This window comes from Actinophytocola sp. (genome assembly GCF_035634895.1).
Classification (GTDB): Bacteria; Actinomycetota; Actinomycetes; order Mycobacteriales; family Pseudonocardiaceae; genus Actinophytocola.
The window spans coordinates 1-112576 of the sequence record NZ_DASQCC010000138.1 but is presented as its reverse complement, the minus strand read 5'-3'; the positions used below and the strand labels follow the sequence as shown (position 1 = coordinate 112576).

Sequence of the window (112576 nt, the reverse complement as noted above, 5' to 3'; positions counted from 1 at the left end):
CCGGGCACCGGCGTGGCGATCAACCTGCCGGACGGCAGCACGGTCATGGCCCCGAACGAGACCGCCGCGAAGGCGGTCCGTGCCGCGCTCACCCAGCTGGGCGTTCCCTACGTGTGGGGCGGCACCGCGCCCGGTGTCGGCCTGGACTGCAGCGGCCTGACCCAGTACGCGTACGGCGAGGCGGGCCTGGACATCCCACGCACGTCGGGCGAGCAGGACATCGGCGCCGAGGTCCCCTCCGCGGACCAGCTGATGCCGGGCGACCTGGTGTGCTGGCAGGGCCACGTGGCCATGTACATCGGCGACGGCCAGATGATCGAGGCCGGCGACCCGGTCGAGATCAGCCCCCTGCGCACGACCAACATGGGCATGCCGTTCGTCGGCTTCTACCGCCCGACGGGCTGACCGGCCGGACTGCCCGGATCTCCGCGTGAAGTCCGCTCGGCCACAATCCACCTCGACAGCCGCGTCCTGCGCCGGGAAGCGACTCACACTCAGGAATTGCCGGGGAGGCGGACCAGTGATCGACATCGACCGCGAGCTGGCGGCGTTGGACCGCACGGTGGCGCAGGCCGACGAGCAGGCGCGGGCGCAGGTCGCGCGGGTCGGCCGGATCAGCGGGCACGCCGCGTCGCCGGACGGTGGGATCGAGGTCGAGGTGGCCCCCGGTGGCCTGCTCACGGGCCTGAAGCTGTCGCCGGCGGCGGTGTCGGGAGACATGGAGACGCTCGCCCGCAACATCGTCTCGCTCGCCGACCGGGCCACGCGCCGGGCCGGCAGCAACATGTACAAGGCGCTCTCGCCCGTGCTCGGTGAACAGGGCGACAAACATCTGGAGTCGCTGGGTTACGTCCCGGTGGACGACGACGAGGCGACCGAGGTCGACTTCTCCGACCCGCTCAAGCAGCGCGGGAGCCGCGGATGATCGAGCGCGAGCCGATCGAGCGCGACACCAGGCAGCTGATCGAGGACGGCCGCGCCCGCCAGGAGGCATTGTCCAAAGTGGACGCCATACTGGCGGGCGTCCGGGGCACCGCGCACGACCGCAACGGCACCGTCGAGGTCACCGTCGACGGCCGCGGCAAGCTGCTGAACCTCTGGCTGGCGCCCGAAGCCGCACGTTACGGGCCTGACGGGCTCGCGCGGCTGATCGTCAAGGTCGCCGCCGTGGCCATGGACGACGCCACCCAGGCGGGCTACAACAAGGTCGCGCGCCTGCTCGGCGACGACCTCACCTACGCGCTCGAACAGCTGTCCGGCCGGGCCACCCCGGCCCGCCGGCAGGACGACGGCGGCATCACCGCGGAGGAGTTCCAGGCCCGGCGCGACGAGCGGCTCGCGCGCGAAGCTGAGAGCTCTTCGGCGGATTTCGATCTCGACACGTTCGACCCGGCCTCGTTACGGTCCGACCGGTGATCGAACGCCCACCTGCCACCCCGTAGGCTTCCCACCGGTTCTTGCAGTGCCCACGGATTTGCCTCACTGGAGGTCCAGCAATGTCCCAGGACATAGTCTCGATCGAGCTCGGCCTGCCCCAGGGCGATCTCGTCACGCTGTGGGCGCCGCGCTGGCGAGAAGACGGCGAGGAGTGGGAGGCCTTCCTCGGTCACGAGGACGACCTGTACGCGTTCCCGGACGCCGCCCACCTCGCCGCGTTCGTGCGCACGGTGGACGAGCACGACCTGGCCGACCACCCCGCGTGGGACCTCGTGCCGCAGCTGTCGGTGCCCGAGCTGCTGCCGGACGAGGATCACACCTACGACCTCGTCGGCGTGCCTGAACTGGTCGCCGAGGAGCCCGACACGTGGACGATCGGCGAGCTGGCGGACATCATCTCGATCGTCCGGTCGCTCGCGGACGTCTGCGAGCTGGACGAGGTGCACGAGGTGCTGAACTCGGCGGCCGGCTTCGCGGTGCTGGAGCAGGGGACGTTCCCCTTCACCGGCCGCGAGGGCGAGAAGCTGTGGACCGACCTCGCGGAGACCATCGCCGAGCGCTGGGACGAGGTCCTCGACGCGATCGACGACGTCGTCTACACCCCGGACGTCGACAAGGCGACCCTGGACGAGACCAGTGACGAGCTGGCCGAGTTCCAGAAGGAGTCCGCCGAGGCGGAGAGCGCGCTGGAGGCCGAGGACGCCGACGACGTCGACACCGACGACGACGCCGAGGACGAGGAGTCCACAAAGGACGCCGACGACGTCGAGTCCGACGCCGACGAGGAGGACCTCGACGCGGAGGACGAGGACGAAGAGGAAGAAGAGGACGTCGAGCCGGAGCCGGTCGGCTTCTGGGGCGAGGTGGGCATCGACCCCATCAAGATCATCATGCCCGAGGCCGAGTACTACACGCTCCGCTGCTACCTCGACGACGAGCCGATCTTCCTGGGCACCAAGGGGAAGATCACGGTCACCCGGTCGACGCGCGCGCTGGCCAAGCACATCGCCCAGCACGGCAGCACGGACAACGACCTCGCCGAGGTGTCGACCTGGGACGACGTGGCCGCCAAGGCGACCGACGGCAGCCTGGAGATCGAGGTCGAGACCGACAACACCTACCTGCTGCAGGGCCTGGCCGACGACATCGCCGACGGCCCGGACACGGTCGACCCGGTACAGCTGGACCTGGCCGTGGAGCTGCTCAACGACGCCGCCGACTGGGCGGGCGACAAGAGCGTCTCCGAGGCCCTGGCGCAGTCGGAGAGCCTCGGCTGGCTGGTCTCCTTCGTCCTACGGCCCGACCCGACCCGCCTGGCCCCGAGCCCGCCGTTCGACGCGGAGGTCGAGTCCTGGCAGAAGCTCGTAGAAGACTTCGAAGAACGCCTGGACCTCCAGTAACCCGCGAGTCCCGCGTTCACCCATAGCGAGTCCCGCGTTCGCGCATACCGAGTTGCGTTTTCGTGCAGGTCCTGGCCTGGACCGGGTGCACGAAACCGCAACTCGATGTGTCTGAACGCGGGACTCGGTGTGTTTGAACGCGGGACTCGCGGTTAGGCGTTGAGGGCTGCGTAGCCCGGTTTGATGATGTCGTTGATGATGGCCAGGCGTTCGTCGAAGCCGATGAACGCGGACTTCATGGCGTTGATCGTGAACCAGCGCAGGTCGGCCCAGTCGTAGCCGAAGGCGTCGACGAGGGCGGCCATCTCCGTGGACATCCGGCAGTTCGACATCAGCCGGTTGTCGGTGTTGACCGTCACGCGGAAGCGCAGCCTGGTCAGGAGCCCGATCGGGTGCTGGGCGATCGACGGCGCGGCGCCGGTCTGCACGTTGGACGACGGGCACATCTCCAGCGGGATGCGGCGGTCCCGCACGTAGCTCGCGAGCCGGCCGAGCTGGACCGACCCGTCGTCGGCGACCTTGATGTCGTCGACGATCCGGACACCGTGGCCGAGCCGCTCGGCGCCGCAGTGCTGGAGGGCCTCCCAGATCGACGGCAGGCCGAACGCCTCGCCGGCGTGGATGGTGAAGTGCGCGTTCTGCTGGCGCAGGTACTCGAACGCGTCCAGGTTGCGGGTGGGCGGGAACCCGGCCTCCGGGCCCGCGATGTCGAAGCCGACCACCCCCGAGTCGCGGTGCCGGACGGCCAGTTCGGCGATCTCCAGCGAGCGCGCGTTCTGGCGCATGGCGCACAGCAGCGTGCCGATCCGGATGCGGTGGCCGGCCTCCTTCGCTTTCGCTGTACCGATCCGGAAGCCCTCCTGCACGGCCTCGACAATCGTGTCGAGACTGAGACCGTTATCGCAGAACAACTCCGGGGCGTAACGAACCTCGGCGTACACGACCCCGTCCGTGGCCAGGTCCTCCGCGCACTCCGCCGCCACCCGGACGAGCGCCTCGGTGGAGTGCATCACCCCACAGGTGTGCGCGAACGTCTCCAGGTAGCGCACGAGGGACCCAGAGTCGGCCGACTCGGTGAACCATCGACCCAGCTCGTCTACGTCGCTGGTGGGGAGGTCGCGGTAGCCGGCGGCGTCGGCCAGCTCGATGACCGTGGCGGGTCGGAGACCACCGTCCAGGTGATCATGGAGGAGTACTTTGGGGGCGCTGCGGATGGCCTCCGGGGTCACCGGAACAGGGTTCGTGCTCGACATGGTGCAACGGTACTCGGGGCGTGATGTCGATCGATCGAGTAACCAATCGCCACGGAAGGTCATACCCGACCGTGGCATTCGCGCTAGAACCTTCGTCCATATGGTCCAAACTGCCGTGTCAAGCCCCGCAAGGAACTAACGGGTGGTGTATGGGCGCGTTCTGGCAGTGGCTAGGCTCCCCACGTCGGCCCTGCCCCCTCCCACGACGAAGGTCACCCCGTGAACGAGAACAACAACTCGACGGTGTCGTTCGACCGGATGCGCAACATGCTCGTGCGCGCCGCCGAGATCCGTGAGAGCGAACAGCAGCAGATCTTCGACACACTGGACGAGATCCACGCCAGGCTGTCGCCGCTGGAGTCCATCGGCGCGGTGCGCAAGCGCCTGTCCGAGATCCCGGACCGCACGGATGTCACGGCGCTGGCGTCACGGGTCGAGGACGCGATCTCCAGGCTGGAGGCGCAGGACACCGCGATCGCGGCGCTGGCCCGGGCCGTCGAGGGCATCGTGGACAAGCTGGCGACGCCGTTCGCGCAGCTGGACGGTCGGCTCGACGGGGTGGCGGGCCGGTTCGAGGGCGTCGCGGGCCGGATGGACGGCCTGGAGGACAAGCTGGCCAACATCCACCGCCGCATCGACGCGCTGGACGTGAGCCTCGACAAGCACCTGGACAAGCAGGACGCGAAGCTCGACGCACTGCCCATGAACGTGACCGTCCCGTTGAAGGAGCGCGTCGACGCGGCCGAGCAGGTCCTGCGCGACCGCGCCGAGACGACGGAGACCAACCTCCGCGGCCGCCTGGACGAGGTGGACAAGGGCGTGCGTGGCCAGCTCGACACCGTGCGCGGCAAGGTCGAGGGCGTCGGCGCCCAGGTGGACGCGGCACGCGACACCGTGCGCCAGACGCTGGCCGAGTCCACGGACCGCGTGACCGCCCAGGTGACGTCGTCCTCGGACGCCGCCCAGCAGTCGGTGGCCGCTGCGTCCGACGCGGTCCAGAACAAGCTGACGGAGGCGGCCGAGGGCCTGCACGCCAACATCGACCAGAAGTCGACGTCCCTGTCGATGAAGGTCGAGGCGTCCCGCAAGGCACTGCAGGACTCGATCGACGACACCAAGACGACGGTCGACGGCACCGAGCGGCTCGAGGAGCTGGCCGTGCGGCTGGAGCAGGTGACCGGGCGGCTGGACGGCATGACGACCCGCCTCGACGCGGTGGAGGACGGCTTCCAGCAGAAGATCGCCGACATGGGGACGACACTGGCCGCGAGCCTCGCCAAGGTCGAGGGCACGTTGACCAAGCAGCCGGACACGGACTCCGTCACCACGCTCGTGAACAAGAGCAACGAGGAGTCGGAGCGGCGGATCGGCGGGCACCTCGACGAGGCCATGGCCACGTTCGCCGAGCTCATGATGGGTGGGGGGACGCCGCCGCCGCGGCCACCGGCGACGCTGCCCCGGCAGACGGCTCGCCGCCGCAACGGGAAGCCGCAGAAGAACGGCACGCGCGAGGACCACGACGAGGCCGAGGCCTCGAGCTGAGGTCTCCTCCCGGGGTGCCAGGGTTTCCGGGCGCCCGGGGGAGGGTGCGGCCGGCAAGAGCCGGTTCTCCCACCAGCCATGGACATGCCGAAGGGGCCCTTCGAGACGTTCGACGTCCCGGAGGGCCCCTTTCGGTCAGCCTGCCGGTTCCGGTTCGCTCAGGGCTGGGCGCGCCTCGGGGGCCGCGCCCCGGCTGGCGTCCGCGGCCTCGTCGTCCGGTTGGGTCTGGGAGTCACGCTCTGCTTCCACCCTTGCCTTGTACAGCTTGACCTCCTCCGCCACCGTCTCCTCGGTCCAGCCCAGGACCTCGCCCATCAGGGCCGCCGCCTGGTCCACGCAGTCCACGCCCCGGTGCGGGTACTCGATCGAGATGCGGGTTCGCCTCGCCAGGGTGTCCTCCACGTGCAGTGCGCCCTCGTGGGAGGCCGCGTACACGATCTCCACCTGCAGGTAGTCCGGGGCGGCCGTCAGCGGACGCAACAGTTCCGGCCGGTCGTCGGCCAACGCCAGCACCTCGTGCACCAGTGAGCCGTACCTGTCCAGCAGGTGCCGCACCCGGTACGGGTGCAGCCCGTGCTTCGCACCCAGCTGGTCGACCTGGTTCACCAGAGCGTGATACCCGTCCGCGCCCAACAGCGGCACCTTGTCGGTGATGGACGGCTGCAGGCGGCCTGGCAGGTCCGGCGACGCCGCGTCGACCGCGTCCGCCGCCATCACCCGGTAGGTCGTGTACTTGCCGCCCGCGATCGCGACCAGGCCCGGGGACACCCGCGCCACCGCGTGTTCGCGGGACAGCTTGGACGTCTCCTCGCTCTCGCCCGCGAGCAGCGGCCGAAGACCCGCGTACACGCCCTCGATGTCGTCGTGGGTCAGTGGGGTGGCCAGTACCGAGTTGACGTGTTCCAGGATGTAGTCGATGTCGGCCTTCGTCGCGGCCGGGTGGGCCAGGTCCAGGTGCCAGTCCGTGTCCGTTGTTCCCACGATCCAGTGATTCCGCCACGGAATGACGAAAAGCACGGATTTTTCCGTTCGCAGGATCAGGCCCGACTCGGAGACGATCCGGTCTCTCGGCACGACGATGTGCACGCCCTTCGACGCACGTACCCGGAACCGGCCCCGGGAGCCGGACAGGCTCTGCAGCTCGTCGGTCCACACACCGGTGCAGTTGATCACCGCGTTGGCCTGGATCTCCTGGACGCGCCCGTCCTCCACGTCGCGGACCCGCACGCCCGAGACCCGGTCCGCCTCCCGGACGAAGCCCACGACCTGCGTCGACGTGCGAATCACGGCACCGTAGTGCGCGGCGGTGCGTGCCACGGTCATGGTGTGCCGCGCGTCGTCGGACTGGGCGTCGAAGTACCGGATGCCGCCGATCAGCGCGGTCCGCTTCAGTGCCGGCACCAGCCGCAGCGCGCCGGCCCGCGTCAGGTGTTTCTGGCCGGGCACCGACCGCGCGCCGCCCATCCTGTCGTACAGGAACAGGCCGGCGGCGGTGTACGGGCGCTCCCAGATGCGTCGTGTCAGCGGGTAGAGGAAGCTCACCGGCTTCACCAGGTGGGGTGCCAGACGGGTGAGCATCAGCTCCCGCTCCCGCAGCGCCTCCCGCACCAGCCCGAACTCCAGCTGCTCCAGGTACCGCAGCCCACCGTGGAAGAGCTTCGACGACCGGCTCGACGTGCCGGACGCCAGGTCACGGGCCTCGACCAGCGCCACGCGCAGGCCCCGGGTCGCGGCGTCCAGCGCGGTGCCGACGCCGACCACGCCGCCGCCGATGACCACGAGGTCGAAACTCTCCGCGCCCAGCCGCCGCCAGGCCTCCTCTCGCTCGGCGATGCCCAGCCGACCGCCATTGGTGTCCGCTGTCACGGGCTCCTCCTCGCGCTAGTCCCGGTGAACGTCAACCACGCTACCGGCCCGGTCGCTCTCCCGATATCTGGACAAGTTGACCTTGCCGGCCGTAGCGTCCAAAGCTGGGTAGGCACTGGCGCCGGACCCTATTGCCGGCGAACCGCCTTCCCCTTCAGCGGCGAAGGAGTGGTCGTGGATCTGAACTTCGGCGAGATATTTCTTTGGGAGTTCCTCGGCACGGCGGGGCTGATCCTGCTCGGTGCCGGTGTCGTCGCCAACGTCGTACTGAAGAACACCCTCGGTAACAACGGCGGCTGGCTGCTCGTCAACTTCGGCTGGGGTCTCGCGGTGTTCGTCGGGGCGAGCATCGCCAACCCCTCCGGCGCGCACCTCAACCCGGCGGTCACGCTCGGCCTGATCGCGACCGGGCAGTCCAACTTCGGCTGGGGATACGTGCCCGCCTACCTGCTCGGGCAGCTGCTCGGCGCGTTCCTCGGCGCCACGCTCGCGTGGCTGGCCTACAAGCTGCAGTTCGACGAGCACGACGAGCCGGCCAACACCCGGGGCATCTTCTGCACCGGGCCGCTCATCCCGAACTACGCCTGGAACCTCGTCACCGAGATCATCGGCACGTTCGTGCTGGTCTTCTGGATCCTGCTCAGCCCGGGCGTCAAGGCCGGCGACGGCGGTGTGCCGGTCTTCGGCAACGGCGCGCTCGGCTACGCGGCGGTGGCGTTCGTGGTGATCTCGATCGGCGCCTCCCTCGGTGGGCCGACGGGCTACGCCATCAACCCGGCGCGTGACCTCGGACCGCGCATCGCCTATGCCGTGCTGCCGATCAGGGGCAAGGGCAGTCCTGAGTGGAACTACTCGTGGGTGCCGGTCGCCGGCCCCGCCATCGGCGGCGTGCTGGCCGGCCTCCTGTACCAGGTTCTGCCGACTTCCTAGGAGAGGCAACGAGAATGACCTACGTAGCCGCGATCGACCAGGGCACGACCTCCACCCGCTGCATGATCTTCAGCCATGCGGGTGAGGTCGTGTCGGTCGAGCAGAAGGAACACGAGCAGATCTTTCCGAAGGCGGGCTGGGTCGAGCACGACCCGGAGGAGATCTGGCGCAACACGCGTGAGGTGGCGGCCGGTGCGCTCGCGAAGGCGGACCTGAACGCCACGGACATCGCGGCGGTCGGCATCACCAACCAGCGCGAGACCGCGGTGGTGTGGGAGAAGTCGACCGGCAAGCCGGTGTACAACGCGATCGTCTGGCAGGACACGCGAACCGACCGGATCTGCACGGAGCTGGAGGCGCTCGGCGGCGGGCAGGACCGGTACAAGGCGAAGACCGGCCTGCCGCTCGCGACGTACTTCTCGGGTCCGAAGGTCCGCTGGATCCTGGACAACGTGGAGGGCGCGCGGGCCCGTGCCGAGGCCGGTGAGCTGCTGTTCGGCAACATGGACACCTGGCTGCTGTGGAACATGACCGGTGGGCCCGATGGCGGCGTGCACGTGACCGACCCGACCAACGCGTCCCGCACGCTCCTCATGGACCTGTCGACACTGTCGTGGGACTCGTCGATCGCGGAGGACATGGGCATCCCGCTGTCCATGCTGCCCGAGATCAGGTCGTCGTCGGAGGAGTACGGGAAGGTCCGGGAGCGCGGCACGCTGGCGGGCGTGCCGATCGCCGGCATCCTGGGCGACCAGCAGGCGGCGACGTTCGGCCAGGCGTGCCTGTCGGTCGGGGAGGCCAAGAACACTTACGGGACAGGCAACTTCGTGCTGCTGAACACCGGCACGGAGCAGGTGGCGTCGGAGAACGGGCTGCTGACGACGGTCTGCTACAAGATCGGCACCAATGACCCGGTGTACGCACTGGAAGGCTCGATAGCGGTAACCGGTTCACTCGTCCAGTGGCTCCGCGACAACCTCGACATGATCGCGTCGGCGCCCGAGATCGAGGCGATGGCGGCGGCCGTGGAGGACAACGGCGGGTGCTACTTCGTGCCGGCGTTCTCGGGTTTGTTCGCCCCGTACTGGCGGTCCGACGCCCGCGGCGCGATCGTCGGTCTGACGCGTTTCGTGAACAAGGGCCACCTGGCCAGGGCGGTCCTGGAGGCGACGGCGTTCCAGACCCGCGAGGTGATCGACGCGATGAACGCGGACTCGGGCGTGCCGCTGAAGTCGCTGAAGGTGGACGGCGGCATGGTCGGCAACGAGCTGCTGATGCAGTTCCAGGCGGACATCCTTGGCGTACCGGTGATCCGCCCTGTGGTCGCGGAGACGACAGCGCTGGGCGCGGCGTACGCGGCGGGCCTGGCGGTGGGTTTCTGGGCGGGTGAGGACGACATCCGCAACAACTGGGCCAAGGACAAGGAATGGACCCCGTCCATGGACGACGTGGCCCGCGACAGGACCTACGGCCAATGGAAGAAGGCGGTGACGCGGACCTTCGACTGGGTGGAAGCGGATTGATGCGTGGCCTCCGGCCCCCGGTTCCATTGTTCCATGGGGCACCGACAGAACTGGTGCCTGTGGATGAGCGCCTGTGGGTAAGGCCGAACTGTCGGTGCCGTGCCGTAGCGTGGAACCGGGGGCCGGAGGCCAAGCCATTGGGGGCATTTCCTGTTGGGGGCATTTCCTTGAGCGTGGGGCCGGCCGGTCTTTGGCCGGCCCCACGCGACGGTTTGGCACTGGCCGATGGTGCGCTCCGGCCGGTGATTTGACTTTTGCCGATGGTCGGCTTTGGCGATGGCTTATTCTTGCCAACAGGTTGGCCTTTGGTGAGGATTTGGCTTTGGTGAGGATTTGTTTCTTGGTGATGGCGTGGCTTTGGTGAGGGTTTGGTTCTTGGTGATGGCGTGGCTTTGGTGAGGGTTTGGTTCCTCGTGATGGCGTGGGTTTGGTGACCGTCCGTCTTGCCGACGGCTTGGCTTTGGCAATGGCTCGGCTTTGTGGCCGTGTTCGCGCCCGCATTCGTGTTGACCTTGAAAGTGCTTGCCGGGCGAGCGAGCGGGTGTCCTGGCGAAAGCCCTAGTTGCCGGGGCCTTTGCGGACCACTGGGCCGCCGCCCTGTCCTCCTCTGCCGACTTCCGGGCCGCCTTCTGGGCCGCCGCGTAGGAAACCGCCCTCGGATGAGGAGTCGGCTGTCGGGAGGGGGGTGTCCAGGTCCGCCAGAACCACCTGCTGGCCCCGCGACAACCCCTCCTTGATCTCCGTTCGTGTCGGGCCCACCGCGCCCACCGTCACGGGGGTCAGGGTCGTCTGGTCGCCGGTCAGGACCGTCACCGTGTTGCGGGTTACCGCCGATGTCGGGACCGTCAGGACGTTCTTCGCCGTCGCCACCACTACTGACGCCGTTGTCGAGCTGCCCGCCGCCATCGTCATCGGTGGCCGGTCGACTGTGATCGTCACCGGGTATGCCACGGATTCCGCGTTCGGGTCGGGCGTTGTGCTTACTCGGGTGACCGTTCCTGTCACTTTCTGTGACGTTCCTACTGGGGTTACCGTCGCCGGCTGGCCCACCTTCAGCTTTGTCAGCTGTTCCACCGGGACCGTCGCGGTGACGTCCGCCGCGCCTTCGCCCACCACCACTACGACAGCCGTCCCGGTCGACACCTGGTCACCGACCGTCGCCGAGACCGCGGCCACCGTGCCGCTGATCGGGGACTTCAGCGTCGCTCCGGCCAGTGCCTGCTGCGCCTCCACCAGCTTGACCTTCGCCTGGTCGACCGCCGCCTGTGCCTCGGCGACGGACGTGGCGGACGCCGACGAGTCCGACGGCCCGGACCGCGAGTCCGACGACCCGGACCGCGTCGACGACTCCGAGGAAGACTCCGATGACGACTTCGATGACGACTCCGAGGACGACTGCGCGGCCGACAACGCCGACGACAGCGCGTCCAGCTTGCCCTGCAACGTGTCCTGCGCCGACTTCACCGCCTGCTGCGCCTTCAGCGTCGCCGCCCCCGCCGCCGCGCACGCCTGCGCCGTCGGGTCCGCACATGCCGCCTCCTGCGCGGCCATCGCGTCCGTCGCCGTTCTCAGGGCCGCCGACGCCACCGACTGGGCGTCCTTCACCGCCTGCACCAGCCTGCCCGTCGCGGAGTCCGCGCTCGGCTGAGGAGCCGAGGACGAAGACGACGACGAAGACGACGGCGAAGACGACGGCGAAGACGAAGAGGAAGACGGCGAAGTCGCCTCCTCCACCGCTTCCGACGCCGACGCCAGGGTCGACTCCGACTGGTCCACGTCCAACTCCGCCTTGTCCACCGCCGCCTGTAGTGACGCCGTGTCCAGCGAAGCCAGCTCCTGTCCGGCCGACACCGGGTCACCGACCCCCACCGACAAGGTCGCCAACGATCCAGAGGTGCCAAAGGAGACATCCGCGCGATTCACTCGATCGACGGTCCCGCTGACGGGCACCGTCTGTGCCACGTCCCCGACCGTCACGGAAGCCACCCGGTACCGGCCGCCGGCCTCCGCGCCCGCCGTCGACACCACCGCGAACCCCGCGCCGGCCACCACGACCCCGGCCACCACCCACGCCAGCTTTCTCATCACTCACTCCGCAACGCGTCGATGGGCGTGAGCCGCGCGGCCCTCGTGGCCGGGTACACGCCGAAACCGATCCCGATCGCCAGGGAGACCCCGATCGCCGCCGCGATCGCGACCACCGACACGCTCACCGGCTGGGCTATCAGCCGCGGCAGTACGAACGCCCCGGCGATCCCGAGCGCGGCCCCCAGCAACCCGCCGCACGCGCCGAGCACCCCGGCCTCCACCAGGAACTGCCGCCGGATCCCACCGGGCGTCGCCCCGAGCGCCTTGCGCAGCCCGATCTCCCGGACCCGCTCGGTGACCGCCACCAGCATGATGTTCATGACCCCGATTCCGCCGACCAGCAAGGAGATCGCGGCCACCCCGCCGAGCAGGATGGTCAGCGTCTCGTTGGTCGCGTTCGCCGTTTCGAGCAGTGACTCCTGCGAGGCGATGCTGAAGTCCGTGTCGCCGTGCAGGTTCCGCAGCAACGCGTCGATCTCCTGGTACGCCGCGCTCAGCGTGTCCTCCGCGGACGCCTGCACGTAGATCGTCGAGACCGCCGCGGATGCCGTGCCCGTCAACGAACGAGCCACCGAGAGCGGCATCAGCGCCATGTCGTCGTCGCTCGCCGACGAGGACGACGCGCCGGTCGACGCCAGCACCCCGATCACCGTCATCGGCCGGCCCGCGACCGACACCGGCCGGCCGACCGCGGGCCGCCGGCCGAACAGCTCGCTCGCCGTGTCCGGCCCCAGCACGACGACGTTCGTCTCACCCTCGCCGAAGAACCGGCCGGACGACAGCGTGCGGTTGCGCACCGGCAGCCACGACGTGGTGGTCCCCACCAGGCTGGACGTCCAGTTCGTCGTCCCGGCCACCAGCGACGCCTGCGCGGTCACCACGGGTGCCACGGCCTTCACGTCCGGGGCCACGGAGGTGTCCGCCACCGCGGTCGAGTCGCTGAGCGTCAACGTCGACGCCGAGCCGAACCCGCCCCGCTGACCGGACGACGACGTGCTGCTGCCCGGCGAGACGATCAGCAGGTTGCTGCCCAGCGCGTCGATCTGCGCGGCCACCGTGGCCTGCGCGCCCAACCCCAGCCCGACGGTCAGGATCACCGACGAGATGCCGATGACGATGCCCAGCATGGTCAGCACGGACCGCAGCCGGTGCGCACGGATGGCCTCGAGGCCGCTCGCGAAGGTGTCCCGCCAGTTCATGACGCCAGCCGCCCGTCCCGGATCAGCACCGAACGCGACGCGCGCCGGGCCACCTCCGCCTCGTGCGTGATCAGCACGATCGTGCGGCCCATCGCGTGCAGCTCGTCGAACAGGCCCAGCACGTCCGCCGACGCCGTCGAGTCCAGGTTGCCGGTCGGCTCGTCGGCCAGGATCAGTGCCGGGTCGGTCACCAGCGCCCGCGCCACGGCGACCCGCTGCTGCTGCCCGCCGGACAGCTCACCCGGCCGGTGCCTCAGCCGGTCGGACAGCCCGACCCTGGTCAGCGCCTCCTCGGCCCTGGCCCGCCGTTCCCCGGGCGGCACGCCCGCATAGGCCAGCGGCAGCTCCACGTTCCGGCACGCCGTCATGCTCGGCAGCAGGTTGAACTGCTGGAACACGAACCCGATCCGCCGGTTGCGGATGTCGGCCAGGTGCGTCTCGGACAGCTCGGTCACGCGCCCGCCCGCCAGCATGTAGTCACCGGACGTCGGCAGGTCCAGGCACCCGATGATGTGCATGAGCGTCGACTTGCCCGACCCGGACGGCCCGGCGATCGCGACGTACTCGCCCTGCCCGATCCGCAGCGACACCCCACGCAGCGCCTCGACCGCGAGCGTGCCCATCGCGTACGTCTTGCGGACGTCGGTCATCTCGATGATGGCGTTCATTCAGTTCCCCCCGCCCTGGAACCCGCCGGGCCCGAACTTGCCGCCCCCGCCCGGGAAGACGCCGGTCCGGCCGTTGTTGCCACCGTTGCCACCGTTGCCGCCACTCGGCGCGACGACGGCCACCTCGACCTGCTCGCCCTCCGTCAGCCCGGACCTGATCTCGGTCTGCGCGCCGAACGTGTCGCCGACCTCGACGTCCGTCCGCACGGCCTTGCCGTCGACCATCTTGTTGACGTAGGTGGCCGAACCCGAGGTGTGCAGGGCCATGGCCGGCACGGTGAGCACGTTCTGCCGCTCGGCGACCGTGATCGCCACGGTCGCCGACGAGCCCGCGTAGATGGTCTTCTGCTCGCCGGTGACGTCGACGGTGACCGGGAACGTCGCCGCGCCGGAATCGTCGGCGCTCGCCACCAGCCCGACCGTCCGGACCGTGCCGTCGACCGGCTCCTCGGTCCCGGTCGCGGTGATCTGGGCGGCCATGCCCTGCTTGACCTTGTCGACGTCCGCGCTACCGACCTTCGCGTCGACCACGAACCGGTTCGTGGACACGACCGTGACCTCGGCGGTGCTGTTGGAGCTCCCGTCGGCAGAGCCGTTGGACGAACCGTTGGAAGAGCCGTCGGACGACCCGTCGGAGCCGTTGCCCACCCGGTCGCCGACCTTGAGCCCGACCGTGACGACCGTGCCGTCGATGGTCGACTTCAGCGCCGCGTCGTCGACCGCCTCCTGGGCGGCGGTCACGTCGGCCTCGGCGGACACCACGGAGGGGTCGCTGGAGGATGCCTTCTCCTCGGCCGCGTCCAGTGCCGCCCGCGCGGCGGTGAGCTGGGCCTGGAGGAGCGTGTCGTCCACGGTGGCGAGCGTCTGCCCCGTGGTGACCGTGTCACCCTCCTTGACCAGCACCTGGGTGACCTCGCCGCTGACCGCGAAGTTCAGGTCGGCCCGCGCGGCCGGTTCGATCGTCCCACTCGCCGAGACCGTCTGCCGCTGCGTCCCTACCGTCGCCGTCGCGATGATCGGCTGCGTGCTCGCCTCCGCCGGACGGAGCACCAACCATGTCGCCACCCCACCCGCGGCGACCACGACCACGCCGGCCACCACGAGCAGCCGGCGTCGTGTTCTGCCCACCCTGTGACTCCCTCGTCTCTTCGGCTGTCGCCGGAGAGCCTGAGGGGCGTCGCTGTGGGAGTACTGCGGTGGACCTGTGAGTCAGCTATGGACCAATACCCTGACACGGTCTGGTCCGCAGGTCGGCCACGTAGTCGGCCGGCGCGCCCGCCGACTCGGCCGCGTCGGACACGACGCCGAGGTAGCGCGCGGACGGCAGCCCGCCCTCGTAGGCGTCCAGCACGTACAGCCAAGCGAGCACCGAACCCTCCAGGGTCTGCACCCGGAGCCGGATCTTCGAGTGAAGGCCGAGTTCGGAGCCCTCCCACCGGTCCAGGCGGGTCTCGTCCTCCGACGTGACGTCGTAGAGCACCACGAACACCTGCGAGTCGGAGTCCTCGACGATCGTGGCGAGCGCGCCCTCCCAGCCGAGGTCCTCCCCGCCGAAGGTCAGGCGCCAGCCGACGAGCCAGCCGGTACCCGCCATCGGGGAATGCGGCGCTCGCTCCATCATCTGGGCGGGATCCATGTTGGACCCGTAGGCGGCGTAGAGCGGCACGCTCGACAGCGTAGCGATACCAGGGATCATGCGCTGTGAGATGGGCACGCCGCGCCGCGTACCGTTTGTCCCGAACCGCTGGAGAAGAGGAGAGGGGAGCTCCCTGGTGACCCGGATCGTGATCATGGGTGGCGGCCCGGCCGGCTACGAGGCGGCGCTGGTGGCCGCACAGCACGGGGCCGACGTCACGATCGTCGAACGCGACGGGCTCGGCGGCGCCTGCGTGCTGTACGACTGCGTGCCGTCGAAGACGTTCATCGCCTCGGCGGGGGCGCGCGCGAACTTCCACAACGCCGATGAGCTGGGCATTCGTGTCGAGGACGAGCAGCTGCAGGTCGACCTGCCGGCCGTGCACAGCCGGGTGCGGGGGCTCGCGCTGGCCCAGTCCGCGGACGTGCGCAACCGCGTGCAGCGTGAGGGCGTGCGGATCATCCACGGTGTCGCGCGCTTCTGCGACACCCGGCCCGGGCTCGCCGCGCACAGCATCCGCGCGCTCGCGCACGACGGCACCGAGGAGGTGCTGGAGGCCGACGTGGTTCTGATCTCGACGGGTGCCACCCCGCGCGTGTTGCCCGGCGCCGAGCCGGACGGCGAGCGGATCCTGGACTGGCGGCAGATCTACGACCTGCCGGACCTGCCCGAGCACCTGGTGGTCGTCGGGTCGGGTGTCACGGGGGCGGAGTTCGTGTCCGCGTACACCGAGATGGGCGTGCGGGTCACGCTGATCTCCAGCCGCGACCGGGTGCTCCCGCACGAGGACGCCGACGCCGCCGCGGTGCTGGAGGACGTGTTCGCGGCGCGGGGGACCGAGGTCGTCAAGCACGCGCGGGCGACCGGCGTCGAGCGGACCCGGAGCGGCGTGGTCGTGCACCTCGAGTCCGGCGACAAGGTCGAGGCCTCGCACGCCCTGATGACCGTCGGGTCGGTGCCCAACACGGTTGACCTGGGACTGGACAAGGTGGGCCTGAAGACGGCCGCGGGCGGGTTCGTGTCCGTGGACCGGGTCTCCCGGACGTCGGTGCCCGGTGTGTACGCGGCCGGCGACTGCACCGGTCTGCTGATGCTGGCGTCGGTGGCCGCCATGCAGGGCCGGATCGCGATGTGGCACGCCCTCGGCGAGGGCGTGGCCCCGATCAAGCTGAAGACCGTCGCGGCGAACGTCTTCACCCACCCGGAGATCGCGACGGTCGGCATCTCGCAGCAGTCGATCGACTCCGGCGAGGTCCCGGCGCGGACCATCATGCTCCCGCTGGCCACGAACGCCCGCGCCAAGATGGAGGGCCTGCACCGCGGCTTCGTGAAGCTGTTCTGCCGCCCCGCGACGGGCGTGGTCGTCGGCGGCGTGGTCGTCGCACCGACGGCGAGCGAGCTGATCCTCCCGATCGCCCTGGCCGTCCAGAACCAGCTGACCGTCGAACACCTGACCCACACGTTCTCGGTCTACCCGTCCCTCTCCGGCTCCATCATCGAGGCAGGCCGCCGCCTGATGCGCCACGACGACCTCGACTAGTCCGCCTCCCCGGTTTTTTTGAGTGTTGGTTGCGTTCTGGGGGATGGTGCGGGTGTGGGGGTGGATGGTGGCTGGGTGGCGTCACGTTCCCCTGAGGTAGCTGCTGGTTGGGGCGGGGCTTTGCGCAAAGATCGTTGGGGCTGGTTCGTGCGCTTTCCCGGTTGTGTTTGGTTGCGTTCCGGGGTTGGTGTGGGGGTGGGTGGCGCGTTTTCTGAGTGGGTGCTGGTTGGGGGTGGGCCTTGCACGAAGATCGTCGGGGCTGGTGTTCGTGCGCCTTCCCGGGGCTGTGTTGTTGCGTTCCGGGGGTTGGGTTGGGTGGTGTCGCGGTTCCCTGAGGGGGCTGGTCAGGGGTCTTTGTGCGGGGAGTTCTAGGTGGGTTGTTGTTCCTCGTGTAGTTCGGTCAGGTGTTGGAGCATGCGGCGGTGGTCGGCCGGGGAGATGGTGGTCCAGGGGTCGGTGCCTGGTTCGGCGCGGCGGACCTGGAGGTAGCGGCCGTCGGCGGTGTCGAAGAAGCTGATCACGCGGGTGGCGCGGACGCGGCGGCCCCACTTGTCGCGGATCGCGCTGCCGTACTGGCCACGGTTGACGATGTCGCCGATCATCTCGGCCAGGGCCTTCGCGTCGGTGTCGCGGACGCCCCGGCTACGCAGGGACACCGCCAGCTCCTCCTGCTTGGTCGCCTCGGCGGCGGCCGCGGTGAAGTCCGCCGTCGGGAGGGTGATCGACTGGCCCGGGCCGGCCGGCATGGGCGGCAGCACCGACAGGGCGAACCTCGGCAGGCCGGTCGCGTCCGCACCGCGCAGCTTCAGCGTGCCCCTGGCGACACCGCCCGCCGCGCCGGCCGCGAGGGTCGCCAGCACCGCGTCGTCGCCCGTCGCCGCCACCAGGACGCGTAGTTCGCCGCCGACCCACAGGCGGCCGTCGATCTCACGGTCCGGGCGGCGCAGGAGGTTCAGCAGCCGGACGAGTACCGGGTGCGGGTCAACGGGCGTGCCGAGGCCGCGCCGGGCCAGCCCGTCCCACACCGAACGCACGATCCGCTTGCGTTCCTCGTCCGTCTTGCCGGGGGACGGGACCTTCAGCACGAGCGGCATCTGGTCGACGCCGTAGAAGTGCTCCCACAGCACGTCGAACTCGAGTGCACTGATCTCCAGTGGATCCGTCTCGACAGCGCCAAGGGTCATGCGGTGATTATCGGCCGCCCTCGCCGATCACGTTGGGCGGAAGCTGGTGTTCCTCGTCCATGATCGACACGGACTCGGTGACGCCCTCGTCGCCGGCGTCCTCCCGCAGGTCGAAGCGGCGCTTCGGGGCCTGGCCGGGCACCGGATCCTCGTTGTCGGCGAACCACTGGCTCGACCCGATGGCATCCATGCCGAACCGGCGCATCGCCAGCTTCTCCTGCGCGCCCATCGGCCCACCGGTCGCCGGCGCGATCGGCGCGCCCGCCCCGGGATGCGTGCCGGCCGCCGCCTGCGACGCCGCGGCCGCCTGCTGGGCCTGCTGCAGCTCGTGTGCCGGGGTGCCGCCGAGGCCCGCCCTGGAGCCGGGCACGTGGGACCCGCTGTTGCCGGGATTGGCGCTGACGACGTTGCCCCGCCGCGGCTCGTTCTCCTCGGTGCGCCCGCCCCCACCGCCGCCGCCGAACACGAACGGGTCGTTGGAGACGCCGGTGATCCTGCCGGGACCGGGCATGGACGAGCGCTGACCACGGCCCTGCTCGCCGTACTCCGCGGACTGGCCGTACGTGTTGTGCTGGTTGCCCCGGCCGCCGCGGCCGTCGTGGCGATGGTCGTCGTCGTGGCGCCGGCCGCCGACGAGCCCGGACGCGATGGTCAGGCCGAGGCCGAGCAGGCCGCCGCCCTGGCCCTGGTGCATCCCGGTGTTCGGCAGCAGCGACTCGGGCCGGTGGAACCTCGGCAGCGCGTCGGTCGTCGCGTTCGTGCTGGTCTCGTAGGCCGTCATGACCTCGACGGCCTTCTCCTCCGCCGACGACGCGGCCGCCTCGGCCGGCTCGGCGTCGGTCTGCGACTGGAGGACCTGGACGGCTGGCGCGACGGTCGGGTCCGGCGCCGCGGCCGGCGCACCGGCGGGCTGCGGCATCTCGGCGCGGGCCTTCGCGATGTGGCCTGCCTGGTCCTCGATCGACGTCCGCATGGTCGACGCCGAGGTGCCGGCCGTGCCGGCCCATGCCACGGTCGTCGACAGCCGGCCGTACGCGGCGCCCGCGGCAGGGCCGGTCCAGCCGCCGCCGGTCAGGTCGAGTGCCTTCTGCAGGTCCTGGCTGATCTCGGTGAGGGTCGAGGCGATCTCGGCCCAGCGGCGCGACGGCTCGGCGGACGCGGGGGCGCCCGGCCCGTCGTGCAGCATCTTGTACAGGTCCTCGTGGGAGTAACCGCGCCAGCGAGTGCCGTCCGTGGGAGCGGGGTTCGTCATCGGTGCCCCTCTCAGCCCTGGCCGGCGCCGCCGGCACCGGACACGTCCTCGTCGGTCTTCTTGTACTGGTCGGCGGTCGCGTCGAGGTTCTGCACCGCGGCGTCGAGCTGCTCGCGGTAGACACGCAGCAGATCGACCGCGGCGTCCTCGTGCGAGTCGAGCGCGCGGTCGTTGAAGACCTCGGACGCGCCGAGGCTCACCGGGTCCTGGGCCCAGGAGGCCACCCGGAGGTCCTGTCCCGCGAGCTCGAGCTGGCGGTCCACCTGGGCGAGCGCGTTCGCGAACGCGCCACGCAGGCCGGGCACCGCGTCCGGATCGACCCGCAGGATGTCGTTCTGGCCACCCCCGTCGCCCTGTTTCCCCGCCACTGAGCAACCCTCCCAACCGGTTTCCTGTGGTCGATCAACCATAGCCAATCCGAATGATCGGATTCGATGGTTCACGGGGATTTCGTGAGATCTTTTGCAGGAATGTTCCGGATGGCTTACGCCGTTCGTCGGGTTGCCGCGCTCCTAGTACCGCCCGTACCGCGTGCCGCGGGGGCGGCCCCGGCCGCCACCCTGCCACCGGTTGCCGCCGCCGCGGCTGGCGATCAGGAAGATGAACAGGAACGGCAGGAAGAAATAGATGTGGAAGGCGATGAACGCCCCCGCCACCAGTGCGATCACGGCGATCGGCGCCGCGACCGGGATGAACTTCTCCGCGAACGTCCGCTCGCGTCGCACGGGTGGGAGCCCGGCGGTGGGATGGGGCTGACCGAACGCCGGCTTGGGCTCCGGAAGGTCGCCGAACAGGCTGAGCAGCTCGCCCCGCGTCTTGGCGGTGACGATCTTGGCGGACCGCTCCCCGTACTCGTCGATGTCCAGCCGGCCGGCTGTCATGTGCTCGTTGAGCTTGCCGAGGGCGTCCTCGCGCTCGGAGTCACTGATCCGGATTTCCGACGGCTGGTACTCGCTCACCACACGATCGTACGTCCGTAATCGAGTAATCAGCCGTGACGTTCGTCGTGAACTGAGGACCCTCTCAGTCCTTCAGCTCACACAGCACGGAGCCCTGTGTCACGGTTTCGCCCACCGCGACCGCCAGACCCGTCACCGTGCCGGCCTTGTGGGCGGTCACCGGGTTCTCCATCTTCATGGCCTCCAGCACCACGACCAGGTCACCCGCCGCGACCGTCTGGCCGTCCTCGACCGCGATCTTCACGATCGTGCCCTGCATGGGCGCGGCCACCGAGTCGCCCGAGGTCGCGGCGGTCCTGCCGCCGGCCCGCTTGCGTGGCTTGGCCGCCGCCTTCGGCGCGCCACCGCCACCGCCGCCTACGGACAGGCCTCCCGGCAGCGACACCTCCAGCCGCCGCCCGCCGACCTCGACCACCACGCTCTGCCGCTCCGCCGGCTCCGGCAGCTCCTCCGTGGCCACGAACGGCTCGATCGTGTTGTCGAACTCCGTCTCGATCCACCGCGTGTGCACCGAGAACGACTTGCCGTCACCGACGTAGGCGGGGTCACGCACGATCACCCGGTGGAACGGCAGCACGGTCGCCATGCCCTCGACGACCATCTCGTCCAGCGCCCGCCGGGACCGCTCCAGCGCCTCCTCGCGGGTGGCGCCGCTGACGATCACCTTGGCCAGCAGCGAGTCGAACTGGCCGCCGACCACCGAGCCGGACTCGACACCCGAGTCCACCCGCACGCCGGGCCCGTCCGGCGCCACGAACCTCGTCACCACGCCCGGCGCCGGCAGGAAGTTGCGCCCCGCGTCCTCGCCGTTGATCCGGAACTCGATCGAGTGGCCGCGGGGTGTGGGGTCCTCGTCGAACCGCAGCCGCTCGCCGGCGGCGATGCGGAACTGCTCCCGCACCAGGTCCACCCCGGCCGTCTCCTCCGACACCGGGTGCTCGACCTGGAGCCGCGTGTTGACCTCGAGGAACGAGACCGTGCCGTCCCCGCCGACCAGGTACTCGACGGTGCCGGCGCCGGAGTAGCCGGCCTCCTTGCAGATCGCCTTGGCCGAGGAGTGGATCGACGCGCGCTGCTCGTCGGTGAGGAACGGCGCGGGGGCCTCCTCGACCAGCTTCTGGTGCCGGCGCTGCAGTGAGCAGTCGCGGGTGCCGACCACGATCACGTTGCCGTGCTGGTCGGCCAGCACCTGCGCCTCGACGTGCCGCGGCTGGTCGAGGTACCGCTCGACGAAGCACTCGCCGCGCCCGAACGCCGAGACCGCCTCCCGGACCGCCGAGTCGAACAGCTCGGGGATCTCCTCGATGGTGCGCGCGACCTTGAGCCCGCGCCCGCCGCCGCCGAACGCCGCCTTGATCGCCACCGGCAGCCCGTGCTCCTCGGCGAACGCGATGATCTCCTCCGGCCCGTCGACCGGCTCCTTGGTGCCGGGCACGAGCGGGGCGCCGGCGCGGGTGGCGATGTGGCGGGCGGTGACCTTGTCACCGAGATCGCGGATGGCCTGCGGGCTCGGCCCGACCCACGTCAGGCCGGCGTCGATCACCGCCTGGGCGAAGTCCGCATTCTCGGAGAGGAAGCCGTAACCCGGATGGACGGCATCCGCGCCCGCGCGGGCCGCCGCGTCGAGCAGCTTGTCGATGTTGAGGTAGCTCTCCGCCCCGGTCGAGCCCCCCAGTGCGAACGCCTCGTCCGCCAGCCGCACGAACGGCGCGTCCCTGTCCGGGTCCGCGTAGACGGCCACGCTGGTCAGCCCGGCATCCTTGCACGCGCGGATCACCCGAACCGCGATCTCACCCCGGTTGGCGACCAAGATCTTGTTGAGACGGGGCACGCCCACACGCTCCCTTGACGAGGCGGCAAACTGGTCAGTAACCAAGGAGTCTAATGACACCCCGGTGGCACTGGGGACAAGAGAGCAACCAAGCTCACGGGAGTGAGGGGTGCGCATGGCGCGGCAGGGGAGGCCGTGGGCGGTCGTGATCACGATCGCCGTCTCCGCGCTGGTCGCGGCCGGTGCGCTCGCCACGGCGGCGACGCTTCGGCACCGCGACACGGCCGGCACGACGACGACCGAGACGACACCTCCCGTCACCTCCGGCGTCGGCGTCGACGGCTGCCTCGTCCGGCCGTGCACGGTGCTCGCGACGGCACAGGTCGGCGGCACCGCGGTCGACCTGGTCGCCGACCGGGACGGCCGGTCCGGCCGCCTGCGCATCGGCGGCGCCGGCGCGAGCAAGGTCGTCGAGGCGACGATCACCAGCATGGGCGCCGCGCTGAGCCAGGACTCGCTGCAGTGCGTGGCCGACACCCTGTCCGCCTGCCTGCTGCGCGGCAAATCCGGCAACGGTGTGGTCGGCCAGGTGGTCGTCGGCCGGTCCGCCGCGTGGAGCGAGCTGAGCAAGCCGTTCGTCTCCGACGCCGGCTACCTGGCCCTCGCCGAGGTCACGCCCGACGTCGGCCCGGAGATCCTCGTCGCCCAGCGCCGCTGCAAGCAGGGCCAGGACTGCACGGCCACGCCCGTGTACCTGCGGGTCTACAACCTGCGCAGCCAGGACCTCGGCTGCACCCGCGACTACTCCCGGCTCGAGTCGCTGCCGGCGGCCCTGCACCAGCCCGACATCAACCCGGCGAACTGTGCCTAGCGCCAGAGATCGACGACGGCCACGTCCACTTCCCGCAGCAGGCGGCGGGTCAGGGGCAGGCTGATGCCGATCACGCTGGACGGGTCGCCGTCCATGCCGTCGACGAACCAGCCGCCGTAACCGTCGAGCGTGAAGCCGCCCGCCACCGAGAGCGGCTCGCCGGTGGAGACGTACGCCGCCAGCTCCTCGGCGCTCGGCTTGCCGAACCGGATCGTGGTGCTCACCGTGCCCGTGGCGACCGCCGTGACGGCGCCGTCGCGCACCCGCAGCACCGCGTGCCCGGTCAGCAGCTCCCCGGTCCCGCCGGCCATCCGCTCCCAGCGCTCCCTGGCCCGCTCGGGCGTCCCGGGCTTGCCGACCAGCTGGCCACCCTGGAACAGCATCGAGTCGCAGCCGACGACGACGGCGTCGGTGTGGTCGGCGGCGACGACTCGTGCCTTGGCGTCGGCGAGGGTCGCGACCGTCCGCGCGGGCCCGGCGTCGGCCGGCAGGCCCGCGATGATCGCGTCCTCGTCGACACCGGACACCTGGACCAGCGGGTCGATACCGGCGTTGCGGAGCACCGTCAGGCGCGCGGGGGACTGTGAGGCGAGCACGAACTGCACGTCACGGGACTCTAAGGCACCCGATCACGCACCTGCGTGCGGATCCCCGTCGCCGCGACGATGCCCAGCAGCAGCACCGCGATCGGCAGCATCAGGCTGGCCTTCGCGGCGACCGTGAAACCGTTGTGGAACACCTCGGTCACGATCCGGCGGACGATCTCCGCCGTGTCCGGGTCGAGGTCGGACGGCACGGGCGGGCGGCTCGTGTCGAACTGGCTCGGCGTGTTCGCGGCCTCGGTGATCCGCTGGACGAACTCCTCGCGGTAGCGCACGGGCAGGCGTTCCGCGTACTGGCGCGCGGCGTCCGGCACCGCGAACGCGACGCCCAGCTGGAGCACGAGCCCGGTCGCCGCGCTGCCGAGCACCCCGCCGACCTGCCGGGCCGTGTTGTAGACACCGGACGCGGCGCCGGCCAGCGAAGGCGGCATGCCCGAGGTCGCGACCGTGGTCAGCGGCGAGAACACGAACCCGATGCCCAGACCGGCGACGGCGAGGCCGGGGATGAGCGTGGCCGGGTCGGTGTCCGGCGCGGCCTGGTAGACGAGCATGCCGACGGCAGCCGCGAGCGTGGCGAAGCCGGCGATGATCAGGTTGCGCGCGCCGATCCGGTGCCACACGGCGCCCGAGATCCCCGAGGCGAGCGCGGCGGTGACGGCCATGGGCAGCGCGAGGACCGACGAGGCCAGCGCCGTCAGCCCGAGGACCGTCTGCAGGTAGAGGACCAGCGGCAGGAACATGCCGGTCATCGCGAAGCCCAAGGCCGCGTGGGCGAGGTTGGCGTAGGTGAAGGTCGGGTTCCGGAACAGCTCGTTCGGCACGAGCGGTTCCCTGGCCCGGACCGTGACCTGCCGGTACACGAACGCCGCGAGCAGCACGACTCCCACGACCAGGATGTGCACGATCGTGACCGGGCCGGCGACCGCGCCCCAGTGGTAGTGCTGGCCGTTCTGCACGCCGAAGACGAGGAAGAGCAGGCCGGCCGCGCAGAGCAGCGTGCCGGCGGGGTCGAACCGCAGTGTCCGGCGCGGCTGCCAGTTCGGCAGGGCGACGGCCGCGATCACGAGGCTGACGACCCCGATCGGAATGTTGATGAGGAAGATCCACTGCCACCCCACGTTCTCGACCAGCAGCCCGCCGAACACCGGACCGGCGAGCGTGGCCACGCCGGCGACCGCACCCCAGACGGAGATCGGCACGCCCCGCTTCTCGGGCGGGAACAGCCGGGTGATGAACGAGAGGGTCTGCGGTGTCATGAGCGCCGCGCCGAGCCCCTGGAGGGTTCGCGCGGCGATCAGCTCGCCGGCCGTCGTCGAGAACCCGCTCCAGGTGGAGGCGGCGGTGAAGGCGACGAGCCCGGCGATGAGGACCCTCTTGGGGCCGAACCGGTCCCCGAGCCGCCCGGTGATCAGCAGCGGGACCGTGTTGGCCAGCAGGTAGACGCTGTTCACCCACACGACCTCGTTGAGGTTCGCGTGCAGGTCCGTGAGCATCGTGGGGATGGCGACCGTGACGATGGTCGAGTCGAGCATGATCATGAAGAAGCACGCGCAGAGCGCCCACATGGCTGTCCAGGGGCTCCGCATGGGTGCAGTGTGTCAGCCGGTCCCGGCCGACTTGTCGTGGGCGGCGGTGGGTGGTGAAGATGTGGGTATGCGGCACTCCGATCGCGCTGTGGTGCAGTTGCCCACCAGCGCCAGTGGCAACCGGTTGTGCCGGCACGGCGTGGCGGGCGGCTGCAGCCGGTGGTGCTCGTACAAGCTCTTCACCAAGGTGGTCGTCGCCACGGTGCTGATCGTGGCCCTGATCTGCGGCGCCGTGTGGCTCACCGGCGACGACGGCCACGACCGGATCCGCACCGTCCTGTACGCACTGGGCGCCTACCTGGCGGTCGTGCTGCCCGGCATCGTGATCCTGAACAGCCGCGAACGGGACTGAGCCAACTTTTCGGGACACTACGGCGTCCTACGGGTGTGAAAACGATCAAGAGATTGCTTTCGGTGGTGTTCATTGGTGTGTGCGCGGCTCTGGGGTCTGGGGTGACGGCTGCCGCGACGCCCGGTGGACTGCCCCCCTTCACGGCGACTGTCCACACCGTCACCGCCGAGCAGCTGGGCCTGAGCTGGCGTGAGGGCTGCCCCGTCGGCCCGGACGAGCTGCGGCTGGTGCGGATGAGCGTCCTGGGCTTCGACGGCCACGTCTACCGCGGCGAGCTGGTCGTGGCCGCCGCCGTGGCGAGGGACGTCGTGGCCACGTTCGCCGAGCTGTACTACCACCATTACCCGATCGAGCGCATGGTCACCGTCGACAAGTACGACGCGGACGACGACGCGTCCATGGCCGCCAACAACACGTCGGCGTTCAACTGCCGCGCGATCACCGGCGGCACGGCGTGGTCCAACCACTCGTACGGCCGGGCCATCGACATCAACCCGGTCCAGAACCCGTACATCTCCGGAAGCGGCAACGTCTACCCGCCGAACGGGGCCCCGTACACCGACCGCACCAGGACCGACCCGGGCCTGATCCATGCCGGCGACTCGACCGTCGCGGCGTTCGAGCGCCGCGGCTGGAGCTGGGGCGGCTACTGGGACACCCCGATCGACTACCAGCACTTCGAGAAGCCCTGAAGTCGTGTGCTCGCGCGCCGATTCCCTCACCGGCGCGCGAGCACGCCCGTCTCAGCGCGGGAAGGCCGAAGTGCGCCAGGCGCCCGGCCCGTGGGCCAGCGGCTCCCGCACCATGACGCGCCGGTCCGACCAGGCCGACCGCGGCCGCGCCCGCTCCTCCTCGCCACCGGCGCCCAACACCGAGACGACCGCCACCAGCGCGGCGACCTCCTCGTCCGTCGGGTTTCCCTTGACGATCCGCAGATGTGGGCTCATAGCGGGATGTTCCCGTGCTTCTTGGGGGGCAGGGTCTCCCGCTTGTCGCGCAGCAGCCGCAGCGCCCTGGCGACGTGCCCGCGCGTGTGCGACGGCGGGATCACCGCGTCCACGTACCCGCGCTCGGCCGCCACGTACGGGTTGTACAGCGTGTCCTCGTACTCCTGCTGCAGCCGCGCCCGCAGCGCGTCCACGTCCTCGCCGGAGTCGGCCGCGTTCGCCAGTGCCTTGCGGTGCACGATGTTGGCCGCGCCCTGCGCGCCCATCACCGCGATCTGGGCCGTCGGCCACGCCAGGTTCATGTCCGCGCCGAGGTGCTTGGACCCCATGACGTCGTACGCGCCGCCGTACGCCTTGCGCGTGATCACCGTGACCTTCGGGACCGTCGCCTCGGCGTAGGCGTAGATCAGCTTCGCGCCGCGGCGGATGATGCCGTTCCACTCCTGGTCCGTCCCCGGCAGGAAGCCGGGCACGTCGACGAAGGTCAGCACCGGCACGTTGAAAGCGTCGCACGTCCGCACGAACCGTGCCGCCTTCTCCGATGCGTTGATGTCGAGGCACCCCGCGAACTGCGTCGGCTGGTTCGCCACGATCCCGACCGCGTGCCCCTCCATCCGCCCGAACCCGCACAGGATGTTCGGCGCGAACATGGCGTGCACCTCGAGGAACTCCCCGTCGTCGACGACGCGGGTGATCACCTCGTGCATGTCGTACGGCTGGTTCGGCGAGTCCGGCATCAGCGTGTCCAGCTCGAGGTCGACCTCGGAGACGCCGTCGGCGACCGAGCCGGGCTCGGCCAGCCCGGGGAACACCGGCGGCTCCGACATGTTGTTGGACGGCAGGTACGACAGCAGCTCCTTGACGTAGGCGATGGCGTCGTCCTCGTCCGCGCCCATGTAGTGCGCGTTGCCGGACTTCGTGTTGTGCGCCCGCGCCCCGCCCAGCTCCTCGAACCCGACGTCCTCACCGGTCACCGTCTTGATCACGTCCGGTCCGGTGATGAACATGTGCGAGGTCTGGTCGACCATCACCACGAAGTCCGTGATCGCGGGGGAGTACACGTGCCCGCCCGCGTTCGCGCCCATGATCAGCGAGATCTGCGGGATCACCCCGGACGCCCGCGTGTTGCGCATGAAGATCTCGCCGTAGAGGCCCAGCGAGACGACGCCCTCCTGGATCCGCGCGCCGCCGCCCTCGTTGATGCCGATGATCGGCCGGCCGGTCTTGACCGCCAGGTCCATCACCTTGACGATCTTCTCGCCGTACACCTCGCCGAGCGCGCCGCCGAAAACGGTCACGTCCTGGCTGAACACGCACACCGGGCGCCCGTCGACGGTGCCGTGCCCGGTCACCACGCCGTCGCCGTACGGCCGGTTCTTCTCCAGGCCGAAGTTCGTGGACCGGTGCCGGGCCAGCTCGTCCAGCTCGACGAACGAGCCGGGGTCCAGCAGCGCGTCGATCCGCTCGCGGGCGGTCTTCTTGCCCTTGGCGTGCTGCTTGGCCACGGCACGCTCGGACCCGGCGTGTATCGCCTCGTCGCTGCGCCGGTACAGGTCGGCGAGCTTGCCCGCGGTCGTGTGGATGTCCGTCTCGCCGGTCGGCACCCGACCTAGTGGCTCGGTCGCACTGCTCATGGTTCGGGAGCCTAGTCACGGGTGACTCCCGGTAAGTTCCCGTATGTGACCGAGAACAAGCTGGATGTGCTGGCACTGCGCGAGCAGCTCGTCGCGCCGAACGGTCCCTACGCCGCGCTGGACGTGGTGGACACCACCGGCTCGACGAACGCCGACCTGATGTCCGCGGCCGGGCAGGGCGCGGCCGACCACACCGTGCTGCTCGCCGAGCGGCAGAGCGCCGGCCGGGGTAGAAGGTCACGCACCTGGGTGTCACCTGAGGGGACGGGGATCTACCTCTCCGTGCTGATCCGCCCCACCACCGTGCCGGCCGAGCGGCTCGGCACGCTCGGCATGGTCGCCGGCCTCGCGCTCATGCACGCGGCCCGCGAGACGGCCGGGATCGAGGCGTCCCTGAAGTGGCCGAACGACCTGCTCGTCGGCACCGACCGCAAGAAGGCCGCCGGCGTGCTGTCCGAGGTCGCGCCCGGTCAGGCGGCGGTGGTGGGGGTCGGCCTGAACGTCACCGCGCTGCCGGACGGCGCCGAGCCCGGCCCCGGCGGGCTGCCGCCCGGCTCGTTCGCCGACGCGGGCGCGAGCAACACCGACCGCACGGAGATCGCGGCCGGCTTCCTGCGCGCGTTCGCCGAGTTCGAGGCCCTCTGGCGCCAGTCGGGCGGCGACGTCGCCCGTTCAGGTGTGCTGGCCGGTTACCGGGAGACATGCGGCACGATCGGCCAGCGGGTCCGCGTCGAACTGCCGGAACGCGAGCCGCTGACCGGCGTGGCGGTGGACGTCGACGATGAGGGTCGCCTGCTGCTCAAGCTCGACGACGGCACCCCGACGGCCATCTCCGCCGCCGACGTCGTGCACCTGCGAGCCGACTGATCACAACGGTAGGACATCTTTGCGGGTCAGCACCCGAGGACGTGCGCCTCGCCGGTACGGTTACCGCGACACCGTCGGCGAGGCGTTTTACCCGGGAGGACGCCGTGGCTTACCCAGATGAGCTGCTCAGTGAGGGCGAACACGTCATCATCCACAAGCATTCGCACTGGAAGATGCTGCTCGTCCCCTATCTGGTTCTGATCGTCACGGTCGGTGTGGGCATCTGGCTCGCGATCCTCGTGAAGGACCAGTCGTGGAACCTGATCGGCTGGATCGCGATCGGCGCCGTCGCGCTGGTCCTCCTTGTCTGGCTGTTCTTCATCCCGTTCATCCGCTGGCGCACCACGCACTTCATCGTCACGACCGACCGGGTCATGGCGCGTGAGGGTGTGCTGAACCGCACCGGCATCGACATCCCGCTCGCCCGCATCAGCACGGTGCGCTTCGAGCACGGTCTCATCGACCGGGTCTTCGGCTGCGGCACGCTGATCATCGAGTCCTCCGCGCAGGAGCCGCTCGAGTTCGACGACATCCCGCAGGTCGAGAAGGTGCACACGATGCTGTACCGGGAGATCAACGACAACCCGCAGGACGACTACGTGCAGCAGGGCGGCGGCTTCGACGCCCAGCAGGCGGCGCCGACCCAGCCGTACCCGCCGCAGGGCGACCAGCGCCGGCGGTGAGCGGAGCGAGCCATGATGCGTCCCGACCGGCGCCCGCCCACCACTAGCCCGCGAGGCACGGGCGAGGCGAGGTCGTGACGGCGCGCGACCTCGGTCTGCCGACCGTCATCCCGGCCCCCGGCCTCCCGGAACGAGTCACGATCTGGGAGGTCGGCGCGCGGGACGGCCTGCAGAACGAGGACACGGTCGTGCCGGTCGAGGTGAAGCTCGAGTTCCTCGACCGGTTGGCCGGCGCCGGTCTCACCACGCTGGAGGCCACCAGCTTCGTCCACCCGAAGTGGATCCCCCAGCTGGCCGACGCGGAGCAGCTCCTCGCGAACCTCGAACAACACGACGGCGTCCGCTATCCCGTGCTCGTGCCCAACGAGCGCGGCCTGGACCGCGCGCTCGCCGCGGGCGTCCGGCACGTCGCGATCTTCGCCAGTGCCACCGAGACGTTCGCCAGCCGCAACCTCAACCGCACGCTCGACTCGCAGATGACCATGTTCGAGCCGGTCGTCACCCGCGCGACCGGCGAGGGCCTGGACGTCCGCGGCTACGTCTCGATGTGCTTCGGCGACCCGTGGGAGGGCTCGGTGGACCCGGCGAGGGTCGTCGAGGTGGGCAGGCGCCTGCTGGACATGGGCTGCTCGCAGCTGTCCCTCGGCGACACGATCGGTGTCGCGACCGCGGGCCAGGTCTCCGCGGTGCTCGGGGCTTTCGCGGACGCCGGCACCCCGGTCGAGCGGCTGGCCGTCCACTTCCACGACACCTACGGCCAGGCCCTGACGAACACCCTCGAAGCGCTGCGGCACGGCGTGACCACGGTGGACTCGTCCGCGGGCGGCCTCGGCGGCTGCCCGTACGCCGAGTCCGCGACCGGCAACCTCGCCACCGAGGACCTCGTGTGGCTGCTCGACGGCCTCGGCATCGAGACCGGCGTTGACCTGGACCGGCTGGCCGACACGAGCGCGTGGATGGCCGGGGAGCTGGGCCGCCCCAGCCCGTCCCGCGTGGTGCGCGCCCTGCGGGGCTGACGTGGAGATCGTCGAGCTGACCGCGGACACCTGGCCGTCGCTGGAGAAGCTGTTCAGCGCCAACAAGACCGTGGCCGGCTGCTGGTGCTGCTGGTTCATGCGCCCCCGCGCGGAGGTCGACGCGGACTGGGGCGAGGGCAACAGGAACCACCTGAAGGCGAAGGTCGACGACAAGGCCCCGCTCGGCCTGCTGGCCGTCGACGACGGCGAGCCGCTCGGCTGGGTGGGCGTCGCGCCCCGCACGAGCTACCCGCGCCTGGCGACCTCCAGGATCAGCCGGTCCGACGCCGGTCCGGACACCTGGTCGGTGACGTGCTTCTTCGTGCACCGCGACGCCCGCCGCCGCGGCCTGTCGAGGACCCTGCTGGGCGCCGCGGTGGACTACGCGAGCTCGCACGGCGCGGCAGCGGTCGAGGGCTACCCGGTCGACACCGAGGGCCAGAAGCGCGGCTCGGACGACCTGTACCACGGCACGCTCGCGATGTTCGAGTCCGCGGGCTTCGAGCTCGTGGACCGCCGCGGCACCCGGCGCGCCCTGGTACGCCGTGACCTGCGGTGACCCCGAAACCGTCGGCCCTCCGTGAGACCATCGAACCGGGGGCCGGAGGCCACGCCCGTGACTCCTGAACTGGCCGAGGTCGTCGGCTCACCGGTCCTGGTGTGGCGGCCCGCCACGCCCTGGTTCGCCATCTCGTCCGGGGTGCTCGGCGGCGGCATGGGCGAGCGCCACTGGGTGGTCAACGCGACCGTCGCCAACCAGTACGCACGCCTCGACCCCGACCGGCACCTCGCCGAGATCGCCGCAGCGCTGGGCCTTGTGGGACCGGGCATCGGCCTCCTCACCGCGGTCGACGTGCGGGAGGTCGAGCACCGGTCGGACAGCGGCGTCCAGGTGTCCGTGACCACGGGCATCGGCGCCCACCCGACCTGGGCGGCCGGTCCCGCCACGTTCCCCGAACCGGTGGGCACGATCAACGCCGTCTGCTGGCTGCCCCGCCGCCTCTCGCCGGCGGCGCTGGTCAACGCCGTCGCGACCGTCGCGGAGGCCAAGGCCCAGGCGCTGTTCGGGGCAGGCGTCCCCGGCACCGGCACCCCGACCGACGCGACGGCGCTCCTGTGCCCCCTGACCGGCACCCCGGAACCCTTCGGCGGCCCACGTTCACCGGTTGGTGGCCCATTGGCCCGCGCGGTGTACAGCGCGATCCGGACGCGCCTGTGAAAATTCACGGGAACCGCGGAACGCACCTGCGCGTCCAACGCGGGACCAATGCCGTCCCCAGCGGAGGTGGCCGTGGTGGCCGATCACAGAGCCCAGGTCGAGGACCTGATCGCCGGCTACCGGCGGAGTAGGGAAGAGCTGGGGTCCGTCCAACGCAGGCTGGCGACCGTCCGCGAGACGGTGACCAGCGAGGACGGCCTGGTGGCGGTGACGGTGTCCGCGTCCGGGTCGCTGGTGGCCCTGGAGATTGCCGAGAACGCCTACCGCGCACTGCGTCCGGCGGACCTGGCCGCGCTGATCGTCCGCACGACGGCGGAGGCGACCTCGCGAGTCACCCGGGTCGCCGGCCAGGTACTGGCACCCGTCCTCCCGACGGACACCGATCCGGAGGCACTGCTCCGCGGCACCGCGGACCTGTCGGCGAAGGAGCTGACGCCGGTCCCGGCCCCGGAGCCGCCGGAGGAGACGTTCGAGGACAAGACGTGGATGCACTCGGGGAGCACACGCGATGCACGGTGACGGCTTCGATGGTTTCGAGGTGGACGCGCAGCGGCTGGCGAGCCGGGCGGCGCAGTTCGAGCCGCTGGTGGGCCGGATGACGGCCATTCACCGCAACCTGCATGACGCCCTGTCGGCGGACGGCGCCTGCTGGGGTGCCGACGCCGTCGGCCAGAGCTTCGGCGCGGTCCACGCCACCCCGGCCGATGACGCCCTGACGCGCCTGTCCGGCCTGTCCGAACGCCTGACCTCGGTGAGCACCCGCCTGACCGAGACGGCCGGTACCTACCGCGCCGTCGACGAGTCGGCGGTCGAGCATGTGAAGTCCACGGAGCGGTAATGGGCATCGAACTGCCACCGGAACTGGCGGACGTGGCCGCACAGGCAGGGGTGGAGTGGCCGGAGGCGGACGAGGACGCCATGGCCAAACAGGCCCAGGCCTGGCGCGACACGGCGACGAGCATGTCCACCCTGTCGACCGACGCGGACACGACGGCCCGCTCGGCACTGCAGACGGTGTCGGGCGAGACGGCGACGAAGGCCTCGACCGAGTGGAAGACGTTCGTGGACCCGGACAACGGCCACCTGACATCGGTGGTGCGAGACGCGAACGCGGCCGCGGACAGACTGGAACACGCCGCGAACCAGGTGGGCACGGCGAAGGTGGAGATAGTGCGAAACCTGGTGGGCCTTGCCCAGAACCAGGACGCGGCCAACGCGGCGGCGCAGGCAGGCCACCCGACGGCGTTGGCGGGTTTGGACACCGCCGTTCGCGGCACCGCCGCGAACGTGGCCCACATCCAGACCCAACTGGTCAGTGCCGTGCAGCCGGCGTCCGGCGTGGACATGGCGACGGTCCAGAACCCGGTCAACGCGAACCCGGGCCACCACCTACTGCCGGGCGTGACCACGACGGCCACGGACGTGGTCACCCACGCGGTGACGGACGTCGGCCAGACAGCGACGACCGTCACGACCAACACGACCCAGGCCGTCCCGGGCGCCGGCAACCTGGCCCAACCGTCCAGCGGCAACCTCCTGCACCACGTCACGGGTGCGGCTGACCAGACCGTCTCCGGCGTGACCGGCGTGACCCAACACGTCACCGGCGACGCGTCGGACCTGGTCCGCCACGCCGGCGACGCTGTTGGCGGCACCGCCGATCAGCTGGCCCCTGGGGCGGGCGAGATCCCCCGCCACGGCACCTCCGGCGCCGCGGACCTGGTCCAACACGGCGGCAACACCATCGGTCAGGTCCCCGGCGACATCGCCAACACCGGCCCTGGCGGCGCGCTTCCCGCCCCGGGCCACCCCGGCGACCTCCCTCCCAACCTCCCTGGCACAACACTTCCCGCCGACCCCGAGGTCACCGGTCCGGTGCCACACACCAACTTTCCCGCCGACGTCCCCACCCCCGCCACGGGCCAGACCGTCCAGGCAGGCTTCGCAGGCGGCCTCGAACCGTCCGCCGCACCCGCCCCCACCAACCTCCCACCCGCCGCCGCGACCGCCGCCCCACCTCTCAACCCGGCCGCCCCGGCATTCGGCGGCACCCCGGGCTTCGCCGGCGCCCCGGCAGTTCCCGTACCCCCTGTGGCCGGCGGCGCTCCCGCGGTCGGCGCCCCCGCGGTCGGCGGGCCGAGTCCCGCCCCCGCGGCGCAACCAGCTCGTCCCGCGACCTACGCCGCCGTCCCGGGCGCGGGAGCCGACCGCGGCCAGGAACCCGCCCCACGCAAGCAGATGGCGGGTCCACCCGGCGCCCCACCACCAGCGAAGGGCGAACGCAACGAGGCACTGGCCGCCTTCTGGATCCACATGTTCCCGATCGGCCACCTCCCGGTCGCCTCGTACCGCCCCGCCCGCCAGCTTCCGCCCCCGCCGCCAGAACTGGACTACGCCGCCGGCCTCCGCTTCGAGCCGGGCGACCACCCCCAGTTCCACCTGGTCGACACCGCCCCGCGCCTCGCCGAGATCAAGACCGCCATAGCCCGGGAAGCGGCCGCGAAGGCCGCCGTCGAAGCCCAGCCGCCGTACCAGAGGTTCGCCCCGACCCCGGCCCCCGGCTACCCACTCCCACCCCCGGCCCACCCGGCCGAGGCAGTAGCCGCCGGCTACCCGCCCCCGGGCTCACCAGCCGAGACCCCGCCGACCTACGCACCCGCGGACGCCGGCCACCCGGGCGTGGTCTCGCCAGCCGCCGGCTACCCACCAGCCGTGGCACCGCCGGCGTCGGGCCACTCGCCCGCCGTGGGTTTCCCACCGGCCGCGGCACCCCCGGCTCCTGCACCGCTCGCGTCGGGTCCGCCGGCAGCGGGCCCGGCCGAACACCCGGCCGCGAGCAACCCTTCCACCGGCCATCCACCTGCCTCGGCCGGAGCGCACCAGGCCCCACCAGGTTCGGATCCCGCGACGGTCCCCAGCATGCGTCCCGTCACCCCGAGTGCGGGCCTCACCGCCGACCACCCCACCGTGGAGAACCTGCTCGAGAACCACGACCCGCTCGGCGGCGGTCACGAGCGCGACTGGGACCGCCGCTACCTCGTCCGCCTCGGCAGCGTCACCGCGCACGGCATCAGCCCGGAAGGCCTGGAGTACAACTGGCCCACCAGCGAGCAGTACCCCGAAGGCGGCAGCGCCTCCGGCGAGCCGGAGGTCCTCGCCGAGGGCACGGTCATCGACCGCTTCGGCACCCCCCACGGCCGCGTCTTCGCCGCGGACGGCACGCCGTTCGCCCAGCGTTCGCTGCCGCCGCCGCACAAGGACACCGGCTTTCGCCGCTACCGGATCGTCAAGCCCCTGCCCGTCTGGCGTGCCGTCTCGGCGGCGTGGTTCGGCCAGCCGGGCGGCGGCGTCCGGTACCGGACCACCCACTCCGCCGTCGAGCTGGTCGCGCTCGGGCACCTAGAGGAGATCGCATGAACGCCGAGTCCATCACCGCGTGGCTGGCCACCGTCGGCGTGCCAGCCGAGGTCGTGTCGGTCGGCGCCGAGGCCGACAACGCGTGGTGTCTCGTCCGCGACGACAACCCGGACGAGGACGGCAACTACGCCTGGGAGGTCTTCTGGCGCGAGCAGGGCAACCGGTACGACTGGGCCCGCTTCAGCAACGAGCAGGTCGCCTGCCATTACCTCTTCGGCAGGCTGACCTGGGCTCAGGTCGTCCGCGGCGCGCTGACCCCCGCCTGAAGCACGCCGAGCGCCGCGTCGTGCAGCAGCCCGTTGGATGCCAGACAGTTGCCGTGGGTGAAGCCTGACCGTCCACTCAGGTCGGTGAACCCCCCGCCGGCCTCGGTGACGATCACCTGAACGGCCGCGAGGTCCCAGGGGTTGGCGATGGGCTCCGCGGCCAGGTCGAGCGACCCCTCGGCGACGAGAACGTGCTGCCAGAAGTCCCCGAACGCGCGCGTCTCCCAGCAGGAGTCGACGAGCGCCAGGTAGGCCTCCCGAGTCTGGTAGGTCACCCAGGCCCCGAGGTCCGTCGTGGACAGGTAGGCGTCCTCGAGCGAGGCCACCCCCGAGACCCGCAACCGCCGCTCGCCCGCCGGAGCGGCGACGAACGCGCCGCCGCCGGCGGTCGCCCACCACCGCCGAGGCATGGCCGGCGAGCTGACCACGCCCACCACCGGCGCCCCACCGTCGACGAGAGCGATCAACGTGGCCCAGACAGGGTTGCCACGAAGGAAGTTCTTCGTCCCGTCGATCGGGTCGAGCACCCACGTCCGGCCCACGCCGATCGCCCCGCCACGTTCTTCGCCCAGCACGGCGTCATCCGGCCGCAGCTCGTCCAGGATCTCCCGCACGGTGTCCTCGACGGCGGTGTCCGCGTCGGTCACCGGGCTCCGGTCCGGCTTGCGGCTCACGACGAGATCGTTCGCCTGGAACCGGCTCGTGGTGATCTCATCCGCGGCGTCGGCGAGCCGCAGGGCGACGGCGAGGTCATCGGCATGCATGTGGCGATGCTGTCATGTGCCCAAGTGTTGGTATCGAGGGGAACGCCTCCGGACCGACGCCAGCGATCCCGCCGCGAGCCGGGGTGCCTTCCGAGCTGATCTCCACGGCCGGTAGGCATAGTCTGGCACCGTGAGTGTGGTGCTGCTGGCCGAGGACGACACGGCGATCGCCGATCCGCTGTCCCGTGCCTTGAACCGCGAAGGCTACGAGGTCCAGGTCGTCGCGGACGGACACCGGGCCTTCGAGGCCGCCAACGGCGGCGGTGTCGACCTGCTCGTCCTCGACCTGGGGCTGCCCGGGATCGACGGCCTGGACGTGTGCCGTCGGCTGCGTGCGGCCGGCCGGGGGATCCCAGTCCTGATGCTGACCGCCCGCGCGGACGAGGTCGACTTCGTCGTCGGCCTGGACGCGGGCGCGGACGACTACGTCGCCAAACCGTTCCGCCTTGCCGAGTTACTCGCGCGCATCCGGGCGCTGCTCCGGCGGCAGGCCCCCGGCACCATCGAGGTGAACGGCGTCAAGATGGACCTCGCCGCTCGTCAGGTCATCGTGGACGGCGAGGAGGTCACGCTCGCGAACAAGGAGTTCGAGCTGCTCCGCGTGCTCATCCAGAAGGCCGGCCAGGTGGTCACGCGCGAGGAGATCCTCGACGAGGTGTGGGGCGGCCCCGAGCTGCGGACCAGCAAGACGCTCGACATGCACATGTCGTGGCTGCGGCGCAAGGTCGGCCAAGGCGGCTCCCGCATCGCGACCGTTCGTGGGGTCGGCTTCCGCTTCAACACGGACTGAGCGATGCGCCGGCGCATCCTCCTGGCGATCCTGATGGCCGTCGCGGTGACGGCGTGCGCCCTGGGCATCCCGCTCGGCTTCTCCGCGACGGCCGTGGTCGAGAGCATCACCCGCGAGGAGCTGGGTGCCCGCGCCAGACAGATCGCGGCGACGCTGGACGACCAGCTGGCCGGCGGCGGCGACCTGGACATCAACAGCCTCCAGCTGGGCGTCCCGCCAGGCGGCCACCTCGTCGTGACCCTGCCGGACACCGGCCAGCGGGACGAGTTCGGGACGCCACTGCGCGGCGAGACGGTCACCGAGTCGGTGCCGATCGTCCAGCACGGCAGCGTCCGCCTGTCGATCGACGCCACCCCGATGCGCACGACACAGACGCAGGTGGCGCTGCTGGTGGTCCTGGTGGTCATCGCGGCGATCGGCGGCGGCACGGCGGTCGCGACGGTCACGGCCCGGCGCCTGGCCAGACCGCTGGACCACGTGGCCGACCGGGCGTCCCGCCTGGGCGCCGGCGACTTCCGGCTGGACCGAACGCGCTACGACGTGCCGGAGCTCGACTCGGTGGCGGAGGCGCTGGACGCGTCGGCGACGGCACTGGCACAGCTGGTCCAACGCGAGCGTGAGCTGGTGGGCGACGTGTCGCACCAGCTGCGGAGCCGCCTGACCTCGCTACAGCTCCGCATCGAGGAGCTCACGGTGGTCCCCGACAAGGAGGTGGCCGCCGAGGCGCAGGCCGCGCTGGAGCAGGCGGAACGCCTGGCAGAGGTCCTGGACGAGCTGATGGCGGCGGCTCGGGAGGCCCGCTCGGCGGGGGCGGTGCCGGTCGACCTGGCCACGGAGCTCCCCAGCATCGCCGACGAGTGGCGGGCCCCGCTGCGGGCGGTAGGCCGTTCCCTGAAGGTGAAGATCGAGCCGGGCCTGTTCGCGAAGGCGTCACCGGGCCGATTACGCGAGGTGATCGGCGTCCTGCTGGACAACGCCCTGAGGCACGGCAGCGGCACGGTGACGCTGTCGGCCCGCGAGGGCGTGGCGGCGACGGGTGACACGGTGGTCATCGAGGTGACCGACCTGGGCCAGGGCGTCCCGGACGAGCTGGCGGAACATGTCTTCGAGCGGGGTGTGTCGGGCGGCGGCTCGACGGGGTTGGGCCTGGCACTGGCACGGGCCCTGATCGACTCGGACGGCGGCCGGCTGGAACTGTCGGTGAAACGCCCGGCCACGTTCACGGTGTTCCTGCCGGTCCCGAGAGCGGGCGACGTGCAGGGCGTCCGTTGGCCCGCGGAGCGCTCGCCACGCTGAGACCGCGCGGCCTGGCGGCTCAGGAATGGCCCAGCTCCTCCGCCGGGTCGTCCACCGGCGTCAGCTCACCGCGGCGCTTGCGGTGCCCCAGCTCGTCCGGGAACACCCAGCGCTTGAAGGCCCAGAAGCGGAAGAACATCGCCAGCAGCATGCCGATGATCGAGCCGCTCGTGAAGTCCGCGACCTCCTGCACGAGCCGCGACACGTGCGGCTCCTCCAGGTTCAGCCAGTACCGCGAGATGTACAGCGGCAGCGAGTTCAGTGCCACCCCGATGCCGCTGATCACGAAGAACAGCGCCGCCTCGTGATGACGCTCGCGGCCGCCGCGGGTCCGGAACGACCACTCGCGGTTCAGCACGTACGACACGATCGTCGCCACGATGATCGCAATGATCTTCGCGGTGACCGGCTTCTCCTCGAGGACCGTCAGCTTCAGCAGGTACCAGATGCCGTTGTCGATGACGAACGTCGTGCCGCCGACGATGGCGAACTTCAGCAGCTCACGGTGCTTGATCAGCACCTTCCGCAAGGGTTCCGGCACCCGCGAGAGCACCGACTCGACGACGGTCACGACCGCAGTCTACGGAGCGCGACGGCGCCACGTGGTGTTATGCGGCTTCGTCGTCCTCGCCCAACCGGACCAAACGGGCGCCGCGCCGCCCGACGCGGACCACCCGCGGCCGTGCGTCCGACTGCGGGAACACCCACTTCCGGAAGGCCCACCAGCGGAAAATCATCGCCAGCAGCGTGCCCAGGATGATGCCGCTCGTGAAGTCCGCCACCTCCTGCGCCAGCAGGCTGACGTGGGGCACCTCGAGCATGAACACGTACCGCGACAAGAACAGCGGGGTCGAGTTGATCACCACGCCGAGGCCGCTGATCAGGAAGAACAGCGCCGCCTCGTGCTGCCGCTCGCGCCCACCGCGGGTCCGGAACGACCACTCGCGGTTGAGCACGTACGACACGATCGTGGCGATCGTGACCGCGATACCCAGCGCCGTAACGGGGTTGTCGTTCAGGATGGTGAACTTCAGCCCGTAGTTCACGAAGTTCGTCACCACGAAGCACACGATCCCGACGACCGCGAACTTCAGCAGCTCCTTGTGCTTGACGAGCCTGTCCCGCACCGGCTTGGGCAACCAGGCCAGCACGCGGTAGAGCAAGGTCATGCCGGCGGAGTCTAGCCACGCCGCGTGACCGCCCGTCCGTCAGATGCCCAGGAGCCACCCGAGCAGGCCGCCCAGCCCGTCCGACGGCGGCTCTGACGTGGTCGGCGGTTCCGTCGTCGTCGGCTCCGTGGTCGGCGGCTGCTCGACGCGTCCCGGACCCGGGGTGTCCTCGCCCGTGGTGGGCTTCGTGGCCGGCGGTGTGGTTGTCGTCACGGGCGGGCTCGACTGGGTCGGCTTGCCCGGCCCGGACGGCGGGGGCGTCGACGTGCTCGGGGGAGTGGCCGGCGACGTCGTGGATCCGCTCTGGGCTGTCGGCCGGGTCGGGCACGTGCAGTTCCAGAGCGGCACCTTCGCGCTGGCCGACGCCGAGCCGAGCGTTGCCGAGAGGTGTACCGGGTTCCGGTCCTGAGGCCGTACCGACCACGGGTCCAGGCTGAGCTTCAGCGTGACCTCCAGCTTCTCGCCCGGTGCCAGCTCGGCGAGAGTCGTGCACGAGGTGCCCTCGCCCGCGGGCACGCACGACATCCGCTGTGTCGAGTCGACCACCTTCGCCGGCCGATCGACCGTCAGCGTCACCGGCAGTGAGCTGGTGCCCGTGTTGGTGACCGTCGCATCCACGAGCGGGCGCACCCACAGCAGCAGGCCGGACCACGAGCTGCCGGCCGTCAGCGTGACGCCGTCGGTCACCGGCGCCTTCTGCACGTTCATCTGAAGGGTGACGCCGACCGTCACGTTCGAGCCGGCCGACACGATGCCGGTGATTCGGCCGTTCATGGCGTTGTCCGCGGCCACCAGGCGGAACAGCAGCGTCACGGTCTCGTTCGGCGCCAGGCCCGCCCCGCTCGAACAGGTCACGGTGCCGTTGCCGCCAGGGCAGTTGACCGTGCCGGCCTTCGCGCCGTTCAGCGCGAGCAGCCTGCGGCCGGCGAGGCCGTCCACCGGGATCGCGGTCACGGCCGGCGGCAGGGTCAGCACGGCGGTGACCGGGTCCGACATCGAGGCGCCCGTGTTGCGGACGGTCAGCGGCAGGTCGACCGGCGCACCGCCCGCGACCAGCGAGATCGGCATGTTCGGCGCGCTCGTCTGGAGCGTCGCCGGCCCGGGTGGGGTGGGCGACGTGGGCTCCTCCGACTCCGCCGACGGCGGTTCCCCGGTCGCCGGCGGCTCCTCTTCCTGCTGCTGCGGCTGTTGCGGCTGCTGCGGTTGCTGCGGTTGTTCCTGTTGGGGCAGCGGCTGTTGCTGCTGCGGTTGTCGCGGTTGTAGCGGCGCGCCCGGCAACGGTGCCTGCTGCGTCGGCACCGGCTGGGCGGCCGGGAGCTGCGGCGACTGGCCACCCGTCGCGAGCCCCACGACGACCGCGGCGGCCAGCGCCACGCTCGACACCGCCACCCCGATGAGCTGGCGCGGCGCGGAGGTCGCGGCGCTCCCCGCGGCACCGGCGGCGCCACCGGCGACGATGGCCCCGGTCGCCGCGGCCTGCGACGTGCCGGTCGTGGCCAGGTACCCGACGGCGCCGGCGCCCAGCACCATCGGCGCGATGAACACCCGCATGGCGCCGTTGACGTCGGCGAGCTCGGCGGCCAGCGCGCGGCAGTGCTCGCAGCTGTCCAGGTGCGCCTCGACCTGGGCCTTCTCGCGCTTGGCGAGGCCGCCGCGGGTCCAGGCGCCGAGCTTCTCGGCGGCCGCGCGGCACTGCCGGTCCGGGGTCTCGGTGAGGTGGACCTGCAGGTAGGCCTGTCGCAGGCCCTCGCGGGCGCGGTAGGCGAGCGCGGAGACGCCGTTGGGCGTGAGCCCGAGGATCGGGGCGACCTCCTGCGGTGACTGCCCCTCGATCTCGGTGTGCCAGAGCACGGCCTGCCACCGTTCGGGGAGTCGCGCAAACGCTTGCGCGGCAAGGGAGCGCTCCAGGCCGGCTACCGCCGTGTCGTCGAACTCCTCGCTGACCGCCTCCGATGAGACGCCGGAGACCGTGGACACGTCGCTGGACAGCTCGAGCTTGCGTTCCCGGCGCGTCCTGTCGTAGGCGGTGTGGCGCAGGGTGGTGAGCAGGTAGGCCCGGAAGGCCGAGTCCGGCCCGCGCCCACCGCGGAGCGTGTCCAGGACCTTGGCGAACGACTCCGCGACGAGGTCGTCCGCCTCGGCGGGGTTGCGGGCGAGCTGGCGTGCGAGGTTGTACGCCGAGTTGACGTGCCGTCCGTACAGGGCGCCGTAGGCGGACACCGTGCCCTTGCGGACAGCATCGATCAGCTCGGCGTCGCTGGGCCCATCGACCTGGGCCGGAACGGTGGCCACGATCCTCCCTCGAACGCGCGCGTCCTGGAGCCTTGGGGACCTCGGGTTTCCCCGGTCCCGCCGCATCAGACGCACTCCCCCGGACAGTGTGACGGAAGACGGGCGGACCGGCACCGCCCCGTTACCGGTTTGGCCGTATGACACGCCGCCACGACAGAGAATTCGCTCGAATGGCGTCACGGTGACGCGTGGCCCGCGTTTTCCTTCCGAACGCGAATGGCCGGAAGGACAGACGACAGTGACAGTACGTGAAGTTGATCCGCGTTCTCGTGGCGACGCGGACGGTACTGGTCACGAGCTGCGCGTGCTCCGAGCACGCTGGCGCACGGCGAGCATCGCGGCCGGATGGCGCTTTCCCAGTGACTGGGGCGTGCCCGAGGTCGACGCCGTGTGCATGTCCGCGTTGCGCAAGGGGGACCTGACCGGTTCGCTGTCCCATCTCGGGCGGGCACGGGCGCAGGCGGGCGCCGGCCTGGACGAGACCCTCACCGACCTGGCCGCCCTGCACGCGGTCCTGACCACGGACGTCCAGGACGGCCTGATCGCACCGGACCCCGACGCGCCGCCGACCCCGCTGGTGCGCGCGGCGGCACTGGCCTGGGCGGATGCGTCGTTCGGCGACCTGCCCGCGGCCGAGGCCACGGACAACCTGACCAACATGACGACGCAGGCGTACCTGCGGACGCGGCTGGGGGAGGTGTACCGGCAGGGGGCGCGGCTGGAGCAGTCCGTGGCGGAGACGCACGCGCTGCTGGTGGTGACCCTGGACCTGTCCGCCGTGACGGGCTGGGCGCGCCTGATGGCGATGGTCCTGGTCGCCGACGCCCTACGCGAGGTCTTCGACGGCGGCGAGAGCATCGCGTTGCTGGGCCCGTCGGTGGCGGCCGTGCTGTCGGACCGCGGCCCCGGCTTCGGCGACCGGGCGCTGAGCGCGGGCTGGCTGATCGCCGAACGCCTGAAGGTGGACCCCCAGCTGGAGCCGTCCCGCCGCCCGGTCCTCCGCCTGGAACGACTTCCCGCGACCCAGGAGGAGGCCCGCGACCTGCTCCAGTCGATCAGCCGCGCCTGAAGTCTCCTGTCCGGACGCATCCCCGACTCGCGTGGACCAACCCGCACACAGAAACGCGAGTCCCAGCGCCCGGACAGGCCAAGCCGGGGTGGCGTGCATTCGCGGGGGGTGCACGCCACCCCGGCTCACACCCCGCGAGTCCCGCGCCCACCCACACCGAGTCCCGCGTTCACCCATACCGAGTCCCGCGTTCGTCCGTACTGAGTTCCGCGTTCGCGCATGCCGAGTTCGCCCGTACCGAGTTGCGCGTTCACGCATGCCGAGTCCCGCGTTCGCGCATGTCGAGCCCCCGTGTTGGTGCATGCCGACTTCCGCGTTCACCCATACCGAGTCCCGCGTTCACCCGTACTGAGTTCCGCGTTCGCATGCCGAGTTGCGGTTTCGTGCAGACCTCGTGCACGAAACCGCAACTCGGGGTGTTTGAACACGGGACTCGCGAGGTGTCCGTGCCGGTGCGGAGGTTGTCGGTGGGGCGTGGTTTCCTCTTTCCGTGCGTGTGGACGCCCCTGTCGCCCCTCCCGCCCAGCACTGGCTTCGTGACTCGCTGCGGCGGCTGTTCGCGCGCCCACGACTCGTCCTGGCGCTGTTCGCCGTTCCCGTGGGAGTCCTCGCCGCGGGCGTCGTCAGCTGGGCCATCGACTGGCGGCTCGGTGTCGACAGCGCGGTCTACCGCTCCGGAGCCGTCGCACTGCTGACCGGCGAGCCCCTCTACGACCACATGTCACTGTCCGCCGAACCACCCTGGGCCCGCCTCCCCTTCACCTACCCGCCCACCGGCGCGCTCCTGTTCATCCCCCTCGCCCTCTTCGCCACCCAGATCTCCTGGGGGGTCCTCGGCGCGCTCTCCGTGCTCGCCCTCGCGCTGGTCGTCCGCGTCGCCATCCAGAACGTGCCCAGCCGCCCCACCTGGATGACGCCCGCCCGCACCACCGTCGCCGTCACGGTGCTCGCGCTCGGCCTCGAGCCGGTCTGGCGCACGCTCCTCCTCGGCCAGATCAACATCATCCTGATGGCGCTGGTCGTCGTCGACGTACTGCTTCTGAAGCGGTCCCGTTACCTCGGCGGCGTGCTCGTCGGCGTCGCGGCCGTGGTCAAGCTCACGCCGCTGATCTTCGTGCCGCACCTGTGGCTGACCGGCCGCAGGAAGGACGCCGTCACGGCCGTCGCCACGTTCGGCCTGCTCCAGCTGCTGATCTTCGCGATCATCCCGCACGACTTCACGCGTTTCTGGAGCGTCGCGGTCACCAACCCGGAACGCACCGGGCCCACCTTCTGGGCCGGCAACCAGTCGCTCGACGGCCTGATGCTGCGGCTCACCGACCTCGCCCCGTGGGCGCTCGGCGCCGCCATCGCCATCGGCGCGGTGCTCGCCGTGCCGGCCGTCCTGCTCGTCCGCCGCTACCACCGCGCGGGCCAGCCACTGACCGCCCTGCTGGTCACGGCGTTCTTCGGGATCCTGCTCAGCCCGGTCAGCTGGTCGCACCACTACGTCTGGGTCGTGCCGCTGGTCGTCCTGCTGCTCTCCCGCCTGCCCGACCGATTACCGGACGGCTGGGACCGCGTCAGAGCGCTCTCGGGGATCGGCGCCGTCGTGCTGGTCTTCGCGAGCTGCGTGCTGCTCATCATGCGCACGTCCGACCCGAACCGCCCGGCCGGCGAGAAGCCCGAGCTGGAGTGGACGCCGCCGGAGGTGCTGCTCGGCAGCGCGTACCTGCTGGTCCCGCTGGTCGCGGGCGTCATAGTGCTGACCAGGCTGCGACGTCGGTAGGTTGCGGTATGTGGACACTCGTACCGGCTTGCCGGTGGTCGGCATGGTGGGCGGCGGGCAGCTCGCGCGCATGACCCACCAGGCGGCCATCGCGCTCGGCCAATCCCTGCACGTGCTCGCCGTGTCGCCCGACGATCCGGCCGCGCTCGTGTCGCCGAACATAACGCTCGGCTCGCACACGGACCTCGACGCGCTGTCGGCGTTCGCCAAGGGGTGCGACGTGCTCACGTTCGACCACGAGCACGTGCCCGGCGAGCTCCTGCGGAACCTCGTCGACCAGGGCGTACACGTCCGGCCCGGGCCTGACGCGCTGCTGCATGCCCAGGACAAGCTGGTCATGCGCCGCAAGCTGGCCGCGCTGGAACTGCCCGTGCCGCCGTTCGCGGAGGTCGAGAGCGTGGCCGACGTCACGGCGTTCGCCGAGGAGCACGGCTGGCCCTGCGTGCTGAAGGCCGCGCGCGGCGGTTACGACGGCCGCGGCGTCTGGATGCTCAACGGCCCGGACAGCGCGGGGGAGCTGGTGCCGCGCCTGCTCGAATGGGGCACGCCCCTGCTCGTCGAGCAGCGGGTCGCCATGCGCCGCGAGCTGGCGGCACTGGTCGCGCGGTCGCCGTTCGGGCAGGGCGGGGTGTGGCCGGTGGTGGAGACCGTGCAGTCCAACGGCATCTGCGTCGAGGTCCTGGCGCCCGCGCCGGACATGTCGGAGGCGGACGCCGAGGTGGCCCAGGAGCTGGCACTGCGGATCGCGGCGGAGCTGGACGTGGTCGGCGTGCTGGCGGTCGAGCTGTTCGACACCGAGCACGGGCTGGTGGTCAACGAGCTGGCCATGCGCCCGCACAACTCCGGGCACTGCACCATCGAGGGCGCGCGCACGTCGCAGTTCGAGCAGCACCTGCGGGCCGTCCTCGACTACCCGCTCGGCGCGACGGACGTCATGGCCCCGGCCGTGGTGATGGCGAACGTGCTCGGCGCGTCCGAGCCCCCGGCGATGAGCCCGGACGAGCGACTGCACCACCTGCTGGCGCGGTTCCGTGACGCCCATGTGCACTACTACGGCAAGCAGGAACGGCCGGGCCGCAAGATCGGCCACGTGACGATGCTCGGCCCGTCGATGGCCGACGTGCGTGAGCGGGCGAAGCTGGCCGCGCACTGGCTGTCGGACGCGGTATGGCTGGACGGATACGACATTCATGGGAGCTGAAGCAGTGAGCCCGCTCGTTGGCGTGATCATGGGAAGCGACTCGGACTGGCCGGTCATGAAGGCCGCGGCCGAGGCGCTGACCGAGTTCGAGGTGCCGTACGAGGTGAGCGTCGTGTCGGCGCACCGCACCCCGCAGCGCATGCTCGACTACGCCCGCACGGCGGCCGAGCGCGGCCTGCGCGTGATCATCGCGGGCGCCGGCGGCGCCGCGCACCTGCCCGGCATGGTGGCGTCGGCGACGACGCTGCCGGTCGTCGGTGTGCCCGTACCGCTGAAGTACCTGGACGGCCTGGACTCGCTGCTGTCGATCGTGCAGATGCCGGCCGGCATCCCGGTCGCGACGGTGTCCGTCGGCGGCGCCCGCAACGCCGGGCTGCTGGCGGTCCGGATGCTGTCGGTGGCCGACGAGAAGCTGCGGGATCGCCTCGCCCGCTTTGCTTCCGATCTAGAACAGCTGGTGCTTGAGAAGGACGCCGGTCTACGTGCCGGGCTTAACACTTCCGATGAAGCTAACGACCACTAACATCGAGGTCGAAGCCCCGGTGCAGGAAGGTGTACGGCGATGTACGAGCTGAGCGAGGAGCACGAGGCGCTGCGGGAGGCCGTGCGCGCGCTCGCCGAGAAGGAGATCGCGCCGTACGCCGCCGAGGTCGACGAGCTGGAGCGCTACCCGGCCGAGGCCCGCGACGCACTGAACAAGGCGGGCTTCAACGCCGTGCACATCCCCGAGGAGTACGACGGCCAGGGCGCGGACGCGGTCGCGGCGTGCATCGTGATCGAGGAGGTCGCGCGGGTCGACGCGTCGGCGTCGCTGATTCCGGCGGTCAACAAGCTGGGCACGCAGCCGATCATCCTGTCGGCGTCCGAGGGGCTGAAGAAGCTGGTCCTGCCGACACTGGCATCGGGCGAGGCGTCGGCGTCGTACGCGCTGTCGGAACGGGAAGCGGGCTCCGACACGGCGTCGATGCGCTGCCGAGCCGTGCTGGACGGCGACCGCTGGATCCTGAACGGCACCAAGTGCTGGATCACGAACGCCGGCGAGTCGGCGTGGTACACGGTCATGGCCGTCACGGACCCGAACGCGACGAAGAAGGCGAACGGCATCTCGGCTTTCGTGGTCCACCAGGACGACCCGGGCTTCTCGGTGGGACCCAAGGAACGAAAGCTGGGCATCAAGGGCAGCCCGACCCGCGAGATCTATTTCGAGAACTGCGAGATCCCGGCGGACAGGATCATCGGCGACCCCGGCACGGGCCTGAAAACCGCACTGCGGACACTGGACCACACCCGCCCGACCATCGGCGCGCAGGCACTGGGAATCGCACAGGGCGCGCTGGACGCGTCGATCGCGTACGTCAAGGACCGCAAGCAGTTCGGCAAGAGCATCGCCGAGTTCCAGGGCGTCCAGTTCATGCTGGCCGACATGGGCATGAAGATCGAAGCCGCCCGCCACCTGGTGTACGCGTCCGCATCCGCCACCGAACGCGGCGACAAGCGCGCCGGCTTCATGGCTTCCGCGGCCAAGACCTACGCTTCTGACACCGCGATGGAAGTGACGACCGACGCGGTCCAACTGTTCGGCGGCGCCGGCTACACAAAGGACTTCCCAGTAGAACGCATGATGCGCGACGCCAAGATCACCCAGATCTACGAGGGCACGAACCAGATCCAACGCATGGTCATGGCCCGCGCCCTGCTCAAGGGCTAGATCAACGATCTTGCTCGCACGGCTGGACCAGGTCGGTTCCATGATCAGGCCGCCTCCAGGCCGTCAGGGTCGCCAGGCCGGCCGAACACCGTGTCGACGGCCAGGCGGGCGCGCTGGTGACTCGACGGCACGAGGTGCGTGTACACGCGGAGCGTGAAGCCGGGGTCCGCGTGCCCGAGGTACGTCGCCAGTTCCTTGATCGACACGCCCTGTGCGAGCAGGGTCGAGGCGTAGAAGTGGCGAAGCGCGTGCATGCCGTCGACCTGCTTCGCGCGAGCGAGCTTGGCCACCCTGAACGCGCCTTCCCAGACGGTCTTGTTGAACAGATCCCCGGTGTAGAGCCGGCCGTCCTCTCCGGTCGCGAGTAGGCGAACCGTCACCGAGTCACCGGTCGGCTTGCGCCACGGCAGCCTGACCGTCGTGGGCGGATGGGCGACCAGGTGATTCTTGATCTCGGCATGCACGCCCGGCGAGAGCGGCACGGTCCGGGTCTTGTTGCCCTTCGGGAGAGCGAACACCAGCGTGCGGTCCACGGTCCGGAGTTGTCGCCGAACGTGCACCAGCATCGAGTCCTCGTCGATGTCATCCGGCGACAACCCCAGGACCTCGCCTTGCCGCAGGCCGAGCCCAGCGCCGATCACGACTGTGATCCGCCACCGTGTGTCCATGCCGGCCCGCACCGCCTTGACCCGGTCCTCCGGCCAGATGTCCTTGACCTCGACGGCCGGGCTGGTCGGGCGACGGACCGTCTTCGCCTTGCACGGGTTGTCACGGATCAGCTTGTCGTCGTCCGGGACACGAGCACTCGCCGCCCCGGTAGCCCGAGGGTGGTGCGCCGGTGTGCGCGTCCCTTGCAGTGACCGGGCCGGGTCCTGCCGTTGGCGCCTTGGGGTTCGATGCCGTAGAGCAGCCACACCGGGCAGCGTGGCGAGCAGGGCGTGACCTTGAGTTCGTCGTGTAGCCGGTCGTGGTGTGCCCGCTGGCGGTCGGTGTCAGCCGTGATCACCTCACCGGTGGACTTGGTGAGGTACTTGGTCAGGTAGCCGATGTGCCGGCCCGCTTCGTCGGTGCCGCCGAGGATGCCTTTGGAGTGCACCTGCCGCCCGAAGGTGACCACGTGCACCGGCTCCTCCACCGCCTCGACGGCGTCAGTCCATGAGGTGAGTGGCTGCCGGTTGTCGGGGTCGATGAACCGGCCGTCCTCCCACACGGGAAGGTGGCCGCCGTCGTAGACGAGCTGGTCATGGTCCGGCCACCACACCTGGTGGTAGGTCGCGGCGGTGACCTGTCGCAGTACCTCATGCGGCACTGATCCGCGTACCGCCGCATGCAGGTGGGGCGCGCACCGCTTCTGTGGTTCGACGGTGGCGAAGTACTGGACGTCCCAGCCGGCTACGCGGCGGAGGTTCTGCCACCACCGGTCGACCAGCGCGGCGAAGTGCACGGCGTCTCGTGCCGCCCGTCGGTAGTCATACGTCGACGGGTTCACGGGGTGCCGTCGTCTCGCACTCGCCCGTAGCTGTCCAGCGTCAGGGTGACGAACATGGACGGCCGGAACCGGCCCGCGTATTCACGGCCCACGGTCCGCTTCTCCACTTGCCGGCGAGGCAGGTCGGTGCGTCCTGCCGCCGCTTGGTTGACCGCTTGACCGGGCGTGTGGTGGGGCCGTCTGGGGAGGGTAATCGGCCGCGCATGCCGAGTTGCCGAAGTTCCGCGTCGACCGAGGCGATCTCCTCGCGCAGCTCGTCCGCGTCAACCGAGCCCTGTTCCGCGGTTTGCTGGTATGCCTTGACCAGGTCCGCGCGTAGCTCGAGAAGCGCGGTGTGGTCAGTGGTCGGCTCACCGGGGGTGAAGTCGGGTTCGTCCGTGAGGTGCCAGCCTTCGCGGCACTGAGTCATCCGCAGCGCCCGAGCCTTTCGCGCGCACGGCCCGCACTGCGACTCGATCGTTGAACCGCACGGCACGGCGACGTAGCGGAGTTCGCCGGTGTCGAGATCCCCGACTTCCATGGTGAACGACCGCACGCACACGCCGTGTTGTTCGGCGGTCGCGGCGATCACATCGGAGGCGAGGGGTTGCCGCATCCGTTCTGCGCGGGTCTGGTTGCCGGTCATCTAGGCCGCCTCCCGGTCGGAGTCGGATGGGGCCTCGCGCAGGAGCGCGGTCAGCGTGTACAGCTCGTCGAGGGACACGCCTTCCTTCTCGCCGAGGTCCAGGCGCACGAGACCGAGGCAGTCGGTGAATGGGCCGCTGCTGTAGACCCGCATGCGTGCGCCGCCGGCTGTTCGGCCGTGGACGGTGACGTGCAGGTTGTTGCTTGGTGTGTGCCACCACTGCGCGGTCACGTCGGCGAGGGTGTAGGTCCAGAGAAGCAGCCGGGCCAGACATGGCCCCAGCTTCGGCCCGGCACCGACCTGAACGCCGATCTCGCGTGGTCCCGGCGTGAAGTCGACGGAGACCGGCAGCGGCAGTGGGCGGCCCAGGACGTGGGACCGGTAAGCCCCAATCAGGGAGTCCACCGTGTTCACTGTCTACCTCCGGGTGGACAGCGCAGGAGCGGAAATGGTTGCCAGACCTAGGGATTCCGCTTCTGCGCCTACGAGATCAACATCGCGAATCAGGGCGTGCGCCATCGCCACACGACCCCACGTGTGCTTTCGTCTACTTCAGACCCATTGGATCGCTAGATTTATCCGTTGTGGACTCCGGGATATCTCCCTGCTCGTCAGTTGCGGTCGTAGTCAGGAATGAACCGGGCCAGGTAGCCGACGAGGTCCTGGTAGGCACAGCCGACGAACGCGGCCAGGTTCCGCACCGCCACCGGCGCGACTTCCACCACACCATCCGGGTGCTCGTTGAGCATGTTGCGCGCCCACTGCACCATCAGCCGATAGGTGTCGTTCCTATCGTTCAGCACCGCACGTAGATCGACCTGCAGGGGCAGGTTCTCCAAGTGGATGCGGGCCCGTTGAAGCGCACGACGCATGAGTGTGGGCATGTCGATCCCGAGCGTGTAGCAGATTTCGATCAACCGCAGCGCGGTGGGATGACGTGTGCCGTGTTCGTAGCTGAGCAGGGTGCGATCACCGATCCCCGAGGGCAGCCGGGCCACCAGCTGCAATCGCGACCAGCCACACGCCTCACGCGCTCGCCGCAGTTCCTCACCGATCGCCCGACTGCTCGCCTTGTCCGACGGCTGAACCGGAAGATCTGCCGAGACACGCGCCGCACTCGACACGCTCAAACCTCCTCGTCGTCGAGCTGCGGACTGAGGCGGTGCTCGATCTTCCGCGCCCGCCGAACCTCGATCCCCGCACACTGCGTCGCCTCGTGCTGGTGCCGCAGATCCACCTTCGCTACCTGCCCGTACACCGACGCGCTGTACCGATGGAAATCTACCCACACCAACGGATCCGCATCCCGCGCCGGCCGCTGACGTCACAACACCTCATGCGCCTCAGCCAACGTGGATGGTGCCTGCTGCTGTCGCGGGCGCTCACCGTCGGATAGCTTCGCTGCCACCACGCATTCCTTTCTCTGATGGGTTGACGTGGGAGGCGCGGGACGGGCTCATGGGCCGCGAACCTGGACACCCGCCCCGTGCCGGCATCAATGACCCGCGCCGGACTCGCCGAACTCGTTGTGCACCAACGCATGCCGAGGGCTGGACGCCTCCGGTGGCGCGGGCTCCCCGTCCGGGTCGATGGTCGCGGCGAGTTGCGCCGCCTCGTGCGCCAACCCGCGACAGAAGTCCGCCAGCTCGCGGATGCCCTGCTGCGTGGGTGCGCCCTGGATGGTCATGTTCACCGGGTCGAGGTAGACCACCAACACAGGCGCCCCGTTCGGCAGCCTCGTCACGCCGGACGCCGCGTTCGGGCCAGGAGTGCACGCGACCTGGTAGGCCATGCTGTAGCCACTCATGGACGAACACCGCCTTGGCCCTTGTCCAGGTCGGTAGCGACCCTGGTCGCCACTTGGGCGAGGTCCAGGCAGAAGCGGGCCAGGATGATGCCGCCGCCACTTACCGTGGGGGCGTCGATCACCACTCGGCCTGGATCCATGGACAGGACGAGCGACAGCCAGCCGGGACCGATCTGTCGGACGTCGGCGGACGCGCTACGCCCGGGCGCGCATGTCACCGTGAACACCCCGTCCCCGCTCAGGCCGCAGCCGACTTGGACGCGGTGCTCTTGGCCGGGGCAGCGTCGACCGCGCGCAGGCCGGTTGCACGGACGACCCACGTGATCCACTTCGCCTGGCCAGACGTCTCCGCGCGCGGCTGGACCGTCAGGCCCTCCACGACGACGGGGCGGAAGGGCAGGTTGCCAGCGGTAGCCGGCGGGACGGGCTGGACCTTTGAGGCGATCTCGACGGTGATCGACTTGTCGCGGTCCTTCTCGGCGGATGGGTCCGCAACGGTGACCTTGTAGAGGGGTAGCCCGGTGGCCTCGTCGATGCGCGGACGCACCGGGCGGTTGCGTGCCTTGTCCTCCTGTGACTGGTACTCGGTGACCGGGATGACCTCACCCACGATGAACGCACCCAGCGGAAACACCACGTCGAAGTCGACCGCGAACCTCATGCCGTACGGAACAGCCATCATCATCTCCTCGTAAACTGGCTTGAGCCAGTAGTGGCTTAAGCCAGTGAACCATATGACGTGGGTCACCGCAAGGAACTGGTTTAAGCCAGTTGTATGCTGAGTGGCATGACCCTCTCGGAAGGCGCCGGCCAACTGCCGAGCCGCCGTATCGCGGACGCCGTGCGCGAGCTGATCACGTCCGGCGAACTCGCGCCGGGGGACAAGCTGCCATCAGAGCGCGAGCTGGCCCGCCGGTTCGGCACCGCCCGCAACACCGCGCGTGAAGCGGTCCGCCTGCTCACCGAGGAAGCGCTGGTCACGCCAGTGCACGGCAAGGGCGTGTTCGTGCGCGAGAAGCAACGCCTGTTCCGCTGGGGCAACGACCGCTACTCCCGCAAGACCTACCGCGAAACCGGCCTCACGCCGTTCCGGCTGGAGATGAAGCGTCAGGGCAAGCGAGCCAGCATCCAGGCGGTGGCCATCGATCGCGTCGCACCCCCGTACGACGTGGCCGAACGTCTCGGTGTGTCCACCGACGAGGAGTCAGTCATTCGTCGGCTGAACGAGTACCACGCCGACGACGAGCCGGTACAGCTCGTCACGACCTACATTCGCTGGTCAGACGCCGAAGGCACCCTGCTAACCGAACCGAAGACCGGCCCCGGAGGCATCCACGGCCGCCTGGAGGACAAGGGCCACGTCATGACCACCGGCCGTGACGAGATCACCGCCCGCATGCCGACCCACAACGAAGCGCAGTTCCTCCAAGCGCCGTCCGGTGTGCCGGTGCTCGATGTCTTGCACACCAGCTTCGACCAGGACGGCGAGCCGTTCGAGGTCACCCGCTTCGTGCACCGTGCCGACCGATCCGGCCTCGTGTACACATTCGACGTCGAGCCCTGATGACGACCAGCGCGCGGGGCACCCTGCTAATCGCGATACTCGCGCTGGTCTGGGGCTCCAACTTCCTCTGGATCAAGGTCTCGCTAGACGCATTCAGTCCTACTCAGGTCACCGCGGCTCGCATGGTCCTCGGTGCCCTTGTCCTCCTGACCGTGATCGCGGTCCGCCGGGAAGCGCTACCCCGTGACTTCACCGTGTGGGCGCATCTCGTCGTGGCGGCTCTGGTCGCGAACGTGATTCCCTACCTGCTCTTCGCCGTGGGGGAGACCCGAGTGGACTCCGGCATTGCCGGCGCGCTCAACGCCACCACCCCACTGTGGACGCTCGTCCTCGCGTTTGCCGTTCGTCAGTCCACGCGCCTTCGTCTCCTGCAAGTCGTGGGCTTGGTCCTGGGGTTCGTCGGCAGTCTCTTGATCTTCACTCCGTGGGATGCCGGATCAGTAGACGCCCTAGGTGCGCTGTACTGCCTGCTCGCAGCCCTGAGCTACGGCATCAGCTACCTGTACATGAGCCACTACCTCACCCCGCGCAACCTGAGTCCAACTGTGCTCTCGACTAGCCAACTGATCGCGGCCAGTGTCCTCACCGCAGCGACGTTGCCCCTCGACTCCGCTGAAGCACCAGCATGGTCCGTAGGTCCGTGGCTTGCCCTGGCGGTCCTCGGCGTGATCGGTACTGGCCTGGCGTACGTCATCAACTACGCCCTCATCCGAACTGAAGGTCCAGTTGGGGCCTCAGTCGTCACTTATCTTGTGCCAGTCGCATCGGTCGTCCTTGGGTTCCTTGTGCTCGACGAGACGGCGCCGCTGCTCTCGCTTCTCGGCGTCGCAACGATCCTCATTGGAATTCGGCTGTCACGACGACTTGCGGCGGACGAATGACTAGACGAGAGGGTCTGTGTTCAGTGCGACTCTGATGTTCGCTTGAGTTCAGCGGTGCGCCAGACCTCGACCATTACAGCGCCCTGCCCGTACCAGCCTCCGCCACGGACCGACACCGTCAAACGATCGTGCATAGCTAGATGTCCCAGCGAGACCAGGTCGTCAGCGGACAGGGAGTAGGGATGCGACACGAACGCGACCGGTGTCCTATCGCGCTTCCAGACAGTCGCGTGATCAACCCAAGAATGAGTTTCGGATGGCAAGTCGACGTCGTTCCCCACCACGCTCCGAAGCTGGTCGATCCTCGATCCTTGAGCATGTGACAGACGAACATCATTTGCTTCAGCCCAGTCGACCAGGATCTGTTGTCCCCCGGTGTTCTTGTGAAGACCGTATGGCCAATCGTCATCTGTCCGGATGCCTGCACGACTCCGCGCCGACGTCAACGTATCGCCTCCATTACCCGCAGTACTTCCCCAATGTAGCCCGTTCGATGCCGTTGTTGACGTCGACAGTCGATGTCCGCGTGTCTAGTCCCACTTGATGCTTGATACTTCGGTCCCAGGTGATGGTTGACGGTGAGCGTCTCGTCTCGCTTGTCCATCAGTCAGCGCGTTGTCGCTCGGTCAGCGCGCGGATCTCCTGGCGCAGGTCCGCGATTTCTTGTCGCAGGACGTCCTCGGTTCGCCCGGCGACCGCCTCGGTGCCTCTGAGCACTCGTACGAACCACGACGCGACGAGCCCTGTGACCACGCCGAGCAGCGCGATCCCGCCCACCATGAGCGCGGCGGCGACCAGCCTGCCCTCGGCGGTGACAGGGTAGCGGTCTCCGTACCCAACTGTGGTGATCGTGGTCAGCGCCCACCAAGCAGCGTCCTGGAACGTCGTGATCGTCGCGTCTGGCGCGCCCCGTTCGGCGTCAAGTACGGCGAGTGACGCGCTCAGACCAACCAGCATGGTCGCCCCACACGCGAACAGTGCGACACGCTGCTCCAACGTGTGGACGAATCGGCGGTTGAGCAGCGTAATGACAGTGACAACACGCAGCGGTCGCAGTATCGGTAACGCCAACACGAGCAGGCCGAATGGGTTACGCAGGACGAAGCGGAGCTTCTGCTGGGCCAGTGAGATACGGACCAGGTAGTCCAGGGCGAACAACGCCCAAATCACCCAGACCGCGATCTCGATCCGTGTCTGTGCTGCTTGTGGCGCGCTCACATAGAGCACCTGCACCGCGTACAGCACAAGGAAAAGTCCGGCGAGTGCGGTCAGTGGCCAGTCGCTCCACCGCATCCACGCCCGCAGTCGCGGCTCATCAGCCGACCCCGTCGGAGAGCGAGATCTCCTTCCTGTCTCCGCCATGACGTCATTCTGGGAGGCTCGGCGGAGCTAGGGAACTCACACCGCTCCAGTTCAGCCGATCGGTGACCACGTTCGAACTACTCTCGGCAGTACCGCCACTCTGATGGTCCCAGTACGGTCGCGTAGCTATGCGTGGGTCGTCCAGTTGAGAGAGATCACCAGGCACGCGGCAGTGGCGCACCTTCCACGAAGTCGGACGCGAACTGGATTCCGGCGACGGCCTGTGGCGTTGAACTTCCTCCGGGGGAGTCGCACCGGACAACTCCACCAGAGCCAATCCCGACCTTCCGCCGTGCGTGCCAGTGCCAAGCCGATCACGGCCCACTGTCAAGCATCAGGCGGGACCGGAATGTCAAGCATCTACCGGGACAGGACACAGTCGTTGTCCACGTGTCTGCCGAATTTGGCTCTATGGGATCAAGGGCGCGCCGCCGGTGGCGGCGCGCGGTGCCCGTCCCGTTGGCGACGTGGCCCGCATCCATCGCGGCACGGGCGGCTACCGCTCCGCTAACGCCGCCCGGCCTGCGCGGCGCGCCCACGGCCACGGGTCGGCAGCGCCACCACCGGCGGCGCATATGAACCGCGGAGCAGCTCCCTCGGCCTCCATCGTCGAACGCCGGGCCGACGGCATCAAGAGCGCTCCGCGTCGCTGACGCGATGGCCGCAAGCGACCACTCTTGACACCGCCGACCCGGCGCACGTGACGGCCTGTACGAGGGAGCAGGGAGAGGCCTGGGCAGGCCAAGATCAGGCCGTCTCCAGGCCGTGTGAGGTCGGGCAGGGCCGAGAATCGGCGAGAACTGTTGGCAAACGTTTGGGCAGCTCAGGCGCCGTACTGCCAGTTGATTGGCTGGTCGTGATCAGCCAGCCGGAAGATCACCAAGATCTACGAGGGCACGAACCAGATCCAGCGCATGGTCATGGCCCGCGCCCTGCTCAAGGGCTAGTTGTACTGCCCAGAGTCGGGAGTTCGGCGCACTTCTCGGCGGCCCAGCCTCCCGCTGGCGGCGTACCGAAAAGCCCGAGTACGAGGGCCTTCTGCCGCCTTGCCGGCGGAAACCTGGATCCGTCGATAACACACCAACTCCCGACTCAGGACACTAGATCAACAAGCGCCGCCGCGGCGGGAGTCGGGCTGAGGGTCGGTGATGGACACGTTCGCGGGCTTGGTCGCGTGGATGATGGCGGAGTGCATGCCGTCGGCGACCTGGTGGGTGGGGTTGATCTCCACGTCGGTGAAGCCGGCGGCGGTCAGGCCTTCGCGGTACTCGGACATGGACAGGGCGCCGGCGATGCAGCCGACATACGAGCCGCGTTCGGCTCGTTCCGCTGTGGTGAGGGTGTCCTCGGCGACCACGTCGGACACGCCGAAGCGGCCGCCGGGGTTCAGTACGCGGAACGTCTCGGCGAACACGGCCGGCTTGTCGACCGACAGGTTGATCACGCAGTTGGAGATCACGACATCCACCGTGTTGGCCGGTAGGGGGATGTTCTCGATCGTGCCCTTCAGGAACTCGACGTTCGTCGCGCCGGCCTTTGTTGCGTTTGCTCGGGCCAGGGCGAGCATCTCCTCGGTCATGTCCACGCCGTAGGCCTTGCCGGTCGGGCCGACTCGGCGGGCCGACAGCAGTACGTCGATGCCGCCGCCCGAGCCCAGGTCCAGCACGACCTCGCCCTCCCGCAGCTCCGCCACCGCGGTCGGGTTGCCGCAGCCCAGTGACGCCGTCACGGCGTCGGCCGGCAGCTCGTCCCGTTCCGTGGACGCGTACAGGCCGGACCCGAAGCCGGGCTCCTCCTGTGGGCCGCAGCAGTCGGCCGTCGGCGTGCCGTCGGCGACCGCGTTCGCGGCGGCGGCGTAGCGGGCGCGCACGGTCTCACGTAGATCGCTCATCGGGAAGGTCCCTCCAAGGCACTGTATTGACGATTGTCAATACAGTGTTGCCTGTTGAATTGAGATCTGTCAATATAGACATGTGTCAATTCAGGAGAGTTCGGACTGCTGCGTGGACCTGACCGCGGCGCCGCTGTCCGAGGAACGTGCCACCGCGCTGGCTGCCGTGTTCAAGGCGCTCGGCGACCCGGTCCGCCTGCGGCTGCTGTCGATGATCGCCTCCCGTGCCGGTGGCGAGGTCTGCGTGTGCGAGCTGACCCCGGCCTTCGACCTCTCCCAGCCCACGATCTCCCACCACCTCAAGCTGTTGCGCCAGGCCGGCCTCATCGACTGCGAGCGCCGCGGCACGTGGGTCTACTACTGGCTGCTCCCCGAGACCACCGACCGGCTTGCCGCCCTCCTGACCCGTCCCGCCGAGGCGCTCGCATGACCTCGGTGCTGTTCGTGTGCGTGCACAACGCCGGCCGCTCCCAGATGGCCGCCGCGTTCCTCACTCACCTCAGTCACGGCCAGGTCGAGGTCCGCTCCGCCGGCTCCGCGCCTGCCGACACCATCAACCCGACGGTTGTCGCCGCGATGGGCGAGATCGGCATCGATCTCGCCGAGGAGGCGCCCAAGGTTCTGACCGTGGATGCGGTTCGCGCCAGCGATGTCGTCATCACCATGGGCTGTGGTGACGCGTGCCCGGTCTTCCCCGGCAAGCGGTACCTGGACTGGCAGCTCGACGATCCCGCCGGGCAGGGCCTCGAGGCCGTGCGGCCCATCCGTGACGAGATCGAAAGGCGTGTGCGTGGGCTGCTGAACGAGCTGTAGCAACCGCACTAGTTCGCTGCCGTGGTGATGAACTGGGTGAGCTGCCGCAGTGCCTTGGCCTGGAGGCCGGCCTCACCGTTCGTGGTGCGGCAGCGGCGGCGTAACTCCGCGCTCAGGTCGGCCAGCAGCTCGCGTTCGTCCGTGCTCAGGTCGCCGCCGGATGCCAGGGTTCGGTCCACCAGCCGGTGAACGTCCGCCGCGACGTCGTCCTTCGTGGGCGGTAGTAGTCCGCGGAACTGGTGGAACGCCAACGCATGCAGTGCGCCGTGCCGGGCGGCGCCGTACCAGTACGCGGGGGTGTGGCTCGGGTTCGGCGCGCGGCGGCTCGGGGTGCGCTCACCGCGTGCCTTGGCCGTACGGCGCATCGCCGCGTACTCGACCACCGCCTGTTTCCACTGCTCTCGGCTGTCGACCAGGGCGGCCAGCGCCCGGAGCAGCGACTCCTCGTCGTCCCGGTACTGGCCGGCCAGCTGTTCCAGGAAGCTCAACGTCGTGACGAAACCCAGTGGGTTGTACCGCTGTACGCACGAGTGGAATGCCGACAACCGTCGCAGATAAGGGAGTTCGGGGTTCTTCACTCGCCGCGCGTCGGCGGCGAAGCTCACGTCAGTACGTCCGTTGTTCGCTCAGCCTCCTGGTGTTTCGTGAGCTTCGCCGGGTCGGCGTTCGTTACCTGCACAAGGCTCGCGCCCGCTGTCAGGACGGTGACGAAACCATCCATCGCGGCGGCCGGCCAGTCCAGTGTGGACAGTACGCGGGACGAGGAGGTGAAACCCAGGACCTCCGCGCGTGCCGCCGCCGCGGTCACGATCTCGTCCACTGTGGACCCCATGAAGCACGGGGTGTCACCGGGGACCGGGGTCAGCTCCAGGTAGTCGTCGCCGAACAGGCGCACGTCGCCTATGTAGTCCAGCGAACCCGCCGGCACGTCGCCGCGTAGGTCCCTGCCCATCGGGTCGAGGGATGCCACCGCGGTGACCTCGGCCTCGGCGGCGGTCGCGCCCGGCGGGACGAACGCCACCGACGACGGGCCCCTCGTCACCACCTCCGCGCCGCACCACCACGCGCCGAGCAGCACGGCCGCCGTCTGCCAGTGGGCCGGCAGCAGCACCGCCACGCGGTCGCCCGGCTCGATGTCCAACTCGTCGACCAGCCAGTTCGCCGTCTTGGCCGCCCAGTTGCGCATCGTCGCCACCGACAGTTCCACCCGCGTGCCGGCGGCGTCGTCGTAGTGGGTGACCAGTGGCTGCGCCGGCGCGCCCCGTAGCAGCTTTCCCGTGAGACTCACGTCCGAGAACGCTAGTCCACGCACGGCACCCCTGGTTGGACGGCGGCGGCCGGCGCGGTTCCCTCGTAGCCGGCGCCCATGCCCGCCGGCTGCGGGGCCGGTGGCGTGAGGAGGCCCTTCACGAACGCCTGCACCTTCGCCACGTCCACCACGATGATGCTCTGCTGCCGGTCGTTCCTGGCGCCGACCGCCTCGACCGGGATCGTGGTGAACTGGACGTCGCCCGACGACATGGCCTGGGCCAGGTTCACCAGATCGAGGAAGTGCAGGCCGCCGTCCATGATCACCGTCTTGGACACCGCGTCCTGCAACCCGGTCAGCTTCGCGTTGTTCGTCAGCAGGTCGCTGGTCAGCAGCTTGCGCATGGCCGAGGACAGGAAGACCTGCTGCCGCACGATGCGGTCCAGGTCGCCGCGCGGCAGGTTCTTCCGCTGCCGCACGAACGCCACCGCGTCGCCGCCGCGGACGGTCTGCGGGCCCTTCCTGAACCGCGCGCCGGAGTCCGGGTCGCTCGTCGAGTGGTTCAGGCACACGTCCACGCCGTCGATCGTCTGTGTCAGCAGGTAGAACCCGTACAGGCTCACCTCGACGTAGTGATCCACCCGCACGCCCGTCAGCCCCTGCACGGCCTGGATCAGCGACGTCCGGCCCTCGTCGTCGGACTCGACGTTGATCTTCGCGCGGTCCTTCTCGCCGCCGGCCACCATCCGCTCCATCGTCAGCGCCTTGGTGATGCCGTAGACGCCGTTGATCTTCTCGTCGCGGTTGCGCTCCGGCACGTGCACCGAGGTGTCCCGAGGGATGGAGACGGCCGACGCCCGGCCGCCGTCGTGCGGGATCCGCAGCAGGATCAGCGTGTCCGTGTTGGTCGTCTCAGTCGCCTCGGTGCGCAGCTCGCGCAACACCCGCGCGGACAGCGGTTTCCCCTGCATGTCCGTGCGGCTGTCGTTGCCGACGATGAGGATGTCGTTGGCGCCGTCGTCGTCGCCTCCGCTCGGGGCCGGCATGTTCGGCCCGCGTTGCGCCTCCTCGACGGCGTTCGTCGTGTTCTTGCTCTGGTCCAGCTCGTCGATCCGCAGGTACACCAGCGACATCGCGGCCAGCGCGGCCACGGAGACCAGGCCGACGAGGATCTGCCCGGCGACCAGCAGCCTCGAGCGCCGGCGACGTCCCGGTGTGGTCTGGACCACCGGCTCGTCCGCGGCCGCCTCCTCGACGACGTCCGCTTCCTGGTGCGTGGCTTCATCGGTGGCCACCGGTCACCTCCCCCTGCTGGCGCCCCGAGAACAAGGCTAACGGGTCACCCCGTGAAAACCTGCCTGCTCAGCCGGGTTCAACCCGCTTGGCGGACGTCCGCTAGTTCACACAGGTCAATCCGCCGGCGTTGATCTGGGGCTTCGGCTTGGCGGGGTCGGTCGACGAACCGGCCGGCGAGGACGTCGACGGCTGCTGGCGCAGCCCGGCGGTCGGCGCGGCCGCCTCGTAGTCCGTGCCGATCACGAGCGTGAGGTGGCCGGCGGTGAGCGTCTTGTCCTCCAGGAGGGTGAACTGCCCGCCGAGCTCGCCGGCCAGGTACTCGGCGAGGCTCCGGTCGCCGGGCGGGTACTGGATCGCCGAGGTCGCCCGCACCGCCGGCGCGTCCCCGACGTCGCCGCCCTGGAAACCCTTGTTCATCACCGTCTGCCGGACCTCTCTGGCGAGGCCTTTGGTGGTGGAGCCGTTGAGCACGTCCACCGTGACGAGCCCGAGCGCGGGACGGTCGGGCTGGCCGGTCGACGACGACGGCGGCGGCTTGCTGGTGGACGTCGTGCGGGGCGCCGGGGAGCCCTTGGACGAGGTGCCCGTCTTGCCCGTCTTGTCGGCTTCGGCCGAGGTGAGCGACGACACGAACGCGGCCACCGCCGCGGGGTCGATCTTCAGCACGTCGGCGCCGCCGATCTTCGCGTCACCGAGCGTGGGGATCGTGTAGAAGTCGATGCCGCCCGCGTTCAGGCCGGACATCTGCGACGCGAACGTCGACAGCTGCCAGCCGTTGGACAGGATGACCGACCGCTGTACCGCGCTGACCAGGTCACGCACCTTCGACGGGCTGGTCAGCATGTCCGCGGACAGCACCTTGCTGGCCATGGCCCCGAGGAACACCTGCTGCCGCACGATCCGGTCCAGGTCGCCGTTGGGCAGCCCGTGCCGCTGCCGCACGAACGCGAGCGCCTGTGCGCCCGTCAGGGTCTGCCTGCCGGCGGGGAAGTCCGCGCCGGACAGATCGTCGTGCGTCGGCGCGTTCAGGCACACCTCGACGCCGCCGATCGCCTTGGTGACCTCGTAGAACGAGAGCAGGTTCACCTCCGCGTAGCGGTCGATGGTGACCGAGCTGCCGATCAGGTTCTGGACGGTCTCGATCAGGTTCTTGCGGCCGATGACCTTGGCCTGCTCGTCCAGGGACTTCTCGTCCGGCGCGGTGTTGGCGAGCTCCTCGCGGGCGTTGTTGTAGGCGTAGGCGAACGCCGAGTTGAGGCGGTGCTTGCCGAAGTCGCCGGCGAGCTGGACCCACGAGTCGCGCGGGAAGGAGATGGCGATCGCGCGGGTGCCGTCCACCGGGATGTGCACCAGGATCATCGTGTCGGTGTTGCGCTCACCGTCGCTCACGCCGCCGTGCAGCTCGGCGAGGACCTCCTTGGGCAGCGGGTTGCCGAACGCGTCGGTGCGGCTGTCCATGCCGACGAGCAGCATGTCGACGGCGCCGTCGAGCGGAATGCGCTGGTCCTCGACCTCGTGCGAGATCACGTCGGTCTTGGCGGTGTTGTCGTCGACGTTACCGACCGTGTACCAGCCGTAACCCATCGCGCTCATCACGGCAACCGAGAGAAGTGCGCTGAGTGACCGGCTCGTCACGACACCGGCCTTGCGTAAACCGCCGCTCACGCCGCTCCTCCCGACCCCCCGGCAGATCCCCCCAGTAGGATACCGAGGCGACCTCGGGGCCCGGGGTGTTGTTACAAGCTTAGGACGCAACAGCAGCCGTCCGGGGTTCACTCCCGGTGAGGAATGGGAGCTTTATGCGTGTGCTCGTCACCGGCGGTGCCGGGTTCATCGGATCGCACTACGTCCGTAAGGCACTGGGTGGTGCCTACGCGTCACTCGCCGATGCCGAGATCGTGGTGCTCGACAAGCTGACCTACGCCGGCAACGAGGCCAACCTGGCGTCGGTGAAGGACGAACAGCGACTGCGGTTCGTCCAGGGCGACATCTGCGATCCGAACACGGTCTCACAGGTCATGGCCGGGGTCGACCTGGTCGTGCACTTCGCCGCCGAGTCGCACGTCGACCGCTCGATCATGGGCGCGGCCGACTTCGTGATGACCAACGTCGTCGGCACGCAGACCTTGTTGCAGGGCGCGGTGGACGCGGGCGTCTCGAAGTTCGTGCACGTGTCGACCGACGAAGTGTACGGGTCGATCGAGTCGGGCTCGTGGCCGGAGACCCACCCACTGGAACCGAACTCGCCGTACTCGGCGTCGAAGGCGTCCTCGGACCTGCTGGCGCGGTCGTTCTTCCGGACGCACGGGCTGCCGGTGTGCATCACGCGGTGCTCGAACAACTATGGGCCGTACCAGTTCCCGGAGAAGGTCATCCCGCTGTTCGTCACGAACCTGATGGACGGCAAGAAGGTCCCGCTGTACGGCGACGGCATGAACGTGCGTGACTGGCTGCACGTCGACGACCACTGCCACGGGATCCAGCTGGTCGCGGAGTCCGGTCGGCCCGGCGAGGTCTACAACATCGGCGGTGGCACCGAGCTGACGAACCTCGAGCTGACCGAGCGGCTGCTCGCGGGGTTCGGGGTCGGCGACGAGATGGTGGAGCGGGTCGAGGACCGCAAGGCACACGACCGCCGCTACTCCGTCGACATCACGAAGATCGCGAACGAGCTGGGCTACCGGCCGCTGGTGTCGTTCGACGAGGGCCTGGCCGGCACGATCGAGTGGTACCGGTCGAACCGGTCGTGGTGGGAGCCGCTCAAGGATCGCGCGAAGCTGGGCTGATGCTGTCGATTCTGGTACCCGGGGGGCACGGCCAGCTGGGCCGCGAGCTTGCCGAGCGCGCTTCGGTCGTGCGTGCCCCCGGCTCGGCTGAGCTGGACATCACGAACGCGGGCGCGGTGATCGAGGCCGTGTCGACGCTGGCGGAGTCCGCGGCGGGCGATGGCCACTCGCCGGTGGTCGTCAATTCCGCCGCGTACAACGCCGTGGACGCGGCGGAAACCGATGCGACCCGGGCGTACGCGGTGAACGCGGACGGCCCCCGACTGCTGGCGGCGGCCTGCGCGGCGGCGAACGTGCCGCTCGTGCACGTGTCGACGGACTACGTGTTCCCCGGCGACGGCGACCGTCCATATGAGACGGACGATCCCGTGCGGCCGCGATCCGCCTACGGGACAACGAAAGCGGCGGGCGAGGATGCCGTGCTGGGGTCCGGCGCGCGTGCGTGGGTGGTGCGCACGGCCTGGGTGTACGGGGCCTTCGGCGGCAACTTCGTGAAGACGATGGCCCGCCTGGCGGCAACGCGCGACACGGTGTCCGTTGTGGACGACCAGCGCGGATCCCCTACGTGGACGGGTGATCTGGCGGACGGGTTGCTGGCGCTGGCATCCTCGGTCGCGTCGGGGGACGGGCCGACCTCGCGCATCCTGCACTGCGCGGGCGGCGGCGAGACGACGTGGTTCGGGTTCGCTCAGGCGGTTTTCGAGGAGCTGGGGCTGGATCCGGCGCGCGTGCACCCCTGTACGACGGCGGAGTTTCCCCGGCCGGCGCCTAGGCCCGCGTACTCCGTGCTGTCCGACCGGGCGTGGCGCGAGGCGGGTTTGCCGCCGATGCGGCCGTGGCGGGAGGCGCTGGCAACGGCGTTCGCCGAACACGGCGAGCACTTCCGCGCCTAGGCGTCGTTCCGTGGGTTCATCTCGTGGATCCGGTGCGCCTCATGGGCGTCCACCGCGTTCGGCGAGCACCCCCGCCGCGAGCCCGGCCAGGGCCGAACGCTGCCGTTCGAGATCGATTCCCAGCGCCCGCTGGTGCGCGAACACGTCCGGCGCCAGCGGGGCCAGCAGCAGGTCCACGAGTGCGTCCGGGTCGGGCACGTCCAGCAGCGAGCGCACGTGTGCCCGCCAGAACCCGTACGCCCCGGTCGCGAACCGGGACGCGCCGACCTCCGTGCCCAGCACCAGGTGCACATGCCTGTCGAGCAGCGTGAGCATGGCGCCGTAGAACGCGGTCAGCCGTTCCACCGGTGAAGCCCCGGGGCCGAGCGGCGGCGGGCCGCTGAGCAGCCGTTCCTGGAGTGCCCGCTCGTGCGAGTCGAGCAGAGCCACCGCGATCGACGCCCGGTCGGGGAACCGCCGGTAGAGCGTGCCGCGTCCGACGCCGGCCGCCTTGGCGATGTCGTCCATGGTCACGTCGCCGGCGCCGCGGGTGGCGAACAGGTGCTCGGCGGCGGCCAGCACCTTCTCCTGGTTCCGTGCGGCGTCCGCTCTCATGGCGCCCAGCCTAGGGAATAACCGGACATCGTGCCCAGTTGTAACTGGACATGATGTCCACTTTGCTGCACCTCGACGCCAGCGCCCGCCCGGGCTCCTTCTCCCGCGGGCTGTCGGCCCGCTTCGCCGCCGTCTGGCGGGCCGTCCACCCGGACGGCCGCTACCTGTACCGCGACCTCGCCGCCGACCCCGTGCCGTTCGTCACCGAGGGCTGGACGTCGCTGTGCGACGCCGTCCTGGCCGCGGGGATCACCGACGGGTTCGGCGAGGTGGTCACCACCTCCGCCCAGCGCGAGGCGTGGGCGGTCGTGGAACCGCTGCTCGCCGAGCTGACGGCGGCGGACACCGTGCTGATCGGCACGCCGATGTACAACTTCTCGGTGCCGGCCGCGCTCAAGGCGTGGCTGGACCAGGTGACGTTCCCACGCATGTCGTTGCGCGGCAGGCGGTTCGTGGTGGCCGGCGCCCGCGGCGGGACGTACCGGCCCGGCACCCCGCGTGCGCCGTTCGACCACGAGGAGCGCTACCTGCGGGACTTCTTCGCCGGCCACTTCGACGTCGAGGACGTGGTGTTCGTGCACGCCGAGCTGACGAACGCGCTGGTCGACCCGCGGCTGGCCGACCGACTCGACGCCCACGAGGCGTCGCTGGCCGCGGCGCTGGAGCGGCTCGCGGAGCTGGCGAGGTGAGCTGGCTGATCCTGGTGACGGCGGGACTGGTGGAGGTCGCGTGGGCGCAGAGCATCCGGCCGACCGAGAACTTCACCCGCCCGCTGCCGACCCTCGTGTGCCTGGTCCTGTGCGTGGCGGCGGTGTACCTGCTGTCACTGGCGATGAACACCCTGCCGGTCGGCACGGCGTACGCGGTGTTCACGGGAATCGGCGCCGTGGGGGCGATCGTGCTGGGCGTCCTCGTCTACCACGACCCGCTGACGCTCGGCCGGGTTGCCGCGCTGGCACTGATCGTGGGCGGCGTGGCGCTGGCCAGGGTCACCGGTTGAGTGACCGGCTGGGTCAGGCCATCGCGCGGCGGTAGGCCTCCACCGTCAGCTCAGCCGTGCGGCGCCAGGTGAAGCCGGCCGCGTACGTGCGGCGGGCGGCGAGCGTGGGGGCGTCGACGGTCGTGGCCAGGGCCTCGGTCAGGGCCGCGCCCATCGCCTCCACCTCGCCGAACGGCACCAGTGTCGCGTGGCCGCCGGCGACCTCGCGCAGGGCCGGCAGGTCCGAGCACACCACCGGCACGTCGCATGCGAGGGCTTCCAGTACCGGCAGGCCGAAACCCTCGTCGCGGGAAGGCAGTACCAGTGCCGACGCGCCGGCCACCACGCTCCGCAGGTCCACATCGGACAGATAGCCGATCGACTTCACCGAGTCGTCGTTTCCACTGTGGCCGGGGCCCGCCAGTACCAGCGGCGGCAGGTCCGGTGTGTTGGCGTGCGCCTTCAGCAGCCAGTCCAGCGCCTTGCGCGGGCCGGCCGCGCCGACGAACAGCAGGTACTCCTTCGGCAGGCCCACCCGCCGTCGCAACGCCTCGCTCGGGGGCCGGGCCGTGAACCATGCCAGGTCGATCCCCAGCGGGGTCACGAAGATCTTCTCCGTCGGCAGGCCGAGGCGATCGGCCACCACGTCCGCCACCGCTCTCGTCGGCGTGCACACGATGTCCGCGCGCTCCGCCGAGCGGGCCACCAGCTCCGGCAGCTGCTCGTCCGACGGCGGCAGGTCGCTCGGCGAGTCCAGGAACGCCAGGTCGTGGATCGTCAGCACGCCCGCCGCGCGGATCGACGGTGGCAGCACGAAGTTGGTGCCGTGCACGACGTCGGTGAAGCCGGCGAACAGCTCGATCGGCGGGAACGGCGCGCGTAGCCAACAGCGCCGCAGCAGGCGTGCGGACACCGGCATGCCGCGGGACCTCGTGCCGTGCGGCAGCACTCGGCGTAGCTTTCGCCAGCCCCGCAACGTGAACGCCACCGCGCGGATGTCCACCTCGGACATCGACGCCAGCTCCTCGGCCAGTGCCGCGGTGTACCGGCCGATCCCGGTTCGTGCGCCCAGCAACGGAGTTCCGTCCAGCAATACCCTCGTCCTGCTAGCCATCCTGCTGGCCTTTCCTTGTCTGCCAGCGTTCCGCGGCCAGTCTGCGTACTCTTCCCGCGGCCCGCTTCGTCAGCTCCGCGGGGCCGCCGGCGTCCAGGTAGGACTTCATCAGGTCCAGGTCCCGGCGGAGCGTGCCCGACATGCCGAGCGGCGGCCTGCGGACCAGCGGCGCCGTGCCGGGCAGGCGGTCGGCGGCCGGGGACGGGTTGCGGCAGAACGAGACCAGCGGGGCCAGTGCGGTCTCCCACGTGAAACGCTCGCGCACGACCGCGATCCGCTCGCGTGCCGCCGCCGCGAACTCCTGCTCGTACAACACGTTCTCCAGTGCGTCGGCCAGCCGGTCCGGGTCCTCCGGCGGCACCACCACGCCAAGACCCTCGGTGCGCACCAGGTCGGCGAACGAGTCGCCGTCCGTGGTCACGATCGGCAGCCCGGTCCACAGGTAGTCCAGCACCCTGGTGCGGAACGCGAACGTCGTCTCCACGTGCTCGTAGTGCGTCGTGACGCCGCAGTCCGACTCCAGCAGCCAGTTCTGCCGCTCCGCGTACGGCACCCAGGTCTCGTTGAAGAACACGTGCCGGTTCGTCAGGCCGAGCTGCTCGGACAGCGCCCGTGTCCGCGCCCCGATGTCCATCTCGGGCACCTCGGGGTTCGGGTGCTTCATGCCGAGGAAGACCAGCCGCGCGTTGTCGTACTTGCGGCGCAGGCGATCCACCGCGTGCAGCAGCGTCAGCGGGTCGAACCAGCTGTACACGCCGCCGGCCCAGATGATCACCTTGTCCGTGTTGGCCACCAGCCGGCCGCGCAGCGGTGAGCCGGTCTTCTGCGGCGGCTTGCCTGGCAGGCCGAACGGCGCGACCGCCAGCAGTGACTTGACCGTCGGATCGTTGTCGTACAGGGAAGGCGTCAGCCGGCCCAGTGCGGTCAGGTGGCCGAGCCAGAAGTGCCGCTGCCGCTCGGACGCGCACAGGAAGAAGTCGCCGCGGTCCAGCTGCGCGTTCAGTACCTTCGTGACGCCGATCAGGTCCAGCTCGCGCTGCTCGTCGGTCTCGTCCTTGCCCTGCTCCAACAACTCCAGGTGCATCGGGTCGTACATGTCGCAGACCACGATCTTGGTGGAGCTCGCCTTCTTCAGCTCCGGCACCAGTTCCAGCGCGTGTCCCTGCAGGACGATGACGTCCGCCCAGTCGACGTGCGGGGTCAGCTCGCGCTGCCTCGCCTTCGCGACGGTGAACGGTGCCTCCGGCGGCGCGCACAGGGGGTTCACGGTGACCAGCCGGACCTCGTGCTCGGCGGCGAGCACGTCGGCCATGTTCCACGCGCGGATCGCGGGGCCGGCCATGCGCTCGGTCAGCGCGTCGCCGGTCAGCACGAGGATCCTGCGGCGTGCGCCGAACGCCTCCTCCAGGCCGAACACGTCGACCAGCACGTCGTGCGCGGCGAGGTAGCGGGGCAGCGGGTAGGCGGGCTCCATCGCCTTGCGCATCAGCGGGATCAGGTCCGCGTCGGTGCGCACCCTGGCCTGCTGCTCGACCTCGCGGGAGGCGGCGAGCCGCGGCAGCAGCTCGACGAACTGGTCGATGGCGAGGATCCCGGCGAGCGTCGTGCGTGGGATGTCCACGGTGGGCCCGGTGTCCGGCCGGCCGATCTCCAGCTGCTTCGGGTCGAGGTCGCCGCGGGCGGTGGCCCTGCGGACGGCCAGCGCGAGCGCCGCGGGGAGCGCCTTCGCGAGCGTGGCGTCCGAGACGTTCTTGTACAGGGCGGCCAGCGCGTTGCGTTCCAGCAGGAACAGCTCCTTCGCGTTGTCCGCGCCGTCCACCTTGGCGATCGAGGCGTGGTGGCGGTGGTAGGCGACCGAGCGTGGCTCGTACCGGACGCGCCAGCCGCGGAGGTTCAGCCGCCAGCCGAGGTCGACGTCCTCGTAGAACATGAAGAAGCGCTCGTCGAACCCGCCGAGCGCCTTGAACACGTCCGTCCGGACGAACATGGCCGAGCCGGTCGCGAAGAGGACGTCGCGGGCCTGCTCGTGGGTGCCGTCGTCGGGCTGGCCGGCGTGGCGCTTGTAGCCCATGCCGAACCAGGTGAGGCCAGCGTCGACGAAGTCGATGTTGTGGCCGTCCCAGTCGAGCACCTTGCTGGCGACGGCGCCGACGGTCGGCTCCGTCCGCAGGACCTCGACGGCCGAGGTGACCCAGTCCGCGCCGGGCCGGGCGTCGTTGTTGAGGAAGGCGAGGACGGTGCCGGTCGCGTGCTGGACGCCGAGGTTGCACCCGCCGGCGAAGCCGAGGTTGACGGGCGACTCGACGACGTCGAACCCCGCCGCCCTGATCCTCTCGGCGCCGCCGTCACCCGACGCGTTGTCCACACAGACCAGTTCGAGCCGGTCAGCGGGGTAGTCGAGCTGCTCGCGCAGCGCGCGCAGGCAGGTGACGGTGTCGTCGGCGCCGCGGTAGTTCACCACGACGACCGAGACGACGGGACACAGCGCCGGATCGGGCACACGCGCTCCTCGGGGTTCGTGCGGTAGTTCAAGACTGCACCATCACACCATGTGACGGCCGGTCAACTGGGCGAGTTCGTCGATCTTGACCGACGCCACACCACCGTCCGGGGGACGTTCGCCACCCGGGAGATGGTTCTCCGCTCACGGAGAAGGGGGCCGAGCGTGCGAAGAAGCTCGCGGAGCACCTGAAGGCGTAGGCCAGTGCTGAAGTTCCAGGGAACCGCGGGCTGCCCCACCGAACTCGAACGAAAGTCCCTCTCGCCCGTCCGGGGGCCCCCCGGTTTCCACGTTACCGGGAGCCACCGACGGTTTCGGGGTCGCGGACGTCCACCGGCAACAGGTTCACCCACCGAACCCGAGCGAAAGTCCCTTTCGCGCGCCGGGGGCCCCCCGGTTTCCACGCTAGCGGAGGGCACCGACAATTCCGGACCGGCCGGCGACGGGTTGGGGACAGGGGCGGGTTGGCGCTGGTTGAGAGCGCGGCGGAGGGGGAGCAGGGCGGTGATCGCGGCGAACCTCGTCACCTCGCGGGCGGCCGTCGCCGCCGGGGCGCAGCGGATGAGCATGGCCAGGCGGTTCCGTTCGTTCCACAGGTGGAACTGGCGGGACCCAGGACGGGTGCTGGCGCCGTGCCGGTGCGTCACGACCGCGTCCGGCACCGACACGACCGTGCGGCCGGTCAACCGCAGCCGCCACGCGGTGTCGGTGTCCTCGTAGTAGCAGAAGAAGCGGGCCGGCACACCGCCCGCCTCCCGCAGCGCCGCAGTCCGCAGGAGTGCCGCGCCGCCGCAGAAGCCGAACGGTGGCGCGGCCGCCGAGGTCAGGTCCACGCCGTGGCCGTCGGCGGTCAGGCCGACGCCCACCGAGATCACCGAGCCGTCCAGGCCCACCATCCGCGACGCCGCCGCTGCCGCCTCCTCGTGCTGGTCGAGCGCTTCCTCCAGCCGCGCCAGCCAGTCCGGGGCGGGCTCGGCGTCGTCGTTCAGCCAGGCCGTGAACTCCGTGTCCACCGCCACCTCGGCGAGGGCGCCCGCGTAGCCGGCGTTGACCGGCAGGCGCCGCACCGAAGGCGCGGACGGGTGCCGGGCGAGGATCTCGGCGGTCCCGTCGTCCGACGCGTTGTCGATCACCACCAGGCGATGCGGCCGGGTCTGGGTCGCCACCGCGTCCAGGCAGGCGCCGACGTGGCCCTTGCCCCGCCACGTGACGACCACGATGGTGCTGCGTGTCAACGGGGCGGTCACGGTGCGAAACCGTACCCTGAGGCCGTGCCAGAGCTCGTCGTGCTCACCGAGCAGCTCCTCGCGCCCGTTCCCGGAGGGACCGGGCGCTACACCCGCGAGCTGCTCCCCGCGATGGCGGCCGCGGCCCCGCCCGGGTGGACCGTGGCCGGGGTGACGGCCACGCACCGTGATCTTCAGCCCGCCGTCGTGGCCGACGTCGCCGGACCCCGCGCCCTGCCGCTGCCCCGCCGCGGGCTCACCGCGCTCTGGGAGCACGGCGTGCACTTCTGGCCCGGTGGCGACGCCGTCCACGCGCCGACCCCGTTCGCCCCGCCCGCGCCCAAGCGGGGCCGCTGCCTGGTCGTCACCGTGCACGACACGGTCCCGTTCACCCACCCCGAGACCCTCACCCGCCGCGGCGCCGCCTGGCACCAGACGGCCATCCGGCGCGCGACCGCCCGCGCCAACGCGGTCGTCGTGCCGACCGTCGCCGTCGCGGAGGAGCTCCAGAAGTACGCCCCGGGCCCGGCGCCCATCGCGGTCGTCCCGCACGGTGTGCCGGACCTGTTCCGCCAGCCCATGGACCCGAACGAGGCCGCGCTGCGGACCGGCCGGCTGCGGCTCCCCGAGACCTACGTCCTCGCCGTCGGCACGGTCGAGCCACGCAAGGGCCTCGACGTGCTGGTCCGCGCCATGGCCAGGCGGCATGCGCCGGACCTGCCGCTCGTGGTCGCCGGCCCGCGCGGATGGGGCGGCGTCGACCTGGTCGAGCTGGCCGCCGAGCACGGCTTCCCGGCCGGGCGGCTGCACGTCCTCGGCCGCATCGACGACGAGAACCTGTCCGCGGTGCTGCGGCGCGCGGCGGTCCTGGCGGTGCCCAGCCGCGCGGAGGGCTTCGGCCTGCCGGTGCTGGAGGCCATGGCCGTCGGCACGCCGGTCGTGCACTCCGACGTCCCGTCGCTGGTGGAGGTCGCCGGCGGCACCGGCCTGATCGTCCCCCGCGGCGACGCCGACACCCTGGCGCACGCGCTGCACGAGGCGGTGAGCGAGTCGGCCACGACGGCCGAGCGGGTCGCGCAGGGCAGGCTGCGGGCCGCGCAGTTCAGCTGGGAGCACGCCGCGAGCGAACTCTGGCGTCTGCACGTGCGGTTTTTCGACCTGGCCAACACCCGCTGAACAACAGGTCGGTCAGTTTTTCACCCAGTCGTGATAGCGCACGGTGGTGAAGTCGTAGTCTGCTACTCGTGCCAGAACCTCGTGTCCTGATCGACGCTACCGCCGTGCCGGCGGACCGGGGCGGCGTCGGCCGGTACGTGGACTCCCTCGTGTACGCCCTCGACTCGGACGGTGCGCCGATCACCGTCGTGTGCCAGCCACGCGACGTGGACTTATACGGGCGGCTGGCGCCGCACTCCCGCATAGTCTCGACGTCGGACTCGAACGCGACCCGCACGGCGAGGCTGACCTGGGAGCAGACCACGTTGCCGAGGCTGGTCCGCCGCCTCGGCGTGGACGTGCTGCACTCGCCGCACTACACGACCCCACTGGCGAACCCTGCGGCGTCGGTGGTCACCCTGCACGACGCGACGTTCTTCACCGACGCCGTTCTGCACCACTCGATCAAGGCCAGGTTCTTCCGCGCCTGGACCAGAACCGCGCTGGTCAGGGCCTCCCTGTGCGTGGTGCCGTCGGCGGCCACGGCCGCCGAGCTGGCACGGGTGACCGGCACGAGCCCGACGCGCCTGGAGATCATCCAGCACGGCGTGGACAACGACCGGTTCCACCTGCCGACCCACGAGGAGGTCTCGGCCGCCCGCAGGCTGGTGGGACTCGGCCCGGACACCCCGTATGTGGCGTTCCTGGGGGCGCTGGAGCCCCGCAAGAACGTGCCGGCGCTGATCAGGGGCTTCGCGGCGGCGTGCCGCGGCCGGGAGAACCCGCCGGCGCTGGTGCTGGCCGGCCAGCCGGGCTGGGACCGCCAGGTCGAGCGCGCCTTGGACGACGTGCCCCACCGCCTGCGGGTCATCAGAGCCGGCTACCTCCCGTTCGAGTCCCTGGCGGGCTTCCTGGGCGGTTCCGCGCTCGTGGCGTACCCGTCGCTCGGCGAGGGCTTCGGTCTGCCGGTCCTGGAGGCCATGGCGTGTGGCGCGTGCGTGCTGACCACCCGCCGCCTGGCCCTGCCGGAGGTGGGCGGCGACGCCGTCGCGTACTGCGGCGTCGGCGCGGGCGACATCGCGGCGGCCCTGGTAGACCTGCTGGACGACCCCGCGTCGCGGTCCAGCCTGGCGGCCGCGGCACAGCGCCGCGCCAAGGAGTTCTCCTGGCTCACGAGCGCGGAGGCACACCGGGCGGCGTACGACAAGGCCTACCGGGCGCACCGGCGGCGACGCTGACGGGCAGAATGCTTGGCTGTGGAATATGGCCAGGAGTTGGCGGTAGTCATCGTGACGTACTCGCCGGGCGAGACGCTCGAGCGGTGCCTGGACACACTGGAGAAGGCCACGTCACGGTCGTACACGGTGGTCCTGGCCGACAACGGGTCGGTCGACGGGGCGCCGGAGAAGGCGGCTGAGCGGCCGAACGTGACCTTGCTGCACACCGGCGGCAACCTCGGCTACGGCACGGCGGCGAACCGCGGCGTGGCGACGCTGGGGGACGAGTACGGCTGGATCGTGGTGGCCAACCCCGACCTCGAGCTGGGCCCGGGATCCCTGGACACGTTGCTGGCGGCGGCGGAACGCTGGCCCCGCGGCGGCGCGTTCGGCCCCCTGATCCGCGAGCCGTCCGGCGCGGTGTACCCGTCGGCGCGCCTGACCCCGTCCCTCGGCAAGGGAATCGGCCACGCCGTGGTCGGCCGCGTATGGCGCGAGAACCCGTGGACGAAGGCATACAAGCAGTCCGAGACGTCGGTGGAGGAACGCGAGGCGGGCTGGCTCTCGGGCTCCTGCCTGTTGATGCGACGCGCGGCCTTCGACTCGGTCGACGGGTTCGACTCGCGGTACTTCATGTACTTCGAGGACGTGGACCTCGGCGACCGGCTGGCCAGAGCGGGCTGGCTGAACGTGTACGTGCCCTCGGCGGAGGTCGTCCACATCCAGGGCCACTCGACGGCACGGTCGTCGGACCGAATGCTGGCCGCACACCACGAGAGCGCCTACCGGTACATCGCGGACCGCCACCAGGGCCTGAAGTGGGCTCCGGTACGTGCCGGCATCAAGGCAGGCCTGGCAATGAGGCTGAAGGCGGAGACGCGAAAGAAGCCCGACGAGGAGTGAACGAAGGCCTGGAACGGGGAAAGCGAGCCAGAAAAGCAACAACTGGTTAGACCACCAACCACGCGGACCAGGCAACCGGAGCCACCGCAACCGAGAACCACCGCGACCGAGAACCACCGCAACCCCGAACCCCTGCAACCACAATCGGCCTCAAGCCAAGAGAACAACCCACCCCATTTGCCAACCCCTCCACACACCCCGCCCCCGGCCCCACCCGGCCCCCCGGGAACCGCAGCAGCCCGAAAGCTCAGCCTTCGAGACGGCGCGAAAGAGACTCCCCAGCAGGCGGCTCCTTCAACGTGGGAACCAACCCGTCCACATACTCGGGCTCAGCCGCACGAGCCGCGGCCTGCGCCGCCAACATACTCTGGTGCTGCTCCAACCGCCGCATCCGCGACCGTGGCCCCGGATGCGGCACCGCCACGACATCCGTCAGAGCCTCCTGCGCGATGGCGGGCAACTCGTCCCGAGACACGGCGGGCACGACCATCGTCTTCTCGGCGTCGTCCGCCGCCGCCACCACGGCACGCGGAATCTGCAGGGTGCTCGCCGCGTCCATCGGCGATACGGCGCTCTCCGGAGTCACCACGAAGGCGCCTCGCGCACGGGCCCGGGCCAGGATGGCGTCGGCCCGATCACGGGGGTCCATGCGTCGACCTCTCCCTAGTCCGCGTCGTAGATAGATGGAGACCAGGGTATTCCTTTATTGGCTCCACGTCAGCGAAGAACCGGGAAATCACACCTGGGCACGGTGATCTTCTGTCACCGAGGAGGTGACAGGTGACAAAGGGTGGTCCTACTTGGCCTCGAGGTCCGCCATGATGCGTGTGCTGGAGTCGGCCTTGTCCGTGCCGCCGATGCCGTACAGCAGCGTGATCTCGTTGCGCTGGGCCGCCGCCAGCTCGTCCGCCGGCAGGTCGTCGACGTTCTTGCGGTCGCCGCCGTTGCAGAACTCCAGCACCGTGTCCGGGTACGCGGCCCGGATGACGTCGAACGACTCGCTGATCCCGGGGCCGTCCTCGACCGCGACGTACACGTCGTCCACGCACCGCAGCGCGCGGACGATCCTGGCCCGGATCTCCTCGACCTGGATGACCCGGCCCTTCTTCAGCATCTGCTGCCGGTCGTTGTTGACGATGACGATCAGGTACCCGGACCGCTCCGCGGCGGCCTCGAACATGTCGAGGTGACCGTGGTGGAGGGGGTTGAAGTACCCGCTCACGATCGAGGCCCTGGCCGGTCGCGCGGGGGTCGTCATCGTCGAACTCCTTCCCTGGGTCAACAAGTCAAGCAGCATAACGGGGTAGCGTCATCCCCCGTGCGGGCATCTCCACAGCGCGACTGGCGGCCGGACTACGCGCTGGACCTGCGTTCGGTGCTCGCCCCGCTGTGGCACGGGACCGGCGACCCCACCATCCGCGTCACCGGGACAGGTCTGACCTGGCTGGTCGCCAACACCCAACAGGGCGTGGGCACCCTGGCGCTGCGTGTGGCCGGCGGCGAGGTCCGGGCCTCCGCCTGGGGCGACGGCGCGCAGGTCCTGCTGGACGGCGTCCCCCGGCTTCTCGGCGCCGATGACGACGACACCGGCTTCGAGCCCCGGCACCAGCTGATCAGGGACCTGCACCGGCGCATGTCGCTACGGCTCGGGGCCACCGGGCGGGTCTGGGACCAGCTGGTCGCGGCCGTGCTCGAACAGAAGGTGACCGGCTACGAGGCGCACCGCTCGTGGCGTGAGCTGTGCCGGCGGTTCGGCACCCCCGCGCCGGGGCCGGCGCCGGCGGGCATGTGCGCGGCGCCGACGCCGGACGCGGTCCTGGGCATCCGGGACTGGGAGTGGCACAAAGCGGGGGTGGACCTGGCAAGACGCAAGGCGATCGTGCATGCCGCGCAGGTCGCCCACCGGCTGGAGAAGGCCGTGGAGCTGCGTGGCCGGGCGGGCCGTGACCTGCTGCGCAAGGTTCCCGGCATCGGGTTCTGGACCGCCGCGGAGATCGCCCAGCGCGCCTGGGGCGACCCGGACGCGGTCAGCGTCGGCGACTTCCACATCCCGGGCCTGGTCGGGTACGCGCTGCTGGGCCGCAAGGTCGACGACAACGGCATGCTGGAGGTGCTGGCCCCGTACGCGCCGCACCGCCACCGCGTGGTCCGCTACATCGAGGCCGGCGGCCCTGGCAAGCCCCGCTACGGCCCGCGCTACGCCGCCCGCGACTACCGGGACCTGTGACGCCGGGAACTGCGCCGGGAATGCGGCCCGATCCGCCGATGTTGATCGTGGACATGCCTGATGTAGAGCTGAGCCCGACCGAATGGGTGCAGGACCAGACCAAGCAGATCCTCGAGACCGGGACCACCGAGGGCATCCTCGTGCGCGGCAGGCCGATCGTGCTGCTGACGCTGCGTGGCGCGAAGAGCGGCCTGCTCCGCTACACCCCGGTCATGCGGGTGGAGCACGAGGGCCGGTACGCCGTCGTCGCCTCCAAGGGCGGCGCCCCGGAGCACCCCACCTGGTACCACAACATCAAGGCGCACCCCGAGTTCTCGCTGCAGGACGGGACCGTGACGAAGGACTACGTCGCCCGCGAGGTGGACGGCGACGAGCGGGCGCAATGGTGGGAGCGCGCCGTCGCGACCTTCCCCTCCTACGCCGAGTACCAGACGAAGACCGACCGCCAGATCCCCGTGTTCGTGCTGGAGCCGAAGTAGCGCGCTAGCGGGCGGCCGCCAGCATCTCCGAGAGACCCGTCCAGCCGTTCGGGTGCTCGGGGGGCGCGTCCACCGGCCACCACCGCAGGTCCAGGGACTCCGCGCTGCGCACCGGGTCCGCGCCGGCTGGGGCGCGGACCACGAAACGCACGTCGAAGTGCCTGGTCGGCACGCCCAGCGAGCACGTGATCGGGTGGACGTCCACATGCACCGGCTCCGGGGCGATCGTCAGGCCCTCGATGCCGGACTCCTCCGTCGCCTCACGCAGCGCCGCGCCCGCCAGCGTCGCGTCCGAGGGCTCACAGTGGCCACCCAGCTGTAGCCACGCGCCGACGCGTGGGTGCAGCGTCAGCAGCACCTCCGAGCCGGACGCCGACAGCACCACCGCCGATGCCGTGATGTGCCCGGGCTCACACGACCGCTGGCACGCGTCCGGACGGGCGGCCAGGAAGCCCAGGAACGCCTCGCGCAGCGAGCGCTGCGCAGGCGTGGACGGCCGCCACCGGGCGAGCGTCGCGTACGTGTCCTCGTGCAGGGTCACCACGTCTCCAGGCGCTCCTCGACGGCCTCGCCGGGCCGCGGCGGCGACGCCGGGTGACCGACCGCCACGGCGCCCACCAGCTCCGGCAGCCCGGACGCCGGCACCCAGTGCGTCCCCAGTCCCTCGGCGGCCAGTGCCACCAGCAGCCGCTGCACGGCCCCGCCCGCCGCGAACAGGTCCGTCGCGAACACCAGCAGGACCTCCGGGGCCGCGTACAGCTCCTCCACCGCCAGGTCGTCCAGCACACCCTTGCGACGCGTCCGGTCGGCCAGGTGGACGACCCGAACCGGCACCGGGCCCAGCACGGCGACCGCCTGCCGCAGCGACTCCTCGGCGACCGGCTCCTCGGTGAACGACCGGACCGGCACCGGCGGCAGTGCCGCGTCCCGGCGGCCGAGCGCGATCGCCTCCTCCGTGCCGAGGCGGAACAGGTCCTCGTCCACCGGGCGGACCAGGTCCCGCGCCCGCGAGTCGGAGTCGCCGATCGCCAGCCCGCGGACCACCGCCACCGGCGTCGCGCCCAGCTTGCCCTTCACCAGGTCCGCGGCACCGGCCACCTCGTCGGCCACCGCGATCTCCGTCACCGTCAGCTCGTTGCCGTACCGGTCGATCTCGCCGCGGTAGCCGTGCAGCACCCGCAGGCCCGACGAGCCGATCGCCACGTCCGTCTGCCCGACCCGCCAGGCGCGGCCCATCGTGTCGGTGACGACCACCGCCACCTCGACGCCCAGCCGGTCCCGCAGGCCCCACCGCAGCGCCATCGCCGACGCGTCCGGGTCGGCCGGCAGCAGCGCCAGCTCGTCGCCGGCCACGTTCGACGCGTCGACGCCCGAGGCCGCCTGCACGATGCCGAGGTGGTTCTCCGTGATCAGCGTCCGCATGCGGCGGGCGATGATCCGCACCGACTCGTCGAACACCAGTCGCCGGCGGATCCGGTCGCGCTCCTCGGGATCGGCCGGCACGCGGACGAGCCGGCCTTCCACTTTGGACACGACCTTGCTCGTGACCACCACGATGTCACCCGATCGCAACCAGCGGGCGGCGTCGGCGATGGCGCCGGAAAGATCGTCACCGGGCCGGAACTCGGGAAGTCCCTCGACCGGCAGGATCTCGATCCTGCCCTCGGCGGAGTGATCACTCACGACCGCGCCTCGCTCTCTCCTCGCAGGCTCCGAGAGAGCGGTCGCCGGTCGTGGTGCCCATGGTTCGCTCCGCGAGCTCCGCTCACGAGACGACTCCCGCGACATCGAACGCTTCCCGAACCATCGCGGCCGTGGCGTCCACATCGGACATCAGCAGCGGCACCGCGCGCACCGCCACGTCCGGCACCGACGCCGGGTCGCCGGTGTGCACGAGCCAGCCGTCCAGCAGGCCCTCCGCCGAGGCCCGCGAGCCGTAGTGCCGCCCGACGGCCTCGGCGGTCGTCGCCACGCCGATCGCGGTCAGGCACGCGTCGGCCATGCCGCGCACCGGCTTGTCGTTCACGATCGGGGAAACACCGACGATCTTCGCGTCGGCCTTGACCAGCGCGGTCCGCAGGCCCGGCACCGCCAGGATCGTGCCGACGCTCACCACCGGGTTGGACGGCGCGACCAGGATCACGTCCGCCGACGCGATGACGTCGAGCACACCCGGTCCTGGCGTGGCCTCCTCGGCGCCGACCGGCACGATGGAGTGCGCCGGCAGCGCGGCCCGGTGCCTGATCCACCACTCCTGGAAGTGCACGGCCGCACGCTCGCCGGTGTCCGGGTCGTCGATCACCACGTGCGTCTCGACCCGGTCGTCGCTCATCGGCAGCAGCGTGACCCCGGGCTGCCATCGCGCGCACAGGGCCTCGGTGACCTGCGACAACGGGTATCCGGCACGGAGCATGCGGGTCCGGACCAGATGCGTCGCGATGTCCTTGTCGCCGAGCCCGAACCACTCCGAGCCGGCGTCGTAGGCGGCCAGCTCGTCCTTCACCGTCCACGTCTCGCCGGTCCGGCCCCACCCGCGTTCGGTGTCGATGCCGCCGCCGAGCGTGTACATGCAGGTGTCCAGGTCCGGGCAGATCCGCAGGCCGTGCAGCCACACGTCGTCACCGGTGTTCACGATCGCCGTGATCTCGTGCCCCGGCCCGAGCGCGTGCTTCACCCCCTGGAGGAACCGCGCGCCACCGACCCCGCCAACCAGCACCACAACCTTCACCAGACCATGGTGCACTAACGCCAGAACTGGAACGCCGTCGAGCCCCAGCCCGCGAACTCGCCGTTGCCACCGATGGTGTCGTAGATGTTGAAGGAGACGTCGCTGAACGCGCGGCCGACCTGCGGGATGGCGAAGATGGCCACGAAGAGGATCAGCGGCGCCCACGGCCGCGCCTTCGCGCCGAACCGCTGTGCCTCCGGCGAGAGCCACGGCTCGATCGCGCCCCAGCCGTCGAGGCCGGGGATCGGCAGGATGTTCAACACGAACGCGAAGATCTGCAGCAGCGCGAGGTACGACAGCGCGGACGCGAGCCAGAAGGTCGGGTCGAACAGCGAGACCGACAGCATCAGCAGGAAACCGAGCAGCAGGTTGAAGAACGGACCCGCGAGCGACACCATCGACTCGACCCGCTTGTTGCGCAGCGAGTAGTGGTTGATGAACACCGCGCCGCCCGGCAGCGGAATCCCGCCCACCGCCAAGATCAGCAATGGGAACACCAGGCTGAAGACGGGATCGGTGTACTTGCGCGGGTCGAGGGTGAGGTAACCCTTGAAGTAGACCTCGCGGTCCCCGCCCCGGTACGCGACGATCGCGTGGCCGAACTCGTGCAGGCACAGCGACACGCCCCAACCGGCGAGCACCAACAGGAACGTGCCGGCCATGGCCGCCACGTCGGGCATCTCGAAGTACGGGACGGCGTCGCTGAACACGGTGATGACCCCGCCACCGACGGCGACGGCGAGCATGGCGAGGAACACGGGCGACGGCCGGACCGCTGATCTCTGCACGCACACAGTGTGTCAACGTTGGCTGTGTGCTCGCCGTGCGGGTGCGTCATTTTCCTGATATTGCGCGGTCCCGTCCAGGTATTTCGTTCTGCCCCATAGGGCATCACCCAGCCGGGTGCATCGCTTGACGCGCCGCGACTACACGGGTGTAATCACATCGATGTCATTCGCCACGAGTGGAGTAGTGGTGGGTGGTGTCCGCCAACCCGGGGAGCGCGAAAGGCGAGGAGGCGGACGGGCATGCAGGGAATCGAACTGAACGATCTGACCAGTGGGAGTGGTGGCGTCGTGGAGTGGGGGGAGCGCCCGTTCGGGGAGTTCGGCGTGCTCGCTGAGCTTCTCGACGAAACCGAGGAGCAGGAGTGGCAGGAGCGTGCCCTGTGCGCGCAGACCGACCCCGAGGCGTTCTTCCCGGAGAAGGGCGGCTCGACCAGGGAGGCGAAGCGAATCTGCCAGGGCTGTGAGGTCCGGGCGGAGTGCCTCGAGTACGCACTCGGGCACGACGAGCGCTTCGGCATCTGGGGCGGCCTGTCCGAGAGGGAGCGGCGCAAGCTGAAGAAACGCGCGGGGTGAGGCACGCGGGAGCGCGGCGATTGAGCCGGCCACCGGCCGGCTGAGGTGCGCGGCGACCCATTCCACACTGTTCGAGCCGTACGTGGCATCTTGTGCGAATGCCTCGCTACGGCTCTCGAGGGGCCGCCCCGGTACTGCGCACCGCGCCAGTGCTCGCGGTGCTCGTGTGCCATGACGGCGAGGAGTGGCTGCCGGAGGCGCTGGCCGCGTTACGGCGGTCCGCGCCGAGGCCTCGGCACGTGCTCGCCGTCGACACCGGTTCCACCGACGACACGCCGGGGCTGCTGAGCGACGCCGCGCGTGGCGAGGACCGCGTGCTCGACGGCGTGCTCACCCTCGAACGGGACACCGGGTTCGCGGCCGCCGTCCAGGAGGCGGTGTCCGCGGCCATCGAGCGCTGGGGCGATCCCGGCGGCTGGATCTGGGTGCTGCACGACGACTGCGCGCCCGGCCCCGAGTGCCTCGCCACGTTGCTGTCGGCGGCCGACGCGTCGCCGTCGGCCGGCGTGCTCGGCCCGTTCGCGCTGGACTGGGACGACTCCCGGCTCGTGGTCGAGGCCGGGCTGTCCACGGACGCCTCGGGGCACCGGCAGACCGGGCTCGGGCCGTCCGAAGTGGACTGGTCGCGGCTCGGGCGGGACTACGAGCAGAGCACCGAGGTGCTCGCCGTGCCGTCGGCGGGGATGCTGGTGCGGCGCGAGCTGTGGGAGAAGCTCGGCGGTTTCGACCCCGCGATCACGTTGCTGCGTGAGGACATCGACTTCGGCTGGCGCGCGAACCGGTCGGGCAGCGTGGTGCTGTCCGTGCCGGCGGCCCGGATGCGCCACGCGCGTGCGGTGGTCACCCGCCAGCGCCAGGTCGACGCGCCACGCGCGTCCACGGCGTCGGTCGAGCGTGCGCAGGGCATGCGCACGTTCCTGGTGAACTGCGCGCTGCTGTCCTTTGTGGTCGGTGTGCCGCGGCTCGTGCTGCTCTCACTCGTGCGCGCGTTCGGCTTCGGCATGCAGCGCCGGCTCGTCGAGGCCCGCGCCGAGCTCAGCGCGGTGGCGTATCTGATGAGCGGTCGCGCCGGACTGCTGGAGGGGCGGACACTGCGCCGCGCCAGCGTCGAGGTCCGCGGCGTGCGTGGGCTGTTCACCTCCCGGCTCACCCGGCTGCGCAACGGGGTCCGCGCGGCGGTCGCCCACATCGTGCGGCGGAGGTTACAGGCCGACGCGGCGCTGGGCCGGCTGCCGGATGCGCTCGTCGTCCCGTCGTCGGGGCTCGTGGCCGAGCTCGCCGGGGAGGTCCGGCTGCCGGTCGGGCCCACCGCGCTGCCGGCCGGCGCCCACGGCCGGCCGCGGCGGCCGGCCGGCCTGCGACAGCCGGCGACGTCGGTGGCCGTGGCGCTCGCCGTGCCGGACGCCGTGCCGCCGCAGGGACTGCGGCCGTCGCCGCACCGCAGGCCGTCGCCGGTGCCGCGGGACGGGTCCGCGCCGTCGTCCCCGGCGGAGCTGATGGTCGTGGCGGTGGACCGGGCCCGGCTCGCGCGGCAGGTCTTCCTCGCGCCGCCGGTGCTGCTGTTCCTGGGGCTGCTCGCGGTCGCGCTGTACGTCAACGCCGGACGGCTCGGGTTCGACCTCACCGGCGGCCGGCTGCTGCCCGTGCCCGACCTGGTGACCGTGTGGTCGTCGTACCTAGAGACGTGGCACCCGGTGGCCGGCGGAACGGCCGCGCCCGCGCCGGCCGCGCTCGCGATCGTCGGCGGGCTGGGTGCGGTACTCGGCGGGCCGCAGGCGGCCGTGGCGGTGTTGCTGCTGGGGAGCATGCCGCTGTCCGGGCTGCTGGCGTACGTGGCGACGCGGCGGCTGCCCGTGCACCGGTGGGTGCGGGCACTCGTGGCCGCCGCGTACGCGCTGCTGCCGCCCGCGACAGCGGCCGTCGCGCAGGGGCGGCTGGACACGGTGGTCGCGCACCTGCTCGTGCCACCGGTGACCACGGGCATCATCGCGCTGCTGGGCAGGTCGCGGACGACCTCGGCGGCATGGCTGTCGACGGCGGCGTCGTCGGCGTTCGGGCTGGCCGTGATCGGGGCGTTCTCGCCGCTGGTGCACCTGCTGCTGGTGGCGTACGCGCTGGCCGGTTTCGTGGTGCTGCCGGGCTACCGGGGGACCGGCGGGCGGCGGGTGGCGGCGCTGTTCGTGGTGGTGCTGATGCCGCTGGCGCTGCTGCTGCCGTGGCCCGCGGTGCTGATCCAGCATCCGGGTGTGGTGCTCCACGGGGTGGGCGCGTACGTGCCGACGCCCGCCGCGTCGCTGTTCGACCTGGTGTCGCTCGATCCCGGCGGCCCGGGCGCCTGGCCGGTGGTCGGGTTGGTGGTCGTCGGGTTCGCGCTGGTCGCCATCGCCGTACGGCCGAGGCGGACGGCGTTCCCCGGGCTCGCCCTCGCGGTGACCGGCGGGTGCGCGGTCGCGCTGGTACGGCTGATGGGTGCGACGCCGATCACGGGCGCGCTGCCGATGTACGGCTGGGCAGGCCCCGGGCTGGTGCTGGGCGGTTGGGGGCTGCTGCACGCGCTGCTGGGCGTGTGCCGGACGGGTGGGCCGGCGATCTCGTGGGTGCGCCCGGCGGCGGCGCTCGGGGTGCTCGGCGTGCTGGGGCTGGCGCTCGGCGCCCTGGTCGCGGGCCGCACGGGCCCCCTGACCAACGACGTCCCACACCTCGCGACAACCCTGTCTCGCGAACTGGCGGACTCGGGCCGATGGGTCCTGATCCTCCCGTCACCCCAGCTCGCGAAGCGAGCGAGCGGGGTGTCGGCCGAGCGGTCTGGCGGGCAGCCGGGCGAGGGGTCTGGCGGGGAGTCGGGCGAGGGGTCTGGCGGGGAGTCGGCTGAGCCGAGGATGACCGCCGGCCGGCTGCCCACGTTCGGCGACGACGACCTGGCCCCGGTGAACGACGCCGTGAGCATGCGCGCACTGGCGGACGTGCTGCGCTCGGACCCGAAGGCGGGAGTCGCGCAGGCGGCGTCGGCGGGCGTGCTGTTCGTGGTGGTACCGACGCGTGCCGAGGCGGCGTCACTGCGGGCGTCGGCAGGCGACCTGGTGGCGGACGCGCCGCCGACCTCCGACGGCCGCCCTGTGCTGCGCCTGCAACCGGCCGCGGGAGCGGTGACGCTGCTGTCCCCCGAACAGGCCAGGCGAGCGGTGACCGGCGGCGAGCCGTCGGTCGAGCTGGGCACCGGCGGGATCGTCCCGGTCGAGGCGTCACCACCGTCCGTGGCGGTCCGGGTGTCGGACGGACCGTCCGGCCGCCTCCTGGTGATCGCCGCGGAGGAGGAACCAGGCTGGACAGCGACGATCGACGGTCAACAGGTCCCGATCGTCCGCGCCTGGAACCACCTGGTAGCGGTGTCCCTACCAACGCGCGCGGCAAACGTCCAGGTCGACCAGCCCACGGCCCTACGCAGCGTCCTACTCCTCACCCAGGCCGCAATGGTCCTCTTCATCGCCCTGACCGCCATCCCAACCCGCCGCCCACACCCCCGCGAGTCCCGCATTCACCCATAGCGAGTCCCGTGTTCATGCACACCGCGAGTCCCGCGTTCATGCACATCGAGTCCCGTGTTCGCGCACACCGAGTTGCGGTTTCGTGCACACGCCCCGCCCCCCGGGCCATGATCTGCACGAACCCACGGTTCGGTATGCACGAACCCACAGTTCGCTATGTCCGAACGCGGGACTCAGTGTGTCTGAACGCGGGACTCGCGGAAGGGTCAGGTGTCGCCGTCGATGATGTTGGGGTCTACGCCCAGGTAGTTGGCCACCTGGTCGACCAGGACGTGGTGGACGAGGTCCGCCAGGTCGGCTCCGTCGCGGGCGCGGGCCTCCAGTGGGCGGCGGAACAGGACGATCCGTGCCTTCGTCGGCAGTCCGCGGCGGTCCATGCCCGCCGGAACCAGCCGCGCCAGCGGCACTCCGGCGTCCGTGAGGGTGCCTTCCGTCGCGATCGTGTCGTCGTCGCCGCGGACGTCGGGGACGTCGTCGACGGCGACGTCCAGCTTCGTCAGCTCCGTGCGCCAGCGGGCCTCGATCGGCTCCAGTGCGGCCAGCACGAGCGCGTCGAACCGCTCCGCGCGGGTCGACGCGGCCGGCAGGGTCGACGGGTACAGCGACCCGCGCAGCCCACGGCCGTGGCGGTCCCGGTTGGGGCGCCGCCGGCGCGAGAGTCGGCCACGTGTCGAGGTCACAGACCTGAGGGTATCGAGCGCCGACACGACCACGGTGTGGCGAGGGGCTATTTTCCCCACGACGCGCTATCGTCCACGTTCGTGCGGAGCGTGCGGAAGTGTTCGCGGACCGGCTGCGGAAGCCCGGCCGTCGCGACCCTGACCTACGCCTACGCCGAGTCGACCGCCGTCGTCGGGCCGCTGGCCACCTACTCCGAACCGCACAGCTACGACCTGTGCGAGGAGCATGCGCTGCGCCTGACGGTCCCCCGGGGCTGGGAGGTCGTCCGGCACGACGGCGAGTTCGCCGCCCCCGAGCCCACGGTCGACGACCTGACCGCGCTGGCCGAGGCGGTCCGTGAGGCCGGCCGGCCGGATCGCCCGATCGAGCCGCCGCCGGAGCCCGCCCCCGGCACGTCCACGACGGGCCGCCGCGGTCACCTGCGTGTCCTGCCGAACCCCGTGGCGGAGTAGGGCCGTCACCAGTGCGGGGTAACTCCGGGTAGGCGCACCGGTAGCTCCTACCCCGGCTTGACGGCGCCGCCGGTAGGCTCGCGGAGGCAAATCCGCTGACCACTCGGGGAGCACCTGGTGCGTGACCTGTCCGGCGTCTTCAAGGCCTACGACATCCGCGGCGTCGTCGGCGACCAGCTCGACGCGGACCTCGTCCGCGACATCGGCGCGGCCTTCGCCCGTCAGGTGACCGAGAACGCGATCGTGATCGGCCACGACATGCGGGCCTCGTCGCCCGGCCTCGCCGCCGCCTTCGCCGAGGGCGCCAACCGCGAGGGCGTCGACGTCATCATGATCGGCCTGGCCAGCACGGACATGCTGTACTTCGCCTCCGGCCACCTCAACCTGCCGGGCGCCATGTTCACCGCCAGCCACAACCCGGCCAAGTACAACGGCATCAAGCTCTGCCGCGCCGGCGCCGCCCCGGTCGGCCAGGACACCGGCCTGACCGACATCCAGCGGGAGGTCGAGGCCGGCACCCCGCCGTCGGAGGGCAGGACCCCGGGCAGGCTCGAGACCCGCGACATGCTCACCGAGTACGTCGCCTACCTGCACAAGCTGGTCGACCTCTCGAAGTCCCGGCCGCTCAAGGTCGTCGTGGACGCCGGCAACGGCATGGGCGGCCACACCGTCCCGGCCATGTTCGAGGGCCTGCCGATCGACATCGTCCCGATGTACTTCGAGCTGGACGGCAGTTTCCCCAACCACGAGGCCAACCCGCTCGACCCGAAGAACATCGTCGACCTGCAGGCCAAGGTCCGCGAGGTCGGCGCGGACGCCGGCGTGGCGTTCGACGGCGACGCCGACCGCTGCTTCGTGGTCGACGAGCGCGGCGAGCCGGTCCCGCCGAGCACCGTCGCCGCGCTGGTCGCGGTCCGCGAGCTGAAGAAGGACCCCGGCGGCACGGTCATCCACAACCTGATCACGTCCAAGGGCGTGCCGGAGATCGTCGCCGAGCACGGCGGCAAGCCGGTCCGCACCCGCGTCGGCCACTCGTTCATCAAGGCCGAGATGGCGAGGACGAACGCGATCTTCGGCGGGGAGCACTCCGCCCACTACTACTTCCGCGACTTCTGGCGAGCCGACACCGGCATGCTGGCCGCGCTGCACGTCCTCGCCGCGCTCGGCGAGGACGTCCGGCCACTGTCCAAGCTGACCAGCGCGTACACCCGCTACGCCGCGTCCGGCGAGATCAACTCGACCGTCGACGACCAGGCCGGCCGGATGGCGGCGGTCAAGGAGGCGTTCGCCGCCCGCGAAGGGGTGAGCACGGACGAGCTGGACGGCCTCACGGTCGAGCTGCCGTCCGGGGGCTGGTTCAACATCCGCCCGTCCAACACCGAACCCCTGCTACGACTGAACATCGAGGCGCCGGACGCCGCCGCCGTCGCCGCCATCCGCGACGAGGTGCTGGCGATCGTCCGCGCCTGACCGAGCGGAGCTATACCGACCCTGGGAGGGGACATGGCCGTCCAGCTCGACCCGAGGCTCCTCGAGATCCTCGCCTGCCCGTCCGACGACCACGCGCCGCTGCACCCCGGCACGCCGACCGACCCCGACGCGGACGTGCTGACGTGTACGTCATGCGGCCGGCAGTTCCGCGTCGAGGACGGTATTCCGGTACTGCTGTTGGACGAGGCGACAGAGCCGCGGAAGGAGAGTGCGGAGGAGTGAGCGGAGCGAACCACCGGCCCCCGTCCGCTCGGAGCCCGCGAGGAGAGGGCGAGGCGCGGCCGTGAGCGCGGCGGTCGACGACACCCTGCTCGACGACCTCGGCCGGCTGACCGACGTGGACGTCGACGGCCTGCTGCCCGCGTCCGCCCGCGCCGGCGCGCAGGTGCGGGCCACGTTGGAGGTGGCCCGCGAGGCCGGCATCCAGCGGCTCGCCGGCCAGGTGCCCCGCGCGCTCGTGCTGCTCACCCGCCCCGGCCTCGGTCCCGGCGCGGCCAAGCTCCTGATGGCGCTGCTCGGCCGTGCCTGCCCGATCCCGGTCGTGGTGACCGACACCGCGCCGCCCTGGCTCGGCGCACTGGACGTGCTGGTCGCGCACACCGACGACCCGGGCGACATCGAGCTGGCCGAGTCCGTCGACCGCGCGGGCCGCTACGGCACGGGCGTCGTGCTGACCGCGCCGGAGGACGGCCCGGTCGCCGCCGCGGCCGCGGGAAAGTCCGTGCTGATCACGCCGCGGGTCCCGGTGCCACCCGGGTTCGGCTTCCCCCGCGCGCTCGCCGCCGGGCTGATCACCGCCACCACCCTCGGACTGCTGCGCACCGACCTCGACATGGTCGCCGACGAGCTGGACCGCGAGGCCGAGCGTGGCCACATGCAGCACGAGTCGTTCGTGAACCCCGCCAAGGCGCTGGCGTTGCGGCTCGCCGAGCGGACCCCGCTGCTGTGGGGCCTGGACGACGTGGCGACCGGTGTCGGCCTGCACGCCGCGCAGATGCTCGCCACCCACGCCGGCATCGTGAGCGACGTGGCCCCCTACCAGCAGGCCGCGAGCCGCACCGCGCTGCACCGCGCGGCCACGCAGGCCGCCGCCGGCACGGACATCTTCGCCGACCCGGACGACCTGGAGCCGTCCGCGGCCTCGCCGCTGCGGACGTTCCTGCTGGCGGTCAGCGCCCTGCCGGCCGACCCGATGCGCCGCCTCGCCGCCGACATGCTGCCCGACGCGGACCTGATCACGCCGGCCGAGGAGATCACCGCGGACACGACCGCCTGCGCGGCCGTGCTCGCGCTGCGGTTCGAACTGGCCGCCCTGTACCTGGGGCTGGCGGCCGGGACGACCGGCGGGACCACCCGGTACACGCCGGCCCGGCCCAGGGAGTGAACCCTCTTGGAGCTGCTTGACAACCCGGTCCGGCACTACGCGTGGGGCTCCCGGACGGCCATCGCCGGGCTGCTCGGCAAGCCGGTGCCCGCACCGCACCCGGAGGCGGAGCTGTGGCTGGGCGCGCATCCCGGCGACCCGTCGCGGGTCGCCGGTGAGTCGCTGGTCGACGTCCTGGCCGCCGATCCCGACGGTCAGCTCGGCGTGCCGGTCGTCTCCCGCTGGCAGGGGCGGTTGCCGTTCCTGCTCAAGGTGCTGGCCGCGGAGGAGCCGCTGAGCCTGCAGGCCCACCCGTCGGCGTCGCAGGCGGCGGAGGGGTACGCGCGCGAGGAGGCCCGCGGGATCCCCCGGGACGCGTCGAACCGGAACTACCCGGACCCGACGCCCAAGCCGGAGCTGCTGTGCGCGTTGACGGAGTTCCACGCGCTGGCCGGGTTCCGCGAGCCGCACAAGACGGTCGAGCTGCTGCAGGCGGTCGCCACGCCCGGGCTGGCGCCGTACGTCCACCTGCTCGGCGCCGAGCCCAACCACGCGGGCCTGCGGGCGCTGTTCACCACGTGGATCACGCTGCCGCAGCCGAAGATCGACGCGCTCGTGCCTGAGCTGCTCGACGAGTGCGTGGTGCACGTCAAGGAGCACGGGCCGTTCGAGCTGGAGTGCCGGACGATCCTGGAGCTGGGCGAGAGTTACCCCGGCGACGCGGGCGTGCTGGCGGCGACGCTGCTCAACCGGCTGGTGCTGGCGCCGGGCGAGGCGATCTTCCTGCCCGCCGGCAACCTGCACGCCTACCTGAGGGGCGAGGGTGTCGAGGTGCTGGCCAACTCGGACAACGTGCTGCGCTGCGGGTTCACGCCCAAGCACGTGGACGTGCCGGAGTTGTTGCGGGTACTGGACTTCAGCTACGGCGACATGGCCGTCACCACCGGTACGCCCGAGGGTGCCCGGTACGTGTACCGGACGGCGGCGCCGGAGTTCGAGCTGTCCCGTCTGGAGTGGATGGACGGGTCGCGCGGGCCGGTGACGCTGCCCGGCGGCGCCCCACGCATCCTGATGGCGATCGACGGCGCGCTGTCCGTCGGGGACCGGACGCTGACCCGGGGCCAGTCGGTGTGGATCCCGGCGAGCGACCCGGACGTGGTCGTGGCGCCGGCGGGTGCGGCGGCCCGGGCCTTCGCGGCCACCCCCGGCCGGCTGCCCTGAGGAGGCATGACCGCCGCCGTGACGGGCATTCCTGCGTCGTTCGGCCTGGCGAAGGCACGCGGCAGTGGCTGGCCAGACTGATCTAGGCTGCACACCGCGACAAAAGCGACACGGGTTTGAAGGGGAGTGGGCTCTGTGAGCGCAGGCGGCGGGACGAGGGCGATTCTCGCGGCGTTGGCGGCGAACGCGGGGATCGCGGTGGCGAAGTTCGTCGGGTTCGCGATCACCGGCGCGTCGTCGATGCTCGCCGAGGCCGTGCACTCGGTGGCGGACACGTCCAACCAGGCCCTGCTGCTGCTCGGCCAGCGGACCTCGCGCCGCAAGGCCACCGAGGAGCACCCGTTCGGCTACGGCCGCGACCGGTACTTCTACTCGTTCATCGTGGCGCTGATGCTGTTCTCGCTGGGGTCCGCGTTCGCGATCTACGAGGGCATCCACAAGCTGCAGCACCCCGAGCCCCTGACCTCCCCGCTCGTCGCCGTCCTCATCCTGGTGGTCGCGATCGGGCTGGAGGGCTACAGCTTCTTCACCGCGATGGTCGAGTCCCGCAAGATCAAGGGGAACGTCACCTGGTGGGGCTTCATCCGCCAGTCCAGGACCCCCGAGCTGCCGGTCGTGCTGCTGGAGGACACGGGAGCGTTGCTCGGCCTGGTGTTCGCCCTCTTCGGCGTCGGCCTGTCGGTCGTCACGGACGACCCGATGTGGGATGCCGTCGGCACGCTCATGATCGGCGCGCTGCTGGGCGTGATCGCGATCATCCTCATCATCGAGATGAAGAGCCTCCTCATCGGCGAGGGCGCCACCCCGACCGAGCTGGACACGATCAGGAAGGTACTGGTCGAGGGCCGCGTACAACGCCTGATCCACATCCGCACCCAGTACATCGGCCCCGACGAGCTCCTGGTGGCGGCCAAGATCGCCATGGCACCGGGCCTCTCCCTGTCGGACGTGGCCACCGAGATCGACGCCGCCGAGGCCCGCCTCCGCGAGGCAATCCCCACCGCCCGCCTGATCTACCTAGAACCCGACCTGGACCGCACCCCAGCCAAGACCTAACCCCTCGCGAGTCCCGCGCCCACCCACCCCGAGTCGCGTGTTCATGCAGATCGCGAGTCCCGCGTTCGCGCACACCGAGTCGCGTGTCCACGCACACCGAGTTGCGGTTTCGTGCACACGTCCCGGTCATGATCTGCACGAACCCACAGTTCGGTATGTCCGAACGCGGGACTCGGTGTGTTTGGGCGCGGGACTCGCGGGGTTTGGGCGCGGGAGTCGTGGGGGGTTTGTTCGGCAGCACCTTGGGTGCTTGTTGGGGTTATCGTCATCGGGCGGGATGATCGGGGAACGGAGGGCGTCGTGTCGGGAAGTGCGTTGTGGCGTACCAAGTCAGTCGAGCAGTCGATCAAGGACACCGACGAGCCGGGTTCGCGGTTGCGGAAGAACCTGAGTGCGTGGGACCTGACGGTCTTCGGTGTCGCGGTCGTCATCGGGGCCGGGATCTTCACGCTCACCGCGCGGACCGCCGGGGACCTCGCCGGGCCGTCGGTGTCGCTGTCGTTCGTGTTCGCGGCGATCGCGTGTGGGCTGGCCGCGCTGTGCTACGCCGAGTTCGCGTCCACGGTGCCGGTCGCCGGGAGCGCGTACACCTTCTCCTACGCGACGTTCGGCGAGTTCGTCGCCTGGATCATCGGGTGGGACCTGGTGCTCGAGTTCGCCGTCGGCTCGGCCGCGGTGTCGACCGGGTGGTCCGAGTACCTGCAGACCGTGCTGGCCTACATCTTCGGTGACGGCGTCAAGACCACGTTCGCCCTCGGGGGCCTGACCGTCAACTGGGGCGCGCTGTTGCTGGTCACCGTGCTGACCGTGCTGCTGGCGGTCGGCACGAAGCTGTCGTCGCGGGTCAGCATGGTGATCACGGGCATCAAGGTCGTGATCGTGCTGTTCGTGATCTTCTTCGGTCTCTCGTTCATCAAGGCGGCGAACTACAGCCCGTTCATCCCGCCGGGTGAGACCGGCGCCGGCGCGGCGTCCACGGGCGTGGACCAGACCGTGTTCTCCTGGCTGGCCGGCGGCGCCAGCTCCGCGTTCGGCGTCTTCGGCCTGCTTGCCGGCGCCTCGCTGGTGTTCTTCGCGTTCATCGGCTTCGACGTCGTCGCGACGACCGCGGAGGAGACCCGCGACCCGAAGCGCGCCGTGCCGCGCGGCATCATCGGCTCGCTGGTGATCGTCACCATCCTGTACGTGGCGGTCTCGTTCGTGCTGACGGGCATGGTGAGCTACAAGAAGCTCGCCTCGAGCGACAGCGGCGAGCACAAGACGCTCGCCACGGCGTTCGAGCTGAACAATGTGGACTGGGCGGCGAACGTGATCTCGATCGGCGCGCTGGCCGGCCTGACGACCGTCGTGATGGTGCTGATGCTGGGCCAGATCCGCGTGCTGTTCGCCATGTCCCGCGACGGCCTGCTGCCGCGCGGCCTGTCCCGCACGGGCGAGCAGGGCACCCCGGTCCGCGCGACGATCCTGGTCGGCGGCCTGGTCGCGGCCGCGGCGACGTTCTTCCCGGCCGGCAAGCTGGAGGAGATGGTGAACGTGGGCACGCTGTTCGCGTTCATCCTGGTGTCGGCCGGCGTGATGATGCTGCGGCGCTCCCGGCCGGACCTGGAGCGCTCGTTCCGCGTGCCGGCGCTGCCGCTGATCGGCACCCTGGCCATCGTCGCGTGTGTGTGGCTGATGCTGAACCTGACCATCCTGACGTGGGTGCGGTTCTTCGTGTGGATGCTGATCGGCATCGTCGTGTACTTCAGCTACGGCCGGCGGAACTCGGTGCTGGGCAAGCATGTTCCTGTGTCTTGACGTCGGCTCCACCTGGACGAAGGGCGCGGTGGTCGCGCCGGACGGCACGCTCGCCGGTGTCGCACAGCACCGGACCACCCCGCCAGAGGTGATGGACGGCATCGCGGCCGTGACCGCCGCGCTGCCCACCGCCACCGGGACGCTGGCCTGCTCGTCCGCGGGCGGTGGCCTCCGGCTGGCCGTGGTGGGCCAGGAAAGGCTCGTGAGCGCGGAGGCCGGTCACCGCGTGGCGCTGTCCGCCGGCGCGAAGGTCGTACACGTCTCGGCCGGCCCACTGTCCAATGTGTACGCCGTGCGCGCGGCGCGGCCGGACGTCGTCCTGCTGGTCGGCGGCACGGACGGCGGCGACGAGAAGGTGTTGCTGCACAACGCGTCCTGCCTCGCGCGGGCCAGGATCGCGGTACCGGTCGTGCTGGCCGGCAACAGGGCGGCCCGGGACGAGGCACTCGGCCTGCTGGCCGGCCGGACGGTCGTGGCCACGGACAACGTGCTGCCGGACGTCGGCGAGCTGGCGCCGGAACCGGCCCGCGCCGCGATCCGGAAGGTGTTCCTGGCGCACGTGATCGGCGGCAAGGGCCTGTCCCGCGGCCGCCGTTTCCGTGACCTGGTCAGCGCGGTGACGCCGGACGCCGTCCTGTCCGGCGTGGCGACCCTTGCCGCACAGGAGGAAGGCGCGGTCCTGGTGGTGGACGTGGGCGGCGCGACCACAGACGTGTACTCGGCAGTGTCCACGGTGGACGACTCGCCGGCGCGCACGGTGGCCCTCCCGCCGGACCGCAGAACGGTCGAGGGCGACATCGGCATGCGCGTGAGCGCCCCGGGCGTGGTGGCGGAGGCGATCACCGAACGTCTCCTGCCGCCCGACTCGGACCTGACGGCGAAAGCCGCCCACCGCAACGAGAACGTCGAGTTCCTCCCGGCGACCGACGAGGAACGGGAGGCGGACCTGCGCATAGCCCGGCTCGCGGCGACCCTGGCGATCCGCCGCCACCTACGCATGGTCGGCCAGCTCGGCCCGAAGGGCGCGACCGTGCTGGTTCTGTCCGGCGGCGTCTTCCGCCACGCGGACTCGTTGGCGGGCCTGGAGAAGTCCCTCCGTGCGGACCTGGGTCCGGTGCTGCGCAACGCCCGCGTGACCGTCGACCGCGAAGGCCGCCTCGGCCCCGCGGGCCTGCTGGCCCAGTCCGGCCACCTGTCGACGGCGACCGCGCTGCTCCGGCCGGCCTTCTGAGCCCCTTGTCCAGTGGTGGCGCGGCAACACCGGCGGCTCAGTGCGGCAGCTGGAACAGCGTCGGCGGCTCGGCCGGATCGAGGCCTGCCGCCATCGCCACCGCGCGGTCCCACTCCGGGTCCGCCGTGTAGTTCCCGTGCCGCTGCAGGCCGGGCGTCCACCGCCGGCCCGCGAACGGCCCGTGTGGCGGATCCGGCAGCCAGTGGTCCAGCCCCAGCACCAACGCCCCCGACGGCCCCCGCGACGCCGACGCCAGCGGCCCCGCCGTCCCGTCCGCCCGCAACCCCATGCCCAGCAGCGCACCCTCGAACACCTGCCGCCGCCACGTCGTCACCGCGCCGCCGAGCGGGTCCGTCCCACGGCACAACGACCGCCACCGCGTCCCCAGCTCGCCCGCCAGCGTCCCCATCGCCGAGAACGGCAGCACAGCCGGGAAGGCCCGCGTGTACGCCCACTGCAACTGCGACCCCACCGTCACGATCCCGATCCGCCTGCGCTCCGGCTCGTTCAGCGAGTTCAGCAGCCGTGCCGCCGCGACGGCCACCAGCAGGCTCCCGTGGCTCTCACCCACCAGAACCACACGCGTCCCAGGGTCCCGCAGGTGCGTCACCGTCCGTGCCGCCAGCTCGGGCGCCACCTTCACCGCGTAGCACGGCGGCACGATCGGATGCGCCTCCCGCGGCCAGAAGCACGCCAGGTCCGCCAGCACCCCCAGCTGCCGCGCCGACGACGGCGCCCGCGCCGCGTTGTACACCGCCCGCAGCAACGCGCCCGCCAGGAAACCGAGCGCGAACACCCCCACACCGGACAGCGGCCGCAGCACCTCCGGCGTCCCGGCGAACCGGAAGTACAGTGCCACCGCCGCACCCGCCGACAGCACCCCGGCACCCGCCTGCACGACGTGGTGCACGTGCCGCCGCTGCCACGAGGCCAGCCGCCACTCCCGCACGGGCGAGCCGATCAGCACCGCCTCCGCCGACGACGTCCGCCGCAGCCGGAACCACGCGACCGGCACCGCGAGGACCGCGACCACCAGCCCGAGCACGGCCCCCGCGCCCCACAGCATCGTCACCGGCCCGTACCCCGGCGGCAGCCAGTCGACGCCGAGCAGCTGCCGCACCACGAACCCGAGCCCGGCGCCGAAGCCGCCGCCGAGCAGCGCCCCCACCGCGACGACCGGCGCGGCCATCCAGCCGCCCGCCCACGGCCGCAGCTCCCGCGGCCGTCCGCGCCACTCCCGCCGCGCGATCAGCGCCGCCGGCACCAGCAACAGGGCGAACAGCACGACCACCACGATCAGCACGGCCGCCACCGCCTCGACCGTGGTCTCCGTGCCGGTCAGCCGCAGCGGGTCCTGGCTCGCCGCCGAGGCCGCGACCAGCACCCCGCCGACCGCGAACAGCACCCGCCGCGACCACGGCCCGAGCGCCGCCCGCAGCCACGCCCCGGCCCGCACCGGCGCCGCGCCGCGCGGGTCGTCCAGCATCAGCACCCCGAACAGCGCCACGACCAGCAGGATCAACGCCAGCGTCCACAGTGCCGCCGGCACCGGCGTCGCCGGGATCGCGAACGGGCCGCCCAGCGGCAGCAACGCCACGGTCGCGAGCGCCGCCACCAGGTGCAGTGCCCGCAGCGTCGGCGTGTCCGGGTCGGCGACCAGGTTCGTGCCGGGCAGCTGCACGCGCCGGTTCGGCGGCGTCGGCGGCGGGTTCGTCTCGCCGTCCACCTCCCACGCGACGCACGAGATCCGGTGCAGCACGTAGATCGTCAGCAGCACCGGAACGAGCCCGATCGCCGGCCGGACCAGGTACGTCGAGCGCAGCCAGTCCGGCACCACGCTCGCGAGGCACGGCGACCCGGGCGCCAGGCACCGCGCCGCGAGCAGGTCCAGGCTGACGACCGCCGCCTGAGTGACGAGCAACACGGTGAGCAACACCGCCGCGAGCCGTAGCAGGGTGCGGGCCGCGAGCCCGAGCAGCTCCGCCGGCCGGTGCCCGCTGGGGATCGGCGGTAGCATCCAGTGCGCCACGTTGACCAGCGAGAACGGGAACAGCAGTGCCCAGGCCGCCTTCACCGCGCCGCCGGAGGTCATGCCGCTCCACGAGTAGCCCTCGACGGTCCTCGGGATGGACTGACCCTCCGCGCGCAGCATCGGCCCGGGTGCCGGCCGCAGCAGCCGGTCGGCCGGCTGGACGATCCGGCCGAGGCCGTCGCCCGCCACGTCGACCGTGGCGACGGCCGAGACCAGCGTCTCCGGCCGGGTGCCCATGACACCGTGCACGCGTAGCTCGACCACTCGGGTGTCGGGCCCCGGCGGGTACAACAGGCCTTCCTCCTCGGGCTCGATGGGCACTCAAGTCGGGTGACTGGGGGCAACGGTAGTGTTCTGGAGGCAATGGAGTTTGGAGGACGTACGGGATGACCGCAGTAAACACCCAGGGCGACACGCTCACCCGGTATTTCCGGCAGGCGGGTGACCTGGACTTCGCGGTGGCGGATCTGTCGCTGGCCGAGTTCGGGCGCAAGGAGATTCGTCTCGCCGAGCACGAGATGCCGGGCCTGATGGCCTTCCGCCGCGAGTACGCGGAGGTCTACCCCCTGCGCGGGGCGCGGGTCTCCGGCTCGCTGCACATGACGGTGCAGACCGCCGTGCTCATCGAGACGCTCGTGTCGCTGGGCGCCGAGGTGCGGTGGGCGTCCTGCAACATCTTCTCGACCCAGGACCACGCCGCGGCGGCGGTGGTCGTCGGTCCGCACGGCACGCCGGAGGAGCCCAAGGGCGTCCCGGTGTTCGCGTGGAAGGGCGAGACGCTCGAGGAGTACTGGTGGTGCACCGAGAAGATGCTCACCTGGCCGGGCGGTGCCCTGCCGAACATGCTCCTCGACGACGGTGGCGACGCGACCCTGCTCGTGCACAAGGGCACGCAGTACGAGGCCGCGGGCGTCGTGCCGCAGCCCGAGGACGACGACGCGGACGAGTGGAAGATCATCCTCGAGACGCTGCGCAGCTCGCTCGAGGCCGACAAGCAGAAGTGGACCCGTACCGGCCAGGAGATCATGGGCGTGACGGAGGAGACCACCACCGGTGTCCTGCGCCTGTACCAGCTGGCGGCGGCCGGTGAGCTGCTGTTCCCGGCGATCAACGTCAACGACTCGGTGACCAAGTCGAAGTTCGACAACCGCTACGGCATCCGCCACTCGCTGGTGGACGGCATCAACCGCGGCACCGACGTCCTGATCGGCGGCAAGGTCGCGGTGGTCTGCGGCTACGGCGACGTCGGCAAGGGCTCCGCGGAGTCGCTGCGTGGCCAGGGCGCCCGGGTGATCGTCACCGAGATCGACCCGATCTGCGGCCTGCAGGCGGCGATGGACGGGTACGACGTGCAGCGCCTGGAGAACGTGCTCGACAAGGCCGACATCGTCATCACGACGACCGGCAACAAGAACGTCGTCATGGCCGAGCACATGGCCAAGATGAAGCACCAGGCGATCCTGGGCAACGTGGGCCACTTCGACAACGAGCTCGACATGGCCGGCCTGGCGCGCTACCCGGGCGTGCGGCGGATCAACATCAAGCCGCAGGTCGACGAGTGGGTGTTCCCGGACGGGCACTCGATCATCGTGCTGTCCGAGGGCCGCCTGATGAACCTGGGCAACGCGACCGGCCACCCGTCGTTCGTGATGTCGAACTCCTTCTCCAACCAGGTGATCGCGCAGATCGAGCTGTTCACCAAGAAAGAGGAGTACGACAAGGAGGTCTACCGCCTCCCGAAGAAGCTCGACGAGAAGGTCGCCCGCATCCACCTGCAGGCACTGGGCGGCGAGCTCACGAAGCTGACCAAGGAACAGGCCGAGTACATCGACGTGGACGTCGAGGGCCCGTACAAGGCCGACCACTACCGCTACTGACCGCGAGTCCCGCGTTCAAACACCGCGAGTCTCGCGTTCGGACACACCGAGTTGCGGTTTCGTGCAGAGGCCGGCCCCCGAGTCACGAGGGCCGGCCTCTCGCCATGCCCGGTACCGCTCCGGCAGGCACACCGCGCACGGCCGGTACCCCGCGGCGACGGCCGTGGCCTCGTCCGCGAAGAACACCCGGTGCCGGACGTACCCGCCGCCGGCGATCGCCCGCAGCGCCGACGGGCAGTCCAGCCGGCCGTAGAGCCGGCCGCGCCGATGCCCGCCGAGCGTTCCGGGCGAGGCGCTCTCGAACGGCACCCCGTCCGGCCCGACCAGCGTGTACGTCATGTCGCGTCGTGGAAGACCAGGCCGAGCGTGTGCCGCCGCCCCGAACGGACCGTGGACACCCCGTGCCGCACCGGCGACGCCGACCACCCGCGGGCCGACCGAACCGGGCGGTCCCGCGTCGTGAACACCAGCCCGTTCCCCTGCGGGACGAGCGTCGCCGTAGCCCGTGACTGCGCCCGCGGCCGCTGCTCTACCAGCAGGAACTCGCCACCCGTGTGGTCCACCCCCGGTGCGTTCAGGTTGATCACCACCTGCAGCGGGAACACCTTGTCCCCGTACAGATCCCGGTGCAGTGCGTTCCAGCCGCCCGCCTCGTAGCGCAGCAGGATCGGCGTCGGCCGCGTCTGGCCCGCCTCGTGGCAGACGGTCAGCCACTCGTCCAAAGTGGACGGCCATTCGGGATCCCGGCCGAGCCGTGCCGCCCAGTCCCGCGCGATCGGCAGCAGCCTCGGGTACAGCGCCTCCCGCAACGCCTGGACCGGCTCCGGGAACGGCGCCGCGAAGTAGTGGTAGTCGCCGTTGTCGCCGAAGCGGTGCCGCCGCAGGTTCACCGTCGCGCGGAAGTGCGCCGGCTCGTCCCACAGGGCGGCCAACCTCGCGCACTCGGCCGCGGTCAGCAGTGGCGGCAGCAGCGCACAGCCGTACTCGTCCACCTCCGCGGTCACCGCGGCCCAGTCGGCCGCGGCCACCCGCTTCTCCCACCTGTTCACGCCGCCTCCAACGTCAGCAGCGTGCGCTTGGCGTCCTCGCCGCCCACGTACCCGCCGTAGGACCCGTCGGACCGCACCACCCGGTGGCAGGGCACCACCACCGGCAGCGGGTTGGTCGCACACGCCGTGCCGACCGCGCGCACCGCACGTGGACTCCCCGCGGCCGCCGCGACCTGCGCGTAGCTCTCCGTGTGCCCGTACCCGATCGCCGGCAGGTGGGCCAGCACGGCCAACCGGAACCCGCGCGCCAGCCGGAAGTCCAGGGGCAGCTCGAACAGCCGCCGCCCGCCGGCGAAGTACTCCGCCAGCTGCCGTGCCGCCGGGTCCAGCCGTGCCGGGGCCCGCAGGACCCGGGGGCTCACCAGCTCGGCCAGCCTCGACAGCACCGCGTCGTGGTCCTCACGGTCGTACGCGACACGCACCAGCCCCTGCTCGGTCGCCGCCAGCAGCAGCGTGCCGACCGGGGTGTCCAGTGTGCGGTAGGCCACGTCCAGCAGTCCCTCCCGCGCGGCGGCGGTGACCAGCCGTTCGTGCAGCCGGCCGGTGGTCTCGGGGTCGGTCTCGGACGCCGGGAACAGCTCTTCGGTCGTCATGATCCTGCTTCCTCCCTCTTCGTCGCGGCCCGCAGGGACTTGACCCCGTCCGCCGCCGCGCGCCTGGCGGCGTCCGCCGTGCCACCGGTGATCAGCGCGATCTCGGCGTACGGCAGCCCGCCCAGGTAGTGGTAGGCGATGGCGGTCCGCTGCCTGTCCGGCAGCCGGGCCACCGCGTCCCACACGTCGCCGGCCGGCGCGGTCCCGGTGCTCTCCCGCTCCGGCAGCTCGTCGACGGGGACCGGTGTCCGCCCGCGCACGCGGGTGACGTCGATCGCCTTGCGGTGCGCGATCGTGACCAGCCACGCCTCGACGTTCGCGTCGGCCGGCAGCGCCGGGTACGCCTTCAACGCGGCCAGGAACGTCTCGGACCAGGCGTCCTCGGCGTCGACCGGGCCGACGACGGCGCGGCAGACCCGCAGCACCATCGGCCCGTACTCGGCCACCACCCGTTCGAACGGTTTCACGATCACACCGGGAAGACGCTGGGGCTTCGACAAACGTGAGGTCACTAATGCAGGGTTTCGCCGCGTTCCAGCATCGCGACGAACTTCTCGATGCGCCGGGCGCGGGTCTCCTGGCGCTTGGCCTCCTCGACCCGGTACAGGATGGCGTAGCGGTTCTGGCTGGTCAGCGTCCCGAAGAAGGCCTCGGCGGACGGCGACGCCGCGAGGGCGGCGGCCAGGTCGGCCGGCACCGTGGACCTCGCCGGGCCCACGTAGGCCGCGTCCCAACGGCCGTCGGCCCTGGCCGCCGCCACCTCACGCAGGCCGCGCGGGAACATCCGGCCCTCGGCGATCAGCCGCTCCGCGGAGTCGCGGTTGATCCGGGACCACCGCGACCGGCGCGTGCGTGGCGTGAACTTCTGCACGAACCACTCGTCGTCGACGCGGCGGGCGGTGCCGTCGATCCACCCGTGCCGCAGCGCCTCCTCCAGTGCCTGGTCGTGGTCGACGGACGTGATGCCGGTGCCCTTCTTGGCGATCCGGAGCCAGACGCCCGGCGTGTCGGCGTGCTCGGCCAACCAGGCCGCGAACGAGGCCTGGTCGGCGAACTCCACCTCGGGAAGCTCACTTGGCATGCAGCTGGATCCCCTTGCCGGACGGGTGGGTGAGCGTCAGGCGGTCGGCCGTGACCTCGAAGGACACCTTGCCCGACAGCACGCCGACCACCGCGTTCTCACCCTGCATGATCTCAGGCGCGCACGCCATCCTGGTCATGGGACCCAGCTCGACATTGATCGTGTCGCCGTCGATCGTGTAGTCCCCGCGGACGCCGTTGCAGTGCGTGTCCGCGACGACGGTCTTTCCGTCGAACACGAGCGTCACCGGCCGCGCGCCGGCCGGCATGCTCGACGCGACCTGGCCGTCGACCAGCGTGTCCAGCTCCCACGTCGTCCCGACCAGGTCGCGGTCCGGCTCGACGGCCTCCCGCGGCGCCAGGTCGAACCTGTTCCTGCCCGACGTGATCGTCAGCGTGTCACCGGCCAGCTTCCACGTCGGCTCCCCGCCCAGCACCCGCGCGACGAACGCGTCCTCAGCGTGCCGCTCCTGGTCACAGCCCATGTCGGTCGTCGCCAACCCGCCCTCGAACACCAGCCTGCCGCCGGACGTGTCCACGTCGCCCTGCATCATGTTGCAGCTGGCGCGGGCGATCAGCCGCCCGTCGCCGGTGAACTCGATCGACAGCGTCATCGCCCGGGGGCTGCCGTCGTCGGTGACCCCGGTCGCGAGGAAAGTCCTGCCGCGCAACGGGTCCGGCGCGGGCGCGGCGCCCGGACGCTGGCCACAGGCGGCGAGGACCAGCAGCAGGGCGACGAGTACGAGTCTCATGCCGACAGGACGGACTCGACCACGTCCGTCGTTGCACGTGGCTACACTCCGCCGACGTGGTGGTCTGTGATCACGTGGAAGGGGTGGTCAGCGCCCCGGACGGCCCGTTCTTCGGTCCGCTGGCACACGGTTTGGCGTGCGGCGCGCACATCCCCGTGCACGTCTCGAGGGCGTGGAACACCCTGGACGACCCCGCGCGCGACCACCGGGAGGACCGGGACAGCCTGGCCGAGGGCTGGGGCGTGGAGACCGCCGAGGACTGGTCCCGCCAGGTCGACTACCTGCTGGCCGGCCAGAACGTGGGCCCCGAGGTGGACGCCGTGCTCGACGTCCGCCGCACGCTGCTGCGCCAGCAGGGCCACTACGACCTGGTCACGTGGCAGAACGCGGTGGCGAGGTGGGCCCGCTGGCAGCGAAGGCGAGCCGCCGAGGTCGACGAGCTGGTCGAGCTGGCCGGCGTGGTCACCCGCTACGAGTCCCGCTTCCGCACGGACGGCCTCCTGCCGCACGACGGGATCGTGACCAGCGTGTTCGGCTACGACCTCGGCCGCGCGGTCAACATGGCGCGCTGGGGTCACGGCGGCCGGTTCTGCGACTACGGCAGCGCCGAGCGGATCGTGCTGCGCGCGGGGGAACTGTGCCGGCAGCACTACTCGTCCTGGGCCGACTACAGCGCCGGCTACGCACTCGGCCGGGTGATCCGTTTCGACGAGGAGAGCTACGGGCACCTGTACGCGTCGGTCCTCGGCCCGCACCGCCTGCTGACGGCCGATCGGACCAGTCCGTGGTGGCACGTCCCGTTCGCATAGGGTGCCCGGCGTGGGACGACTGATCGCGATCGAGGGCATCGACGGCGCCGGCAAGCGGACGCTGGCGGACGCCCTGGAGCGGGCGCTGGACGGCCGGGTGGCGCGGATGGCGTGCCCCCGCTACGGGATGTCGGTGTACGCCGACCTCATCCAGGACGGCCTGCACGGCAGGCTCGGCCCGTTCGGCGACGAGGTCTACGGCATGGCCATGCTGTACGCGCTCGACCGCCGCGCCGCCGTGCCGGACGTCCGCGCGGCGCTCGACACCCACGACTACGTGCTGTTCGACCGGTACGTGTCGTCCAACGCGGCGTTCGGCGCGGCCCGGCTGCACCAGGACGCCGGCGGGGAGTTCGTGGCGTGGGTGCGGGCACTGGAGCTGGCGCGGTTCGCGGTGCCGGCGCCCGATGTCCAGCTGCTGCTGCGTGTCCCGCCCTCGGTCGCGGCCGAACGCTCGACCCACCGCGCCATGACCGAGACCGACCGTGGCCGCGACACCTGGGAGTCCGACGACGCCCTCCAGGCACGCGTGGCGGCGGTGTACGACGGCCTCGCCGAGAAGGACTGGCTGTCCCCTTGGCACGTGGTCGACGGCACGACCGCACCGGACGCCGCCGAACTGGCCAAGAAACTGGCGGAATAGCCGCGTTCTACGGCGCGCCCGCCAGGTCGGCGCCCCAGCGGAGGATTTCCGCGGCGATGTCCAGGCGGCCGATGGTGGGTGTGGACATCTCCTCGGTCACGCGGTCGCGGGGGACGAACCACGAGATCTCGAACTCCAACCCGTCCGGGTCCTTGCCGTACAGCGACTTCGACACCCCGTGATCGGAGGACCCGACCAGGGCGTCGGCGACCGCCAGCCGCTGGGCGAAGTCCGCCAGCTCAGGGAGGGTGCCGACCGACCAGGCCAGGTGGTACAGCCCGACCCCGGAAGGTCGTTCGGCGCCGGACCCGCGCGCCTGGAACAGTCCGAGGTCATGGTCGTTGTCGGACTCGGTGGCACGCAGGAAGGCCGCGTTCTGCCGGCGCTGCACGACCCGAAAACCCAGCACATCGGTGTAGAACTGCACGCTGCGTGTCACGTCGCGTACGTTCAGCACCGCATGGTTGAGCCTTCTGATCCCCATCCGTGCCCTCCCCCGAGTAAGGTTCACGACTTCATCAGATAGATTGCCGACGCTGGCTGAAGCGTTACAAAAAATCACTCTGATTGCGGTATCCGGATGAACCGGCCGGGTCCCGCACGAATGAGCCCTCACGAAGTGCGACGATGTAACCATGAAGGCACGTGTGCTGGTAGTGGACGACGACCCGGCTCTCGCCGAGATGCTGACCATCGTGCTGCGGGGCGAAGGTTTCGACACCGCGGTGGTGGCAGAAGGCAACCGGGCGTTGCCCGCGCTCCGCGAGCTCAGGCCAGACCTGGTCCTGCTCGACCTGATGTTGCCCGGTATCAACGGGATCGACGTGTGCAAGGCGATCCGCGCCGAGTCCGGCGTGCCCATCGTCATGCTCACGGCGAAGAGCGACACCGTCGACATAGTGCTGGGCCTCGAGTCCGGCGCGGATGACTACGTCGTCAAGCCGTTCAAGCCCAAGGAGCTGGTCGCGCGGGTCCGTGCCAGGCTGCGCCGGACCGACTCCGAGCCGGCCGAGATGCTGTCCATCGGCGACCTCACGATCGACGTGCCCGGCCACGAGGTCACCCGCGACGGCGTGGCCATCCAGCTGACGCCGCTCGAGTTCGACCTGCTGGTGGCCCTGGCCCGCAAGCCGCGCCAGGTGTTCACCCGCGAGGTGCTGCTCGAGCAGGTGTGGGGCTACCGGCACGCCGCCGACACCCGACTGGTCAACGTCCACGTGCAGCGACTGCGGTCCAAGGTCGAGACCGACCCGGAGCACCCCGAGGTGGTGTTGACGGTGCGCGGTGTCGGCTACAAGGCTGGCCCGCCGTGATCGGACGAGCCCCATGAACGGAGCTTGCGTAGCGAGTCGTCATCGGTGTTCACGCCGGCACCGAGCCTGCGGAGGACGCCGGTGGAGCGGAGCGCTCCGGCGCGACGGAGCGGGTGAGGAGCCGGCGTGAAGCGGTACCTCCGCGCGGTCGCCCGCTACGGCGCCCGCGCGGTCGCGTTCGGGCGCCAGCACGCGGTTCGCTTCGGCGAGCTGTGGCGGCGCTCGTTGCAGGTGCGGGTCGTGGTCAGCACGCTCGCCCTGTCCTCCGCCGTGGTGTTCGTGCTGGGCATGGTGCTGCAGAACCAGATCACCGACCGCCTCCTCGAGACCAAGGAGGAGGCGGCCATCGCGGCCACGCGGGACTCGGTCGCGGTGGCGCAGCGTGAGCTGCAGGGACTCAACCGGTCGACCGACCCCGTGCGCTACCGGCTCCAGCAGGCGCTGAACAAGCTGACCAGCTCGACGCCGAACACCGGCACGGTGAGCTCGTCGGCGGGCACGTTCGAGCCCGTGCTCGCGAGCCCGCAGCCGTTCCAGTCGCCGGGCGAGATGGTCAGCGTCGGGCCGTACGGCGACGTGCCGGAGAGCATGCGCCACTTCGTGGAGAACGGCCAGCTCGCCGTGCAGATCCACACGGTCGACCGCCCGTCGGGCCGCACCACGTTCCTCATCGTCGGCGCGCCGTTCGGGCCGGGACAGCAGCAGCAGATGGAGCTGTACATGCTGTACCCGCTGACCGCCGAGCAGTCGACGATCGCGGTCGTGCAGAGCACGCTGCTCGTCGGCGGCCTCGTGCTGCTGTTGCTGCTCGCCGGCATCGCGAACCTCGTGACGCGGCAGGTCGTGCGGCCGGTCCGCAGCGCCGCGCAGGCCGCGGAGCGGTTCGCGAACGGTGACCTGGACGAGCGGATGGTCGTCGTCGGCGAGGACGACGTCGCGCGGCTCGCCCAGTCGTACAACAAGATGGCCGAGAGCATCGAGAGACAGATCCGCCAGCTCGAGGAGTTCGGCGGGCTGCAACGCCGGTTCACCTCGGACGTCTCCCACGAGCTGCGCACGCCGCTGACCACCGTGCGGATGGCCGCGGACGTGCTGCACGCGTCCCGCGAGCAGTTCCCGCCGGGCCTCGCGCGGTCCTCCGAGCTGCTGGTCGACGAGCTGGACCGGTTCGAGTCGCTGCTCGGCGACCTCCTGGAGATCAGCAGGCTGGACGCCGGTGTCGAGGAGCTGACGGCCGAGTACACCGACGTGCGGCCCATCGCGGTCCGCGCCGCGCAGACGGTCGCCACCATCGCCCGCAACGCGGGCACCGAGATCATCCTCGACCTGCCCGACGAGGAGACCGGCGCGGAGGTCGACTCCCGCCGGATCGAGCGGATCCTGCGCAACCTGCTGGCCAACGCGGTCGACCACGGCGACGGCCACCCCGTGCGGCTGCGCATGGCCGCCGACGAGTACGCGCTCGCGGTCACCGTCCGGGACTACGGCGTCGGGCTGCGCATGGGCGAGCCGGAGCTGGTGTTCAACCGCTTCTGGCGCGCCGACCCGTCCCGCAACCGGCACACCGGCGGCACCGGCCTCGGCCTGGCGATCAGCCTCGAGGACGCCCGCCTGCACGGCGGCGGCCTCGACGCCTGGGGCGAGCCGGGCAAGGGCGCGTGCTTCCGGCTGACGCTGCCGCGCCACCAGGACGTCGAGTACACCGAGAACCCGCTGCCGCTGCCGCCGCCGGACGCCAAGGTGCCCACGGAGGTGGCGGCCGACGTCGAACCGCTCACCGAGGCCGACGCCATGCGCGTGACCGTCGCGAGCGGCGAGGACGCCGAACCCGAGCTCGAACCCCCGGCTCCCGTCTGGGAGGAGGCCCGATGAGGCGCCGCGGGCTCGGCGCGCTGCTGTGCGTCCTCGCGCTGGTGGGCACCGCGGGCTGCGCGAACATCCCCGAGGAGTCCACGCCGCACGCCGTGCGCGACCAGCAGCAGGGCACGACCAGCGAGCCCGCCGAGCAGCCGCCGACGGCCAACCTCAACGCCTTCGACCTCGTGCGCGAGTTCGTCCGGCGGTCCGGCAACCCCGACGCGGCCAGGCAGTACCTGACGAAGAAGGGCCAGGCCGCCTGGGCCAGCGAGGTCAAGCCGACGATCATCGACAACACGTTCGGCACCGTGCCGAACCCGGACGGCGACCAGGTGGAGACCGGCGAGGACCCGAGCACCCACGTCACCGTCATGCTCCGGGTGACCCTGCTCGGCCGCCTCGGCGCCGACAACGCCTTCGTCCCCATGATCGGCGAGAACCAGTTCCGCGTCGGCGTGGTGCGTGAGAAGGGGCAGTGGCGCATCGACGAGCCGCCGCAGGGCGTGTACGTGCCGCTGGCCGACTTCAACGCCGCCTACCGGCCGGTCAGTGTGTACTTCTTCGACCCGGACCTGCGCATCAGCGTGCCCGACCAGCGCTACGTGGCCGCGAAGCCCGAGGAGGGGCTGGCCGGCCGCGTGATCGCCGCGCTGCTGGCCGGGCCGTCGGACGCGATGCGCCGGTCGCTCACCTCACCGCTCCAGGGCGCGACCACCAGAACCAACGCCGTCGAGGACGCCGACGGCACGCTGGTGGTCGACCTGGTCCCCCTCGGCGACAAGACCGAGGAGCAACGCGAGCTGATCGCCGCCCAGATCGTCCTGACCCTGCGCGACGTGACCTACAGCCGCCTGCGCATCAAGGGCGACGGTCAGGACCTCATCCAGGGCCACGGCGACTGGCGCCCCGCGGACATCAAGCAGTACGACGCGCTGACCAAGCCCAGCCCGGACCAGCTGGGACTGGTCAGCTCCGGCGGCCGCCTGTTCCAGCTGCAGGACGGCAAGCCCGTCCCCGGCCCGGCCGGCAACGGCGGCTACGACGTCGTCAACGCGGCCCAGTCCCTGGACGGCGGACAGCTGGCCGTCGTGACCAGGGTCGGCGACAAGCTCCAGCTCCGCGTGGGCCGCTACGGCGAGTCCCTGCAGGAGGTCAAACCGGACGCGACGACGATCACGAGACCGACGTGGCGCGCGTCCACCGTCGAGGGCCAGGACTCGAACGAGGTGTGGACCGTCGAGGACGGCAACGTCGTCCGCATCGTGCGTTCCGGCTCCGGCGTGTGGACCCCGGTGGAGGTCAACGCGTCGACGATGAAGGACTTCGGCCCCATCCGCGAGTTCCGGCTCTCCCGCGACGGCACCCGAGCCGCCATGGTCATGACCAACGGCAAGCTCGTGGTGGCCGCCGTGGTCCGCGACAAGGACTCGGTCGGCCTGGCCAGCCCGCGGGCACTCCAACAGCGCATGATCAACAACGCGGTCGGCGCCGACTGGCTGAACCAGCACAACCTCGTGGTCGTCACCGCGCAGCCGGAGCTACCGGTGGCACAGGTGTCGGTGGACGGCCTGACGCTGGTCGCCTACGACTCGAGCAACCTCCAGTTCCCGATGCGCGCGGTGACGGCGGCCCCGGAACGCAACGTGGTGGTGGCCGACAACGCCGGGGTCCTGGAGACTCCCGGCGTCGGCCAGATCTGGCGCCAGGTGCGAAACGGCCAGGGCGCCACCGCCATCCCGTTCTACCCGGGCTGACCACTCACGCGGTGGCGGCGAAAGCCAGTACGTGAACGCTCTTCGTTCCTGCCTCCCGTAAGGCGGCCACGCAGGCGGTGGCCGTGGCACCGGTAGTGATCACGTCGTCCAGCACGACGGCCGCCGCCGGTGGTCGACCGACACACCGAAGACGCCCGCGCAGGTTCGCCACGCGGGCCGCTGCGTCGAGCCCGACGGAGTCCCGCGCCCGCCCGGACAACCGCAGCACCGGCGCCACGGACGCCGTCGAGCCCGCCCTCACCAGCGCCGCGACACAGGCACGCGCCACCGCCACCATGTGCTGCCCGTACCGTGCCCGGGCAGCGGACGGTCGCGAGGGCGCCGGGACCAGCACGAACGGTCCGGCCCGAACCGTTGGCAGGGCGACGGCCAGCGCCCCGCCCAGCACCGCGGCCAGCTCATGCCGCCCCTTTTCCTTGTAGGCCAACAAAGCCCGCCGGGCCGACCCGGCGTACCCGGCCAGCGCGTAGGCGTCGGCCAGGCCCGGCCTGCTCACCGGGAGGACGCCGAGCGAGCCGGCGCAGTCGGCGCACCAGCGAGTGCCCGGCAGGTCACAGCCCGCGCAGTAGCTCGGCACGACGAGATCCAGTATCGAACGCATGGTCGTATTGTGCACGAGACCACCGACAGTCCTCGTGGCACGGAGCCTGCGAGGCGGCACGGAAAGTCCGTTTCAGCGTGTGGGAAGTGGTTCATACCCCCGACCGGGTGAACTTCCGCGGGGAACTCGGAACAGGTCAAGATCGTTGGACAGTTATGGCAGGGAAGTTGAACCGAGATCATCGAAGGGTCACTTTGCCTGGTCCCGCTCTCCCAGCGCGACACGAGCCCCGGCGGGCCGGGCCGGCGCGCGGCGACAGGAGTCGCGTTGCGCTCCGTAACCCTGGTGTTAACGCCAAGTTCGCCCGTCGCGGGGGCTTTTGCGCAGGCACAACCCGAGATAACGTCTCGGCATCAGCTTTCCCATTTTCCCAGGGAGGAGGCGAGTAGCCATGCCCCTGGCGCCGGACGAGACCTGAGGCGGGGAGTCCCCTCAGCATGATTCTGGCGGTCCACGAAGCCAGAAGCCGGCGCCTTGCTCACCCACTATCTCGCTGCTGGCGAGGGAGGTTGTGTATGGACATCGTCGTTAAAGGCCGCAACGTCGAGGTGCCCGATCACTACCGAGTGCACGTCGAGGAGAAGCTCACCAGGCTCGAACGCTACGACCGCAAGGTAATCCGTTTCGACGTGGAACTGTTCCACGAGCCCAACCGCCGGCAGTCGAAGAACTGCCAGCGTGTCGAGATCACCGGTAAGGGCAGAGGCCCCGCCGTTCGCGCGGAGGCCTGCGCCGGCGACTTCTACGCCGCCCTCGACGCAGCCGTCACCAAGCTGGAGAACCGACTCCGCCGTCTGCATGACCGCCGTCGCGTCCACTACGGGCGCAGAGGACAGACCTCCGTCGCGGAAGCGACCGCCTCCGCCGCCACACAGCTCGCCACGCCGCCCGCCACCAACGGGCGTGCGCAGACCGCGGTGCTACCCGCGCGAACCGAGACCGAGCAGCCGTTCGACCTCCCCGAGGTGCCGGCACAGCGCTGGGAGAGCGCCGACGACGAGAACCTCCCGGGCCGGATCGTCAGGGAGAAGGAACACACGTCCAACCCCATGACCGTCGACCAGGCCCTCTACCAGATGGAACTGGTCGGGCACGACTTCTACCTCTTCCACGACGCGGACTGCGGGAGTCCCAGCGTCGTGTACCGCAGAAGGGGATTCGACTACGGCGTGATCAGGCTGGTCTGACCGAGACCGCCGACACGTCCGCTGAACCGCGAAAAGCTCCCGGGTCGCCAGCTCGGGGGCTTTCGCATGTCCCAGTTATCCACAACCGCATCAGTTATCCACAGGAGGGGCCAAGGCAGAGGCGGTCGCCATCCAGGACGGCCTACGATGGTGTGCGAAGGGGGAGTCCACTCCCTCATACCGGTGCGCGACGATCCAGCTAGCGAGGTTGACCTGATGGTGCTGTCCCGGATACTGCGAGCGGGCGAGGGCAAGACGCTCAAGCATCTGAAGCGGATCGTCGACGAGGTCAACGAGCTGGAGGACACGGTCGTCGACCTGACCGACGCCCAGCTACGCGCCAAGACCGACGAGTTCAGGAAGCGGTACGAGGAGACCCGCGACACGGACCTGCCGGAGGACGAGACCGACGAGGACGCGCTCGGCGACCTGCTGCCGGAGGCGTTCGCCGTGACCAGGGAGGCCGCCAAGCGGGTCCTCGGCCAGCGGCACTTCGACGTCCAGATCATGGGTGGCGCCGCCCTCCACCTCGGCAAGGTGTCCGAGATGCGCACCGGTGAGGGCAAGACGCTGACCGCGGTGCTGCCGGCCTACCTGAACGCCATCTCCGGCAACGGCGTGCACGTGGTCACGGTCAACGACTACCTGGCCAAGCGCGACGCGGAGTGGATGGGCCGCATCCACCGGTTCCTCGGTCTCGAGGTCGGCGCGATCCTGTCGGAGATGACGCCGGAGCAGCGCCGCCAGGCCTACCGCGCGGACATCACCTACGGCACCAACAACGAGTTCGGCTTCGACTACCTGCGCGACAACATGGCGTGGAGCCTGGACGACATGGTCCAGCGCGGCCACAACTTCGCCATCGTCGACGAGGTGGACTCGATCCTCATCGACGAGGCCCGCACGCCGCTGATCATCTCCGGCCCGGCCGACCAGTCGTCGCGCTGGTACACCGAGTTCGCGCGCATGGCGCCGATGATGAAGAAGGACACGCACTACGAGGTCGACGAGCGCAAGCGCACCGTGGGCGTCACCGAGCAGGGCGTGGAGTTCATCGAGGACCAGCTCGGCGTCGAGAACCTGTACGAGGCGGCCAACACCCCGCTCGTCGGCTACCTGAACAACGCGCTGAAGGCCAAGGAGCTGTTCAAGCGCGACAAGGACTACATCGTCCGCAACGGCGAGGTCCTGATCGTCGACGAGTTCACCGGCCGCATCCTGGCCGGCCGCCGCTACAACGAGGGCATGCACCAGGCCATCGAGGCCAAGGAGAAGGTGGAGATCAAGGCGGAGAACCAGACGCTCGCCACGATCACCCTCCAGAACTACTTCCGCCTCTACAGCAAGCTGTCCGGCATGACCGGTACGGCCGAGACCGAGGCCGCGGAGTTCCAGAACACCTACAAGCTCGGTGTGGTGCCGATCCCGACGAACCGGCCGATGGTCCGGCTCGACCGCTCCGACCTCATCTACAAGAACGAGGAGGCGAAGTTCGAGGCGGTCGCCGACGACATCGCCGAGCGGTTCGAGAACGGGCAGCCGGTGCTGGTCGGCACCACGTCGGTGGAGCGGTCCGAGTACCTGTCGAAGCTGCTGGTCAAGCGGCGCATCCCGCACAACGTGCTGAACGCGAAGCACCACGAGAAGGAGTCGGCGATCGTCGCCGAGGCCGGCCACAAGGGCGCGGTCACGGTCGCGACGAACATGGCCGGTCGTGGTACCGACATCGTGCTCGGCGGCAACCCGGAGCACATCTCGGAGCGGCGGCTGCGGGAGCGCGGCCTCGACCCGGTGGAGACGCCGGAGGAGTGGATCGCCGCGCTGCCGACGGAGCTGGAGAAGGCGAAGGAGGACGTCCGGGCGGAGGCCGAGGAGGTCCGCGAGGCCGGCGGCCTGTACGTGCTGGGCACCGAGCGGCACGAGTCACGGCGCATCGACAACCAGCTGCGTGGCCGCTCCGGCCGTCAGGGCGACCCGGGCGAGTCGCGGTTCTACCTGTCGCTGAACGACGAGCTGATGCGCCGGTTCAACGCCGCGTTCGTCGAGCGCGTGATGGTGACCATGCGCGTCCCGGACGACCAGCCGATAGAGGCGAAGATGGTCACCAGGGCGATCAAGAGCGCGCAGACCCAGGTCGAGCAGCAGAACTTCGAGATCCGCAAGGACGTACTGAAGTACGACGAGGTCATGAACCGTCAGCGCAAGGTCATCTACGGCGAGCGGAGCCGGGTGCTGAAGGGCGAGAACCTCCAGGACCAGGTCGAGAACATGATCGTCGACGTGGTGGCGGCCTACGTCCGCGCGGAGACCGAGGGCGGCTACTCGGAGGACTGGGACCACGACAAGCTGTGGACCGCGCTGAAGTCGCTGTACCCCGTGTCCCTGAAGTGGGACGACCTGGTCGACTCGATGGAGGCGGAGGGCACGGACCTCACCGGGGAGCACCTGGAGGAGGTCATCGTCGAGGACGCCCGCCGCGCGTACCGCGAACGCGAGGTCGAGCTCGACAGCAAGGCCGGCGAGGGCGCCATGCGGCAGCTGGAGCGCCAGGTCATGCTGTCGGTCCTGGACCGCAAGTGGCGCGAGCACCTGTACGAGATGGACTACCTCAAGCAGGGCATCGGCATGCGGGCACTCGCACAACGCGACCCGCTGATCGAGTACCAGCGCGAGGGCTTCGACATGTTCGCCACGATGCTGGACGGTCTGAAGGAGGAGTGCGTCACCATCCTCTTCAACTTCCGGGTCGAGCAGCCGGAAGCAGAGCCGTCGGACGCGGCGTCCCCACCGTCGGCGGACCGCGTGGCGCGCGCCCAACGCGCGGCGCAGGCGGCCGAGGCCGCCCAGGCGGCACAGCGGGCGCAGGCCGCGGCGGCCGAGGACCGTATTCCGCCGGCGTTGCGCAAGGGGCTCGGCGGGCCTCCTCAGCAGCAGGGTCCGCAGCGGCTCACGTACAGCGGTCCGGCTGAGGATGGCGGTGTGGAGTCGCGGGGTAACGGCCAGCGTGGTGGCGGCGGTGGTGCTGCTGCGGGTGGGGCTGGGTCGCGGCGGGAGCGTCGGGCCGCGGAGCGGGATGCGCAGAAGAAGGGGAAGAAGGGGCCTCGGCGGTAGGTTTCTGTTTGGCTCGGGTGCCCGGTTGGCTCGGGTTCCTGGGTGGCCGGGGCCGGGGCGCCCGGGGTGGGGCCTCGGGTGGGGGTGGGGTCTGGCTTGGTAACGGGGTGCGTGGGTGGGCCGGTTCTGGCCTGGTCCTTGTTGGGCCTCGGGTGG

The 112576-nt window shown here is 70.7% G+C and carries 108 protein-coding genes and 3 pseudogenes; 58 read left to right on the top strand and 53 right to left on the bottom strand.

The window, feature by feature from the left end; translation table 11 throughout:
* The 4 genes from VET29_RS20170 to VET29_RS20155 all read left to right on the top strand — a co-directional run.
* Positions 1-405: C40 family peptidase (locus VET29_RS20170; protein WP_324922656.1), on the top strand; the 405-nt coding region annotated here is incomplete at its 5' end.
* A 115-nt stretch (positions 406-520) separates the two neighbouring features.
* A complete protein-coding gene (locus VET29_RS20165) occupies positions 521-925 on the top strand; it encodes a YbaB/EbfC family nucleoid-associated protein (protein ID WP_324922653.1) in 405 nt (134 codons plus the stop codon).
* A complete protein-coding gene (locus VET29_RS20160; RefSeq protein WP_324922651.1) occupies positions 922-1416 on the top strand; it encodes a YbaB/EbfC family nucleoid-associated protein in 495 nt (164 codons plus the stop codon). Before VET29_RS20165 ends, VET29_RS20160 begins: the two co-directional genes overlap by 4 nt.
* Before the next feature lie 80 nt (positions 1417-1496).
* Entirely contained in the window at positions 1497-2837 is a 1341-nt protein-coding gene (locus tag VET29_RS20155) for a primosomal protein (RefSeq protein ID WP_324922649.1), read from the top strand.
* A 152-nt stretch (positions 2838-2989) separates the two neighbouring features.
* Here VET29_RS20155 and VET29_RS20150 read toward each other — a convergent pair whose 3' ends face one another.
* Complete coding sequence (locus VET29_RS20150) at positions 2990-4090, bottom strand: adenosine deaminase (RefSeq protein ID WP_324922646.1); 1101 nt, start codon at positions 4088-4090, stop codon at positions 2990-2992.
* 219 nt (positions 4091-4309) lie between these two features.
* Here VET29_RS20150 and VET29_RS20145 point away from each other — a divergent pair, with 219 nt between their 5' ends.
* Positions 4310-5632 carry a hypothetical protein gene (locus VET29_RS20145; RefSeq protein ID WP_324922644.1) on the top strand — a complete coding sequence of 441 codons (1323 nt, stop codon included), beginning with the start codon at positions 4310-4312 and terminating at the stop codon, positions 5630-5632.
* 135 nt (positions 5633-5767) lie between these two features.
* Here the strand turns inward: VET29_RS20145 and VET29_RS20140 are convergent, their stop codons facing one another.
* Positions 5768-7498, bottom strand: a complete 1731-nt coding sequence (locus tag VET29_RS20140) for a glycerol-3-phosphate dehydrogenase/oxidase (RefSeq protein WP_324922642.1) — start codon at positions 7496-7498, stop codon at positions 5768-5770.
* Positions 7499-7678: 180 nt separating this feature from the next.
* Here VET29_RS20140 and VET29_RS20135 point away from each other — a divergent pair, with 180 nt between their 5' ends.
* Entirely contained in the window at positions 7679-8428 is a 750-nt protein-coding gene (locus VET29_RS20135; protein WP_324922659.1) for an MIP/aquaporin family protein, read from the top strand.
* Between the two features lie 14 nt (positions 8429-8442).
* Positions 8443-9951 carry a glycerol kinase GlpK gene (gene glpK, locus VET29_RS20130; RefSeq protein WP_324922640.1) on the top strand — a complete coding sequence of 503 codons (1509 nt, stop codon included), beginning with the start codon at positions 8443-8445 and terminating at the stop codon, positions 9949-9951.
* 558 nt (positions 9952-10509) lie between these two features.
* On the opposite strand, the gene VET29_RS20125 is transcribed toward glpK, so the two are convergent.
* The 5 genes from VET29_RS20125 to VET29_RS20105 form a co-directional block, all read right to left on the bottom strand.
* Positions 10510-12036: an efflux RND transporter periplasmic adaptor subunit gene (locus VET29_RS20125; RefSeq protein ID WP_324922638.1), complete on the bottom strand. Its 1527-nt coding sequence runs from the start codon at positions 12034-12036 to the stop codon at positions 10510-10512.
* A complete protein-coding gene (locus VET29_RS20120) occupies positions 12036-13238 on the bottom strand; it encodes an ABC transporter permease (protein ID WP_324922636.1) in 1203 nt (400 codons plus the stop codon). The genes VET29_RS20125 and VET29_RS20120 overlap by 1 nt, the downstream gene beginning before the upstream one ends.
* Positions 13235-13906 (bottom strand): ABC transporter ATP-binding protein, encoded by a 672-nt coding sequence (locus tag VET29_RS20115; RefSeq protein ID WP_324922634.1) that lies wholly within the window; start codon positions 13904-13906, stop codon positions 13235-13237. The genes VET29_RS20120 and VET29_RS20115 overlap by 4 nt, the downstream gene beginning before the upstream one ends.
* On the bottom strand, positions 13907-15034 hold the full coding sequence (locus VET29_RS20110; protein ID WP_324922632.1) for an efflux RND transporter periplasmic adaptor subunit: 1128 nt from the start codon (positions 15032-15034) through the stop codon (positions 13907-13909). It abuts the gene before it with no gap.
* A gap of 85 nt (positions 15035-15119) precedes the next feature.
* Positions 15120-15572, bottom strand: coding sequence for a gamma-glutamylcyclotransferase (locus VET29_RS20105; RefSeq protein ID WP_324922630.1), 453 nt, complete (start codon positions 15570-15572; stop codon positions 15120-15122).
* A gap of 106 nt (positions 15573-15678) precedes the next feature.
* Between VET29_RS20105 and VET29_RS20100 the strand changes: the two genes are divergently transcribed.
* Positions 15679-17082 (top strand): NAD(P)H-quinone dehydrogenase, encoded by a 1404-nt coding sequence (locus VET29_RS20100; protein WP_324922628.1) that lies wholly within the window; start codon positions 15679-15681, stop codon positions 17080-17082.
* Between the two features lie 368 nt (positions 17083-17450).
* On the opposite strand, the gene VET29_RS20095 is transcribed toward VET29_RS20100, so the two are convergent.
* From VET29_RS20095 to VET29_RS20075, 5 genes are all read right to left on the bottom strand, one after another.
* The gene (locus VET29_RS20095) at positions 17451-18266 is read right to left on the bottom strand and encodes an ESX secretion-associated protein EspG (RefSeq protein WP_324922626.1); all 816 of its coding nucleotides are present in this window, start codon (positions 18264-18266) and stop codon (positions 17451-17453) included.
* Positions 18267-18273: 7 nt separating this feature from the next.
* Entirely contained in the window at positions 18274-19518 is a 1245-nt protein-coding gene (locus VET29_RS20090; protein WP_324922624.1) for a PPE domain-containing protein, read from the bottom strand.
* Positions 19519-19529: 11 nt separating this feature from the next.
* A complete protein-coding gene (locus VET29_RS20085; RefSeq protein WP_324922622.1) occupies positions 19530-19886 on the bottom strand; it encodes a transcriptional regulator in 357 nt (118 codons plus the stop codon).
* A 144-nt stretch (positions 19887-20030) separates the two neighbouring features.
* A complete protein-coding gene (locus tag VET29_RS20080) occupies positions 20031-20477 on the bottom strand; it encodes a DUF1707 domain-containing protein (RefSeq protein ID WP_324922621.1) in 447 nt (148 codons plus the stop codon).
* 64 nt (positions 20478-20541) lie between these two features.
* On the bottom strand, positions 20542-22308 hold the full coding sequence (locus VET29_RS20075) for an acetyl/propionyl/methylcrotonyl-CoA carboxylase subunit alpha (RefSeq protein WP_324922620.1): 1767 nt from the start codon (positions 22306-22308) through the stop codon (positions 20542-20544).
* A gap of 115 nt (positions 22309-22423) precedes the next feature.
* Between VET29_RS20075 and VET29_RS20070 the strand changes: the two genes are divergently transcribed.
* Positions 22424-23119, top strand: coding sequence for a hypothetical protein (locus tag VET29_RS20070; RefSeq protein ID WP_324922618.1), 696 nt, complete (start codon positions 22424-22426; stop codon positions 23117-23119).
* Here VET29_RS20070 and VET29_RS20065 read toward each other — a convergent pair.
* Together VET29_RS20065 and VET29_RS20060 are read right to left on the bottom strand one after the other, a co-directional pair.
* Positions 23116-23724 (bottom strand): nucleoside triphosphate pyrophosphatase, encoded by a 609-nt coding sequence (locus VET29_RS20065; RefSeq protein WP_324922615.1) that lies wholly within the window; start codon positions 23722-23724, stop codon positions 23116-23118. The two genes, VET29_RS20070 and VET29_RS20065, sit on opposite strands and share 4 nt — an antisense overlap.
* Positions 23725-23735: 11 nt before the next feature.
* Complete coding sequence (locus VET29_RS20060; protein WP_324922613.1) at positions 23736-25307, bottom strand: DHA2 family efflux MFS transporter permease subunit; 1572 nt, start codon at positions 25305-25307, stop codon at positions 23736-23738.
* A gap of 88 nt (positions 25308-25395) precedes the next feature.
* Between VET29_RS20060 and VET29_RS20055 the strand changes: the two genes are divergently transcribed.
* Both VET29_RS20055 and VET29_RS20050 read left to right on the top strand, forming a co-directional pair.
* Positions 25396-25659: a hypothetical protein gene (locus VET29_RS20055; protein ID WP_324922611.1), complete on the top strand. Its 264-nt coding sequence runs from the start codon at positions 25396-25398 to the stop codon at positions 25657-25659.
* A 101-nt stretch (positions 25660-25760) separates the two neighbouring features.
* Positions 25761-26351 carry a M15 family metallopeptidase gene (locus VET29_RS20050; RefSeq protein WP_324922609.1) on the top strand — a complete coding sequence of 197 codons (591 nt, stop codon included), beginning with the start codon at positions 25761-25763 and terminating at the stop codon, positions 26349-26351.
* 51 nt (positions 26352-26402) lie between these two features.
* On the opposite strand, the gene VET29_RS20045 is transcribed toward VET29_RS20050, so the two are convergent.
* On the bottom strand, positions 26403-26606 hold the full coding sequence (locus VET29_RS20045; RefSeq protein WP_324922607.1) for an acyl-CoA carboxylase subunit epsilon: 204 nt from the start codon (positions 26604-26606) through the stop codon (positions 26403-26405).
* A complete protein-coding gene (locus VET29_RS20040) occupies positions 26603-28240 on the bottom strand; it encodes an acyl-CoA carboxylase subunit beta (RefSeq protein WP_324922605.1) in 1638 nt (545 codons plus the stop codon). Before VET29_RS20040 ends, VET29_RS20045 begins: the two co-directional genes overlap by 4 nt.
* Positions 28241-28285: 45 nt before the next feature.
* On the opposite strand from VET29_RS20040, the gene VET29_RS20035 reads away from it, so the two are divergent.
* From VET29_RS20035 to VET29_RS19995, 9 genes are all read left to right on the top strand, one after another.
* A complete protein-coding gene (locus tag VET29_RS20035; RefSeq protein ID WP_324922601.1) occupies positions 28286-29107 on the top strand; it encodes a biotin--[acetyl-CoA-carboxylase] ligase in 822 nt (273 codons plus the stop codon).
* A gap of 104 nt (positions 29108-29211) precedes the next feature.
* Entirely contained in the window at positions 29212-29790 is a 579-nt protein-coding gene (locus VET29_RS20030; RefSeq protein ID WP_324922599.1) for a PH domain-containing protein, read from the top strand.
* Between the two features lie 74 nt (positions 29791-29864).
* On the top strand, positions 29865-30806 hold the full coding sequence (locus VET29_RS20025) for a hydroxymethylglutaryl-CoA lyase (RefSeq protein WP_324922598.1): 942 nt from the start codon (positions 29865-29867) through the stop codon (positions 30804-30806).
* A gap of 1 nt (position 30807) precedes the next feature.
* The gene (locus tag VET29_RS20020) at positions 30808-31365 is read left to right on the top strand and encodes a GNAT family N-acetyltransferase (protein WP_324922595.1); all 558 of its coding nucleotides are present in this window, start codon (positions 30808-30810) and stop codon (positions 31363-31365) included.
* Between the two features lie 57 nt (positions 31366-31422).
* Entirely contained in the window at positions 31423-32025 is a 603-nt protein-coding gene (locus VET29_RS20015) for an adenosylcobinamide amidohydrolase (RefSeq protein ID WP_324922593.1), read from the top strand.
* A 75-nt stretch (positions 32026-32100) separates the two neighbouring features.
* On the top strand, positions 32101-32544 hold the full coding sequence (locus VET29_RS20010) for a YbaB/EbfC family nucleoid-associated protein (RefSeq protein ID WP_324922591.1): 444 nt from the start codon (positions 32101-32103) through the stop codon (positions 32542-32544).
* On the top strand, positions 32534-32863 hold the full coding sequence (locus VET29_RS20005; protein WP_324922589.1) for a hypothetical protein: 330 nt from the start codon (positions 32534-32536) through the stop codon (positions 32861-32863). Before VET29_RS20010 ends, VET29_RS20005 begins: the two co-directional genes overlap by 11 nt.
* Positions 32863-35442, top strand: a complete 2580-nt coding sequence (locus VET29_RS20000) for a TNT domain-containing protein (protein WP_324922587.1) — start codon at positions 32863-32865, stop codon at positions 35440-35442. The genes VET29_RS20005 and VET29_RS20000 overlap by 1 nt, the downstream gene beginning before the upstream one ends.
* On the top strand, positions 35439-35708 hold the full coding sequence (locus VET29_RS19995) for a hypothetical protein (protein WP_324922585.1): 270 nt from the start codon (positions 35439-35441) through the stop codon (positions 35706-35708). The genes VET29_RS20000 and VET29_RS19995 overlap by 4 nt, the downstream gene beginning before the upstream one ends.
* On the opposite strand, the gene hisN is transcribed toward VET29_RS19995, so the two are convergent.
* A complete protein-coding gene (hisN, locus tag VET29_RS19990) occupies positions 35675-36472 on the bottom strand; it encodes a histidinol-phosphatase (protein WP_324922583.1) in 798 nt (265 codons plus the stop codon). The genes VET29_RS19995 and hisN overlap by 34 nt on opposite strands.
* Before the next feature lie 130 nt (positions 36473-36602).
* On the opposite strand from hisN, the gene VET29_RS19985 reads away from it, so the two are divergent.
* Complete coding sequence (locus VET29_RS19985) at positions 36603-37262, top strand: response regulator transcription factor (protein ID WP_324922581.1); 660 nt, start codon at positions 36603-36605, stop codon at positions 37260-37262.
* A gap of 3 nt (positions 37263-37265) precedes the next feature.
* On the top strand, positions 37266-38558 hold the full coding sequence (locus VET29_RS19980; protein WP_324922579.1) for an ATP-binding protein: 1293 nt from the start codon (positions 37266-37268) through the stop codon (positions 38556-38558).
* A 19-nt stretch (positions 38559-38577) separates the two neighbouring features.
* On the opposite strand, the gene VET29_RS19975 is transcribed toward VET29_RS19980, so the two are convergent.
* From VET29_RS19975 to VET29_RS19965, 3 genes are read right to left on the bottom strand one after another with little or no spacing between them, the layout of a single operon-like run.
* Positions 38578-39129 carry a GtrA family protein gene (locus tag VET29_RS19975; RefSeq protein WP_324922577.1) on the bottom strand — a complete coding sequence of 184 codons (552 nt, stop codon included), beginning with the start codon at positions 39127-39129 and terminating at the stop codon, positions 38578-38580.
* A 37-nt stretch (positions 39130-39166) separates the two neighbouring features.
* On the bottom strand, positions 39167-39727 hold the full coding sequence (locus VET29_RS19970; RefSeq protein ID WP_324922575.1) for a GtrA family protein: 561 nt from the start codon (positions 39725-39727) through the stop codon (positions 39167-39169).
* Between the two features lie 39 nt (positions 39728-39766).
* Complete coding sequence (locus VET29_RS19965) at positions 39767-42019, bottom strand: sigma-70 family RNA polymerase sigma factor (protein WP_324922573.1); 2253 nt, start codon at positions 42017-42019, stop codon at positions 39767-39769.
* A gap of 304 nt (positions 42020-42323) precedes the next feature.
* On the opposite strand from VET29_RS19965, the gene VET29_RS19960 reads away from it, so the two are divergent.
* The 5 genes from VET29_RS19960 (at position 42324) to VET29_RS19940 (ending at position 47765) form a co-directional block, all read left to right on the top strand.
* The gene (locus VET29_RS19960; protein WP_324922571.1) at positions 42324-43088 is read left to right on the top strand and encodes a GGDEF domain-containing protein; all 765 of its coding nucleotides are present in this window, start codon (positions 42324-42326) and stop codon (positions 43086-43088) included.
* 490 nt (positions 43089-43578) lie between these two features.
* Positions 43579-44856, top strand: a complete 1278-nt coding sequence (locus tag VET29_RS19955) for a glycosyltransferase 87 family protein (RefSeq protein WP_324922568.1) — start codon at positions 43579-43581, stop codon at positions 44854-44856.
* Between the two features lie 10 nt (positions 44857-44866).
* Positions 44867-46057 carry a 5-(carboxyamino)imidazole ribonucleotide synthase gene (locus VET29_RS19950; protein ID WP_324922566.1) on the top strand — a complete coding sequence of 397 codons (1191 nt, stop codon included), beginning with the start codon at positions 44867-44869 and terminating at the stop codon, positions 46055-46057.
* A gap of 28 nt (positions 46058-46085) precedes the next feature.
* Positions 46086-46580, top strand: a complete 495-nt coding sequence (gene purE / locus VET29_RS19945; protein WP_414636542.1) for a 5-(carboxyamino)imidazole ribonucleotide mutase — start codon at positions 46086-46088, stop codon at positions 46578-46580.
* Between the two features lie 39 nt (positions 46581-46619).
* Positions 46620-47765, top strand: a complete 1146-nt coding sequence (locus tag VET29_RS19940) for an acyl-CoA dehydrogenase family protein (protein WP_324922562.1) — start codon at positions 46620-46622, stop codon at positions 47763-47765.
* A gap of 44 nt (positions 47766-47809) precedes the next feature.
* Here VET29_RS19940 and VET29_RS19935 read toward each other — a convergent pair whose 3' ends face one another.
* The 7 genes and pseudogenes from VET29_RS19935 to VET29_RS19905 all read right to left on the bottom strand — a co-directional run bounded on the left by VET29_RS19935 (position 47810) and on the right by VET29_RS19905 (position 52434).
* A complete protein-coding gene (locus tag VET29_RS19935; protein WP_324922560.1) occupies positions 47810-48433 on the bottom strand; it encodes a site-specific integrase in 624 nt (207 codons plus the stop codon).
* A gap of 122 nt (positions 48434-48555) precedes the next feature.
* Positions 48556-49879 (bottom strand): annotated as a pseudogene (locus VET29_RS19930) (replication initiator); the annotation flags it as partial.
* Positions 49880-50284, bottom strand: a complete 405-nt coding sequence (locus VET29_RS19925) for a hypothetical protein (protein WP_324922558.1) — start codon at positions 50282-50284, stop codon at positions 49880-49882.
* A gap of 206 nt (positions 50285-50490) precedes the next feature.
* Positions 50491-51003, bottom strand: coding sequence for a helix-turn-helix transcriptional regulator (locus VET29_RS19920; RefSeq protein ID WP_324922555.1), 513 nt, complete (start codon positions 51001-51003; stop codon positions 50491-50493).
* Positions 51004-51005: 2 nt separating this feature from the next.
* Positions 51006-51191, bottom strand: a pseudogene (locus VET29_RS19915) (AMED_5909 family protein); the annotation flags it as partial.
* A gap of 183 nt (positions 51192-51374) precedes the next feature.
* Positions 51375-51686 carry a hypothetical protein gene (locus tag VET29_RS19910; protein ID WP_324922554.1) on the bottom strand — a complete coding sequence of 104 codons (312 nt, stop codon included), beginning with the start codon at positions 51684-51686 and terminating at the stop codon, positions 51375-51377.
* Positions 51687-51924: 238 nt separating this feature from the next.
* Positions 51925-52434, bottom strand: coding sequence for a hypothetical protein (locus VET29_RS19905; RefSeq protein WP_324922552.1), 510 nt, complete (start codon positions 52432-52434; stop codon positions 51925-51927).
* Between the two features lie 39 nt (positions 52435-52473).
* Between VET29_RS19905 and VET29_RS19900 the strand changes: the two genes are divergently transcribed.
* Both VET29_RS19900 and VET29_RS19895 read left to right on the top strand, forming a co-directional pair.
* Positions 52474-53250, top strand: coding sequence for a GntR family transcriptional regulator (locus VET29_RS19900; protein ID WP_324922549.1), 777 nt, complete (start codon positions 52474-52476; stop codon positions 53248-53250).
* The gene (locus VET29_RS19895) at positions 53250-54131 is read left to right on the top strand and encodes a DMT family transporter (RefSeq protein ID WP_324922546.1); all 882 of its coding nucleotides are present in this window, start codon (positions 53250-53252) and stop codon (positions 54129-54131) included. Before VET29_RS19900 ends, VET29_RS19895 begins: the two co-directional genes overlap by 1 nt.
* Before the next feature lie 603 nt (positions 54132-54734).
* Here VET29_RS19895 and VET29_RS19890 read toward each other — a convergent pair.
* Both VET29_RS19890 and arsM read right to left on the bottom strand, forming a co-directional pair.
* Entirely contained in the window at positions 54735-55376 is a 642-nt protein-coding gene (locus VET29_RS19890) for a potassium channel family protein (protein WP_324922544.1), read from the bottom strand.
* 1222 nt (positions 55377-56598) lie between these two features.
* Positions 56599-57384: an arsenite methyltransferase gene (gene arsM / locus VET29_RS19885; protein WP_324922541.1), complete on the bottom strand. Its 786-nt coding sequence runs from the start codon at positions 57382-57384 to the stop codon at positions 56599-56601.
* Positions 57385-57466: 82 nt separating this feature from the next.
* Between arsM and VET29_RS19880 the strand changes: the two genes are divergently transcribed.
* Both VET29_RS19880 and VET29_RS19875 read left to right on the top strand, forming a co-directional pair.
* Entirely contained in the window at positions 57467-57814 is a 348-nt protein-coding gene (locus VET29_RS19880; RefSeq protein ID WP_324922538.1) for a metalloregulator ArsR/SmtB family transcription factor, read from the top strand.
* Positions 57811-58197: an arsenate reductase ArsC gene (locus tag VET29_RS19875; protein WP_324922536.1), complete on the top strand. Its 387-nt coding sequence runs from the start codon at positions 57811-57813 to the stop codon at positions 58195-58197. The genes VET29_RS19880 and VET29_RS19875 overlap by 4 nt, the downstream gene beginning before the upstream one ends.
* An 8-nt stretch (positions 58198-58205) precedes the next feature.
* Here VET29_RS19875 and VET29_RS19870 read toward each other — a convergent pair whose 3' ends face one another.
* From VET29_RS19870 to VET29_RS19855, 4 genes are all read right to left on the bottom strand, one after another.
* A complete protein-coding gene (locus VET29_RS19870) occupies positions 58206-58802 on the bottom strand; it encodes a hypothetical protein (protein ID WP_324922534.1) in 597 nt (198 codons plus the stop codon).
* Complete coding sequence (locus VET29_RS19865; protein WP_324922532.1) at positions 58799-59485, bottom strand: TIGR03089 family protein; 687 nt, start codon at positions 59483-59485, stop codon at positions 58799-58801. Before VET29_RS19865 ends, VET29_RS19870 begins: the two co-directional genes overlap by 4 nt.
* 11 nt (positions 59486-59496) lie before the next feature.
* The gene (locus tag VET29_RS19860; RefSeq protein WP_324922530.1) at positions 59497-60741 is read right to left on the bottom strand and encodes an LCP family protein; all 1245 of its coding nucleotides are present in this window, start codon (positions 60739-60741) and stop codon (positions 59497-59499) included.
* A 100-nt stretch (positions 60742-60841) separates the two neighbouring features.
* Entirely contained in the window at positions 60842-62407 is a 1566-nt protein-coding gene (locus tag VET29_RS19855; RefSeq protein ID WP_324922528.1) for an LCP family protein, read from the bottom strand.
* Positions 62408-62541: 134 nt separating this feature from the next.
* Here VET29_RS19855 and rfbB point away from each other — a divergent pair, with 134 nt between their 5' ends.
* Entirely contained in the window at positions 62542-63528 is a 987-nt protein-coding gene (gene rfbB / locus VET29_RS19850) for a dTDP-glucose 4,6-dehydratase (protein ID WP_324922526.1), read from the top strand.
* The gene (gene rfbD, locus VET29_RS19845; RefSeq protein ID WP_324922524.1) at positions 63528-64421 is read left to right on the top strand and encodes a dTDP-4-dehydrorhamnose reductase; all 894 of its coding nucleotides are present in this window, start codon (positions 63528-63530) and stop codon (positions 64419-64421) included. The genes rfbB and rfbD overlap by 1 nt, the downstream gene beginning before the upstream one ends.
* 39 nt (positions 64422-64460) lie before the next feature.
* On the opposite strand, the gene VET29_RS19840 is transcribed toward rfbD, so the two are convergent.
* Positions 64461-65015, bottom strand: coding sequence for a helix-turn-helix domain-containing protein (locus VET29_RS19840; protein ID WP_324922522.1), 555 nt, complete (start codon positions 65013-65015; stop codon positions 64461-64463).
* A gap of 50 nt (positions 65016-65065) precedes the next feature.
* Between VET29_RS19840 and VET29_RS19835 the strand changes: the two genes are divergently transcribed.
* Both VET29_RS19835 and VET29_RS19830 read left to right on the top strand, forming a co-directional pair.
* Positions 65066-65704 (top strand): FMN-dependent NADH-azoreductase, encoded by a 639-nt coding sequence (locus tag VET29_RS19835; RefSeq protein ID WP_324922520.1) that lies wholly within the window; start codon positions 65066-65068, stop codon positions 65702-65704.
* Positions 65701-66015 (top strand): multidrug efflux SMR transporter, encoded by a 315-nt coding sequence (locus VET29_RS19830; RefSeq protein ID WP_324922518.1) that lies wholly within the window; start codon positions 65701-65703, stop codon positions 66013-66015. The genes VET29_RS19835 and VET29_RS19830 overlap by 4 nt, the downstream gene beginning before the upstream one ends.
* Positions 66016-66028: 13 nt before the next feature.
* Here the strand turns inward: VET29_RS19830 and VET29_RS19825 are convergent, their stop codons facing one another.
* The 3 genes and pseudogenes from VET29_RS19825 to VET29_RS19815 all read right to left on the bottom strand — a co-directional run.
* Positions 66029-67108, bottom strand: a complete 1080-nt coding sequence (locus VET29_RS19825; protein ID WP_324922516.1) for a glycosyltransferase family 1 protein — start codon at positions 67106-67108, stop codon at positions 66029-66031.
* A complete protein-coding gene (locus tag VET29_RS19820) occupies positions 67101-69608 on the bottom strand; it encodes a glycosyltransferase (protein ID WP_324922513.1) in 2508 nt (835 codons plus the stop codon). Before VET29_RS19820 ends, VET29_RS19825 begins: the two co-directional genes overlap by 8 nt.
* A gap of 482 nt (positions 69609-70090) precedes the next feature.
* Positions 70091-70843: pseudogene (locus VET29_RS19815) on the bottom strand (glycosyltransferase family 2 protein); the annotation flags it as partial.
* A 36-nt stretch (positions 70844-70879) separates the two neighbouring features.
* Between VET29_RS19815 and VET29_RS19810 the strand changes: the two are divergent.
* The 3 genes from VET29_RS19810 (at position 70880) to VET29_RS19800 (ending at position 74109) form a co-directional block, all read left to right on the top strand.
* The gene (locus VET29_RS19810) at positions 70880-72010 is read left to right on the top strand and encodes a glycosyltransferase family 1 protein (protein ID WP_324922511.1); all 1131 of its coding nucleotides are present in this window, start codon (positions 70880-70882) and stop codon (positions 72008-72010) included.
* Positions 72011-72078: 68 nt separating this feature from the next.
* Positions 72079-73227, top strand: a complete 1149-nt coding sequence (locus VET29_RS19805) for a glycosyltransferase family 1 protein (RefSeq protein WP_324922508.1) — start codon at positions 72079-72081, stop codon at positions 73225-73227.
* A gap of 12 nt (positions 73228-73239) precedes the next feature.
* Complete coding sequence (locus VET29_RS19800) at positions 73240-74109, top strand: glycosyltransferase family 2 protein (protein WP_324922504.1); 870 nt, start codon at positions 73240-73242, stop codon at positions 74107-74109.
* Positions 74110-74356: 247 nt separating this feature from the next.
* Here the strand turns inward: VET29_RS19800 and VET29_RS19795 are convergent, their stop codons facing one another.
* The gene (locus tag VET29_RS19795; protein ID WP_324922500.1) at positions 74357-74758 is read right to left on the bottom strand and encodes a hypothetical protein; all 402 of its coding nucleotides are present in this window, start codon (positions 74756-74758) and stop codon (positions 74357-74359) included.
* Positions 74759-74905: 147 nt separating this feature from the next.
* On the bottom strand, positions 74906-75367 hold the full coding sequence (locus tag VET29_RS19790; RefSeq protein WP_324922497.1) for an adenylyltransferase/cytidyltransferase family protein: 462 nt from the start codon (positions 75365-75367) through the stop codon (positions 74906-74908).
* Between the two features lie 60 nt (positions 75368-75427).
* Here VET29_RS19790 and VET29_RS19785 point away from each other — a divergent pair, with 60 nt between their 5' ends.
* Complete coding sequence (locus VET29_RS19785; protein WP_324922495.1) at positions 75428-76336, top strand: DNA-3-methyladenine glycosylase 2 family protein; 909 nt, start codon at positions 75428-75430, stop codon at positions 76334-76336.
* A gap of 53 nt (positions 76337-76389) precedes the next feature.
* Positions 76390-76815 carry a nitroreductase family deazaflavin-dependent oxidoreductase gene (locus VET29_RS19780; RefSeq protein WP_324922491.1) on the top strand — a complete coding sequence of 142 codons (426 nt, stop codon included), beginning with the start codon at positions 76390-76392 and terminating at the stop codon, positions 76813-76815.
* A 4-nt stretch (positions 76816-76819) separates the two neighbouring features.
* Here the strand turns inward: VET29_RS19780 and VET29_RS19775 are convergent, their stop codons facing one another.
* The 4 genes from VET29_RS19775 to VET29_RS19760 form a co-directional block, all read right to left on the bottom strand.
* Entirely contained in the window at positions 76820-77356 is a 537-nt protein-coding gene (locus tag VET29_RS19775; protein WP_324922657.1) for an NUDIX hydrolase, read from the bottom strand.
* The gene (locus tag VET29_RS19770; protein WP_324922489.1) at positions 77353-78498 is read right to left on the bottom strand and encodes a coenzyme F420-0:L-glutamate ligase; all 1146 of its coding nucleotides are present in this window, start codon (positions 78496-78498) and stop codon (positions 77353-77355) included. The genes VET29_RS19775 and VET29_RS19770 overlap by 4 nt, the downstream gene beginning before the upstream one ends.
* Before the next feature lie 82 nt (positions 78499-78580).
* Entirely contained in the window at positions 78581-79543 is a 963-nt protein-coding gene (cofD, locus tag VET29_RS19765; RefSeq protein WP_324922487.1) for a 2-phospho-L-lactate transferase, read from the bottom strand.
* Between the two features lie 14 nt (positions 79544-79557).
* Positions 79558-80331: a site-2 protease family protein gene (locus VET29_RS19760; protein ID WP_324922485.1), complete on the bottom strand. Its 774-nt coding sequence runs from the start codon at positions 80329-80331 to the stop codon at positions 79558-79560.
* A 240-nt stretch (positions 80332-80571) separates the two neighbouring features.
* Here VET29_RS19760 and VET29_RS19755 point away from each other — a divergent pair, with 240 nt between their 5' ends.
* Positions 80572-80904, top strand: coding sequence for a WhiB family transcriptional regulator (locus tag VET29_RS19755; RefSeq protein ID WP_324922483.1), 333 nt, complete (start codon positions 80572-80574; stop codon positions 80902-80904).
* Between the two features lie 98 nt (positions 80905-81002).
* Positions 81003-84449: a glycosyltransferase gene (locus VET29_RS19750; protein WP_324922481.1), complete on the top strand. Its 3447-nt coding sequence runs from the start codon at positions 81003-81005 to the stop codon at positions 84447-84449.
* 206 nt (positions 84450-84655) lie between these two features.
* Here the strand turns inward: VET29_RS19750 and VET29_RS19745 are convergent, their stop codons facing one another.
* Positions 84656-85129 (bottom strand): metallopeptidase family protein, encoded by a 474-nt coding sequence (locus VET29_RS19745; protein ID WP_324922479.1) that lies wholly within the window; start codon positions 85127-85129, stop codon positions 84656-84658.
* 81 nt (positions 85130-85210) lie between these two features.
* On the opposite strand from VET29_RS19745, the gene VET29_RS19740 reads away from it, so the two are divergent.
* The 8 genes from VET29_RS19740 (at position 85211) to VET29_RS19705 (ending at position 93741) form a co-directional block, all read left to right on the top strand.
* A complete protein-coding gene (locus VET29_RS19740; protein WP_324922477.1) occupies positions 85211-85582 on the top strand; it encodes a DUF3499 domain-containing protein in 372 nt (123 codons plus the stop codon).
* Positions 85583-85699: 117 nt separating this feature from the next.
* On the top strand, positions 85700-87052 hold the full coding sequence (locus tag VET29_RS19735; protein WP_324922476.1) for a phosphomannomutase/phosphoglucomutase: 1353 nt from the start codon (positions 85700-85702) through the stop codon (positions 87050-87052).
* Positions 87053-87085: 33 nt separating this feature from the next.
* Complete coding sequence (locus VET29_RS19730) at positions 87086-87295, top strand: Trm112 family protein (RefSeq protein ID WP_324922474.1); 210 nt, start codon at positions 87086-87088, stop codon at positions 87293-87295.
* Between the two features lie 61 nt (positions 87296-87356).
* A complete protein-coding gene (locus tag VET29_RS19725) occupies positions 87357-88457 on the top strand; it encodes a hypothetical protein (RefSeq protein WP_324922472.1) in 1101 nt (366 codons plus the stop codon).
* 6 nt (positions 88458-88463) lie between these two features.
* Positions 88464-89657, top strand: a complete 1194-nt coding sequence (manA, locus tag VET29_RS19720; protein ID WP_324922470.1) for a mannose-6-phosphate isomerase, class I — start codon at positions 88464-88466, stop codon at positions 89655-89657.
* Positions 89658-89792: 135 nt separating this feature from the next.
* Positions 89793-90713 (top strand): cation diffusion facilitator family transporter, encoded by a 921-nt coding sequence (locus VET29_RS19715; RefSeq protein ID WP_324922468.1) that lies wholly within the window; start codon positions 89793-89795, stop codon positions 90711-90713.
* Between the two features lie 300 nt (positions 90714-91013).
* Positions 91014-92510 (top strand): amino acid permease, encoded by a 1497-nt coding sequence (locus VET29_RS19710; protein WP_324922466.1) that lies wholly within the window; start codon positions 91014-91016, stop codon positions 92508-92510.
* A complete protein-coding gene (locus VET29_RS19705; protein WP_324922464.1) occupies positions 92494-93741 on the top strand; it encodes a glutamate mutase L in 1248 nt (415 codons plus the stop codon). Before VET29_RS19710 ends, VET29_RS19705 begins: the two co-directional genes overlap by 17 nt.
* Before the next feature lie 37 nt (positions 93742-93778).
* On the opposite strand, the gene VET29_RS19700 is transcribed toward VET29_RS19705, so the two are convergent.
* Positions 93779-96094 (bottom strand): hypothetical protein, encoded by a 2316-nt coding sequence (locus VET29_RS19700; RefSeq protein ID WP_324922462.1) that lies wholly within the window; start codon positions 96092-96094, stop codon positions 93779-93781.
* Positions 96095-96159: 65 nt separating this feature from the next.
* On the opposite strand from VET29_RS19700, the gene ahcY reads away from it, so the two are divergent.
* Positions 96160-97650 carry an adenosylhomocysteinase gene (ahcY, locus tag VET29_RS19695; RefSeq protein WP_324922460.1) on the top strand — a complete coding sequence of 497 codons (1491 nt, stop codon included), beginning with the start codon at positions 96160-96162 and terminating at the stop codon, positions 97648-97650.
* Positions 97651-97665: 15 nt separating this feature from the next.
* Here ahcY and VET29_RS19690 read toward each other — a convergent pair whose 3' ends face one another.
* The 6 genes from VET29_RS19690 to VET29_RS19665 are packed head-to-tail and all read right to left on the bottom strand — an operon-like array spanning position 97666 to position 101124.
* The gene (locus VET29_RS19690) at positions 97666-97989 is read right to left on the bottom strand and encodes an Ada metal-binding domain-containing protein (protein WP_324922458.1); all 324 of its coding nucleotides are present in this window, start codon (positions 97987-97989) and stop codon (positions 97666-97668) included.
* Positions 97986-98699: a 2OG-Fe(II) oxygenase gene (locus VET29_RS19685; protein WP_324922456.1), complete on the bottom strand. Its 714-nt coding sequence runs from the start codon at positions 98697-98699 to the stop codon at positions 97986-97988. The genes VET29_RS19690 and VET29_RS19685 overlap by 4 nt, the downstream gene beginning before the upstream one ends.
* On the bottom strand, positions 98696-99292 hold the full coding sequence (locus tag VET29_RS19680; protein WP_324922454.1) for a methylated-DNA--[protein]-cysteine S-methyltransferase: 597 nt from the start codon (positions 99290-99292) through the stop codon (positions 98696-98698). The genes VET29_RS19685 and VET29_RS19680 overlap by 4 nt, the downstream gene beginning before the upstream one ends.
* Positions 99289-99765: a sigma-70 family RNA polymerase sigma factor gene (locus VET29_RS19675; protein WP_324922451.1), complete on the bottom strand. Its 477-nt coding sequence runs from the start codon at positions 99763-99765 to the stop codon at positions 99289-99291. The genes VET29_RS19680 and VET29_RS19675 overlap by 4 nt, the downstream gene beginning before the upstream one ends.
* A gap of 38 nt (positions 99766-99803) precedes the next feature.
* Complete coding sequence (locus VET29_RS19670; protein WP_324922449.1) at positions 99804-100373, bottom strand: YdeI/OmpD-associated family protein; 570 nt, start codon at positions 100371-100373, stop codon at positions 99804-99806.
* Entirely contained in the window at positions 100363-101124 is a 762-nt protein-coding gene (locus VET29_RS19665; RefSeq protein ID WP_324922447.1) for an META domain-containing protein, read from the bottom strand. The genes VET29_RS19670 and VET29_RS19665 overlap by 11 nt, the downstream gene beginning before the upstream one ends.
* A gap of 56 nt (positions 101125-101180) precedes the next feature.
* Between VET29_RS19665 and VET29_RS19660 the strand changes: the two genes are divergently transcribed.
* Entirely contained in the window at positions 101181-101933 is a 753-nt protein-coding gene (locus VET29_RS19660; protein WP_324922445.1) for a DUF1266 domain-containing protein, read from the top strand.
* A 10-nt stretch (positions 101934-101943) separates the two neighbouring features.
* Positions 101944-102576 carry a dTMP kinase gene (locus VET29_RS19655; protein ID WP_324922443.1) on the top strand — a complete coding sequence of 211 codons (633 nt, stop codon included), beginning with the start codon at positions 101944-101946 and terminating at the stop codon, positions 102574-102576.
* 7 nt (positions 102577-102583) lie between these two features.
* Here the strand turns inward: VET29_RS19655 and VET29_RS19650 are convergent, their stop codons facing one another.
* Positions 102584-103060, bottom strand: a complete 477-nt coding sequence (locus VET29_RS19650) for a VOC family protein (protein WP_324922441.1) — start codon at positions 103058-103060, stop codon at positions 102584-102586.
* A 151-nt stretch (positions 103061-103211) separates the two neighbouring features.
* Between VET29_RS19650 and mtrA the strand changes: the two genes are divergently transcribed.
* The 3 genes from mtrA to VET29_RS19635 all read left to right on the top strand — a co-directional run bounded on the left by mtrA (position 103212) and on the right by VET29_RS19635 (position 107500).
* The gene (gene mtrA / locus VET29_RS19645; RefSeq protein ID WP_075123969.1) at positions 103212-103889 is read left to right on the top strand and encodes an MtrAB system response regulator MtrA; all 678 of its coding nucleotides are present in this window, start codon (positions 103212-103214) and stop codon (positions 103887-103889) included.
* A 126-nt stretch (positions 103890-104015) separates the two neighbouring features.
* The gene (gene mtrB / locus VET29_RS19640) at positions 104016-105761 is read left to right on the top strand and encodes an MtrAB system histidine kinase MtrB (RefSeq protein ID WP_324922436.1); all 1746 of its coding nucleotides are present in this window, start codon (positions 104016-104018) and stop codon (positions 105759-105761) included.
* Positions 105758-107500, top strand: coding sequence for an LpqB family beta-propeller domain-containing protein (locus tag VET29_RS19635; RefSeq protein ID WP_324922434.1), 1743 nt, complete (start codon positions 105758-105760; stop codon positions 107498-107500). The genes mtrB and VET29_RS19635 overlap by 4 nt, the downstream gene beginning before the upstream one ends.
* A gap of 4 nt (positions 107501-107504) precedes the next feature.
* On the opposite strand, the gene VET29_RS19630 is transcribed toward VET29_RS19635, so the two are convergent.
* On the bottom strand, positions 107505-108122 hold the full coding sequence (locus tag VET29_RS19630) for a ComF family protein (RefSeq protein ID WP_324922432.1): 618 nt from the start codon (positions 108120-108122) through the stop codon (positions 107505-107507).
* Between the two features lie 515 nt (positions 108123-108637).
* On the opposite strand from VET29_RS19630, the gene hpf reads away from it, so the two are divergent.
* Both hpf and secA read left to right on the top strand, forming a co-directional pair.
* Entirely contained in the window at positions 108638-109309 is a 672-nt protein-coding gene (hpf, locus tag VET29_RS19625) for a ribosome hibernation-promoting factor, HPF/YfiA family (RefSeq protein ID WP_324922430.1), read from the top strand.
* A 216-nt stretch (positions 109310-109525) separates the two neighbouring features.
* The gene (gene secA / locus VET29_RS19620; protein WP_324922427.1) at positions 109526-112420 is read left to right on the top strand and encodes a preprotein translocase subunit SecA; all 2895 of its coding nucleotides are present in this window, start codon (positions 109526-109528) and stop codon (positions 112418-112420) included.
* Positions 112421-112576 lie beyond the last annotated feature (156 nt).

What these genes read in the sequence shown, in the direction of transcription:
- VET29_RS20090 (WP_324922624.1), bottom strand. Translation starts at nt 19,518, where the DNA reads ATGACGAACCCCGCTCCCACGGACGGCACTCGCTGGCGCGGTTACTCC.
- VET29_RS19690 (WP_324922458.1), bottom strand. Translation starts at nt 97,989, where the DNA reads ATGACGTACACGCTGGTCGGGCCGGACGGGGTGCCGTTCGAGAGCGCC.
- arsM (WP_324922541.1), bottom strand. Translation starts at nt 57,384, where the DNA reads ATGAGCGATCTACGTGAGACCGTGCGCGCCCGCTACGCCGCCGCCGCG.
- VET29_RS19900 (WP_324922549.1), top strand. Translation starts at nt 52,474, where the DNA reads ATGACCCTCTCGGAAGGCGCCGGCCAACTGCCGAGCCGCCGTATCGCG.
- VET29_RS20095 (WP_324922626.1), bottom strand. Translation starts at nt 18,266, where the DNA reads ATGACCCTTGGCGCTGTCGAGACGGATCCACTGGAGATCAGTGCACTC.
- VET29_RS20060 (WP_324922613.1), bottom strand. Translation starts at nt 25,307, where the DNA reads ATGCGGAGCCCCTGGACAGCCATGTGGGCGCTCTGCGCGTGCTTCTTC.
- VET29_RS19875 (WP_324922536.1), top strand. Translation starts at nt 57,811, where the DNA reads ATGACCTCGGTGCTGTTCGTGTGCGTGCACAACGCCGGCCGCTCCCAG.
- VET29_RS19995 (WP_324922585.1), top strand. Translation starts at nt 35,439, where the DNA reads ATGAACGCCGAGTCCATCACCGCGTGGCTGGCCACCGTCGGCGTGCCA.
- VET29_RS19825 (WP_324922516.1), bottom strand. Translation starts at nt 67,108, where the DNA reads ATGGCTAGCAGGACGAGGGTATTGCTGGACGGAACTCCGTTGCTGGGC.
- VET29_RS19790 (WP_324922497.1), bottom strand. Translation starts at nt 75,367, where the DNA reads ATGACGACCCCCGCGCGACCGGCCAGGGCCTCGATCGTGAGCGGGTAC.
- glpK (WP_324922640.1), top strand. Translation starts at nt 8,443, where the DNA reads ATGACCTACGTAGCCGCGATCGACCAGGGCACGACCTCCACCCGCTGC.
- VET29_RS19650 (WP_324922441.1), bottom strand. Translation starts at nt 103,060, where the DNA reads ATGGGGATCAGAAGGCTCAACCATGCGGTGCTGAACGTACGCGACGTG.
- secA (WP_324922427.1), top strand. Translation starts at nt 109,526, where the DNA reads ATGGTGCTGTCCCGGATACTGCGAGCGGGCGAGGGCAAGACGCTCAAG.
- VET29_RS20150 (WP_324922646.1), bottom strand. Translation starts at nt 4,090, where the DNA reads ATGTCGAGCACGAACCCTGTTCCGGTGACCCCGGAGGCCATCCGCAGC.
- VET29_RS20070 (WP_324922618.1), top strand. Translation starts at nt 22,424, where the DNA reads ATGGCGCGGCAGGGGAGGCCGTGGGCGGTCGTGATCACGATCGCCGTC.
- hisN (WP_324922583.1), bottom strand. Translation starts at nt 36,472, where the DNA reads ATGCATGCCGATGACCTCGCCGTCGCCCTGCGGCTCGCCGACGCCGCG.
- VET29_RS20160 (WP_324922651.1), top strand. Translation starts at nt 922, where the DNA reads ATGATCGAGCGCGAGCCGATCGAGCGCGACACCAGGCAGCTGATCGAG.
- VET29_RS19940 (WP_324922562.1), top strand. Translation starts at nt 46,620, where the DNA reads ATGTACGAGCTGAGCGAGGAGCACGAGGCGCTGCGGGAGGCCGTGCGC.
- VET29_RS20040 (WP_324922605.1), bottom strand. Translation starts at nt 28,240, where the DNA reads ATGAGCAGTGCGACCGAGCCACTAGGTCGGGTGCCGACCGGCGAGACG.
- VET29_RS19750 (WP_324922481.1), top strand. Translation starts at nt 81,003, where the DNA reads ATGCCTCGCTACGGCTCTCGAGGGGCCGCCCCGGTACTGCGCACCGCG.
- rfbD (WP_324922524.1), top strand. Translation starts at nt 63,528, where the DNA reads ATGCTGTCGATTCTGGTACCCGGGGGGCACGGCCAGCTGGGCCGCGAG.
- VET29_RS19840 (WP_324922522.1), bottom strand. Translation starts at nt 65,015, where the DNA reads ATGAGAGCGGACGCCGCACGGAACCAGGAGAAGGTGCTGGCCGCCGCC.
- VET29_RS20120 (WP_324922636.1), bottom strand. Translation starts at nt 13,238, where the DNA reads ATGAACTGGCGGGACACCTTCGCGAGCGGCCTCGAGGCCATCCGTGCG.
- VET29_RS19705 (WP_324922464.1), top strand. Translation starts at nt 92,494, where the DNA reads ATGTTCCTGTGTCTTGACGTCGGCTCCACCTGGACGAAGGGCGCGGTG.
- rfbB (WP_324922526.1), top strand. Translation starts at nt 62,542, where the DNA reads ATGCGTGTGCTCGTCACCGGCGGTGCCGGGTTCATCGGATCGCACTAC.
- VET29_RS20045 (WP_324922607.1), bottom strand. Translation starts at nt 26,606, where the DNA reads ATGAGCCCACATCTGCGGATCGTCAAGGGAAACCCGACGGACGAGGAG.
- hpf (WP_324922430.1), top strand. Translation starts at nt 108,638, where the DNA reads ATGGACATCGTCGTTAAAGGCCGCAACGTCGAGGTGCCCGATCACTAC.
- ahcY (WP_324922460.1), top strand. Translation starts at nt 96,160, where the DNA reads ATGACCGCAGTAAACACCCAGGGCGACACGCTCACCCGGTATTTCCGG.
- mtrA (WP_075123969.1), top strand. Translation starts at nt 103,212, where the DNA reads ATGAAGGCACGTGTGCTGGTAGTGGACGACGACCCGGCTCTCGCCGAG.
- VET29_RS19755 (WP_324922483.1), top strand. Translation starts at nt 80,572, where the DNA reads ATGCAGGGAATCGAACTGAACGATCTGACCAGTGGGAGTGGTGGCGTC.
- purE (WP_414636542.1), top strand. Translation starts at nt 46,086, where the DNA reads ATGGGAAGCGACTCGGACTGGCCGGTCATGAAGGCCGCGGCCGAGGCG.
- VET29_RS19980 (WP_324922579.1), top strand. Translation starts at nt 37,266, where the DNA reads ATGCGCCGGCGCATCCTCCTGGCGATCCTGATGGCCGTCGCGGTGACG.
- VET29_RS19795 (WP_324922500.1), bottom strand. Translation starts at nt 74,758, where the DNA reads ATGGACCCCCGTGATCGGGCCGACGCCATCCTGGCCCGGGCCCGTGCG.
- VET29_RS19910 (WP_324922554.1), bottom strand. Translation starts at nt 51,686, where the DNA reads ATGAGTGGCTACAGCATGGCCTACCAGGTCGCGTGCACTCCTGGCCCG.
- VET29_RS19670 (WP_324922449.1), bottom strand. Translation starts at nt 100,373, where the DNA reads ATGCCAAGTGAGCTTCCCGAGGTGGAGTTCGCCGACCAGGCCTCGTTC.
- VET29_RS19635 (WP_324922434.1), top strand. Translation starts at nt 105,758, where the DNA reads ATGAGGCGCCGCGGGCTCGGCGCGCTGCTGTGCGTCCTCGCGCTGGTG.
- VET29_RS20125 (WP_324922638.1), bottom strand. Translation starts at nt 12,036, where the DNA reads ATGAGAAAGCTGGCGTGGGTGGTGGCCGGGGTCGTGGTGGCCGGCGCG.
- VET29_RS19630 (WP_324922432.1), bottom strand. Translation starts at nt 108,122, where the DNA reads ATGCGTTCGATACTGGATCTCGTCGTGCCGAGCTACTGCGCGGGCTGT.
- VET29_RS20000 (WP_324922587.1), top strand. Translation starts at nt 32,863, where the DNA reads ATGGGCATCGAACTGCCACCGGAACTGGCGGACGTGGCCGCACAGGCA.
- VET29_RS20005 (WP_324922589.1), top strand. Translation starts at nt 32,534, where the DNA reads ATGCACGGTGACGGCTTCGATGGTTTCGAGGTGGACGCGCAGCGGCTG.
- VET29_RS19730 (WP_324922474.1), top strand. Translation starts at nt 87,086, where the DNA reads ATGGCCGTCCAGCTCGACCCGAGGCTCCTCGAGATCCTCGCCTGCCCG.
- VET29_RS19665 (WP_324922447.1), bottom strand. Translation starts at nt 101,124, where the DNA reads ATGAGACTCGTACTCGTCGCCCTGCTGCTGGTCCTCGCCGCCTGTGGC.
- VET29_RS19780 (WP_324922491.1), top strand. Translation starts at nt 76,390, where the DNA reads ATGCCTGATGTAGAGCTGAGCCCGACCGAATGGGTGCAGGACCAGACC.
- VET29_RS19835 (WP_324922520.1), top strand. Translation starts at nt 65,066, where the DNA reads ATGATGTCCACTTTGCTGCACCTCGACGCCAGCGCCCGCCCGGGCTCC.
- VET29_RS19935 (WP_324922560.1), bottom strand. Translation starts at nt 48,433, where the DNA reads ATGGACACACGGTGGCGGATCACAGTCGTGATCGGCGCTGGGCTCGGC.
- VET29_RS19680 (WP_324922454.1), bottom strand. Translation starts at nt 99,292, where the DNA reads ATGACGACCGAAGAGCTGTTCCCGGCGTCCGAGACCGACCCCGAGACC.
- VET29_RS20155 (WP_324922649.1), top strand. Translation starts at nt 1,497, where the DNA reads ATGTCCCAGGACATAGTCTCGATCGAGCTCGGCCTGCCCCAGGGCGAT.
- VET29_RS19895 (WP_324922546.1), top strand. Translation starts at nt 53,250, where the DNA reads ATGACGACCAGCGCGCGGGGCACCCTGCTAATCGCGATACTCGCGCTG.
- VET29_RS20115 (WP_324922634.1), bottom strand. Translation starts at nt 13,906, where the DNA reads ATGAACGCCATCATCGAGATGACCGACGTCCGCAAGACGTACGCGATG.
- VET29_RS19970 (WP_324922575.1), bottom strand. Translation starts at nt 39,727, where the DNA reads ATGACCTTGCTCTACCGCGTGCTGGCCTGGTTGCCCAAGCCGGTGCGG.